Genomic DNA, 115,343 nt, shown 5'->3' on the forward strand with positions numbered 1-115,343 from the left:
AGATAATAGGTAAGTTAATATATCAAATAACAATTATTATTGACTAACGATAAGAGGAAAGGTATACTTAAAATAGTAATAATATTAAAAAAATTTAAAATATTATGAAAATAAGGAGTGGGGAAATAATGAAAAAATTAAATGGAACTAATACCGCAATTAACTTAATGAAATCTTTTGCTGGAGAGTCACAAGCTAGAAATAGATATACTTTCTTTGCAAGTGTTGCAAAAAAAGAAGGATATATTCAAATAGCAAAGATTTTTGAAGAAACAGCAGCACAGGAAAAAGAGCATGGTGAAAGATTCTATAAGTTCTTAAAGGATGATTTTTCAAATGAGACAATTGAAATAACAGCATCATTTCCAGTTGCATTACATACAAGCACTGTAGAAAATTTAAAGTCAGCAGCTGCTGGTGAAAATGAAGAATGGGTGGATCTATATCCAAAGTTTGCAAAGGTTGCTAGAGAAGAAGGGTTCCTAGCTATTGCAGCTGCATTTGAAAATATAGCGACAGTAGAAAAATGGCATGAAGATAGATATTTAAAATTAGCTAAAAATATAGAAACATCAAAAGTCTTTAAAAAAGATGAAGTTAACATGTGGCAATGTCAAAATTGTGGATATATATATGAAGGGGAAGAAGCTCCAACAGTGTGTCCAGCGTGTATTCACCCACAAGGATATTTTAAAATATTTACACAAGATTATTAGAAGTTAACAAAAAAATATATTTAAATTTAGAAGGAGTGATAGATATTAATACTATAAAAGATGTTTATAAAAAAGATAATGCTGCGGACATGGAAGAAATAATACAAAAATATTCTAATACATCTAGTGCAGAATTAGAGTATGCTAAATCATGGACTGGTTTCAAGGATCTAATATTAGTAGATAAAGTTAAAGAATGTAATGATATAATATCATTTTATTTTAAAGATAAAGAAGGGAAAAAATTAATTAAGCATATAGCAGGTCAATATTTGCCTATTAAAATTAAAAGCAATGATGATAAATATAATAATGAAATAAGAACATATACCTTATCAATGAAGCCTAATGAGCATATTTATAGAATAAGTGTGAAAAAAGTAGAGGGTGGATTAATAAGTTCTTATTTACATGATGAGTTAGAGATTGGACATGCTATTGAAGCTATGGTTCCAGCCGGATTATTTACATTAGAAAATAATAAAAAGCCTGTTGTTTTAATTTCAGCAGGAATTGGAATTACGCCTTTGATTTCTATGTTATATGACGCAATTGAAGATAAAAAGAATATAACGTTTATTCAAGCAGTTCAAAATTCGAAAATTCAACCATTTAAGTATGATATTAAGAAGATGGAAGAAATTATAAAATTAAAAAGTTATGTATTTTACAGCAATCCTTTGGAAGTAGATGAAAAAGGAAAAGATTACTATGTTGAAGGTTTCATAGGGAAAGAATGGATAGAAAATAATTTGGATTTAAATAGTGAATTTTATTTCTGTGGACCACCAATATTTATGAAAATATTAAATAAAGCTCTTATAGAATTAGGAGTTAATAGAGAAAATATACATTTCGAATTCTTTGGAGAGCCACAATCTATGGAATAATGAATAAATATATTGGTATAGTTAATAAGTAATATTCAAATAAAGTTTAATATTAAGATGGAAATAGGGTGTGTGAAACACCCTATTTTTTTATTGAGTTTAGACATGATGAAACAAATACAAGTCACCTTATTGTTATTTATTTGACCATGTCTTAATAGAAAAAAGATCATATAAATTATTTAAAAAAAGAGGTTGACTCTATAGTAACAATAGAGTTTATAATAAGAAAAGGATAATAATAAATAAAAAAGGTGGATATATATGATAAAGGAATTTTTTAAATACGCTGTACCATCAGCAATTGCTATGTTCATTTCGTCTTTATATACAGTTATTGATGGAATATTCGTAGGAAAAGGTGTTGGAGATTCGGCATTAGCAGCGGTTAATATAGTATTACCATTTACAGTTTTGCTATTTGGGTTAGCTTCTATGTTTGCAATAGGTGGAGGGGCTTTGGTCTCTAAAAATGTTGGAGCAAATAATACTGAAAAAGCACTAGATGTATTTAGACAAGTATTTAAGTTTCTACTAATAATTAGTATAGGAATAAGTATAATTGGAGTTATATTTACAGAAGAAATAGTAACTTTACTTGGAGCAACAGACAATTTGAAGTCTTTAGGTGTAGAATATTTAAGGTTTTATGCATTGTTTTGTATTCCTAATTTAATAGGGATAGTTCTTAGTAGTTTTGTGAGAAACGATGGTAGACCGAAACTTGCAATGATATCAACAATGGCTGGGGCAATAACTAATATAGTATTAGATTATATATTTATATTTGAACTCGGTTTTGGAATAAAAGGAGCAGCTATAGCTACAGGACTTGGTCAAATAGTTACAGTATGCATATTACTACCTCATTTCTTAAAAGGAAAAGGTATTTTAACTTTTGGACGTGCAAATATTAACAGGGAACTTATTAAGGAGTTTTCACTTATAGGTTTTCCATCATTTTTTGCACAAGCAAGTTATTCAATAATTGTACTATTGCATAATATAGCTTTAGTAAAATTTGTAGGTGAGATAGGACTCTCATCATATAGTATAATAAATTATTTAACTACAAATATATATATGGTTCTTTATGGTATAACATTAGGTGTACAACCTCTTATTAGTTATAACTATGGAAGAAAAAATGGTGAGAAAATGTTAGGGTTCTTCAAGATAACATGTATATCATCAACTGTGATAAGTGGGATTTTTGTTATAGTAAGCTTTGTTTTTGGACCTAAACTTATAGGAATATTTACAATAGATCCAAATATAGCGCAATTATCTTATAATGCTCTTAGAATAGCAAGTTTTAGTTACTTTTTAGTAGGGCTAAACCTAAACACTCTTGTATATTATCAAGCTATAGAAAAACCAATGTATTCAAATATAAGTTGCATACTTAGGTCAGTTATATTTCTTCCAATATGTTTAATTGTATTTGGAAGTATGTTTGGAATAACTGGAATATGGATAAGTGCAACAGTATCTGAAAGTTTAACATTTATAACAGTTAAATTAATTGCAAATATTAAAACTTCTACAGAAGCAGTTTTAAGTGTATAAAATTTAATGAAATAATAGTCCAACCTTATAAAAGGAAAAAAATAGTAGTATAATAAAGCTATGCTTAAAGTAATTTAGGCATAGCTTTTTAAATTTAAATTTAAGAAGGGATATGAAAAATAGGCTAAGGTGAAAAATAACTAGGATATTGACTAGTTATTTATTTTACAATGCCTAAATACAAATGAGGTGTAAAGATGGGAACAAACTTTTCTATTGGGGAAATGTCAAAGTTACATAATATATCAGTTCAAACATTAAGACATTATGACAAAATTGGGCTTTTAAAACCTTCATATATAAATGAAAAAAGCAGATATAGGTATTACTCTGCAAAACATTTTGTAATACTAGATTTAATAAAACAATGTAAGGCTATGGGATTATCACTAGAGGAAATAAAGGGTTTAATAGAAAATTATACTTCTTTTGATTCTATACTTAATATAATAAGTAAGCAAAAAGAAATGATAGATAATAAAATAAAGGAATTAAGCACCGTAAAAAATAATATTAGTTTTCTTGAAGAACGTATAAAAAAATCTTTAGAAGAAGGTATTGATGAGGTGTTTATTAAATATAGTGATGAAAGGAGATTTATTAAATATAATAATACAAAAAGATATACGGAAGAATTTGAAATAAACTTAAGTAAAACATTAGTAGATATGGAGCAAAAGTATAGCAGTTCAAATAAAGAACTTGCATTTGCTATATCATACGAAGATATAAAAAAATATGAAAAATTAATATATAATAATATGCTAATTAGTGTTGGAGAGGGTATTCGAAATTATCATGAGAATTTAATAACATTGCCAAAGGGAGAATATATAACATTGAATTTTGATGATGATTATAAGGATACAAGTAAGTACTATAAAAAAATTATAGAGTATATTGATAAAAATAACATTGAAGTAATTGGAGATTTTTATGAAATATACATAATGACTAGAGTTGGAAATGATGGTAAGGAAAGATCCTTAGGTCAGATACAAATATTAAAAAATATATAGAAACAAATAAAATGTATCGATAGAATATAATAAAAAATAGGCTCTTCTTAATTAGAAGGACCTATTTTTTTTATTAATTAAGTGAATTTTATAAAATAGACATTTATTTTATATTTTAATTAGAAAACTATTTTTTAGACCAAGAACTATCACTACCTGGAGTAGTGGTTGTCCACCAATTAGCTTTATAGATTATACCATTATATTTAAGCAGAATAGGGTGTTCCAGCAATGTAGTCTACACTTCCATCGGTATTTGAAGTTGGAACTATAGACCAAGCTTGGCTAGCTGAAGGTATTTCACCTTTTGTCCACCATTTAGCTTTATATTTAACACCATTATATATTACTGTATCACCGGCGTTATAAATTTTATCTGCATCATAGGTGTCACCTGATGGTACAACTGGTTTTTGTACTGTTACTGTAGCAGTTGCAGTGGTAACAAGACCTTTGCTATCAGTTACTTTATAAGTTAAGGTGTAATTACCTACAACTTGCGTGTTAACAGAACCACTAACAACTATTTTGCTAGTTAAATCACCCTCTTCTGTATCAGTAGCTGTAATACCAGTTAAGGCATTGAAAGAAGTTCCAACATTCACAGTATTATTTTTCACACCATTTAAAACAGGCGCAGTATTAGTAGCTGGTGGAGTTGGATTAGTTGTCCCAAATTGTTTATATACATTATTAAATAAGTATAAACCAGTAATTCCTTGATTTGTATCAAATTTAGCATCTCTGTTTATTGACCAATAAGAAGTCATAGCAACTTTGTTTTTAATTGAAGCATCAACTACAATTTTTGCTAAATCAGGAGTAAAAGTTGGGAATGAACTGCCCTCATAACCAATTGAACAGGTTGTACCTAATTTTGCATATGCATCAGCATCACTTAAAGTTGCACCGGTAAATTTCTTATAGTAATCCTTTAATTGATCTTTAGTTGAAGTCATAGCTCTAACAGATGCTGTACCATAATTTTCGCCTGGTAACAATACACCATCACCATAACACATTGTCATAATATTAACGGCTTTTAAATTAACACCATTAGCTAAATAGGCTTCTAATACGCCTAAACCTTCAGAAGTTAACCCACTTGGTAATACAGGTAATGTTAAAACTACATCTACTTTTGTTGCATCTTGAACTAATTTAATAGCTTTAGCATTTGTAATGTTTGAAGCTTTGTTTTGAGCACCGCCTTCAACATCTAAATCTAATCTAGTTAACCCATATCCATTAACTATATCTGTATAAGTAGCTGCTAGTACATTAACATCAGAAGATGCTTCCCAAAGCGGTGTTCCAGATAATCCTCCAAAAGATATAGTTACATCTCCGCCATTTGATCTAAAGTCTTTTATTGATTGTTTAAGTCCAGCATATTGAGTGTCGTTTGAACCCTCAGTTAATACAGAATAGCCACCCCAGCCCCAATTAACCTTACCGTTTGAAACATTTCCTGTAGCTTGGATAAATCCTAGGTTGAAATATTTTACACCAGTGTCTTGAGATAGTTTTGTTAGGTTTGCAACCCCGTTGTAGTTATAATCTACTTTTGTAATCCACTCTACCATATCAACGTAGGGTGCGTTAACTTGAGTTGGCCAAGTTACTCCATGTCCAACCCCGTAATCGGTAGTTGCAGCTAAAGCTGGTACAGTTGACATGCTATTTACACAGGGTAATAACATAACAGTTGCAAGAGAAGTGGCTAAGATTTTTTTTGTAATACTTTTAATCATGAAAAAACCTCCTTTAATTACTTTTATTCCCATACAACTATATCTTAAACCTTTTTATTGAAAAAAGCATTTGTTTTTTAAATTCTAATTGATAATTTTTACAAAAAAAGATTAAATATACAAGTTAAAATATAATTATTTTATAAAAATAAAAATGTTTATATTGTATTTTAAAATGCAATATGATATTATATTGATAAAATAAAACTTGATAATATATCAAATTAATACTAAAATAGATTAAAACTTAAAAAGTTGATAATATGAAAAGGGGGCAATATTATGAAAAAGAAATTAGTAGCATGTGTAATTGCAGGGGCAATGGCAATTACTACACTTGTGGGATGCGGTAATAAAAGTAATGAGGATATTATTAAAATTGGTGGAATAGGACCACTTACAGGAACAGCTTCAACTTATGGACAATCAGTTAAAGAAGGCGCGGATTTATATGTAGAGGAAATAAATAATGCTGGTGGGGTAAGCGGAAAACAAATAGAACTTATATTTGAAGATGACCAAGCAGAGCCAAATTCAGCAATTCAAGCCTTTAACAAATTAGTAGATAATGATAAGGTAGTGGCAGTTTTAGGACCTGTAACATCAGGAGCAGCAACAGCAGTTGCACCAAATGCAACTGATAAACAAATACCACTTATTACACCAACAGGTACAGAACCAAACATTACGAGAGTTGGTGGAGAATTTGTATTTAGAGGATGCTTCGTAGATTCATTCCAAGGTGAGATTTTAGCTAAATATGCTAAAGAAAACTTAGGAAAGAAAACAGCGGCAGTTTTATATAATTCAGGATCAGATTATTCAAAAGGTATAGCTGAAAGTTTTAAGAAAGATTTTGAAGCAACTGGTGGAAATGTTATTGAATATTTAAGCTATAACGATAAAGAAACAGATTATAATGCTCAATTAACTAAAATAAAATCTTCTAACCCAGATGTATTAGTTCTTCCAGATTATTATAATGTAGTTGGGTTAATTGCTAGCCAAGCTAGAGATAAGGGGATAACATCTCAATTATTAGGTGGCGATGGTTGGGAATCTCAAGAGCTTGCAACTATAGGTAAGGATGCTGTAAAGGGTGCATTATACATTAATCATTATTACGCAGGTGATAAAGAAGAAAATGTTAAGAAATTTGGAGATAGTTATAAAGCAAAATACAAAAAAGATCCAGATGCATTTGCAGCTTTAGCTTACGATACAATGAAAGTTTTATTAAAAGGTATTGAAGATGCAAAAAGTACAGATGGAGTAGCTATTAAAGAGGCTTTAAAGAAAGTTGAAATTAATAGTGTTACAGGAAATATTAAATTTAATGATGAAAGATCAGCGATTAAGACTGCAAGTATAATTAAAGTAGATGGAGATAAAAATCAATTAGTAGATAAAATTAACCCTTAAGGGATTAGCAAATAAATGACTAATTATTTATTTGCTAATCACTAAATTTAACTAAAGGAGGAGAGTATTATGGAATTTTCAGAGCAACTTATAAACGGACTAGCATTAGGGAGTGTATATGCCCTCCTTGCTCTTGGGTATACAATGGTTTATGGAATTATTAAATTAATAAACTTTGCCCATGGAGAAATATATATGATAGGTGCCTTTTCAGGATACTTTGCAGCGAATACATTAGGATTTTCATTAGTGCCTACATTAATAGTTGCAATGTTAATATCAGCAGCGGCAGGGATAATTATTGAAAAAGTAGCTTATAAACCACTTAGAAATTCACCAAGAATAACCCTTTTAATAACAGCAATAGGGGTTTCTCTATTACTACAAAATGGAATGAGGTTAATAGTTGGGGCTAACCCAAAGGCATTTCCAGAGTTAATTAGAAATAAGGTTATATCTTTAGGTGGAGTTGAAATAAACAGTAAAACAATACTACTTCTTGCTGTATCAGCATTTTTAGTATTCCTACTTCAATTTATTGTTTATAAAACTAAAGTTGGAAAAGCAATGAGAGCAGCTTCTTTTGATACAGAAGCATCACAACTTATGGGGATAAATGTTAATAATACTATATCACTTACATTTGCCATAGGATCAGCACTTGCAGGGGTTGCAGGAGTTTTAGTTGCTATTTCATATCCAAGCATAACACCATATATGGGAACAATGCCAGGGCTTAAAGCCTTTGTTGCAGCAGTTCTTGGAGGAATAGGAAGCATACCAGGTGCGCTACTTGGAGGATTCCTTATGGGAATGATAGAAACTTTAACAAAAGCATATATATCAACAAGTTTCTCAGATGCTATAGCTTTTTCAGTGTTAATAATAATATTGTTAATTAAACCTTCGGGGTTACTTGGCAAAAAGACTAATGAGAAGGTGTAGGTGATGAATATGAAATGTATGAGCAAAAAAACATTAGTTAATATAGGACTTATAATTGGAACGTTTTTAATATTATTTATATTAATGACTACTAAAGTAATTAATTCATACTATGGTGGAATTATTATTTTAATTCTTATAAATATAGTTTTAGCAGTATCTCTTAATTTGATAGTTGGATTTACAGGGCAATTATGTTTAGGGCATGCAGGGTTTATGGCTATTGGAGCATATGTTTCAGCGGTTCTTTCAGTAAATATGAAATTGCCATTTTTTCTTTCAATTATAGTTGGAGGAGTTATTGCAGGAATATTTGCAGCTTTAATAGGATATCCAACTTTAAAGCTAAAAGGTGATTATTTTGCAATTACCACTTTAGCTTTTGGAGAAATAATTAGGGTTATAATTATGAATCTTGATTATGTTGGAGGAGCTAGAGGCTTTTCTGGAATTCCAAGAAAAACAAACTTTACTATAGCATTTTTAGCTATGGTTATAGCGATAGTTGTAATTTATAATATTATTCATTCAACTCAAGGAAGATCAATGGTAGCAATAAGAGAAAACGAAATAGCTGCAGAAGCTATGGGTGTAAATGCATTTAAATATAAAATGATGGCATTTATAGTTGCAGCTTTCTTTGCAGGGGCAGCTGGTGGGTTATACTCTCATCATATGGGATTTATACAACCAACATCATTTGATTTTGTTAAGTCAATAGATATTCTAACATTTGTAGTTTTTGGTGGTATGGGTTCGTTATCAGGGTCTGTAATAGCTACTGTTATATTAACATTTTTACCAGAAGGACTTAGAGAATTTAAAGAATTAAGAATGATTATATATCCACTTGCTCTAATTGTTTTAATGATATTTAGACCACAAGGGTTACTTGGAAATAAAGAATTATCACTTAAAGTGTTTGGTAAATTTAGAAAAAGAAAGGAGGGCTAAACTATGTTATCAGTAGAAAATCTTTCTATACAATTCGGAGGGTTAAAGGCTGTATCAGATTTTAATTTAAAGATAGGTTCAAAAGAAATTGTAGGACTTATAGGACCAAATGGGGCAGGAAAAACAACAGTATTTAATATGCTAACTGGAGTATATAATCCAACTGAGGGAAAGATATGTTATCTTGGAGAAGACATTCATGGTTTAAAGCCTTATAATATTACCAAGAAGAAAATAGCTAGAACCTTTCAAAATATAAGGTTATTTTCAACACTATCAGTGATAGATAATGTAAAGATTAGCTTTAACTATATGATAGATTACAATATGTTAGATTCTATTTTTAGAACACCTAGGTTTAGAAAAGAAGAAAAGGAAATAGAAGAGAAAAGCATAGAGCTTTTAAAAATATTTAATTTAGATGATAAAAAAGATGAAATGGCTAAAAATCTTTCTTATGGAGAACAAAGAAGACTTGAAATAGTTAGAGCTTTGGCAACCAATCCATCATTATTACTACTAGATGAACCAGCAGCTGGAATGAATCCAAAGGAAACTCATGAACTTATGAATATGATTGGTTGGATTAAGGAAAAATTTGAAATATCAATACTATTAATAGAACATGATATGAAACTTGTTATGGGTGTTTGTGAAAAAATAGTAGTATTAGACTACGGTAAAAAAATAGCTGAAGGAACACCAGCTGAAATAAAGATAAATACTAGGGTAATTGAAGCTTACCTTGGAGAGGGGGCATAAAATGTTAAAAATAGATGGAATTAATCTATATTATGATGGGATACACGCTTTAAAAGATATATCGCTAGAAGTGAAAAAAGGGGAAATAGTTACTTTAATAGGGTCTAATGGAGCTGGAAAAACTTCAACACTTAGAGCGATTTCAGGTCTTGAAAAGTATAAAAGTGGAAGTATAACTTTTAAAGGTACAGAAATTAATAAAGTGCCTGTTCACAAGGTAGTAGGTCTTGGACTTTCTCATGTGCCAGAAGGAAGAAAAATATTTGGAAACCTAACAGTATTAGAAAACTTAGAACTTGGAGCATATTTAAGGAAAGACAAAAAGGGAATAAAAGAAGATATGGATAACATATTTGAAAAATTCCCAAGACTTAAGGAAAGAATAAAGCAGCAAGCAGGAACATTATCAGGTGGAGAGCAGCAAATGCTAGCAATAGGAAGAGCCTTAATGAATAGACCAGAAATGCTTGTATTAGATGAGCCATCAATGGGTCTTGCTCCAATAATAATAAAAGAAATATTTAATATTATTGTAGAAATAAATAAAGCAGGTACAACTATTCTATTAGTTGAACAAAATGCTAATATGGCATTATCCATAGCAGATAGAGCTTATGTACTTGAAACAGGTAAAATAGTAATTCAAGGAAATGCAAAGGATTTACTATCAGATGATAGCATTAGAAGTGCGTATCTTGGTGAGTAATTACTTGGAATTAGTTAATAAAATATTAAAATATAAACATTTAAATATAAACTTTGATATAATTAATTTATATTAAGGTTTTTATTTTTTGTAGTGGATTAGGCATATGAAAATAAATGAAAAGTTAGTATTTTTATTATTTATTTTACTATGCATTACTAAAATTTAATTGGTGGTGAAAAATTTTATGGAAATAAAAAGTGTGAATTTAGAGTTTAATGAAGAGTTGAAACCATTAGAAAATCCCAAAAACATTATAATACATCATACACATAATCCAGAATTAACATTAGTAACAACACACAAGCTTCATCAAGAAAAATTCAAATGGGCAGGTATAGGTTACAATTATTTAATTGAAAAAGATAGTACAATTTTTGAAGCTAGGGGAATGTATATTGGAGCACATGCTAAAGGTCATAATGCAGTAGCTATTGGAATTGCACTAGTTGGGAATTTTGATGAGTTTTTACCTAGTAGTGAACAGTTAGAATTATTAATAGAACTTTGTACATATTTCATGTTTAAATATGATATAGAACCAAATAAAGTTTTAGGACATCGAGAATTAGAGGGAGTAACTAAGAGCTGTCCTGGGAGTAAATTTAATATGGATGAATTCAGAGAATTATTAAAGGTAAGAATAAGCAATAATAATATTATATAAGGATTCAAATAAACAATATAGAAGTAGCTGTAGGAGAAGCCACTTAATTTATATGTGCTTATTTATAAATTATAGTGTCTTTTTTCTTTATTAATAAAAGTTATTGACAAGATGGTGACATAGATGTAATATAGTTTGCATAGGAACTAAATAGTTCGCATGAGAACTAAGAGAGGAGAGTATTATGCAAAGTGGATTTGAATGTTTTGAAATAGCAATGCTTATTAAAGAGGTATATTCAAGTACAATGAATATAGTTAGTAAAAATTTAAAAGATAGTGGGTTAACTCACCAGCAAATTATGGTTATAAAATTAGTAGCTCATAAAAAAGAAATTACTATTTCACAGTTATGTGAAGAAATGTCCTTGGCCAAGGGTACTGTTTCAGGCATAGTACAAAGATTAGAAGATGCGGATTACGTGAAAAAAGTTAAATCTGAAAATGATAAAAGAAATACTTATGTTGTATTTTCAGAAAAAGGGCTAGAGTTTGCCAAGGAGTTTAGATATAAAATAAATGAAAGTTTTGATGAAGTTTTTAAAAATTTCACAAAAGAAGAAATGGATGAGGCAAAACAAGGCCTTAGAAAATTAAGAGACAAAATAAAGGAGAATGAATAATTATGGATGGAAAATTAATGTTTGCAATTATTACAATTACATTAGCACTTGTATTTTATACAGTAGGTGTATTTGGAGAGAGAAAAGCTAAAAGCTTAAATAAAAGACATGTAATAATATTCTGGCTTGGTTTAGTATTCGATACTACAGGAACAATGACAATGACTAGAATAGCACAAGAAGGAGCAACGTCTATTTCAGCAAATGCTCAAATAATTCATGGTATAACTGGTGTACTCGCAATAGTTTTAATGTTATTCCATGCAGGTTGGGCAACTTGGGTATTATATAAAAATAATGATGTTAAAAAACAAGCATTCCACAAATTAAGTATAGTAGTATGGTGTATTTGGTTAGTACCATATTTAGTAGGTATGGTTATAGGAATGAGCTAATAGGATTATAAAATATAAAATTTTAATAAAAAGGAGATGACTAAAATGAAAAAAAAGAAAAATTCGATTTTGCCACTATTTTTAACTGTTTTTATAGATTTATTAGGACTTGGGATTGTAATTCCTATACTACCAATGGTTCTATTAGATCCTAGCACTGGGATATTACCTATGGATATGAGTTTTTCTACAAGATCTATTATATATGGATTTTTAATTGCAGCTTATCCTATAGCACAATTTTTCTCTGCACCAATACTTGGGGCTTTAGCAGATGAAAAGGGTAGAAAGAAAATACTAACTTTATCATTGATAGGAACTTTAGTTGGATACTTATTATTCGGACTAGGTATTTTACAAAAAAATGTGTATCTTTTATTTTTAGGTAGAATATTAGATGGATTTACTGGTGGAAATATTTCTATTGCTCAATCATCAATAGCTGATATTAGCACAGAAAAAACTAAAGCTAAAAACTTTGGACTTATAGGAATGGCCTTTGGCTTAGGCTTTGTAATTGGACCTTATATGGGTGGAAAGCTATCTGATCCAAGCATTGTTAGCTGGTTTAACTATGATACACCATTTTGGTTTGCAGCAATACTTACTTTCTTAAATATAATATCTGTGATATTTAAATTTAAAGAAACATTAATAACTAGTAGGAAAGCTAATATATCATTTACTATAGGAGCTAAGAATATAAAGAAGGCATTTTCAATACCAAATTTAAAATCAGTATTTTTAACAGTATTCTTCTTAACTATTGGTTTTAATTTCTTCACACAATTCTTCCAAGTATTCTTAATAGGAAAGTTTAGTTTTAATCAATCACAAGTTGGGAATTTATTTGCATATATGGGAATATGGATAGCCTTTGCACAAGGTGGATTCCAAAGACCATTAAGTAAAAAGTATAGACCTAGCCAAATATTAAACTATTCAGCAATACTTTTAGCTATTGTATTACCAATGTTATTGTTACCAACTAAATCTATTTGGATATACGCTATAATACCATTTATAGCAATATTCCAAGGATTAACTCAACCAAATGGAACAGCAATAGTTTCTAATCAAAGTGACGCTAGCACTCAAGGCGAAATTTTAGGTGTAAATCAATCTGTACAATCACTTGCTCAAGCAATACCTCCAATAATAGCTGGCTTCGTTACAAGTATAGATTTAAGATTACCAATAATACTAGGTTCCGTTTCCATTTTAATAGGTTGGTTAATATTTAAAGTTTTATACAAAGAAAAACCACTCCCAACAAATACTGAATCTAATTTAGATTATATAAATGATTAATAATAAAATATATCTCCTCATCAATTTTTATTATTAATTCATATTTATAATATTATAAAAATCAAAATTAAAATCTATGAATTTAGAAGTGTATAAATAAATTCATAGATTTTATTTGTTTAGATATAAAACATAATATCACTTACGTTTGTGTATTTATTTGCTTCCTTAACTAAATCATTTAGAGTTATAGCGTTAAGGGTAGTATAGACTGTATTATCTAGTTTATCCCAAATTAATAAACTCATTGATTTTTCTATATGAATAGAATTTTTTGAAACGGAAGTATCGGTTTTTTCAAATAAGCCTATTTCAATGGCACTTAAGATATCAAATGCAGTTATATTATCTGGAGATTTTGATAACTGATATCCTCCTTGAGAACCTTTTGTAGATGTAACTAGGTTAGCTCTTTTTAAAAGAGAAAAGACTTGTTCTAAATATATCTTAGAGATACCAAGTTTTTCAGCAATACTTATAATTGTGATATACTCATTATTTTCATAACTTGTAGAAAGGCTTATCATAGAGGCTAGCCCATACCTTCCTTTAGATGAAATTTTCATTGTTAATTCCTCCAATACATAGCGGTTAGATATGCTTACATTATACTACTATTAATCTAAAAATGGTAAAAAAAATTATAATTAAAAAAGTATTGATAATTTTAAAAATTCAGAATATAATAATAACATACTAAACATATATGTTTATGAAAAAAGTTTTTTAAATAGGTAATAATATAAAAATAAAACATATACTATACTATGAATACATATAAAACATATATGTATAAAAATAATTAGGGGGCAAATATTATGGAAAAAATTTATAGAAGTTTAACAGATCTTATAGGAAAAACACCATTAGTAGAACTAACAAATTACAGCGAAAAAAACAAATTAAATGCAAGGATAGTTGCAAAACTAGAATATTTTAATCCAGCAGGAAGTGTTAAAGATAGAATTGCAAATTCAATGATTATTGATGCAGAAGAAAAGGGATTATTAAATAAAGATTCTATAATTATTGAACCAACTAGTGGTAATACAGGAATAGGGCTTGCTTTTGTTGGAGTAGCTAAAGGATATAAAGTAATTTTAGTAATGCCTGATACTATGAGTATAGAAAGACGTAGTCTTATAAAGGCATATGGAGCAGAAATTGTGCTTACAGAAGGGGCAAAAGGAATGAAGGGAGCTATGGCAAAGGCAGCAGAACTTGCATCAGAAACACCTAATTCATTTGTTCCAGGACAATTTAATAATTCTGCAAATCCAGATGTTCATAGAAAAACAACAGGACCTGAAATATGGGAGGATACAGATGGAAAGGTTGATATATTTGTAGCTGGGGTTGGTACTGGTGGAACTATAAGTGGAGTTGGAGAATATTTAAAAGCACAAAATCCAAATATTAAGATAGTAGCAGTGGAGCCAAGTGGATCACCGGTTTTATCAGAAGGAAAAGCAGGTCCCCATAAAATCCAAGGAATAGGAGCAGGGTTTATACCAGACACTTTAAATACAAAAATATATGATGAAATTATAAAAATTGAGAATGAAGTTGCATTTGCTACTTCAAGAGAATTATCAAAATCAGAAGGTATACTTGTTGGTATATCATCAGGAGCGGCAGCGGCCGCTGCTATAGAACTAGCTAAACGTCCAGAAAATGAAGGAAAGACTATAGTTGTACTTTTACCTGATAATGGTGAACGTTATTTATCAACACCATTATTTGCAGAATAATAAGGGTGGAATAGCTAATAATAAATTGACTCTGTTTTTTAAAACAGAGTCAATTTATTTATGCAAAAAAATTAATTTCTAGCAAATAAAATATTGATAAGTGAAAGATAAAGTGTTGAACAGATTAATCTAGAGTTTAAGAAATTGGGGAGATGAAAGAAAATAATATTAGAATAGTTTGAAAATATATAACGTTAATTATTTAACGATAATAATTATTAAATTAAACTTGAATTAACGGCAATTAAATCATATAATTCATTATAGTAGAAATTTTATGTGTTGGAAAATTATGCGATTGAAAAGGAGAATAACTTATGAAGACTTTAATAATTAATTGTGGTAGTTCATCTTTAAAATATCAGTTAATTGATATGGCTACAGAAAAATCAATGGTACAGGGATTAGTTGAAAGAATAGGAATTGAAGGATCTATATTAACTCAAAAAATAGAGGATAGAGATAAGTATATAATAAATACACCTATGAAAGATCATAAGGATGCTATAAAATTAGTTTTAGAAGCATTAGTAGATAAAGAAAATGGGATAATTAAATCAATGGATGAAATTGGAGCAGTTGGACATAGAGTTGTTCATGGCGGAGAAAAGTATTCAGAATCAGTGATTATAACAGATGAGGTGATACAATCAATTAAAGACTGTATTATACTTGCACCATTACATAATCCACCAAATATTACAGGAATAGAAGCGTGTCAAGAGTTAATGCCAAATACACCTATGGTAGCTGTATTTGATACTGCATTCCACCAAACTATGCCAAAAGAAGCTTATATTTGTCCGCTACCATATGAATTATATGAGAAATATGGCATTAGAAAATATGGATTCCATGGAACTTCTCATAAATATGTTGCAAATAAAGTTGCTAAAGTTATGGGAAAAAATATTGAGGATTTAAAGATAATAACTTGTCACTTAGGAAATGGATGTTCAATAGCGGCTATTAAAGGTGGTAGATCAATAGATACATCTATGGGATTCACACCTGTTGCTGGTCTTATGATGGGTACAAGATCAGGGAGTATTGATCCATCAGTTATTACTTTCTTAATTGAAGAACATGGATACACTATAGAAGAAGTAGATGATTTATTAAATAAAAAATCAGGAGTACTTGGAATATCAGGAGTTTCTTCAGATTTTAGAGATGTTATAGCTGAAGCAGATAAAGGAAATATTAGAGCACAATTAGCCCTAGATATATTCCATTATAAAGTAAGAGCTCAAATTGCTGCATATGCAGGAATCATGGGTGGAGTAGATACTATAGTATTTACGGCTGGTATCGGAGAAAACTCTTCATTAACTAGAAGAGAAAGTTTAAGAGGTTTAGAATTCTTTGGATTTACTATTAATGAAGAGAAAAATTCTATTAGAGGAAAAATTCAAGAAATTTCTAATGAAGGATCAAAGGTTAAGATATATCAAATACCAACTAACGAAGAATTAATGATTGCAAGAGATACTGCAAAATTAGTAAAATAGCAATAAATAGAAATATAAAATGGAAAATATTACACCCCAGGGGTGTAATATTTTTTTTCTGGTTCTTTTATTACGGTTAATTCTATTATTTCTAAATAAGCATTTCCATTTTCATATTTTATTTTCCCAAGTGCTTTAACCCAGGAACCATTTTTAATATTAGCAGTATTGGTAGTATTAGTACTATTATTTAAGTGGGTTTCTTTACAGAAGAGACTAATAGTGCTTAAATCTTGAAGACAACAACTAATAGTATCTCTTGAAATTAGGAATATATTTTCAGGTAAATGACCATTTCTATCTACATAACCAACTATTGATATTGTTTTATCAATATATTCAGAATCTATATTTAAATCTTCAATTAAATGATATTTATTATTATTATTATCAATAGAAATATAATTTCCAGTATAATTAAATTTAACTTGGTCTTCAGTTAATAATAATGAAGAGCTAATTGCGTAGCTAGAATTTATAGAAATATATGCTACCGCCATAAAAAGAGTAAATATTAAAGGAATAAATTTATTAGACATATCTATTCTAGACGGGAAGGTAAGGATTTTACTAAGCTGAAAAATAGTTAAAATAATAAATATAACAAATGAAAAATAACTATATTTAACCATTCTAGGGTTTACCAAACCATATATAGATCCACTTAAAATAAGATAGCCCCATAAAGATGTAAGCAAAAGTAATAAAATAAACCAAATTAATTCATCTAAATTAAAACGTCTCATAATCTACCCCCTAAAGCCCAAAGAATAATACTAAATAGGAAAATAAGGCTAGAATACTACAAGTTAAGAACATTAAAGAAAATACATATTTTTTTTTAAATGCTCCTAGTAGTAAAATAACGTTTTTCAAATCTAGCATAGGTCCTAGTATTAAAAAAGCAATAACTCCACTATTTCCAAATGAGGATAGAAATCCTTTTGCAACAAAGGCATCAGCTTCTGAACAAAGAGAAAGGAAGAAGGTAAGAAGCATCATAACAATTATCCCCATAGAAGGCATTATATTTTTAAAGTCTATGTTTAAAGAACCCATAGCAACAGATACTATTCCAGCTAAAAAAGCTCCTAAAATAAAATATCTGCTTATGTCCAAAAACTCTTTTGATGTGTGGTCTATTAAGTTTTTTAGGTTAGTAAAAAAGTTAGATTTCATATAAAGATTTTCACAGCCACAATCACAAGAGGATAAATAATCAGTATCATTTTTTATAACTTGAGTTTTCTTAGTTAATATTTCTAATATTAAACCTATAAGTATAGATATAAATAATCCACCAAATGCCCTTAAAAAAACAATGCTTAAATTATTAGAAAAGGCATAGTAGGTAGATAAAAGTACTATTGGATTAATAATCGGTACGGCCAGCATAAAAGTAGTAGCAGTTCCAACAGAAACACCTTTTTTTATTAAACTTCTTCCAATGGGAACAATAGCACACTCACAAAGAGGTAGAAAAAGCCCCATTAAGCTTGCTAATATTATTGATATTATTTTATTTTTAGGTAGAAATTTTTTTATGGTTTCTTCTTTAAGAAATAGTTGTATAATTGCTGAAATAATTGACCCAATTAAAATAAATGGTAGGGATTCAACTATTATACTTAAAAAGGTAGATAACCATGAATTAAATATTTCTGAATTTATAAAACTACTCATACAACATCCCTCTTAAAATATTTTGATAAAAAGTGTAATTTTTTTGATATTAATCCTCTGTTAAATAAATTGCTTTTTAATAAAGCTGTATATAATTCGCAGGAAGAATCAACACAAAGAATAAAAGCTTTTTGGTTTAATGTTTTTAGTTTTTTTAAACTAGGGCCAAGATCTTTATGGGATATAGCTAAGGTGTTAGTTACAGTAATTATATTTGCGCTAGCTATAAAGGGAGTTAAAATACCACCCATATTAAGTAAGTAGGAATCAATGGTTGTGCCATCACATAAAAAATAATTAGCCCCAGAATAAAATTCCTTATTTAAATCTTTTTTATTTAAATTTTCCCTTAGTGATTCTAAAGAAAGTGTGCCGTTAAATTCAATTATTACTCTGGATGGATTAAATTCATAAGTAGTTTCTAAAATAAAGCTTGAAAGTTCACTTAAATCATTATTAAAAGTAATAGTTTTAACCCGAGAGCAGTTATCTATAAATGTAACTCCGGACTCTAATTGAATTACTAAAATTTTATCATTTGGTATTATTGTTAAAGCGATTAGGGAATTAATAAAAGAGGATTTGCCAGCTCCTAAAAATCCAGTAACCACCTCTAAGCGTCTTCTCATCAAAATCTCTAATTAAAAAAACTTTTTAATGCATTTTCTTTTAAATCAGTACCTATAATTATAATTACATCTTCAGGTGAATAATTTAATTTCCGTATGTTAAATTCATTCGGCACAAAATCAAATTGATGTTTATTTCCATCAAGTAAATTTACTATACCTTTAGCTCTTAAAACATTTCCAAAATTAGATGAAGAGGAAAGAAATTCGAATTTTTTTATTAGTTCATCCTTGGAAAATCTATTCTTAACATAAATAGGAATAGATGAAAAAGTATTACTAGTATTTTCTGCAGTAGAATCTTTTAATAAAGTAGCTTTTGATTTAATAGGATTAGTTTTTAAATTGAAAAATGAATTGTTTGGAGTGAAATTTTTTATAACTTCACTACCTTTTAGAGTATCCCAAGGTTTTGTTATTAATAATGCTTTTCTATTAAGCCGCGATATTTTTAGTTTTGCCTCTAATAATTCAGACTCATTAATAAACTGACATCTACTAAATACTATTTTATCCGCAGAAATAACTTGATCCTTATAAAATTTCTTGAAATTATTTAAATAAACATCAATCTTTAAGGGATCTATAACTGTTATAACATTATCAACTTCAGTAATATCAATTAAATCTTTTTCTGAAAATATATTTTTAATATCAGATAATTTAGCAACTCCAGAAGGTTCTATAAGTAACCTAGTTGGCGAATAATCGGAAATGACTTGGAGTAAAGCATCTTTAAAATCTCCAGTAACTTGACAGCAAATACAACCAGAGTTAATTTCACGAACTTCAATATTTGTTTCACGAAGGATACCTCCATCGATGCTAACTTCACCAAATTCATTTTCAATAATAGCTATTTTTTCTGTGTAAACACCTTCTTCAAGTAATTTTTTCATAAGAAGGGTTTTACCAGCCCCTAAAAAGCCTGAAAATATATCAATCTTAACTTTCATAACTAACACTCCTAAAACTATATTATTAATCTACATTAATTGTATGATTAATAATTTGCTGATATTCTTTGGAAAAGTTTAAACATAAAAATCTATTGTAAGAATTAATAATATATTTCAGAGAAATAATAAATTAAAGCAAGATAAGAAATATTTTAATAATAATAATGGGGAATAAGTATGAATAAATTTAAAAGAAATTTAGCTGTTTTTATATGTATGGTTAGGATAAAATTTAGAGCAATGTTGGAACCTTCAAAACGGGTTATAAGGAATGGGAAGTTACATTTCCATTAAGCAAAAGTAGGATTTTTGCTTAATGGGGTTATTATTTTCCATAATTTACTTGGTTAGAAACACAAACTATTGTTTGTTATAGATGTTACGATATGTTAGACTTATCAAGTAAAAAAGTATCAGTAGGTATGTATTTGTTTATGATAAAGTATTTTAAACAAATATAGTATGAGAATATACTATTGATAAAGAAGGAGAAAGCATTTGAAAAATTTATTGCAAAAGAAATTTATAAAAACAATAATATTTTTACTTTCAGTTATCTTAATAACGGGACTAGCCTTATATGGTTATTATGAATATAACCAAAAGGGTATAGGAAACAAAAAGAATGAAGGGATAGCTTTATTTAAAGACGATAATTATGAAAAAGCTACAGAGATATTAAATGATTATTTAACAAATTATCCTGATGATAATGAAGTAAAAGAAATCATAAGTATCATAAAAATTTATAATGATAGTAAGGCTCATTTTGATAAAGGCAACTTTGAATTAGTTATTTCTACACTTGATACAATGCCGGAAAAAGCTAATGATTATCCCATAAAATCAAAAATAGATGAACTTAAAAATAATACAAATAATTCTATTAAAAAGAAAGAAATTGAAGCTGTTTTTGTTGAGCTAAAAGCTTTGATAGATAATGAAGATTACACTGGTGCTAAGGATATAATTACAAAATTAGAAACAATGGAATTAAGTAATGAAAGTGATGTAGAGGAACTAGCTAAAAATAAAAAGCTTGTTGAAGATTATTTCATAGATAAAGATAAGTTAGAAGCAAATAAAGATAAATTAGAAGCAGATAAAGAATTATCTGCGAATAAAGAATCACCAAAACCAACAAATAAACCACAAACAGAAAATAATAGTGAGGCAAAACAACCCTATATAGCCAATACTAGTGCAGCTAAGAACTCTAGTCAGTTACTAACTATAACTAGCACTGGCGGTTCAAGTGGTGAACTTATTATGTGGGAAAAGGATAGCCATGGTGTTTGGTATGAATATGATCGTATGTATGCAAGACTTGGATCAGGTGGAATGAAAGAAGCAAGCGAGGTATATGAAATGGATAAGTGTACTCCTACTGGTGTTTATAGTTTAACTGAAGCATTTGGGGTTGCGGAAAATCCAGGCTCAGGGGTTCGTTATAAACAATTAGATGGTAGTGAATATTGGATAGATGATTCAAATTCACAATATTATAATACCATGGAATTTGGAGAGGCAAATGGTAGGTGGCAATCAGCAGAACATTTAATAGATTATAAAAATGCTTATAAGTATTCATTAGTTATAGATTATAATAGATGGCCTACAATACCTGGGAAAAGTTCAGCAATATTTTTACATGTGGACACAGGAATTCCTACATTGGGATGCGTGGCAGTAGCACAAGATAAAATGGTTAAAATATTAAATTGGATAAATCCTAGTAGTAATCCAAAAATAGTATTAGGATTTGACGATAATTATATTTCTAAATTTTAATTAAATAATATACTGCACTTTCAAAAGAAGTGTAGTTGAGACTTAAACAGTTAAATGATTATTAGATATATAATCATTTAGCTGTTAATTTTTTAATAGACTATTGACAAATTCTTTAGTTGTAACTATAATGATTACAACGGGAACAATTAAGAATGATAATAAGTAGTAGATTTTAGTTGAAATATTTTTAATATAAATGTAACTTTTTTAGTTGCACAAAATAGACAACTATTTTTTTAAAACAGTTGTAACCGTAACAGTTACAGTCAAAAACAAAATAAAAATTGAGAGGATGATTATTTATGAAAATAGCATTAATTGGAGCAAATGGAAATGTGGGAAAAGTTATATTGAAGGAAGCATTATTAAGAGGACATGAAGTTACAGGAATAGTTCGTAATATATCAAAAAATGAAGAAAAACAGGCTAATTTAAACCTTATTGAAGGGGATATATTTGATGAAGAAAATATATCAAAGGCTATTGAAGGAAATGATATAGTTATTAGTGCCTTTGGTCCAAAGCATGGAGAAGAAAAAACTTTAGTAGAGGCTACTAAAAGATTGATAGCTGCAGTAAAGGAAGCTGGTATACCTCGTATTTTATCAATGGGTGGAGCTGGAAGTCTTCTTGTAGAGGGTGATATAAAATTAGTTGAAACAAAGGGCTTTCCTGAATCTTGGAAACCAATTGCATTAGCTCATGGTGAGGCTTTAGATTATTATAAAAAAGATAAAAACATTAATTGGACAAATTTGAGTCCAGCGGCAATACTTGAATCCGGAAAAAGAACTGGAGTTTATAGAATTGGTGAAAATTATTTGATAACAGATGAAAAAGGTGAAAGTCATATTTCATTTGAAGACTTTGCTTTTGCAATGCTAGAGGAAGTTGAAAAACCTAAGTTCTCTGGAAAAAGATTTACAGTAGGATATTAATTTGAATTGGAGGAATAAAATATGAAAACAAAAATATATTATGTTATGGATACTATGTGTGGATGGTGTTATGGGTTTAGCGATGTTATAACTAAAATAGAAGAGAAGTACAAAGATATTTATGACTTTAGCATTTTACCAGGAGGCATGTGGGTAGGGGATAATTCTAAAACTATTGATGTGAGTTTAGGTGATTATATAAAAAGTCATAATATGAAAATAGAACAATTAACTGGTAAAAAATTTGGAGATGGATATAATAAAAATATATTAGCAAATACTAGTATAGTTTTAGACAGTTTTCCAGGCGCAAAAGCATTAGTTTTAATTCAAAGATTAAAAAAAGATGTAAGCTTTAGATTCCTTAAAAAGCTCCAAGAAGCCTTTTTTATAGAAGGAAAGGATACTAATAATTTAGAAACATATATTGAAATAGCTAAAAGCTTTGATATATCTAAAGAGGAATTTGAGAAAGAATTTCTATCAGAAGAATTAACAAAAGAGACTTTAAAATATTTTGATATGGTTGTAGATTTAGGGGCGCTAAGTTTTCCGACAGTTATTTTAGTTAATGGAGATAAAAAACAAATAATCTCACAGGGCTACAGCAAATTTGAAGATATAGATAAAATATTAGCTTCTTCAAATTTTAAAAACTAATAATTTACTTGTGAAAATAAATTAGTGGGATTAAGTATGATAAGCTTATGAAATAGAGCGTTAATAATTAATACAAGAACTTAAGAACTTGAAAAAAAATAATAGATCAAGGTGCGATGTATATTTTGTGCAAAGGCAAGAGATAGTCCATATATATATGGATTGGCTCTATGCAATATAGCTAAAAATAGACGAGCAAATTGGTCTATTATTTTTTAAAAAGTACCTTAAATATAGATCTGTAATAAGGTAAGATAGAAACAGCTTGACTTTTAATAAAAAAATTTATACAATAAATTGAAATCGTTTTCTAAAATGAGAAAATTCGGAGGTGAAAATATGGATAATATGTATGAGAAAGTTTTAGAATCAACAAGATATATAAAAAGTAAAATTGATTTAATGCCTAAGATAGGTGTTGTTTTAGGTTCAGGATTAGGAGATCTAGTGGATTCTATAGAAAATAAAGAATATATTAATTATGAAGATATACCTAATTTCCCAAGATCAACAGTTAAAGGTCATAATGGAAGATTGGTATTTGGGAAAATAAAAGATACATATGTGTTAGCAATGCAAGGAAGATTTCATTATTTTGAAGGATATACAATGAAAGAAGTTGCATATCCAATATATGTTATGAAGCAATTAGGAATTGAAAAAGTTATAATAACTAATGCTTGCGGTGGCATAAATACAAGCTTTAAGCCTGGTACTTTGATGATTATTAATGATTTTATTAATTTAGTTTCAGATAATCCATTAATTGGTATAAATGATGAAAGATTTGGGACAAGGTTTCCTGATATGTCTGAACCTTTCAAGCTTGAATTAATAGACAAAGCAAAGAAAATAGCAGATGAAATAGGTGTTGAATATAAAGAGGGTGTTTATGCAGGGGTTATGGGACCTTATTATGAAACAGCAGCAGAAATAAGATCAATTAGAAATCAAGGGGGAGATGCTGTTGGAATGTCAACAGTTCCTGAAACAATAGCTGCTAATTATTTAGGAATAGATGTACTGGGGATATCTTGTATCACAAATATGGCTACAGGGATACAAAAGCAAAAACATTCACACGAGAATGTAATAGAAATAGCTCAAAAGGCATCAATAGATTTTTTTAGATGGATAGCTAAGGTAATTGAAGCTATGGATGAAATAAAAAGATAGCTTCCTAAGTATTGATTTATTACAAATATGAGATTTTTATTTGTTTAATAGTTTGTGTAAACTATTAAGCAAGTTTGAATCTCTTTTTCTATGGGTTTTTATAAATATTAGTTGGTTGAAAAAAACAAATATTGACATCGAAATACTAGTGTACTATAATAATGGTACACTAGTGATCAAGATGGGAGGTACCGTAGGTGATTAAATTTAATGAAAGTACACCAATTTATATGCAAATGATACAAAAAATTAAAGCTGATATAGTAGCAGGTAAGCTTAAAGGCGGTGAAAAAATGCTTTCTGTAAGGGAGTTTTCTGAAAGCTTTAAGGTTAATCCTAATACAGTGCAGAGGGTTTTTCAGGAATTAGAACGAGAGGGGATAACTTACTCACAAAGAGGCATTGGAACATTTATTGTTGACAGTGATGAGCTTTTGAATCAATTAAAAAATACTCAAGCACAAAAATATGCTAAAAGATTTGTAGATGAAATGACAGAGCTTGGAATGAGCAAAGAAGAAATTTCTAAATATTTAATAAAGGTATTGGGGGAATAAAAAAATGAAAATTCTTGAGGCTAAATTAATTAGCAAAAAATATTTAAAAAAGAAAGCTTTAGATGGAGTAGACTTAACAATTGAAAAAGGCAAAATTATTGGGATATTAGGACCAAATGGAAGTGGTAAAACAACTTTTTTAAAATTAATTGCAGGTTTAATAAGACCTTCTGAAGGTGAAATTAAAATTTGTGATAATGAGATAGGGTATAAAACAAAGGAACTAGTTGCATATTTACCAGATAGTGATTTTTTATATCCATGGATGAAAATTAGTGAAGCAAAAAAAGTTTATTCTACATTTTTTAAGGATTTTAACAGCGATAAATTTAATGAGTTACTAGGTTTTATGAAATTAGAAAGTAATATGTCAGTAAAAGGTCTATCAAAGGGCATGAAGGAAAAGTTAGCACTAGCATTGACATTAGCTAGAGAAGCAAAGCTAATAATTCTTGATGAACCATTAAATGGTGTGGACCCAATAGCTAGGGAACAAATTCTACAGGCTATATTAAAGGGATTTAGTTTTGAAAGTTCTATGATAATAACTAGTCATCTTATTAACGAAGTGGAAAGTCTATTAGATGAAGTTTATTTTTTGAAAGAAGGTAAAATTATGCTTTCTGGAAATGCAGAAGATTTGAGAAGTGAAAAAAATATGACTATTGATGAGATTTATAGGGAGGTTTTTGCATGTTAGCTGATTTATTAAAATATGAACTTACGAAAAAATGGAGAAGTATGAGATATATAGTATTAGCTTATGGACTTATAGAAATTATTTTACTGTGTACTTTGAAAATAGCTTCTTCAAAAAGTGATATGACTCATTTATTTACTGCGAGTGAGAATAAAATGGGGAATTTAGGGTTTATGTTTATTACAGGTATGATTTTTTACTTTATATTTATTTTAATATTGACAATAATGCCTTTTATAGAAGCAATTATAAAATACGAAAAAGACTTAGCTGGAAAACAGTCTCCACTTGAACTTATGATTCCGGCAGAATCTTGGAAGAAAATTCTATCAAAATTAATAACAGCGGTATGTGGAACTATTATTTGCGGAATAATTGCAATTGCATCTGTTATAATATTTTTCCTAGTTATGAGTAATTTTGAGGAAAATATAGTAGATTTAATTCTTCGTGGTTTGAGTACGGGAGTAAATTTCTCAACTGGCATTATTTTTATAATAATTAGTGGTTTCTTTGAGTATATTTCAATATTCACATTATTTTTCTTCTGTATAGCTATTTCAAAATGGATTACGCATAAGAAAAAAACATCAGATATAATAAGTGTTTTTGTGCTTGCAGGAGCTATAGCTGTAATTTATTTTTTACAAATACAGGTAGATAAATTACCTATTGCAACTTTCACTTTATACGGAATAAATACTAATTTAAGTGCAATAATATTAGATATATTAATTTTTATAATATTATTTATAGGTACATCATTTATTATGGAAAGAAAAATTGAAAATTAAATAATTTATAAAATTGAATTGTTATTTTTTCATATAAGTAAAGTTTAACCAAATTTAATTATTTGGCTAAACTTTATTTTTTTAGTTAAAATAATACTATTAAAAACAGAGTTGTTAATAATATAATATAGATATATATTTTGAGAAAGTATTAAAGGATCTTAAAAAAGGAGTGAAATAATATATGTTTGATATAGCTTTACTAGGGACCGGTGGTGGCATGCCAATGCCAAATAGGTATCTTTCTGCATCTTTAATAAATTATAGAGGACGAAAAATACTAATAGATTGTGGCGAAGGAACTCAGGTATCAATGAGAATTTTGGGTTGGGGGTTTAAATCTATTGATATTATATGTATTACTCATGGGCATGGAGATCATATTGTAGGGTTACCAGGATTATTAGCTACAATAGGGAATAGTGGCAGAACAGAACCATTAACAATAGTTGGACCAGAGGGTATAGAAGAAATCGTTAATGGGTTAAGAGTTATTGCTAAGTATCTACCTTATGAAGTCAATATAATAGAAAATCCTAAAAAGGTTAATCTTAAAGTTAATAAGGATAATATGGTTGTTGTAGAGGATAATAATATTTCAGATATTATAATAAACACTATGGAAGTTGATCATTCTGCAAATTGTTTAGCATATAAATTTTCGGTACAAAGGCAAGCAAAATTCAATATAGAAAAAGCAAAAGAAAATAATGTGCCTAAGAATTTATGGAATTTGCTTCAAAAGGGAGAAACCTTAGAAGTAGATGGAAAAGTTTATACAACTAATATGGTTTTAGGTGATAACAGAAAAGGAATTAAACTTAGTTATGTAACAGATACAAGACCAATAGAAGATATAAAGGAATTTATAAAAGATAGTGATTTATTTATTTGTGAAGGAACTTACGGCGATGATGGAGATATAGATAAGGCAATAAAAAATAAACATATGACATTTAGGGAAGCAGCTACATTAGCAAGGGAAGGTAAAGTAAAAGAACTTTTATTAACACATTTTAGCCCAGCAATGATAGAACCAGAAAGCTTTGCAAATAATGCGACGTCAGAATTTAATAATTCTACTATAGGATATGATAGATTAGTTAAAGAATTAAATTTCATAGATGACTAAAAGAAATAATTGTAAATGAGTTTGTTTCGATACCTATGCTACATGTATTGTTTAGTTTTCCTAATTTGGGTATAATAATAACATAAGAGTTTAAGAATCTGAAAAAATAGATTAGCATATATGGAGTGATGAAAATGTTCAAGGAAGAGTATTCATCACAATTTGATAAAGAAGAAGTTCATTGGATAAAGACAGAATTTCCATTCTGGAAAAAGCTTATGACAGCTAATTAGAAGGTCTATGGATTTATCATTTAGAAGTTTATTTAATAGTTTCCAATCATTAGTTGAAGATTATATTTCTATTGTATTAAAAACTGTAAGCGTAGATGTGAGAAAGGTATATTTTAGACAATCCTTAGATATATGCGTAGATAATAATTTTCTATCAAAAGAATTTATAGAAAAATTTAAGCCTTCTATAAAATTGAGAAATGATATTGCACATGGTTATGATATACCAACAACAGATGCTTTAATTGATTTCTATAAGGAAAATAGAGAAGTGTATAATAAGTTTATTATTGATATAAATGAATTTAAAAATAATTTGGATCAACAGGAGTTATTTTAATAAGAATGTAAAATAACTACTCCATATAAAAAATATATATGTCTTAATAAATTTCAAATAAAAAACAAGCATTATAATTATGCCTGTTTTTTTTTATTTGAAATAACTGTAATTTTAGATGCTTATTGCTATTAAAACAGAGCATTTTTAAAAAGAACCAGAAGTCCTCCACCCCCACAGGAACCAGAATCACCGCCAGAGGTAAAACCACCGCTATTCTCAAAAGAATCATCAGTAGTATCATCTATTTTTTCGGCACTACCAGAAGAAGAAAAAATAACCAATGTTTTACAATAGATGAAAACAACTTGACTTTCAATAAGAAAATTTATATAAGGAATCAATAAATAATAAGTAAAGTTGTACATACTAGCCTTAAGGAACACCTAAACAATAATTTCCATATATTATAATAAATAAAATTATTTTATAGTTAGTTCTAAATAAATAACTATAACAAAGTTGATTTTCAAAGAATAATTACGATGTAGTTATTGTTTAAACAATAACTATGGAAGAGTTACTGTTTAAAAACAAACTTATATTTTTCTGAATTTAGTACAAATTATCTTTAAGTGACTATAATATTTCTAAGTTGGAGGAGTTTATGAATTATATAACAATAGTATTTGATATAAAAAAATCTAGAGAATTAGTTAATAGAAATGAAGTTCAAAAAATATTAATACAAACATTAAAAAAATGTAATGAAGATTTTAAAGAAATAATAGAATCGCCTTTTTTAATAATTATTGGAGATGAATGGCAAGGATTGTTGAAAGAAGATAGCGATTATAATAAAATTATAGATTTCTTTAAGGTTTCACTATCTCCTGATGTTGAATTTTATACTGGCGTTGGAATTGGTGATATAACAATACACAATTTTGAGTTAACAGTTAATCAATTAGATGGTCCATCTTTTCATCTTGCTAGGGATGCAATAAATTATGCTAAAGAAAATAACTATTCACTAGTAGTATTATCTAAGGAATACCCAAATAAATAACAAGCCAATATATATGGTACCTTTACTTGTTATTTTTAAAAATGCCTAAATAATTAAAAAAATAAGCTTCTAATAATTATACCCAATAATAGGGCAGGTATAAAACTTAGAAATGTTCCTATTATAAAATACTCTGCAAAGCTATCATTAGATAATTTTTTAAAACGAGCTACTGACTTTATGGTTAATATAAAACCTATCATCATTGGGTAATTTATAACAATACTAACTAAAATAAAAGTTCTCTCTAGCAAACCAATTATGAAACCACCATTTGGGGCTCCCGCATCCTCTTCTAAAGTATCCTTATTAATAACTTTATTATTTTGTGACCAATTTCGTATTTTAAAATCTGTTTTATTATTATTTGAACTTAGATGATGCATTAATATTTTTATAAATATTCCAACTCCCCAAGTAGCAATGGATATATTTATAAATACAATTAAGAGCTTTTCATTTAATGAAAACCCATTTGGATATATTAAAATCTTTTCTCTTAGCATATTAATAAGATTAATATTGTTACAAATTGAAAGAATGAGTAATATAAAAATTAAATGTAATAATTGATCTAGCCAAAATACCCATATGTTTTCAATTAACTTAATGTCTTTTAGATATAATAAAGATTTTAGTTCATCAACTATAAAATGAGATATTGATATTAATAGAACTTGGAATAGGGGAACATACACTGCTTGTCCATTTATTAAGTTTATCATAGCTGAAACTATGTAAATTCCAATTAAATGGATTGTGGAATGTATAACGTTGCCTACTATTGATCTTTTTTTTATACTAAGGCTATATAAACTTTTATATAGCCTTTCTTTTATTCTTAAGGAAGTTTTTTCTTTAAGTTTATTATCTATATATGATTTTGATTTTGGAAACCTCATTTTCAATATGAATTCATTTTGAAAAACAAAGTCGAATAGTATATGACTTAATATAACTATAAAAAATAAACTAATATCCACAATACTCTCCCCCTAGTGTATATGCATATATATCTAGTAACTTTGATATAACTTTTTTATTGTAAATAGTTAAGAAATAATTTGATGCACTTAATTTGTTTGAAATACCAGATTTTGTGTAGTTAGGATATTCTTTTTCGATGTTACTATATGAACCTAATTCTTCATATAAAGAAATTATATCTATTTGTTTATCAGTAAATTTATTTTCTATCATTTCATTATTTTGCATAATATTATTAATAATATCTATAAGTCCTAAAGATATATTATCATCTTCTGTACTGGTAACAGCACATTCAAGAAGGGTATCAGATTCATTAACTAGTAATTGATTATTGTGGTTTCTAGTCATATCAATATGATTTCCTTTTAAAACTAACTTGCAATCCTTTGTATGGATTACTTCGTTATAAAATCTATTGCTTTTTTTAGCTATATTTATTGCTTCTCTAGCATAAATAAAAGCATCTCCATCCATTTCTCTAGTGTCGTTTGATTCATTAGTACTTATAGTTCCAATACCAATTCCACAATAACAATCTAATTTACTTAAATGTAAAAATAATTTAATTTCAGTAAAAATATTATAACTTTCTTTAACATCTCGTATAACAATTTGCCATTCATCACCTAAGATAAATGTGATTGGAGAGACTAAAAGATTATCATATTTATTATTTAATTTTAAGAAATACTCTTTAATCTTACATTGGATTTCTATTCTGTTTTCTATTTTTCTAGATTTTACTAAATCTATATTTATTACGCTATAAATATTCACTGTTTTCCCTCCATGGATATTAGAAATCATTTAAATAGTATTTATTTTTAGATAGATTAAACATTAATTGTTAATTATTTCTTATATTTTAACACAAATATTATATAAATATAAGAAAGAAGATAGGTTTAAAATGGAAATATAATAATAATACCGCCTTTTTAATTATTACCTAAATTAAAAGTGCTATTCAGTATTTGATAAAAAGCATTGAATAATATTTAATACAAATAATTTTATAGTATTTTTTAGGAAATATAACATAAAATTAAATGAAAGCAATATAAAGGGAATTGGAAAATGAGACAAGGTAAAATAATATGCCCTAATTATTTAGATGAAAATTCACCAGACTTTTTAGTAGAGTATAGAGGTCCATTTAAGGAAGAAATAGATAAGGTTGATTATGCTTGTGGAGATATTATAACTGATACCCTTGGAGTGATATCAGTACCTTATGAATATTTAGATATATTAAGGAGAGATGTGCCGTCTATTATATTTATAGAAAGTAGAAGTATGTATGTTCTGCAAGATGTTATTGTAAATTATGTGGATAAAATAAATGAAATTAAACTAAATCCTTATTTAGGGCTTAATGGTAGAGGAGTTCTTGTAGGAATGGTTGATTCGGGAATAGATTATCTGAATAATGAATTTATAAGAGAAGATGGAACATCAAGAATACTTAATATATGGGATCAATCAGCGCCTATAAATTATAGTAATACTAAAGTATACACTGGAGATACTTATGATAATGATAAAATTAATGAAGCTATTAATGCTTCTAAAAGAGGGGAAGATCCTTATGCAATAGTGCCTACAAGAGATGAATTTGATCATGGTACAAGGATGGCAGGGATTATAGGGGGAAGAGGATATACTGAAGGTGTTGGAGGGGTAGCATCTGATTGTGACTTTGTAATTGTTAAATTGGATGAATCACTTAATTATAAGAGACTACTTAGAGAAAATGGAATATTAAATGTACCAGCATATAATAATGTAGAGGTTTTAGCTGGAATTGAGTATTTAAGGCGTTATGCAGAAAACGCTAAGAAACCTATGGTTATATATCTAGGAGTAGGCACCACAAGTGGAAGTCGCTCTGGAGACAATATTATATCTACATATATAAATGTTATTGCAGCAGAGAGAGGGCTTGCAATAGTAGCTGGAGTTGGGAATGAAGGTGCTGCAGAGGGCCATGCATCGGGGACCATTAAGGATGTAGATGATGTGGCATTAATTGAATTATCAATTCCTAGAGTGCTTAAAGAATTATCTTTTGATGTATGGATTAGGAAACCAGATATAATGTCAATTAATATAAGTACTCCTTATGGAGAAATGTCTGGGTTTATCGATGCGAAAATTAAAAGAGTTGGAACTATAAAATTTGTGTTAACAAATAGTTCTGTGAATATTAGTTATAATGTTCCTGAAGAGTACACTGGTGATGAAGTTATTGGATTAACCTTTAAAGATATGAAGCCAGGAATATGGAGGCTAGAGTTGAAAGGTAAATATATAGTAAAGGGAAGATATGACATGTGGCTACCTCCTAAAGCAACATTACCAGAAGGTACAAGGTTTCTTGCTTCAGATCCATTTATAACATTAACAGTACCAAGTACTGCAAAAAAAGTTGTAACTGTAGCCTATTATAACAGTGAAACAGAATCATTAGTAGCATCATCAGGTAAGGGATTTAATTCAAATGGTTTAATTAATCCAGATATAATTACAGCTGGTATTGATGTTTTGACTACATCTAATACAGGAGTTGTTACAAAAACATCTGGAAGTTCGGTTGGAGCAGCTATTGTAGCAGGATGTTGCGCTTTAATACTTCAATGGGGAATAGTTGATAAAAATGATACAACAATATATTCTGCAAAAATAAGGAGCTATCTTGTATATGGTGCAGATAGAACTAGGCCGGATAAGTATCCTAATAGATATTCCGGGTATGGAGCTTTAGACATATTAAAAACATTTAATGTTATGGGTGGTATTTATACACGTTATAGAAGTTCAGAGTTTATTGAGTATTATGTAGGAAATCTATATGTGAAAATTCCAAGTGATGTAGAAGAGAGGTATAGAATAGATGAATAGTGAAAAATATCGTAATACACCAGAATATATTTTTAACAATCCTGAATATAGAGATTATCTTATTAAATATATAGGTAATCCAACAGGTTATTCAAATAGTGTTGCCGGGGTTTTCGTAACTCCCCTAGACAATAACTATGCAATATTATCAATAAGAATTGATTTGCAAAGTGATATATCAGATTACTCAATATTAAGTAATTATAAAAATGAACAAGGGGAAACTTTAGAGTCAAATATTCTATATATTAAATATCCTGAATTTTATAAACTTCAAGAGATTTCACCTATTGATGCAGCAGAGGTTAGAGTTGTACAAACAGATACTCCATTAAATGTAACTGGAAAAAAAGTTGTAGTAGGAATAATTGATACCGGAATAGATTATCTAAGTAATGAATTCATGACTTTAAGTGGTGAAACTCGAATAAATTTCATTTGGGATCAGACTATAGCAAATGAAAATAATTTACCACTAGATGTTCCATATGGTACTGAATATGATAGCAAAAAAATAAATAATGCAATACAGTTATTTAGAGAAGGTAAGGATCCATACACTATTGTTCCAAGTATAGATAAAATAGGTCATGGAACAAATATGGCAGGCATAATTGCTGCAACTGGTGTAAATCCAGAACTTAAAGGGGTAGCACCAGATTGTGAATTGTGTATTATTAAAATTGCAGAATCTATCACCTACGAAAAAAATTTAAATATACAAATACCTATATTTAATATAACTACAATAGTTGCAGCAATTATTAGGTTATATAATTATTCAATTAAATCTTTAAAGCCAATGGTTATATATTTACCTTTAGGCACTAATTCTGGAAATCATAGAGGCAATGGATTAATTAATGAAATTATTCAAAAGGTATCAAATAGTAGGGGGATTATAGTAGTTACAGGTTCGGGTAACGAAGGGGCAGAAGGTGGCCATGCTTCGGGATTTATTCCAGATGTAGGGGGAACAGAGACTATTGATCTTAATGTATCTGATGAACAAAAGTCTTTAATAGTAGAAATATGGTCAGATTTACCTAATATTATGACTTTAAATATTATTTCACCATCAGGTGAGGATACTGGAATAATACCTGTACTAATAAACAGTACAGAAAAGTTTAACTTTATTTTTGAAAAAGTATCTATACAGGTAAGTTATTTAATTCCAGAACAAATAACGGGAGATGAATTAATATTAATATACTTTAGTAATTTGCAACCTGGTTCATGGAAATTAAGGCTAACGGCAAATGCAGTTACAGATGGGGCGTTTAACGCATGGATACCAGTTCAGGGAATATCAGTTGGAGATACTAGATTTATACAAGCAGACCCTTTTGGTACTTTTACCACTCCTGGAGATTCACCAAGTGCAATGACTGTTGCTGCCTATAATCAAAATAACAATAATACAATAAATTATTCGGGAATGGCATTTAAAAATGATTTAAGTGATGCAATATATTTAGCAGCTGGAGGCGTAAATGCAAAAACAGTTGCACCAAGTAATAAAATAGAAATTGTAAATGGAACTAGTGTATCAGCAGCGGTAGCAAGTGGGGTATGCGCTTTAATATTTCAATGGGGAATGACTGATGGAAATTATCCGAATATGTATGCTCAAAGTCTTATTACTTATATGATAAGGGGAACAGTAAAAAGAAGAGGGGATATATATCCAAATTATCAATGGGGGTTTGGAATTTTAAATGCATTTGAAATTTTTCGAAATATGCCTTAGATGAAGATGGTATAAATTAAATATTATAAAAATAAATTGGAGCAATATTAAAGGGAGTAAAATATGGAACAGTATAAAATAGTATGCCCTAATTACTTAGATGAAAATTCACCAGACTTTTTAGTGGAGTATAGAGGTCCATTTAAGGAAGAAATAGATAAGGTTACTTATGCTTGTGGAGATATTATAACTGATACCCTTGGAGTGATATCAGTACCTTATGAATATTTAGATATATTAAGGAAAGATGTGCCGTCTATTGTATTTGTAGAAAATAGAAGTATATATGTTCTGCAAGATGTTATTGTAAATTATGTGGATAATATAAATGAAATTAAACTAAACCCTTATTTAGGTCTTAATGGCAGGGGTGTTCTTGTAGGGATGGTTGATTCGGGAATAGATTATCTGAATAATGAATTTATAAGAGAAGATGGAACATCAAGAATACTTAATATATGGGATCAAACAGCGCCTATAAATTATAGTAATAAGAAAGTATATATTGGTGATACTTATGATAACGATAAAATTAATGAAGCTATTAATGCATCTAAAAGAGGTGAAGATCCTTATGCGATAGTGCCTACAAAAGATGAAATTGATCATGGGACAAAGATGGCTGGAATTATAGGAGGAAGAGGATATAATGAAGATATTAGAGGGGTAGCATCTGATTCTGATTTTGTAATTGTTAAGTTGCTTGAATCACTTAATTATAAGAGGATGCTTAGAGAAAATGGAATATTAAATGTACCAGGATATAATAATGTAGAGGTTTTAGCTGGAATTGAGTATTTAAGGCGTTATGCAGAAAACGCTAAGAAACCTATGGTTGTATATATAGGAGTAGGAACCACCAGTGGAAGTCATTCGGGAAATAATATTATGTCTAGATATATAAATGCTATTGCAGCAGAGCGAGGGCTTGCAATAGTAGCTGGAGTGGGAAATGAAGGTGATTCAGAGGGGCATGCATCGGGGACTATTAAGGCTGTAGATGATGTGGCATTAATTGAATTATCAATTCCTAGAGTGCTTAAAGAATTATCTTTTGAGGTATGGATTAGGAAACCAGATATAATGTCAATTAATATAAGTACGCCTTATGGAGAAATGTCTGGGTTTATTGATGCAAAAATTAAAAGAGTTGGAACTATAAAATTTGTGTTAACAAATAGTTCTGTGAATATTAGGTATAATGTTCCTGAAGAGTACACTGGTGATGAAGTTATTGGATTAACATTTAAAGATATGAAGCCAGGAATATGGAGGCTAGAGTTGAAAGGCGAAGATATAGTAAAGGGTAGATATGATATGTGGCTGCCTCCTAAAGCAACATTACCAGAAGGTACAAGGTTTCTTGCTTCAGATCCATTTATAACATTAACAGTACCAAGTACTGCAAAAAAAGTTATAACTGTAGCCTATTATAATAGTCAAACAAAATCCTTAGTAGCATCATCCGGTAAGGGATTTAATTCAAATGGGTTAATTAATCCAGATATAATGACAGCCGGTATTGATGTTTTGACTACATCTAATGGAGGAGCTGTTACAAAAACATCTGGAAGTTCGGTTGCTACAGCTATTGTAGCGGGATGTTGCTCTTTAATACTTCAATGGGGAATAGTTGATAAAAATGATACAACAATGTATTCTGCAAAAATATTGAGTTATCTTATATATGGTGCGGATAGAACTATGATGGATGAGTATCCAAATAGATATTCAGGATATGGAGTTTTAGATATATTAAAGACATTTAATGTTATGGGTGGTATTTATAGAAGTTATAGAAATTCAGAGTTTATTGAGTATTATGTAGGAAATCTATATGTGAAAATTCCAAGTGATAAAGAAGAGGGGTATAAAATAAATGAATAGTAAAAAATATCGTAGTACTCCAGAATATATATTTAATAATCCTAAATACAGAGATTATCTTATTAAATATATAGGTGATCCAACAGGTTACTCAAATAGTGTTGACGGGGTTTTTGTAACTCCCCTAGACAATAACTATGCAATATTATCAATAAGAATTGATTTGCAAAATGATATATTCGATTATTCAATATTAAGTAAGTATAAAAATGAACAAGGGGAAACTTTGATGTCAAATATTCTATATATTAAATATCCTGAATTTTATAAACTTCAAGATATTTCACCTATTGATGCTGCTGAAGTTAGAGTTGTACAAACAGATACTCCGTTAAATGTAACTGGAAAAAAAGTTGTAGTAGGAATAATTGATACCGGAATAGATTATCTAAGTGATGAATTCATGACTTTAAGTGGTGAAACTCGAATAAATTTCATTTGGGATCAAACTATAGCAAATGAAAATAATTTACCACTGGAGGTTCCATATGGTACTGAATATGATAGCGAAAAAATAAATAATGCAATACAGTTATTTAGAGCAGGTAAGGATCCATACACTATTGTTCCAAGTGTAGATAAAATAGGTCATGGAACAAATATGGCAGGCATAATTGCTGCAACTGGTGTAAATCCAGAACTTAAAGGGGTAGCGCCAGATTGTGAATTGTGTATTATTAAACTTGCAGAAGCTATCACCTACAAAAGCGATTTTAATATAGAAATACCTATATTTAATATAACTACAATAGTTGCAGCAATTATTAGGTTATATAATTATTCAATTAAATCTTTAAAGCCAATGGTTATATATTTACCTTTAGGTACCAATTCGGGGAATCATAGAGGAAATGGATTGATTAATGAAATTATTCAAAAGGTATCAAATAGTATGGGGATTATAGTAGTTACAGGTTCAGGTAACGAAGGGGCAGAAGGTGGCCATGCTTCGGGATTTATTCCAGATGTAGGGGGAACAGAGACTATTGATCTTAATGTATCTAATGAACAAAAGGCTTTAATAGTAGAAATATGGGCAGATTTACCTAATATTATGACTTTAAATATTATTTCACCATCAGGCGAAGACACTGGAATAATACCTGTACTAATAAACAGTACAGAAAAGTTCAGCTTTATTTTTGAAAAGGTATCTATACAGGTAAGTTATTTAATCCCAGAACAAATAACGGGAGATGAATTAATATTAATATATTTTAGTAATTTACAACCTGGTTCATGGAAATTAAGGTTAACGGCAAATGCGGTTACAAATGGGGCATTTAATTCTTGGATACCAGTTAAAGGAATATCGGTTGGAGATACTAAATTTATACAATCAGACCCTTTTGGGACTTTTACAATTCCTGGAGATTCACCAAGTGTAATGACAGCTGCGGGCTATAATCAAAATAATAATAACACAATAAATTATTCGGGAATGGCATTTAAAAATGATTTGAATAATTCAATATATGTAGCAGCAGGGGCAGTAAATGCAAAAACAGTTGGGCCAGGTAATAGAATTGATATTGTAAATGGAACTAGTGTATCAGCAGCAGTAACAGGTGGGGTATGCGCTTTAATATTTCAATGGGGAATGACTGATGGAAATTATCCAAATATGTACTCTCAAAGTCTTATTACTTATGTTATAAGAGGAACAACAAAAAGAAGAGGTGATATATACCCCAATCCTCAATGGGGGTATGGAATTTTAAATGTCTTTGGAATTTTTAAGAATATGCCTTAGAGGAATATGTAGGTAAAAAAATAACAAGTTAGATTCTGATCTATTTTGAACTAGGTTTAATCATCATAATCTTTGTATAGGATCACTATGCAAAGGTTGTGATTATCATCCTATTTAAAAATATCTACAGAATTTTTGACTTGTTATTTTTTGTTACTTAAGAACTATAAAAATTGAAAAATATGTAATGATAGAGTATATTAATATTAGGATAAAATATATAAATAAAGGAGTTTAAAATGAATAATTTAAAAGTAAAATCAAAAATTATGTTTTTCTCAATTACAATGTTATTACTTATTACCATAATTAGTGGTGTAGGATATGCTTATCTTTCAAAGGCAAATAAAGATATAACAATAATGTACAATGAACGACTATTAAGCGTACAATACTTAAATGATAACAGGAACCAATCTAGGGCTATTGAAGCGGATACCTATTACATACTAGTACATTCAGAAAATAAAGATAAACAAAATGAAAAATTCAAAGACATAGAAGTCAGAGAAGAAAAATTCAACACAAACTGGGAAAGTTACAAACAAAGCGATATTGATCAATATGAAAAAGAAAGAATTTCTATTATGGAAAGCAACCTTGAAAATTTGAGAAAATCAAGATCAGTAACTACTAAACTTGCAATGGAGGGAAAGAAACAGGAAGCTTTGAATGAAGAATTAAAATCTGTTGAATATGAAGAAGCATTCCAAACAAGTTTAAAGGAAATAGCAGAACATAACGTGAAATTAGCTAGTGATTTAAATGAACAAAACAATAAAGATTTTAAGGTTTCAATAAATGTACTTGCGTCAATATTTTTATTTGCATTAGGCGTTGGTATAGTATTAACATTTATAATTTCAAAAAGTATTGCAAATCCATTATCTTTAGCTGTAAATCATTTAAAACTTATAGCTACTGGTGATTTTACAAGAGATGTTCCAGAAGAGACTAAGAAAAGAAAAGATGAAATGGGAGATATAGCAAATGCTGTGGACATTATGCAAAGTTCATTAAAACTTTTAATTAGAAATGTAAGTGAAGAAGCTAATATTATTAAAGCTGTAGTACTTAATGTTTCTGGAAATGTAAAAATTTTAAATGAAAATATAGAAGAAGTATCTGCAACTACAGAGGAATTATCGGCAGGAATGGAAGAAACAGCAGCATCTACAGAAGAGATGAATGCAACAGCCGATGAAATAGAAATAGCAGTTCAATCTATAGCAAAAAAAGCACAAGGCGGATCTATACAAGCTCAAGAAATAAATAAAAGAGCAATAGATACTAAAGATAATGTTACAAAATCAAAAGATAGAGCACTTGAAATATTTATAAAAACTAAAGATAAATTAGAGATAGCCATGGAAAATTCTAAAGTAGTGTCACAAATTAATGTATTGTCTGAAGCTATAATGCAAATATCAGCACAAACTAATCTTTTAGCGTTAAATGCAGCTATTGAGGCAGCAAGAGCTGGGGAAGCTGGGCGTGGATTTGCAGTTGTTGCAGATGAAATAAGAAAACTTGCAGAAGATTCAAAGAATACCGTAATTGAAATACAAAATATAACTAAAAAAGTAACTGAATCAGTATCTGATTTATCATTTAGTTCTAATGAATTATTAAATTTTGTGGAAGAAGATGTACAAAATGATTATAATACAATATTAAATGTAGCAGATGAATATAGCAATGATGCAGAGTTTGTAAAAAATCTTGTATTAGATTTTAGCTCAACTTCTAAAGAGCTTTTAGCTTCACTTCAAGATGTGATAAAGATTATAGAACAGGTAGCGCAAGCTTCAACTGAAGGGGCAGAAGGGACAAACAATATTGCAGAAAAGGTATCTGATGTAACTGAAAGATCTAATGGAATTATTGAGGATGTAAAAAAATCTACAGAAAGTGTAGAGAAATTAAATGAAGAAATATCTCAATTTAAGATTTAGGTGTTTAAAAAATAACAAATCACAGTTATAAATAGACAAGCATGTTTAACATGATTGCAGTTATTTCAGTAATAGCCTATAGTTGGGCGTAAAGCATAGCTGACCTAAGACTGAATTTTAGTCTTAGGTCAGCTATAGTTTATATATATTGGTAATGTAAATAATATATTATACTGGTATCCCAAAGACAGTTTGTTTTCCGCTTTCAATTAGATAACGTATATGGCATTCCTCATAAATTTCATTATTAGATTTAAGCCACCAATAATCTTCTAGGCTCATACCTTTATTTGCTTTGCAAATTTCCCAGGCATCATAGAATGGGAGTTCCATAATATTTAATATATGATCAACAGCATCACGATCTGGAGGCATAACTCTATCTTCTATCCACCACAATATATTTTCATTACATGGTTTATAATCTAATGATAGATTAGTATAATCATAAAGTATTGGAGGAAGATACTTTATATTTTTTATTTCTTTATTAAGTTGGAAAGAAAACTTATCTAGTTTATTATTATAGCTAATAATTCCAACTTCAATATCTTTATACATTAGAGTATAATTTTCTAACATAATCTAGCCTCTCTTTCAATAAATTACACATTGCAATATAACGTTCTTTTCCTAAATAACATTCATATTCGTTTATAATATTTATAAACTCTTCATTTGTAGCATATAAGTTTATTTTAGGAAGATTATTTATAAGTTTTATTTGAGAAATATGTTTTTGTGAAAATGGTTTGCTCTTATCGAAACGCTTATTTAAATAAGGTTTTTTATTTATATTCATTAAGTCATCGGATGTTAAGTCAGAATAGAGGCTAAGTCCATTATATTTATTTCAAAGTCTAACCATATTAATAAGTCTTAATTAATATTATAGTATATTTGCTTATACATAGTAAATATATATAGTTGAAGAAATATCTCAGTTTTAAATTTAATATTAAAAATGTTTTTCCCCAAGGGCTTCTATTTCTTTTAGTACAATAGCATATTCTTTTCCTTTTGGAGTTAAAAAATCTTTTAGTACCTTCTAAAAGATGGCAAAGAATAACAGCTTTCCATTTACCTCTAATAATTTCAAAAGCCCAATCTAATTTGCAAACATAGTTTTTTCCATCTCTTTCAATTAATAGGTATCACCTCTAATAATATTAATTTAATACATATATACATTGTAATACAGTTTATTAATAAAGGTAATAGTAATGTTTGTTAACGAAAAAAATATATAGTTAATAAAAAGTTCAATTATTTTAGAAAAATGATTATATAGCTATAGTGTCCCCATAGAACGCCATATAAGAAAGAAGACTAGATATTATAAAAACTTGAAATTTTAGAAAATACAGAGTAAAATTAAGTCGAATAAAGTTATAATAAAACAAATTAAACTGCAAATATTTACAAATAGGTTGGGGATTTATTTATAAATACAAAAAATATAACAAATAAAAACCATGATGAAAGTCTAAATCTCCTTGTGAAGTTACAGCATCGAAGATGATGATTTAAACTTCGATAATTAGTAAATAGGGGGCAATACAGATGAAGGTGCTAATAGTAGAAGATGATAAAACACAAAGGAAAAGTTTAAAGAAGATGCTACAGCAAATAGGTGAAGATATAAATATATATGAAGCTGAAGATAAAGCTGAAGCTTTAGAAATTACAAGTAAGAATAATATAGATATATTTTATATCGATATATATCTGAAAAATTCTTCAGGATTAGATTTTGCAATGGAGCTTAGAAAAATACCTGAATATGAATTTAGTTTTATTATCTTCTTAACAACTCATGTTGAATATATAACTCAAGCATTTAAACAAGTTCATTGTTATGACTATATCATAAAGCCATATGACGCTACTGAGGTAGTAGATATGACAAAACGCTTTATGTTATATGGTAATAACATAAAGGATACTCCAGAAGATAAGAGACATATTGTACTTGAAATTAGTAAAGGTATTAATGTGAAAATATACGTTGATGAAATAATTTTTATAGAAGTGAATCTTCGAAATTGTATGATACATACAATAAATGGTGTTTATAAAGCTAATAGGTTAGCACTGGAGAAGATTCTTAAACTTATAAATTGTAGCAATATAATTCAGTGCCATAAATCATTTGCTACGAATATTAAGCATATAAAAAAAATAGAGAGTGTAGATAGTAAATTAAGTGAAATTTACTTTGAAAATTATGATAAAAATGCTCTTTTAGGTTACAAATTTAAAAATATAATAATGGAACAATTTCAGTAATTATATCAAATTAAATTTGTTATGAAAAGGAGATTATAAAATGTTAGAGATAATACAAAAATTTGTAGTTAATTCTATTGAGTTGACTGTTCTTATGATATTATGGTCAAAGTTTTCTTTAAAATATGAAAATAATTGGTTTAAAAATTTATTTATAATTTTAATAGACTCAAGCATAATTATTGTAACAACTAACACAAATTCATACTTAAATATAATTATTAGCTATTTAAGTGTAATATTTTTAGTTAAATTTATTTATAGGAGATTGTTTATCAGAACCATATTGGAATTTATTGTAGTTTTCTTTATAAATATAGTGTTACAATCAATTATTATGGCTTTTGTAAATTTAATTGGATTTACATATTCCGATAATTTCATATGGAATAGTTCTCTTCTTTTATTTGAATTATCTTTTATTATTGTTATATTAAAATACACTTTTAGTAAAAAAGTAAGGATTCTTTTTGAGTTAGAGTCTAAGATATTATATTATTTTGTAATTAATTTAGGTTTATATATATTGTTTTCAAAGTTTATATGGGAATATAATAAAAACATAATATTGAATAATTTGATAGCATATATTTTAATTATATTAATGCTGTTATCATTAAATATATTTTTATATTATTATATATTTAAAATAAGTGAAGATAAAAAGGTTGCAGAATTGCAAAATAAGTACAATCCTATATTAATTGATATAGTAGAAGAGACAAGACGGAAACAGCATGATTTTAAAAATTATGTAAATACCATAAATGCAATAGTAGAAATAGCAAGTGAAAAAGAACTTAAGCATGAATTAAAGAAGTATATTACATCCTCAAAATATTTAAATAAGAGTATAGAAGACATAATGTATATCGATAATATTGTGATTAAAGCTATAATATACAATAAATTATGTGAAGCTGATAGATTAAATATAAAATTATTAGTTAATGTTAAAAATGATTCGTTAGAAAATAGTTTGAAAGATTATGAAATTTCTGATATACTAAATAATCTTTTGGATAATGCTTTTGAAGCGGTTATAGATAGAACAAATGATAAGGTGGTTATATTAAATATAGGTATAGAAGGACGTAATAATATTATAGAGGTTAAAAATAGTGGAATAACAATAAATTTAGATAATATAAAAACCATATTTGAAAGAGGATTTTCTACTAAAAAAGGGAAAAATAGAGGCTATGGACTTTACAATATAAAAAAAATAGCTGAAAAGAACGGCGGTAATGTTCAGCTATTTTTTGAGGATAATTATACTGTTTTTAAAATGTTATTTAAGTAAACTTTTAGGTGGTGTAGGTTCTCCAAGAAAAGCAAGGCAAGATGAATAACTTATGATTCCAGCAACAGCTATTAAGCTTGTACCTAGTATATTTATTATTGATTTTGATTTAATCTTATTTTTCATAATTAGTCTCCTTTCTAGTTAGTAAGAATTGACTTACCTCTAATATAATTGTTAGAAATCCACAGTTTAAATAAGTTGATGAATCTATATAGAGTAATAGAATACTAAGCCAAAATATAGTTGCGAAGATGGAGATTAATTTCATAATCCATCTTCTTTTTTTATTTTTAATTGGCCTTTTTTTGTTGAAAAATGGTGCATAAATTGCAACTATAAGTATACTCAATGCTGAGATTGTATAATAAAACATAATATTAAATACAGGTAGCATTGGACCTATTAATGACGTTATTAAAAATAGTATTGTTGAATATAACAAACATTTTAGTGTAGTGTTGCAATGATATCCACCAACAAAGGTTCTAAGTGTGAATAAAATAATCATTGAAAATAAAAGATAATTTGTTTTTCCCAGTATTAAAAATAAACTAATTAGAACTGTTGTTTTGAATGTTTCACCTATAACTGCCTGTAATGCATAGTTTATTTTTTCTAAGTCGTCATCGGTTTTAATATTGCTATTTTCTTTTATATATAGTGTCATTTTACTAGATAAGATACATATCATTTTAATCACCTTTGGTAGTAATGGAAAAGTGTGGATTTACGCTTTTGAGTACTACCTCCTTATAAGAATAACATTTATAAAAATAGCATAAAAGATAAAATATGTAAACAAGTATGTCGTGAAAAGCAAAAAAACAGTCATAAACGGAATATTATATCACATATATGATTTAAAGAGATTTTATTAGATGGTAACTGGGTTTTTACACATATCTCGGTGTCCTTGGACTAGTTACTAAAAAGTGCGTACTTGTTCATAAATTTCACTTGTTATATATTATGAGTACAGCAAATAAATAAAAATTTTAAATAGATAAAACTAGAGGAGATGTTCTTGTGAAAACACTTTGGGATAAAACAAATATAGGAAATATGGAATTGAAAAATAGATTTTTTAGAGGAGCTTTGTGGGAAGACTTAGCAGATGAAAAAGGTCATATGACACCAGAATTATCTTATATATATGAAGAATTAGCAAAAGGTGGAGTGGGTACAATAATAACTGGATATTCATTTGTAACTAGAGATGAACAACCAAACCCTGGTATGATGATTCATTTATAGACGAATATAAAGAATTTACAGATAAAATCCATTCACTTGGAGCTAATATAATAATGCAAATAGTTTATGGTGGATTCATGACAACTTTTAATGTAGGGGAAAGAACTATATGGGGACCCTCAACTATGCAAAATGAAGTTACAGGAACATGGGCAAAAGAAATAACTAAAGATGAAATAAAATATTTAGTTAATGCATATGCACAAGCAGCGCTTAGAATTAAGAAATCAGGGTTTAATGGAGTAGAAATACATGGAGGGCATGGATATTTATTAAGCCAATTTTTATCTCCATACTACAATAAAAGACGGGATGAATATGGTGGAAACATAGGAAATCGAGGGAGAATTATATTTGAAATATATGAAGCTATTAGAGAAAAGGTAGGTAAAAGTTTTCCTATACTTATAAAATTAAACTCTGCTGACTATGTAAAAGAAGGTGGGTTAACTCAAGAGGATAGTTTATATGTTGCTAAAAAACTAGCAGATTTAGGTATTAGTGCAATAGAAGTAACAGGTGGAAATGAATCAATAAAAGAAGTTGCAGATAATAACTTAGGTGCAGCAAGAACTAAGGTTGTTATATCAAGAGATAGGGAGTCATATTTTAAAGATTACGCCAGTAAATTATCGAGTATGGTAGATATCCCTATAATATTAATACGTGGAAATAGACATTTAGATGTTATGGAGGATATATTAAAGAACACAAAAATACAATACTTTACTTTATCAAGACCGCTAACTGCAGAACCAGATTTAATTAATAAGTGGTGCAGTGGAGATAGAAAAAAGGTTAAGTGCGTATCATGCAATAAGTGTTATTCTACTCCGGGGAAGAGATGTATATTTAGTTTTTCCTAAAACAACAAAAACCTTATATTTTTTAATATTATATAAAAATGTTGAAAAATGTAGAATATTAATGTAAAATACGAATAAAGATTAAGAAAAACTCGTATAAAGTTGGTGATATGGACCAGAAGTTTCTACCTGCTAACCGTAAATAAGCAGACTACGAGGTATTGCATAATAAGGTAATATTCGTATATTTAAACTTATAGGTATATTTCTATTATTTAAAAGGCAGCACCTCAATATTAAATTTGAGGTGTTTTTTTATGTTTATTATTTAAAATATGGAGGGAAACAATTATGAATACAGAGAAAAAATCAGATGGAATTAAATTAATATATGGAGTTAATGATAATCCATCCTTATCTAAAAAAATATTATTTGGAATCCAACATATATTTGCAGCTTTTGGGGGGATAATTGTTGTACCATTAGTTATTTCAAGTGCTTTGGGATTTGATGCTAAAACAACTACAGCATTAATAAGTGCATCAATTTTAGCAGCAGGTATTGCTACAATAATACAAGCAAAAGGCATTGGGCCTGCAGGTTCAAAAGTAGCTTGTATTATGGGAACGGATTTTACATTTGTATCACCATCTATAGCGGTTGGCTCAGCACTGGGGTTACCTGGGATTATTGGAGCAACAATTCTAGGCGCTATTTTTGAAGTAGTTCTTAGTTATTTTATAAAACCATTAATGAAGTTATTTCCACCAATAGTTACAGGGACAGTTGTATGCTTAATAGGATTAACATTATTGCCAGTATCTATAGATTGGGCTGCAGGTGGAGTTGGATCTGCAGATTATGGTAGTTTAAAGAATATATCAATTGCAATGCTTGTACTTATGGGTACATTATTATTAAATTGTTATGGAAAAGGTATGTTAAGTAGCGCATCTATATTAATAGGAATGGTAGTTGGATACGTAGTTTGTATTCCTTTAGGACTAGTAGATTTTACAGCTATAAAAGAAGCAAACTGGATATCTATTCCTAAAATATTTGAATATGGAGTAACTTTTGATTTAAAAGCACTTATAGCATTTATACCAGCTTATTTTGTTACAGCTATAGAAACAGTAGGATGTTTAAAAGCAGTTGGAGAGGTTTCGGAAGTTGAAATGGATGAGAAACGTATTGGAGCTGGGGTTTTAGCAGATGGTGTTGGAAGTATGATTGGAGGCTTGGTTGGTGCATTCCCAAATACAACATTTAGCCAAAACGTTGGGCTAATTCCTTTAACAAAGATAGCAAGTCGCTACGTGGCAGTAATGGCAGGGATTATATTAATAGCTTTAGGATTTTTACCTAAGCTTGCGGCTTTAGTTAGCAGTATGCCACAGCCAGTACTAGGTGGAGTTGGAATAGTCATGTTTGGGACTGTTGCAGCTGCAGGAATTAAAACATTAAGCAAAGTAACATTAAATGAACGTAATTTATTAATAATAGCTACATCTGTTGGTTTAGGTCTTGGAGTTACATTTAGACCAGAGGTTATTTCACAATTACCAGAAGGATTAAAGATGATTTTTGCATCAGGAATATCAACAGGGACAATTGTAGCATTAATATTAAATTTAGTACTAAAAGAAGATAAAGAAGAAATTATAGAAGAAAGTTGTGAGTCTATATAAACAGAATCAATGGAAAATATAATAAATAGAAAATAGGACAGTAAATATTTTAATAGATGTTTACTGTCCTATATTTTTAAAAAAGTATCTTAATTATATATATTGAAAAGTCTAATAGGGTATATTGAAAATTAGAAGGTGTGTGTTGAAAAATGTAATAGGCTATGTTGAAAATTAAAAGTGTGTATGTTAAAAACGCTAATAGAGTGTGTTGAAAAGTTTAAGGATAATAATACAACTTAATAATATAATTAATAATTTAATATATATAAATATATATAGTCCTGCAGACAGAATAAATCCACTTAAAAAGATAAATTTGTAAAAAAGATAAAATAATTTAAAAATAATTTTCAAAAAGTTAAACTACTGCATATTTTATAGTGAGAGATAAAATAATACATAAAAATAAATTGCAGGAGTGGTTTTAATGAAAAAAGAATTTAAAGGAATATGGATTCCAAGTGAATTATGGTTAAATAAGGATTTAGGTGTTATGGAAAAAATATTTTTAGTTGAAATAACATCACTAGATAGAGAAAAAGGTTGTTATGCAAGTAATGGATATTTTAGTGAGTTCTTTAGTTTAAGCAAAACTAGATGTTCAGCTATAATTAGAACTTTAAGAGATAAGGGGTATATCACCATAAAACTTATGTATGAAGAAGGAAAAAAGTTTGTAAAAAGTAGAATTATAAAGGTTATTAAAAATATAAAGTCAACTAAGGAAGAAGTTATGGGCAGTGAAGATCCAGAGGAAGAAAATATAGAAATTGTAAATCATGAATTAGAAAAAGAAAATCAATATAATAAAGATGATTACTTTGAGGATAACTATGAAAAACTTCAGAAAGTTGAGTTGAGTAAAGGTGATGAAAATTTGCCTAAGGATAGCGTAGAAAAAATAGAATATGATGAAAAGAATGATTATAAAAATCCTATATATAGTGAAGTAATTGAATATTTAAATGATAAATGTGAAAAAAATTATAAATATAATACAGAAACAACTCGAAAGTTAATAAAAGATAGATTAACTGAAGGCTTTTGCATAGAAGATTTTCTTAAGGTAATTAATAAAAAAAATGAAGAATGGTCAAATTCACCTATGGAAAAATATTTAAGACCAGGAACACTGTTTGGAGAAAAATTCGAAAGATACTTAACAGAGGCTGAAATGAATTTAAAACCAAGTTCATTTAATAATAATTTCTATTTAAATGGGGGACAAGCTTATGATAATGGATATAATAACTTTGAAAATAATAGAAGCTATAATAAAAAAACAGACTTTGGAGAAAAAGAAAGAGTAATATGCGGTGACTATACACCTCTTACAGAGGACGAAATAAAATGGGCAGAGGAAAACTTGTTTTAGTAATATAAGCATAGCTAGATTGTGTTTTTTAATATATAACTGAAATGAAAATATTGAGAGTCTCAAATAGCATGAAGAATGACTAAAGCAACTTTGTGATTATTTGAATATACATGTTTTGGATAAAATAACTAAAGGTGGTATAATTAAAAATATAAAGGTGGGATTAAATATATGAAAAGAAGTAAGACTATAATTTTAATAGTTACCATATTGGTCGGAATAATAGCAGGTGTATTTGTATATTACTTAGAAACTAAAGGTTTAGTAACTTTAAAGTTCAGGGGAATAGAGTTTATTGACTGGATCTTCATAATTACCAGTATAGCAATGACAATTATAGGTATAATTGACTATATATTAATTAAGAGATATAAAAATAAATTTGGAAAGTTAAAATACATCCTTATAAGAGAAAATAGAAAAAAAACAAGTTTATGGATTAAGATTTTTAATAGCTATATTTATATTTGAACTTATTATTATACTTTTTTCTGATGAATTTAAATTTATGTATATTGCACTATTATTTGTAATTGGAAGTCAAATAATTATGTTTAGTATTCATAATAATGAAAAGGAAGGAATTAATGAAAATTGCATATATTCTTGGGGCGACGCAATCAAATGGGACAAAGTAAAATCATATAATATTAATGAAAATATATTGTGTTTAGAGCTTGAAAAGAAGATGTTTGGAAAAATTGAAACATATAAAATGCCATTTAAGTTAGATATGGAAAATAAGGATGATATAGTTAAATTGATAGATATGAAGATTAACTAGGAATTGATGAAGACTATATTTAATAAATATAGTGTAAGACAATAAATATATTAATGTATGTTTATTATTTTGGATCAAAAGATAAATGGTTATTAAAAATACCAGATAGAAATAATTTATTATAGTTGTTAAAAAATAGAAAATTAATGGGTGACCCTTATACTTTTTCAAATAAGGCATAATGTAACGGATATAGTATTTCTTAAACTATGAATTATAACAATTACCCAAAATGAAGAAATAAGAAATGGAATGGACACTAAATCTATTACAGAAATATTAGAGGTAAATATTGAGTTAGTAGATGAAGTTATTAATGAATAATATTAATTAAGTTATTTTGGATATGGGTATTTTTGTTGATGAACATAACACATCTCCAGACATAATAGCAGGTGGTGATTTTTGGCTTTATGTGGATTGGTTAAGATTAGGATTCACTTCCGTTATATGTGTTTTATCCGGCATAAGTCTATTTAGTGATAATAAGTAATAGACGAACAACTCACATTGTGTAACAAATATTATCTATATAATAGGAGGTATGTATATTGGAATCAATTAGCTATAGGGAATTAAAAAAATCCGAAATAAGAATAACATTATTTGCGAATTTTAATCGTTATCAAGACGTGAAAAAATGTTGGCGTAATGAAAATGGCGAATGGATATTAAAAGATATTGCTTTTACTGAACAGTGGGGTTCAGATGAATATAAATGCCTGATTAAATGTCTGAAAAACACTATAAAAACAGGTGGCGTAGTAGTTGGTGCGTTTAATAACAATGAACTTGTAGGATTTGCATCTGTCGAAAGTCAGTTTTTTGGTTCGCAAAAGGAATATTTACAACTTTCAAGCATTCATATATCTTATGAAAACCGTAGCAAGGGGATAGGGAAAAAAATATTTTCTCTTGTATGCAAAAAGGCAGAATATATGGGTGCTCAAAGCCTATATATATCTGCTCATTCATCTCAAGAGTCACAGGCTTTTTATAAAGCGATGAACTGTATTGAAGCTGTAGAATATAATACTAAATTAGTTGATGAAGAGCCATGCGACTGTCAGCTGGAGTATAGATTATTAAAAATTATCTAATGAACTTAATTCTTGTTAATGGCGGAATATGAAGTAATGAAAAGTGGAGCATATGAAATATAATGAAAGTAAACCAAGTTTGGCTAGCAGAATGAATTACCTTGTAAGAAGTGGGAAACGCCTATATTAGCAGCTAAGGATAACATATTGCTAAGGATAAGTTATTATCTAAATATGGGAAGATTGAATCTAAAGCAGAAGCTCAAATAGTAATAACAGAAAAAGCTTTAATGATATAGTAAGTGTTCATGGGTAATAGGTAGGGGTTTTTACTATAGTATTTAAATAACAGTTTGTAGAAATCGTGAAATAGATAATAAAATATATTATTGGAGGTACATTTATATGTATGAATAGAAATTTATAAGATTAGAATTAAGGGGATTAATTGAGTCAAAGCCAAAGCAAGACTATCATGCTATAGTGGAAGAACATGCAAAAGAAGGCTGGAGATTGGTACAAGTATTAGCACCACCGACAGGGGCTTACGGTACTGCTACTCATTTTGAATTAATATTTGAGAAACAAATTTAATACAAAATCTTATTATATTATGAATGATTAAAAATAAATAACAGATTGAATATATTGATTGGAGGGATAAACATATGGATATTATTTTTGATTTAGGAAAAGCAAATGATATTGATGAATTAGAACAGTTGTATAACGATTTGAATGACCATTTGGCAAAAGGAGTAAACTATCCTGGATGGATGAAGGATATATATCCTGTTAGGCAAAACGCAATTGATGGAGTTAAACAGGGTAATCTCTATGTATCAAAACATAATGGGAAAATCATTGGTTCTGTTATTTTAAGTCACAAACCTGAACCTGCATATTATAAGGCTAAATGGAAATTTGAATCTGACTATTCAGATGTTTTTGTTGTATATACATTTGTAGTGAATTCCAAATTTTTAAAATGTGGTGTAGGGAAAGCATTAATGGACTTTGCTATTGAACACAGTATTAAGTCACAAGCTAAATCAATTAGGTTGGATGTTTACGAAGGTAATATGCCTGCCATTAGGCTGTATGAAAAATGTGGTTTTAAATATATTGATACAGTTGACTTGGGACTTGGAAACTACGGGTTGAACTGGTTTAGACTATATGAAAAAGTGCTATGAGATAATTACCAATATTATGAATTGTTATAGTGAATAAAGAAAAAGTAAAGATATAATTTAGGGGGATAATTATGATGGAATTACGAAAAATCACAGATGATAATTTGGATGAATGTATTAAATTAGAACCAAAAGAAGAACAAAAAAGTTATGTTGGAAGTAATATATCCAGTCTTGCAGAGGCGTATGTTGCTTTAACGAATAATGAGTGCATTCCTATGCCTTATGCCATTTATGCCAATGATATCATGGTAGGTTTTATAATGTTATCATATAATGAAGCAGAAGAGACTGCTGATGATGAAAATGCTTATTGGGTGTGGAGATTAATGATTGACAAAGGATATCAGGGCAAAGGTTATGGTAAGGAAGCTATGGTAGGGGCACTTAAACTTATTAGGACATTACCGTATGGAAAATCTTCAGTAGTTTTCATTTCTTATGAACCAGAGAATGTGGTAGCAAAGACACTTTACGCATCTTGTGGGTTTGTGGAAACAGGTAAGATTGAAAATGGTGAATTAGTAGCAAAACTGGTTTTGTAGAATCAATAATTATAAATAATAATTCGGAAAGGCGAACGAAAAGTTATTTGAAGTTTTGCGGGAGGTTAAGAATGAAAAGACCTATAGTAAGTGCAGTTGCTTCTGTATCAGGTGGGGAAAAACAACTGTGATAAATGAGTTAAACCAAGTTCAGATTTTATTATAGACGGCAGTTTAAGTATTGATAAAATTACCTCTAAAATTATCGAAAAAATATTAAAAGTTAATTAGGGTTACTAAAGAATCCAATTCTCAAATTTAATATATTAAATAAATACAAAATATAGTTGTTAAGGTGGAGGGTTTATGAAATATATAATGACTGATAATCCCAAAGAGGAATATATTAGCGTAATTCTAAACAATTTGATAAAATATAATCTTGATTATATAGAATTAAGAGAAGTTAAGCCAATCGCTATTTTTGTTAATGATGAAAATGACAATAAAATAGGCGGAATTTCAGCAGAAACTCATGGTAATTGGCTAGAGGTATCATTTTTATGGGTTGATGAGAAATTAAGAGGCCAGAAAATAGGTTCAAAGTTGTTAAAGGATGTTGAAGTAGAAGCTATAAAAAGAGGCTGTAAATACTCATTTCTTGATACTTTTAGTTTTCAGGCCAAGGATTTTTATGTGAAGTTAGGCTACAAAGAAGTTTTTACATTAGAAGACTATCCACTAACTAGTAAACGTCATTATTTTGTAAAACAATTGAAGGAAAATAAGTAAGTCACTAAATGATTAAATTGTTTAGATGTTAAAATAAATTTTTGCCTAAAAGTTATTTGGTCTTTTTGTAGTATTAATGAACACAAATAGATAACAGATTGAAATATCACATTATTTAGAGGTGAATTTGCGGTATTTTTTTGTTGCAATTCAAGGAGAGCATGTAGGAAGTGCGAATTAGATAATTAAATGTGATATTTATAAAATATGTAATAAATAATTTGTAATAGTATACTATAAAATTAAAAAGTAATATAAATGCAAAAAGTTTAGAGCGTGGAAACATTAAATTTGTGAGATAAGGAGAATATAGATGTTAGAAAAAAAGAAGTACGCAAATGGTAAAGACGTTTATACATATGATGAAAATAAACTTACATACTATTATAAGAATGGGAAAATAAAAGCAGAAGGCCCTTTTGAAAACAATCAAATGGAAGGTAAATGGATATTCTATAGGGAATCTGGACAACTATGGCAAATAGGAAATTTTCAAAATAGCAAAAAACACGGTAGATGGATAAGATTTAATAAAGAGAATCAAGAGGAATATAATGAGGAATTCATGGCTGGGAAACTAATTAAAGCAAAATAGTACTCAATGTTTTCAACATCCAGGGGCAATTGCCTGCTTGAGCTTGCAAGGAGGAGAGGGAATTATAGTTGTACTATAATTATAAAGAGTAAATCTTAGGAGCTATAAAAAAATCAAGAATACTGGGCTGTTATTTATTTGGAGATGCTCTAATTAGAAAGTAATCAACAGGCGGATTAGTTTATTTAATTGGGTATATATTAATATTTTTAGGACAAAGTTTCACTGTATCATTACTTGTTGGAGATTATATATCAGTTGCTTTATTATTTATAGGAATACTTTCTAGACCTGTAGCAGCAATAATTATTTTTGAATTCTTATGTGATTCGTTATATAAAATATTAAAAGCAGTTGATAAATATAATGACTATAAAGAAGAATAAGATTAGGATGCTACTAATTAATAAGATTGAGAATATTCATTTTAATGGTATTAAAACCATTAAAATAGATATTCTCTTTTTTATTATTATTCTTAAAAAATATGACAACCTTTTGACAAATACAAGTTGTCAGTGTATAGTTGAAAGAGTAAATCAACCTAGGAATGAATAACAACTTAACACTGAGCCAAGTAATTATAGTTTAAAATATAGTCTTGGTGTATGTTCTAGTAATATTAGTAAGTAGTCAATAGGTATTACAAAATGATTATAGTAATACTTTTATTGAACTAAAGAATCATAAAATATTTTATTTTAGGACTTTAATGAAAAATTGAATTTTTTTGCAAAGTTTAGCACAATATAAGGATGAGATATTTATTTAAGATATAAAATTATAATTAATACGTAGATTAAAGAGGTGGATTAATGTTAAAGATTGAGGTTAAAGGGTTAACAAAAATTTTTGGTAAGAACCCTAAACAAGGTTTGAAGCTTTTACAAGAAGGAAAAACGAAAGAGGAAATTTTAAAAGAGACAGGCATGACTATAGGGGTGAATCAAGCATCCTTTGAAGTACATTCTGGAGAGATTTTTGTAATTATGGGATTGTCAGGAAGTGGAAAGTCCACTCTTGTAAGATTAATAAATCGCCTGATCGAGCCAAATGCAGGTAGTGTATTAGTAGATGGTGACGATTTAGCAAAAATGGATAAAAATAAATTAAGAGAAACTAGAAGAAAAAAAGTAAGCATGGTTTTTCAAGGATTTGGATTGTTTCCTCATAGGACTGTTTGGGAAAATGCAGGATTCGGATTAGAAATACAAGGAATGGATAAAAAAGAAATTAAAGAAAAATCCATTGAATCATTAAAATTGGTAGGGCTTGCAGGATATGAAGAACAATATCCTAGTCAATTATCAGGTGGAATGAAGCAAAGAGTAGGGCTTGCAAGGGCTCTAGCTAATGATCCGGATATTTTATTGATGGATGAAGCGTTTTCAGCACTGGATCCATTAATTCGTAAAGAAATGCAGGATGAGCTTATAGATTTACAATCATCTATGCATAAAACAATTATATTTATTACACATGACTTAGATGAAGCACTTAAAATTGGAGATAGAATTGCAATTATGAAAGATGGATTAATTGTACAGGTTGGAACTCCAGAGGAAATCATGACAAATCCTGCGGATGAATATGTTAGAAAGTTCGTTGAAGATGTAGATAGGTCTAAAGTTTTTTCAGCACAAAATGTTATGAAACGTCCAGAAACCATCGATATAGAAAAGCATGGTCCAAGGGTTGCACTGCAACGTATGAAGCAAGCTGGAATTTCAAGTATTTATGTTATTAATAAAAATAAAGAGTTTTTAGGCGTTGTAACTGCAGATGCAGCGGTAGACGCAATAAAGACTGGAAATAAAAATATTTATGATGCTATGATTACAGATGTTCCCGTGGTTGCTCCAGATTTATCATTAAATGATTTATTTGAGGTAATACATGATTCACCTGTACCAGTAGCTGTTGTTGAAGATAAAATATTAAAAGGAATTGTTGTTAGAGGTGCAGTATTAGCAGCTCTTGCAGGAAATGAGGTGAATGTAGATGTTAGAAATACCAATGATACCAATAGCTAAATGGGCTGATATGATTGTAGAATGGTTAAGAGAGAATGCACAGTGGTTTTTTGAACCAATTAAGAATTTACTTGACGGGATTGTAACTGGGTTAAGTGACGCATTGATATCTATACCTCCAATACTTTTCATTATAATTATCGTACTATTAACTATATTCATAAATAAGAAAAAATTGGGGTTACCCATATTTTCATTAGTAGGACTACTGTTAATAGAAAATCTTGGATATTGGAAAGCGACAATGCTTACTCTTTCATTGATTTTAACAGCTAGTTCAATATCAATTTTAATAGGAGTTCCTCTTGGGATTTGGATGTCAAAAAACAAGACGGTGCAAAGTATAGTAACACCTATATTAGATTTTATGCAGACTATGCCGGCCTTTGTCTATTTGATACCCGCAGTTTCTTTCTTTGGGATAGGAATGGTACCTGGAATTATTGCATCTGTTATATTTGCAATGCCTCCAGTTGTAAGGTTAACTAATCTTGGTATTCGTGGAGTTTCTACAGAACTAATTGAGGCTGCAAATGCCTTTGGATCAACTCCAACTCAAAAACTATTCAAGGTTCAACTTCCACTAGCAAAAAATACAATTATGGCAGGTGTTAACCAAACAATTATGTTATCACTATCTATGGTTGTTATAGCTTCTATGATTGGGGCAGAAGGCTTAGGAGTTGAAGTTTTTAGAGCAGTTACAAGAAATGAAGCCGGACAAGGATTTGCTTCAGGATTGGCTATTGTTATATTAGCTATGATATTAGATCGTATTACTCAATCAATAAATACAAAAAAAGATTTTTAAGATTTTAATAAGGCGATTGAAAAAATAATAGACTAGCAAATTGGTTATTGTTTTTTCAAAGTATCTAAATAAATAGATATATAAGGAGGAATAAATTTATGATTAAAAAAAATTGGAAAATAATCAGTGTAGTAGCAATTAGTATAGTAGCATTAACTTTTGTAGGTTGCAGTAATAGTAAAAGTAGTGAAGAAAAAAAAGGTGCTGATGCAACTTATGGTGAAAAAGTAAAGTATAAAATCACAGGTATAGATGCTGGGGCTGGTGTAGTGCAAGCTGCTGAAAAAGCAGTTAAAGACTATAAGTTAGATTATACTGTACAAACTAGCTCAGGAGGTGCTATGACACAAGCACTTGCAGATGCAATTAAAAATAAGGAACCAATTATAATTACTGGGTGGTCACCTCATTGGATGTTTAGTAAATATGATTTGAAATATTTAGATGACCCTAAGGGATCTTTTGGTGGTAATGAACATATAAATACCATTGCACGTAACGGATTAAAAGAAGATATGCCTAATGCTCATAAAATTTTAGACCAATTTTTATGGACGGCTGATGATATGGAAGCTGTTATGCTTAAAGTTAACGAAGGTGAAAATGTAAAGGAAGTTGCAAGACAATGGATCACTGACAATACAGATAAAGTAAGCAAATGGACAGAAGGCGCAAAAAAAGTAGATGGTGAAGAAATCAAACTTGCGTATGTTGCTTGGGATACAGAAATTGCATCTACTAATATAATTGGATTAGCATTAGAAGATATGGGATATAAGGTTACACTTACACAAGTAGATGCAGGACCTATGTGGGCCGCAGTAGCTAGCGGAGATGTAGATGCTATTGTTGCAGCTTGGCTACCAGGAACTCATGCAAAATATATATCAGACTATGAAGGTAAAGTTGAAGATCTAGGACCAAACCTAGAGGGAGCTAAAATAGGTTTAGTTGTTCCTTCTTATATGGATATTAATTCTATAGAAGATTTAGTTAAATAGATTATTAAGTGAAGGGGCTGTTGCAAAACTAAATAAATTAGTTTTGCAACAGCCCCTTCGTATTAGATTATAAATTCACTTACTATACTGTTTAGTGTTGTAGCTAATTCTGCTTGTGCATCAGCAACTTGAGAAACTTCGTCAGCGCTGATCTTTGTATCATTTACAGTAATCGCAATTTCTGAAGCACCTGATGCTACTTCTTCAACTACGGCTGAAACTGATTCTAGTGATTTTATTAATTGTTCTACAGAACCTGTTACATCTCCAATATTTGTTGAAAAATCATTTATTAATCCTGATACGTTATTTGCATCTTCTAAATAAAGTTCAGATCTCTTTATCATTTGGTCATAATCTAAAGTAACTTTCTTATCGATAAACTCTAATATTCCAGTTGCGTCCTGTGACATATTTCCGAAGGCATTTTTAACTTGTCCAACTATTTTTTGAATATTAGTTACAGTTGCAGTTGATTGAGAAGCTAATTTAGCAACTTCGTCTGCAACAACTGCAAAGCCTCTGCCGTGTTCGCCAGCTCTTGCAGCTTCTATAGCTGCATTTAAGGAAAGCAGATTTGTTTGAGCTGCAATCTGTCCTATAATTTCTGCCATACTATTTATTTCTTCTACTATTTTACCTTCTTCAATAGATTTTAAAATAGCAGTTTCTTTTTCACGATACATATCTAATGCGACTTTCTTTGAATCTTCTGATTCTGATTTCATATTTAATGCTCTACTCTTAATTTCAATAGCAGAATTATTACCATCAGCAGCTTTCAAATTAAGCTTAGTTATAGCACTTGTTATTAAATCACTGAAGGAAGTCATTTCTTGAGCAGAAGCGCTAGTTTCTTCCATAGCGGCTGCTATCTCTTGAGTTCCACCATTAATAGTATTTATTTGTCTATTAATTTCTGATATTACAGCTGCTAGTTCTTCGCCACTTGCACTAACATTTTCACTGTTTAATGAAATTTTTTCAACTATAGTATTTAAATTTAGACTCATATCATTTATTGCTTCAGCAATTTGTCCTATTTCATCCTCAGATTTAACTTCTACTTTAAATGTTAAATCTCCTTGAGCAACCCTTCTAATAGCACCTAATAATTTAGGAATATCTTTTAATATTTTTTTAGTAACAAAATATATCGCTGCAATTAAAAATAACAAACCAATTATATAAGTAGCTGCTAAAATAGTATTAAATTTCACAAGTGGTTTCTCTACTTCTGATTTTAAAATAACTGTACCAACAGACCAATTGTTAGCTTTAATAGGAGCATAGGCTGCATATCTTTCTTCATCATCTAGAATATAAGTACCAACACCATTTTCTCCTTGAACCATTTTTTTACCTACTTCACCTGCATCACCTGCATATTCAGTAAATTTTTCTTTTAAAACTTTATTTTCATCTTTATGATACATAAATGTTCCAGTGGTATCTAAAAGGAATGTATATCCACTTTCTCCAACTTTATATTTATTCATGATCTCAGGTAATTTGTCAATTAAGTAGTCTACACCTACAGCCCCTACAGATTTTCCATCTGTATCTAAAATAGGATATGCCATAGTGATAACCATTTTTTTTGTTAATTCATCTACATAAGGTGGAGAATAATATAACCCGCCAACTTTTAATGTATCTAAGTACCATTGTCTCTTAGTAATATCCCATGTAGCAGGACTATCTTTTCCATCATCTACAAATAGGTAACTTGATTTTTCTAATGCTACATAAACAGCTGAAGCATTTTTATCAGTTGCTTTTATATTTTGCAAGCTTTTAAGAACAGTAGCATAGTTTGGATTTGTTTTGACATCAGCCTTTGACTTAACTTCATTTGCTAGAGTACTAATGGAATCATTAGTAGCCATTTGTGTAACTAATGTTCCGCCTTGTTCAAAGAAACTATTAACATCTTTAGATATAATGGTTGCATTATCAGTTAAAGATGTATTAATATTTTCAATTAAAACATTCTTATTGTAAGAGTTAATTACAATTCCAGTAACGACAAAGACTAATACAGTTACAATAGTAAGAATAGATAATAGCTTTAATGTAATACTTTTATTAATTTTTTTAAACAATTTACAACACCCCTAATCTTTTGTTTTATTTATATTATTATTATCGAGTTTAAAAATAATATATTAACTAGTAAATATTAGAAAATTCTGATTTCATCACATAAAAAATCATATAAGTTAACATTATATCTTCCAGAGTTAGAAAAACTGAATGATAAATTATTACAGGAGTTGTAGTATGTTTGGATTATTAGATATAGATATAAAGAATATATATAAGGCACTCGAAAAGTTTAAAGAAATAGAAAAAGCAATATTAATTATTATTTTAACTTTTCCTTTGCAATTTCTACTTCAAATCCATCTACAAAGTTTTTTACATCCTTTAACTTAGTATCTTCTGGAACAGAATTAGGTATATCTAATTCTTTATATAATTCATTTAATTCAATTTTAGTTCCAATGGATACTTCTTTTATAGTCATATAGCCCTTAATATCGTCAATATTAATTTTAGACTCTGCAGTTATTTTCTCGGGTAAAAATTTAGAAATTCCAGTAATTTTACTTGCAACTATCACTGTGAAAAACAATCCGACTGCAAGTGCAAATATAGTTGCGGTTTTCCATGTAAAATATAGAGTTAAAAGAAGGATAACATATTTCAAATATCTCATAGGCTTGTCTATTTTTTTGGCATAATAAATTTTTTGTTCATAATTTTCTCTGAGGTCCTTATTCTGGTAATTATCAGGGACTTATAAAATATATTTTTTAAAATAGTAGAACAAGCTGGGGAAAATAGAATATAATTATATAGAAATCTCTTTGCGCTGCATATAAATCTACAGTACAAACTGATCAGGCCAAGAATTAATATGGGTTAATAAAATAATGTTATATGTAGGTAAACTATTATTTAGATTATGCTACAAAAGTTATTTTAAATCATTAAGTTAATTCAAGGAGCCGGGCCAATAGGCAACAGGATTATTACAATACCTGTGGGACAGTAAAATGTTCTACGGGTATTTTTTATTTGCCCTAGAACATTAAGTTATCTTAAAAATGCAGAAGAAACTAGATGTTTTTGGGTATATATTGAATATAAACTATATTTGTAACAACTTAAAAAAGTTGTTACAAACTTTTTAATTATTGGGATATTATAGCTACAGGATATTAAAGTTCTTTTGAGCATCTTAAAAAATATAAGAATACCAACTTGTTATTTAGAGGTGACTATTTAAGATAATTAACTGAAACAAAGAAAAAAATGCATTGCCATAGAGCTATCAAAATAATAAATTTTTGCTAAAAGTCAAAAATTAAAATGGAGGTAACTTTTTATGACAGAACAAAAAAAAGTTAATGAATTGAAAGGTCTTACAAATGAAGAGGCAATTAAATTACAAGAAATGTTTGGAAAAAACCAATTAGTTGCTGAGAAAAAGGAATGCTTTTTTCACAAAATCTTAGAGGTATTAGAGGAACCCATGTTTTTACTATTATTAGTAGCAGCAATAATTTACTTTATACTTGGTGAACCTAAAGATGGAGCAATAATGCTAGTATTTGTTATTGGAATAATTAGCATTGATGTTATTCAAGAATGGAAAACTGATAAAACCTTAAAATCTCTGAAAAATCTATCAGCTCCACAGGTTAATGTAATTAGAAATGGAGTAGAGAATATAATTAATAGTGAAGATTTAGTACCTGGTGATTTAATGATAATTAATGAAGGTGTAAAAATTCCAGCTGATGGTACAGTTGTTAAGTTAAATGACCTTTGTGTAGATGAATCTTCTCTTACTGGTGAAGCTTTAGAGGTTTGGAAAGTTTTAGAGGATACACAAGAGGGTGAAAATCAGGATTATTGGAAAAAGAACTATTGCTATGCGGGAACTTTAGTTACTCAAGGTAGCGGAATAATTTTAGTTGATAAAATTGGATCAGAAACTGAATATGGTAAAATAGGTGTAAACATTGTAGGGGCTCCAAATGAGCAAACACCACTTCAAAAGCAAACAGGTAAGCTTGTTAAAATTTGCGCTGGTATTGCAGCAGTACTTTTTGCTTTAGTTAGTGGAATAACTTATTTAAATCTATCTGACCATATTTTTAAAGATAGAATTATAGAAAGTATTCTTTCAGGAATAACACTTGCAATGGCAATGATACCAGAAGAATTTCCTGTTATTTTAACAGTATTTCTTTCAATGGGAGCATGGAGGCTTGCTAAGAAAAAATCACTTGTTCGTAAACTTCCATCTGTTGAAACATTAGGGGCAATATCTGTTCTTTGTGTAGATAAAACAGGAACTATTACAATGAATAAAATGACTGTAACTGAAACTTTAGCATTTGCTAAAAAAGATTTAGAGGAAATAAATAACAAAAATAAATTAGAATATTCCCAGTCTACAAAAACAAATAATGATAGCAAAAATAATATAGATAATAATAATGGCTTACAAATATTAAAGTCTTTGGAAAAATCAAAAGATAATAAAAGACTATTAGAAATTATGGGAATGGCTTGTGAAACTGAGGCTTATGACCCTATGGAAAAAGCTATGGTGAATCATTGCAAAGAAAATAATATTTGCAAAGATCATTTATTTGGTGGAGAACTTATTTCTGAGTATTCTTTTACTAATGAAAGTAAAATGATGGGACATGTTTGGAGAAGAGAAGAGGGTATTGTTATTGCTTCAAAAGGATCTCCAGAGAAAATTTTAGAAATTTCTGATTTAACTAGTGGAGAACGTGAATTTGTAGAAAAAAGCATATATGAAATGTCTTCTAGAGGACTTAGAGTTATTGCAGTTGGAGAAATGAAAGTAGATAATGAAGAAAATGTTCCAAGCACTTTAGAAGAATGTAAACTTCAGTTTCTTGGGTTAATAGGACTTGAAGATCCCGCTCGAGATTCAATTAAGGAAGATATAAAAGCTTGCATAAAAGCTGGTGTAAGAGTAGTTATGATAACTGGGGATAATGGTATAACAGCAAGTGCAATAGCTAAAAAGGTTGGAATACCACATGGTGATCACATTATTACCGGTGATGATTTAAATAAAATGAGTGATGAAGAGCTTAGAGAAAAAGTTAAAGATGTTAGTATTTTCTCAAGAGTTGTACCAGAGCATAAAATGCGTATAGTAAAGGCGTTTAAAGAAAATGGAGAAATTGTTGCAATGACAGGTGATGGGGTAAATGATGCTCCAGCATTAAAATATGCAGATATTGGAATAGCTATGGGGAAAAGAGGTTCAGAAGTTTCAAGAGAAGCTGCTGATTTAATACTTTTAGATGATAATTTTAGTACTATAGTGCATACAGTTGAAGATGGAAGAAGAATTTATGACAATATAAGAAAAGCAGTAGGATATGTATTTGTAATTCATATTCCAATAGCATTTGCCTCATTACTTGCTCCCTTCCTTGGAATAGGGGCATCTTCATTATTACTATTACCAGTACATGTTGTGCTTTTAGAGCTTGTAATAGATCCTACATGTTCAATTATTCTTGAAAGGCAATTAGCTGAAAAAGATATTATGAACAGGAAGCCACGTAATCCAAAAGAAAGTATATTAACAGCTAAAACATTAACAAAAAGCTTAATTCAAGGTTTGGTATTATTTGCAGCATCATTTGGAACTTACTATTTATATCTAAAAAATAATCCAGATAGTGCAAGTGTTGCAAGAACAATGGGACTTGCCATTATTATGATTTCAAATGTTTTACTAGTTCAAGTAAATAGTTCAAATACTGAATATGCATATAAAACTTTCAAAAATATGATAAAAGATAAAGTTATGTGGGCAGCAAATACAGCAACAATAGCAGGTTTACTTGTAATAGTATACACACCACTTTCAAAGTTTTTATACTTATCACCATTAAGTATAAAACAACTATTAACAGTAATAGGAACATCAATAGTTGCTGTTATGTGGTATGAAATTGTAAAACTAGTTAAGAATATACAAACTCAAAAATAAATGTAAGAGTTAAAAACAAGATAATTACAGGGGGAGTATTCTATATAGAGAAATAGAGGTTTAACGATAGCACGAAACGTGCTATCGTTAAAAGTAGTATGAAGGTACATAAGGCATCAGTACACGACCTTCTGAAGCAGTCTTTTTCTCGCGTATAAGTTTAAAAATCTTGGAGGTCCTTATTCTGGAAACTCTATTTTCAGAATTTACTAACTGGATTACTAGCAATAAAATTATTTTTAAGGATGTTTATATATATTTAATATTCGCTTTAATTTATACCTTGATTATGTCATTTACAATGATTGGATTTGGATTGATATTTATAAAAAATCCACCAAAAGAAATAAATTCAACTTTGGGATATAGAACGAAAATGTCATCTAAAAATAAGGATACATGGAGTTTTGCACACAAGTATGCGGGAAAAGTCTGGTTGTTAAGTGGGGGCGTTAATGCAATTTTATTCATTATTGTATTAAATATTTTTAAAGATTCAGGTGTTTTTGAAAGCATTGTAAATACAATTACCTCTATTCAAATTGCTATATTACTATTAGTTATTCCTTTTACGGAAATAGCTTTAAAAAAAACATTTAATAAAGATGGAAAAAGGAAAATTCAAGGTTTTCCAGTAAAGAATTTAATAATGTGATATTTACAAAATATGTTATAATTAATAATAATATTAAATTGAGAGTTAGTTTTTAATATTGCAAAGATATGTGAAGTACCTAGATTAAGAAGGCGGTCGCTAAATAGGGATTTAGCTAGAAGTTTATAAAGAATTATTTGTAAAGATACTTGATAATTAAGCACGGCGAAACACTTGAAAATTTAACATAAGGTTAATGAGGGAGAGAATTATGAGTAATAAGAGTCAATGGAATAAAGACACACCAGAGGAGCTAAGGACTAGAATAATTGTAGGAACAATTATAGGGATAGTTATTGTACTTATGGGGATTGGTTACTACTTTTATGCAATTAACTACACAAGTAGGGGGAGAATTAATGATTTTCTAAATAAAAGAGAGGGGAAAACACTAAATAGTAAATTTAGTGAAAAAATAAAATGCGCAAACCTTTCAACTGATTATACTGTTGAACAAACTTTAAAAGACATTGAGACTTTAGAGTTAAACACAATTAACCTACCAATTGTTATAAACATAGATGATCTAGATTCAAGCAATGTAAGTATTTATGATAATAGTCTTCAAAGAGCAAAATTACTTTTAGATAAAATTAAGGGAAAGAAAATAAATGTTATATTAGAGCCATATCCTTGGATTGCAAATGGGAGTAAGTATGAAACAGAGTTTAATCCTACTAATAAGGAGCAATTTTTTTCTAACTGGGAGAATAAGGTTTTAAAACCTATAATAGATGAAATAGCAATTCCATATAGAGTAGATGCATTGAATATTGCTGCAGGGTTTAATAAATTAGAGAATATGGAAGATGAATTTTGTAATATGATTGACTTTGCAAGACAGTATTACAAGGGATTAGTTACTTATAGGACTAGCTTTTGGACAACTGCTAATTGGAAAGATGAAGTAACTAAAAAACAAGTTGATGAACTTAATAAAAAGTATGAAAACAAGTTAAATAATAAAATATTTTCAAAGGTGGACTTTATATCAATTGCATCATATTTTGAGTTAACTGATAATGATCTAAATACCGTGGAAAACTTAGTTAAGGCTTTAACTTCTTCTCAAAGATATCTTAGGGAGCAAGAAATTAAGCAACAAGTTGAAAACTTCTATGATAAGTGGAACAAGCCAATTTTCTTTGGAGAATTAGGGTTTCCAAGAACAACTAAAGCATCAGTAGAACCATGGAATCCATACCTTTCAAAAGACATAAGTGGGCAAGAACAAGCTAATTGTTTTAAAGCGTATAAGCAAGTGTATGAAGAAGAGCAATGGTTTTTAGGATTTTCATATTTTGCAGTTGGAAACAAGGATGGGGATAAAATGTATTATCCAAGTGAAAAAACTGTAGAAGTTATGAAGAGTTGGTTTGACGCTAATTAGAAGGAGCGTTAGTTGGCTATTTACTTTGGGAATATGGTCATGGAATTATAGAAGAAAAGGTAAGAAAGCAATGAAAAACAACTAAATTATGCTGCTTATCACAAATACCGTATTATTAAGAAGATGATTGGAATTTATTGTTAAAAATGTTTTAGAATATTTATATATACATATCTAGTATATAATTAAAGCATATAATAAAAAATTAATAAGAGGTTATAGTATAAGTAGAGGATTATTAGATACTATTAAGTAAGATGTATGAAGAACAGCTAGGTGAAGGTGAAGATTATTTAAAAATAAAAAGAACTGTATGTATAAATATTTTGAATTTTAAATATCTAAAAACTACAAAATTTCATACAGGATATAGATTGAAAGAAATGGAAACGCATGAAGAGTTAACAGATATTATTGAAATGAATTTTATTGAAGTACCAAAACTTGAAGAAAATAGTGGTGAAAAAGATCTGTTAGTTGCATGGACAGAATTTTTAAAAAATCCTGAAAGTGAAAAAGTTAGACATTTAGAGATGGATATTGAAGAAATAAGAAGTGCAAAAGATGAATTAATAAGAATGAGCAATGATGAAAAAGAAAGAGAAATTTATGAAATGAGGTCAAAAATACTAAAGGACAAAGTAAGTGCTCTTAATAGCGCTGAAAGAACTGGAGAAATGAATAAGTCTAAATTAGGAATAAGAAACATGCTTGCAAAAGGAATGGATACAAAATCTATTACAGAAATATTAGAGATAAGCGTTGAGTTAGTAGAAGAAGTTATTAATGAATAATAATATAAAAAAATTTTCCATATGGGCTTAGAAGTAATTAACTTCTAGGTCTTTTTGAATGAATATTTCCAACGTGACGTGGTGTTTGTCATACCTGAGTTTGCGAAGGTTAAAATTTACAAATCTAAACAATTACGTTTTAAGGGGAGAATGATATGTTAGATTCATTAATTAAGTCGTTGTTTATAGTAGTACCAATGTTATTAAGTATGGAAGTTTCTTATCTAGAAAGTTCTAAAGGTAGATTACATTATTATGGGCAGGGATCCATGCAATAAAATTAGCTAATGAAGAGGAGGTAGAAGCAATTAATAAGGCTAATAATAATATTGTTTAATAAATAGTAATTTGTAAGGAGTGATAAGTGTGATATTAACTATTTAAGATAAATATCAAAAGGAATTAATAGTAAGAGGAATATTATCTAAGCTACCAGATTGGTTTGGATTGACTGAGATTATAGAGGAATATGTTAAATGTAGCAAAGAAATGCCTTTATGGGCTGATATAGAAGATAAACAAGTAAGAGGATTTATTACATTAAAAGAAACAAGCCCATTTACTGTTGAACTTTATGTTATGGGTGTATTGAAGGAGTTTCATAGAAATAAAATAGGTAATGATTTATTTAAAACTTGTTATGAGTATTCTAAAGATCAAGGTTATTTATATATGCAAGTTAAAACAGTGAAGAAGGCTGTTATGAGGAGTATGATAGAACAATTGCCTTCTATAAGAATCTTGGATTTAAAGAACTTGAATGTTTTCCTATACTTTGGGATGAATGGAATCCTTGTCAGATTTACATTATATCTCCTAAATAAATTCTAAAAAGTAAATTAGATTGATAAATACATTTATCACAGAAAAAGATACTATAAAAACTAAAAAATTTATAGTACAAAGTAATATACAGTATAACTATACTATGATTAAAGATTTTAAGACAAGACAAGAGATATATGTATAAGTTTTATTTAATTCACATTTTTACTGGAATTATATTCTATAAATTAGGTATAATATAAACTAATAAGCAATTGTATCAATAAGATAATGAATTTTTTATTGAATTAATATATAAATTTATGGAGGTGAATTATATGGGTGAAAATAAGGATAAAAACAAAAACGACTATTATTTCCCCATTTGTACAGGAGTAGGTCTTACGTTTGGCGTAATATTTGATCAGTTAGCGATAGGATTGTGTTTAGGCGTTGCAATTGGTCTTGCTTTAGATAATAAAAAGAAACAATAAATTAAACTTGTTTCTTAGATTTTATTTTTAATATATTATTAATGGGTAATATTATTTGAAAATTTGATAATGAGGTATAGGTATGATATAAAAATAATAGAAAGAGGTGAACTTGATGAGCAGATTCTACTCCTACTTTTAATATAAAAAATGTAAGGAGAATAGTATGATTAAAAAATTTGATTTAAGTAAATTAGAGGAAGTAATGGGCATCTGGCTTGAGACTAACATAGATGCTCACAATTTTATACCGAAAGAATACTGGACTGAAAATTTTGATATGGTTAAAGAAATATTACCATCAGCTGAGATTTATATATATGAGGAAAGTAACATTATAAAAGGATTTATAGGCGTTGTAGAACAAAATTATATAGCTGGGCTTTTTGTGAAAAAAGAATATCAAAGAGAAGGTATAGGGGAAAAATTGATAAAATATTGTAAATTAGAGTATCCATGCCTTATATTAGATGTCTTTATGAAAAATAAAAAGGCAGTGGATTTTTATCATAAGAATGATTTTATAGTTCAGGAAGAACGTATTCATGATGATACAAAAGAGCTAGAATACACTATGTCTTTTGATAAGAAATAATTTGTTTTCAGAATTTGCTAATAATACCTAAAAGTTTTAATATAATTTTATAAAATATTTAATTCTAGATTAGATTATTTTATAGTTGTCCTAAGTGGGATATAATAATAGATAATTAATAGAATAGATTAATGAAGAGGAGTTATAGAATAGGAGGGATATATTATGTTAATATTCGCTTTAATTTATACGCTTATTATGTCGTTTACAATGATTGGATTTGGACTAATATTTATAAAAAATCCACCAAAAGAAATAAATTCAACTTTTGGATATAGAACAAAAATGTCATCTAAAAATAATGACACATGGAGTTTTGCACACAGGTACGCTGGAAAAGTTTGGTTGTTAAGCGGGGGCGGTAATGCAATTTTATTCATTATTGTATTAAATATTTTTAAAAATTCAAGTGTTTTTGAAAGCATTGTAAATACAATTACCTCTATTCAAATTGGTATATTACTATTAGTTATTCCTTTTACGGAAATAGCTTTAAAAAAAACATTTGATAAAGATGGAAAAAGGAAATTTTAAGATTTTCCAGTAAATAAATCAATTAATAGGGGGGCTTAATATGGATATAATTAAGACCAATAGGTTAGTTTTTAGACAATTTACACAAGCAGATATTGATAATTTATTTCTTCTTTTAAGTGACCCAATTGTAATGAAGTATTGTTCAGGTACTATAAATATGATAGGTACACAAAAATGGTTAGACATAGCTATTGAATCTTATGAAAAATATGGTTATGACTATTGGGCGGTGTATGAAAGGGATACAGATACTTTTTTAGGACAAATAGGGATATTAAATCAAGAAATTGATGGTACCCAGGAAGATTGCTTGGCATTCATGATAGGACAGAAATATTGGAATAAAGGATACGTGACAGAAGGGGCTATTGCTTGTATTAATTATGCTTTTAAATATTTAAAACTTGAAAAATTAATTGCTACAGTTGAGCAAGAAAACTTACAATCAATATGCGTATTGAGGAAAATTGGAATGAAGTATATTCGTGAGGCAAATTATGGGGATGAAAAGGTACACGTTTATTCAATCAACAAAAGCGCGTGTCATGTATAACTAGAATTTGAAAATAATAACTATTTTAAATAAAACAGTAATAGAGGTTATAGAATATGAAAAGTATTAATGTACATTTGAAAATTGCAACGGTATCTTTTCTTGCTATTGTTCTAGCTGGACTTGTATGGCTTGGAATAACATTTGTAAGTAGAAAATTTGGAATTAAATTGTTTGAAAATAATGTAATAAGTACTATGGGCTTAGCGAGTTGCATTTTGGTATGTCAGTATTTTGTTATTAAAAAATATAATAATGGTAGATTTAGCTTTGATTTTATTGGATTAGCATTTAAACAAAATAGTTTTAAATTACTTTTTATAGGTATTGGAGTAGGAACACTAATGTATTTCTCTTGGGCCTTAATTTTGATTGTAATGAAAATTGTAAAATTTAAAGGCATAGGTTCTACCTTTTGCCCTGTATATAATGTTACTATAGGCATTATTAGCGCTTTGGTAATGAGTATTTTTGCTAGTTTTTCTGAAGAAATATTATGTAGAGGGATTATTTTAAATCAGTTAATGCAATTTAAGGGGAAAATCTTTGCTCTTATAATAAGTTCTTTAATATTTACAATGTGTCATACCCAGTATTATCATGATTTTAGTGCTTTATTATCCGTGTTTGCTATGGTAATTCTATTTGGGTATGTCTATGTAATAACGGGATCATTATATCTATCTATAGGGTTACATTTTGCTGTAGATTTCTTTCAATTAATATCAGGTGTTTCTAATAATTTTTTACTGTTTGATATTAAAGTGAGTGACTCGCAATTAAGTATATATTTATCAGATGCACAACTTTTTGTAATATTAATACTCATTTTAGTTTTGGTATTAATGGATATTAAAAAAATAGGTTTCAATAGTAAGATTTAATAAATTATTGAGCGATTATTCATTTAGAGATGACTGGAATATGCGAAGATGATATATAATAATTTATTGCAGCTAGTGTGATGAGCATAAAAACATCACGAGAAAGCACCTAGAATTGATATGCTCCCTTTATAGTAGACAGTTGAAATAATAAAAACTGTTTATATAGAGGGAGCATTTTATTATGGAAAGAAAAACTAAAATATTGTCAGAAATTAAGATAGAGGTTGTTAAAGAGTATTTATCAGGAAAAATAAGTGTACGGCAAATAGCTTATCAACTACAAGTTTCTAGCTTCTCGGTTGAGGAATCGGTATCTGTCAACTCACTTGACAGATACCGGTATTGTTTCTTATATATTAAGTCACCCTAACAATAATCCATTGGTATTCGATACATTGGATAAAGCTATCGCTACGAACCCAACTGCAAAACCTATTTTTCATAGTGATCGTGGTTATCAATATACAAATAGAACGTTCAAAAGTAAATTAGATAAAATAGAAGCAACACAGAGCATGTCTAGAGTTAGCAGCTGCATTGATAATGGACCTATGGAAGGTTTTTGGGGGATACTTAAAGTTGAAATGTATTATCTAAGAAAATTTGATACGTATGAGGAACTTGAACAAGCCATTGACGAATATATAGATTTTTATAACACACAAAGATTACAGAAAAAGTTAAAAAGTATGACTCCAATAGAATATCGAAGTCATACTTTAACAGCGTAATTTTTATTATTTACCCTGTCTACTTGACAGGGGGCAGTTCAAATGAATAGGCTATATATATTGGTAATTTCCACTATTGTATATAATATGCTAAAATAAAGTAAATATTGAAATTATTAAAACAAGGGAATTAGAGATGTAGTAAATTCATTAACAAGCATATTTAAATGAATCAATAGATACTTTAGAAAAATGCAATGCTTGGACTGAATAAGATAATTAAAGATAAATTTAATGTGGTTAAAGAAGAGAAATAGATTGGGGTACAAGCAATTACACTAGATATAGAGAGGAGATAGTTGATGTTTAATATAATGATAGTGGAAGATAATAATCAATTACAAAATGAAATAGCTAATATTTTAGTGCATAATGGATATAGTGTTATAAAGAGTAATAAATTTAATGAAATACCTAAAGTGGTTAAGGATAAAAATCCTGATTTAATATTATTAGATATTAATTTGCCAGAAGTTGATGGGTTTAGTATATGTACTGAAATACGTAGTTTTTCTAAGGTGCCTATTATATTTGTTACAAGTAGAAGTACAAATATTGATGAATTAATGAGTATAACCTTAGGTGGGGATGATTTTATTACTAAACCATATAATACTCAAATTCTTTTGGCAAGAATAAATTCACTTTTGAAAAGAGCATATCCAAATGTAACATCAATGGATGTTATAGAGCATAATGGAATTAGTCTAAATATGTTAACAAGTAAAATAAAATATGAAAATAATGAAATAGAACTTACTAAAAATGAAGCGAAAATACTTAGGTATTTATTGATTAATAAAGGGAAAATAGTTTCACGCGTAGATATTATGGAGTATTTATGGGATAGTTCATTATTTGTAAATGATAATACTTTAACTGTAAATATGACAAGAGTAAAGAATAAGTGTGAAGAAATTGGCGTAAAAGATTTTATAAAAACTAAAAGAGGACAGGGTTATATAGTATGAGGTTAGGTGAATATTTAAAAGGAAAACGTAGTGATATTTTAGTAAATATTATAGGGTTAATTACTTTAATCATATTTCTTTTTAGTGTAGGAAATACATTTGATGCTATAGTAACTGTTTTAATAACTTGGATTACTGTAGTTGTATTATTTTTTATTTATGAATATAGACAGAGGAAATTATATTTCAAGGAGCTTGAAGAAAGTATAGATAAGCTAGATAAGAAATATCTTATTTGTGGAGTTATAGATTATCCGAGGTATATTGATTCAGTTCCATATTATATAATGATGAAAAAAGCTAGTAAATCTATGATAGAAGAAATAACTAGAGTGAAGAATCAACGTAAAGATTATAAAGAATATATTGAGCAGTGGATTCATGAAGTTAAAACTCCAATTGCTGCCATTAAGATAATAGAGGAAAATAATAAATCAGATGTATCAAGAGTAGTATTAGGGGAGCTTGGAAAAATAGATGGTTTTGTTGAACAAACACTATTTTATGCTAGAAGTGAAGAGGTTGAAAAAGACTACTTAATAAAAGAGATTTCTTTGGAGCAATGTGTTAATGAGGTTATTATAAAAAATAAGCAGTTATTTATTTCTAATAATATAAATATAGAGTTATATGAATTAGATAAGAATATTTATTCTGATAGCAAATGGGTAGAGTTTATAGTTAATCAGGTAGTTATTAATTCTATAAAATATAGAATTAAGGATAATCCAGAGGTTAGAATATATACTTTAGATATTAAAAATGGTATTCAACTTATTATTGAGGACAATGGTATAGGAATAGATGATAGTGAGATAAATCGTGTGTTTGAAAAAGGATTTACAGGTAATAATGGTAGGTTAAATCAGAAATCTACAGGAATAGGATTATATCTATGTAAAAAATTATGTGATAAATTAGGGATAGGAATAGCTATAGAATCTCATAAAAACATATATACCAAAGTAATAATCACTTTTCCTAAGGGAAGTTTTTGCAGAGTAGGGGGCTGATAAGGCTCTTTTTTGCTGTAAAGAATATGATTACTATAGTGACAAAGTTGTAACTTAAAAGTAATATTAAATCGAATTAGATAGATAGTTTCGGGTGTAGAATATTATTGAGGTGAGGGAAATGGAAAAAATATTAAGTATAAAGAATATAGAGAAGTATTATGGAAACAAAGGGAATATGGTAAAGGCAATTGATGATATTAGTTTTGATGTTTTTAAAGGTGAGTTTGTAGGGGTAATGGGTCCGTCTGGTTCAGGAAAAACAACATTGTTAAATAATATATCTACAATAGATGAGGTTAGTGCAGGACATATTTATATTAACGAAAAAGACTTAACTGAAATTACTCCAAAAGAAATTGCTAAGTTTAGAAGAGAAAATTTAGGGTTTATATTTCAGGATTTTAATTTGTTAGATACATTAACTATTCATGAAAATATAGCTTTAGCATTGACAATTAATAGAACTAAAAAAAATGAAATAGATAGTAGAGTAGCCGATGTAGCTAGAGAACTTGGTATAGAAGATATACTTTCAAAGTATCCTTATGAAGTTTCAGGAGGGCAAAAGCAAAGATGTGCTTGTGCAAGAGCTTTAATAACAAATCCTAAACTTATTTTAGCAGATGAACCAACAGGAGCTTTAGATTCTAGGTCTGCTCAAATGTTAATAGAAATGATTTCACAATTAAATAAGGAATTAGAAGCAACAATTTTAATGGTAACTCATGATTCATTTACGGCAAGTTATTGTGACAGAATTTTATTTATTAATGATGGTAAGATTTTTACTGAGCTCGTAAAGGGGAAAAATACTCGTAAACAATTCTTCAATCAAATCTTAGATGTAGTTGCACTACTAGGAGGCGATGTTAGAAATGTACGCTAAACTGGCAATTAATAATGCAAAACGTTCAATTAAAGATTATTTAATATATATTGTTACATTAACAATATGCGTAAGTTTATTTTATGGATTTAGTTCATTATCAAGTTCGAATTATACACTTGTAACTGAGGATATGTTTAACTTTGACATTTTAAAAGAAATGCTTAAATACTCAACTTATGGAGTAACGGCATTGCTAGTATTACTTGTTGGATATGTGAATAAATATATGATGAAGAGGCGTCAAAAGGAGTTTGCAACATATATATTACTTGGGACAGAACAAAGAAGTGTAGCATTAATGTTTTTTGTTGAAACTCTAATAATAGGAGTAATTTCAATTGTAGCAGGTATTTTAATTGGAACTTTATTTTCTCAAGTTGTAACAGCTCTAATACTTATGACAGCAGGTCAGGAAATAATATTTTCATTTAAAATATATACAGATACTATATTAATCACTTTTGCATTTTTTATAACTATATTCTGTATAATTGGATTTTTCAATATAGGATATTTAAATAAAATTAAGTTAATTAATATGTTAAATAGTGAAAAGAAAACAGAGTTTCAATTTAAAAGAAGTAAGGTTGTATATATAACAGTATTTTTAATGTCTATAGCTTCTTATAGTACTTGTGGGGTCTACGCATACAAGATTTTATATAGTTCAGGTAAGGATGTTATTTTGGCAGAACAAAAAATGATGTTTGCCCTTATAGCATTAGTAGCTTTTATAGTAGGAACATATGCACTATTTTATTCAGCTTCATATATAGCCATTGTTATTAAAAATAAATGGACAGGTTTTAAGTATGAATACACTAATCTATTTTTAATTGGGGCTATTGTTTCTAAAATAAAAACAGTGCCTATATTAATGGCTACAATTTCATTAACATTATTAGGATCAGCTTTATGCTTCACTATAACTTTACTAATGTCACAATGGAGCTTAGGCTATTTAGAGTATAGAATTCCATTTGATGTAAATATATCAAATCAAAATATAAGTATAACTGATATTAATGATATGCCTAATATTAATTATGATGAAATTGTTGAATATATGGATATTAATAATCATCCTTTAAAAAATTATTGTCAGGTTGAAACTTATTTTATAGAAGAAAAAGATTTTTATATAAAAGATAAAATAAAGATGCCCATACTTGCAATTGGATTAAGTGACTTCAATACTTTGAGAAAAACATTAGGTTATGAGGAAGTTACCTTAAAAGAAAATGAGTTTACAATGCAATGGGATAAAAAGGTAGATGAAAGTGAAATTAAAGAGTATATAAATAATAATTCCATTATTAATGTTAATGGAGAAGAGTTTAAAGTTAGTTCTAATTCACATTATATAGACAGCTTGGGAGAAAATATTTATAATTTTTGGACAGATACATTAATAGTTTTACCAGATGAAGTGTGTGAAGAACTAATGATAGCTAGTACTCAATTTTACGGAAATATTAAAGCAAAAATGAATTATGAAGAAGCATTGAAAATAGAAGAGTTTGCGTCAACTTGGTTTAGGGAAAAGCATATTGATTTGTATAATAAATATGAAGAAAGTGAAGAAGAAAATTATAGTTTTACTGATCCTGCTAAGATTAGAATGAAGGTAGCTGAAACTAGTGTAGTAATAACTATGAGCTTGTTTATGAGGATACTTGGAATATACTTGGGAGCAGTTTTACTAATGATTAGTTTAACAGTTTTAGCACTTCAACAATTATCAGATTCTATTGATCATAAACAAAGGTTTAAAACTCTAAAGAAACTTGGTATAGAGAAAAAAGAAATTAATAAATTAATATTAAAACAAATAGGTTGTTATTTTGTAATACCTATATTTATAGCAATAATTGGGTTATTAATATTCTTATATAATTATTCAGTAATATTTAGGGAGCAAATAAATTTATATATAGGAAATAGCGCATTTATATTGAATATGATTATTGGGATATCACTAATTATAATTATTTATTCATGTTATTTTATGGCTACTTATTATACATTTAAAAGAAATATTGAATAAAATTAGATAGGGATTATTAACGTAAACAAGATGCAGAGCTTGAAAAAAAGTATGAAGAATATAGCAAATTGACAGTTGACTTAAAGAATAAAAAAAATTTGCAGGTTATCTATTGGAATTTATAGTGAATAGAGTATTATATAATTATACTAACTTATATAGTTAAACTAAAGTGATTATGAAGTTGTTACTATTAATGAAAAAGTTTCATATAAGGAGGATTTATAATATGGATATTATAATCGAAACTAAAAATCTTACTAAGAGTTATGGGAATTCAAGGGGGATAATTGATGTCAATTTAACTGTGGAGCAGGGCGAAATATTTGGGTTTATTGGACCTAATGGAGCAGGTAAATCTACCACCATTAGAACACTACTTTCATTAATAAACAAAACAAGTGGTGAAGCTAAAATTTTTGGACTTGACTGTGAAAAAGACAAAGTGCAAATTCTTAAGGAAGTTGGATATTTACCATCAGAAGTATTTTACTATGACAATATGAAAGCTAAGGATTTACTAAATTATTCTGCTAGCTTTTATGGTAAAGATTGCTCTTCAAGAATAGAGGAATTATCAGAAGCTCTTGAGTTAGATTTAAATAAGAAGATTGAAGATATGAGCTTAGGTAATAAGAAGAAAGTAGGAATTGTACAAGGGTTATTACATTCACCTAAATTAATAATACTAGATGAACCTACATCAGGTTTAGATCCTTTAATGCAAAAAAAATTCTTTGAAATTATAAAGAAAGAAAATGAGAGAGGAGCTACAGTGTTATTCTCATCACATATATTAAGTGAAGTTCAAAAGATTTGTGACAGAGTAGCTATTATAAAAGACGGAAGGATTATAAAAACTGAAAAAATAAGTGATTTAAAGCAAAGTGCATATAAAAAAGTAACTTTTAATATAACTGATGAAGCACCTAAGGAGTTAAATATATCTGGATCTAAAAACGTTGAAATTAATGGTCAAAATATTGCATTCCTTTATAAAGGTAATATTAACTCACTATTAGATGAAATAGGAAAATTTCAATTAACAAACATAGATATAACTGAGCCTTCACTAGAGGAAATATTTATGCATTATTATGAAGCATAAGGGGGGACAAGACGTTGAATATATTTAAATTTGAATTAAAGTCAGCCTTGAAAAATTCACTTATCTGGCTAGTAGTTTTGCTCACATTAAATTTAGTATTTATGAAAGCTATGTATCCGCTTTATATTGATGCAGCAAAAGATATAGAGGAAGTAGTAGCTAATTTTCCACCAGAATTTACTGCAGCTTTTGGATTTAATATAAAAGAAATATTTCAATATGGAGGATTTTACTCCTTCTGTTCTAATTATATAGTTTTATGTGGAGCAATAATGGCAGTATATTTAGGTGTATCAACTTTTGCCAGAGAGAAAAAAGTTAAGACTATGGATTTTCTTTTTACAAAACCAATATCTAGAGAAAAAATATTTTCATGTAAATTATTAGCTAATATTTCTATTATTGTAATTACTAATATTGTTTTTATTACCTTAGCTTATTTTATATATGAAAGCAGTGGAGATACTACTACAACAATTGAAAAAACCTTATTAGCTACAAGTGGTTTGTTTTTTACACAATTAGTATTTTTAGCCTTGGGAATTATATTTGCAATATTTGCAAAGAAAGTAAGAAGTATAGCTGGTATAGCGATAGCCTTTGGTTTTGGTGGCTTTATAATATCTGCAGTAGCTAACATTATAGATGAAGAAATATTAAATTATATAGCACCAATGAAATATTTTGCTCCAAATTCTGTTTTTAGTAATGGAGCTTTTGAGATGAAATATGTTATTACAGCAATAGTTATAATAGTTGTTTGTATAGGGACTTCCTTTATTAAATATAAAAACAGTGATATACAAGCTGTCTAGGAGGTGAAGGTAATGAATATATTAAAAAAGGAATTGAAAATAGGATTAAAACCTTTTATATTTTGGTCAATAGGCCTATTTTTTCTAGTATTTGCTGGAGTAGTAAAATTTACTGGGATAAGTGGAGTGGAAGGCGCATCAGTTAAGGAACTATTTGATAAGTTTCCTAAGATAATTCTTGCTCTTTTTGGTATGGCAGGGTTAGATGCTACAGCTATAGATGGTTATTATGGTATTTTAGCATTTTATGCATTGATATGTGGGATGATATATGGTGTATCTCTTGGAACTAACATTATTAATAGAGAAGTAGTTGATAAAACTTTTGAATTTATTTTTACAAAGCCAAGAAAAAGAAGTTATATAGTAAATATGAAGTTTATAAGTGCTACTATATATTTAGCAGCTTTTAGTCTTTTAAATTATATCTTTTCTATAGTGGCTATAAGAACTTTAGATTTAGAAAAAAACATAGATAAGGAGATATTGTTATTTTCTTTAGCTATATTTATCATTAGTATGTTGTATTGTGTTATAGGTATATTTATTGCAACTGTAATTAAAAATTATGAAAAGGGGAACTTATACGGGAACTTATTTTTCTTTGTAACATTCATATTAAGTATAATATATGATGTCGTAGAAAATGGAAGCATAATTAGGATATTTACACCATTTAAATATTTATTGCCTACAGATATTGTTAATGGAAAGTTTGAAATATTACCTCTTATTGCATCTATAGTTATAATTATAGCTTTATATATAGTTTCACTTAAAATTTTTGAAAGAAAAGAATTTAGTAACTAAAGAGTATATAGAAAAATATAAAATGGAGTAGATAAAAATAAGAAGTGAAGATTACTGAATAAATAATCTTCACTTCTTATTTTTTGTTGATTCATCCAAGGAAAGGTTATAGTAATAGTAATTATATAAGATAATTACTATGAAAAGTAATCTAGATATAAATAATTCACAAGCAAGAATATTATTTGTATTAAGCAAATTTAAAGAATTAAATATAAATAAATTAGTACAGGAATTATCATTAAGTAAATCAACTCTTACTAGTATGTTAGATAGATTAGAGAAATTAGGATATCTTAAAAAGAAATCAAATCATTTAGATAAAAGAGAAACCATAATAAATATAACTGAAGATGGAGAGAAAATTGCAGAAACATATAATTCTATTGTAGATGAAATGTCACTAGTGTATATATGCCAAGTATCAGCTCAAACAAAACTTCTATTAGATAAATTATATCCTTTAACTGAAATTAATAAATCAAGTCATAAACCTAGATTTGGCAAGAAAAAATTAATAATGGGATACACACAAGCAGCATCATTTCCCTTTTTATTCAGAAGCTACTTTAAATATACTGCAAAACACTTAAAAGGCATGGGATTAGAGCATTATAAAACGCTTGTTGCTAGAAAAATGTTCAATAGAAATTCTGCTAAAATGGATAAAATATTTTGAAAAAAGCTTATACTATAGGAGTTTCTATATCAAAATAAAGATATAATATTGACATAATCACTACTGACTGATACTAAGCCATGAAGAAATATATGGTTACGAGATTTACTAAGAGACTGAATCCTCTTGGATTTTCGGATGTTGTAGACGGGACAGTTATACCATTTTGGTGCGACTTGAGAAAAATAAATTGGTGGAAATTATGAAAAAGCCATCGGATATGGGACCACCCCGAAAGTTTTTTGCACTTAATGACTCTGGACGTGAAGAGTTAAGGAAGTTCTTGGAGAAATGGGGATTCGTTTTGACGAAAATCAATGCTATAGTCATATATCATATGCAATGCATCAACCATTAAGATTACTGATAAAGGATACATCGCTATTAACAGAAGAGGAAAGTGTATATGCAAAACATCTATGGACACATACGGACTTTATATTATTTAATAAGATAGATAAGAGTCCTATCATAGTAGTAGAAGTTGATAGATATGGTTATCATGAAAATAATGAAAAGCAACTTAGAAGAGATAGATTGAAGGATAGTATTTTAGAAAAGTATAATATACCAATGCTTAGAATAAAAACTACAGGTAGCGATGAATATAACTTGTTAGTTAATAAATTAGAGAAAGTATTAGCGTAAGTTCAATATATGATAGAAGATAGTAATTAAATTTATTTATAAAAAAATGGTCTTGGCAGGTGTTTTATTGCTTGTAGCTGGAAATATTTAAAATCTGAGGGGGTCTTTGCCCAGAATAAGTTTACGAAGGATTGAGGGGCTTGCTTTCGCACAGCCTGCTGGGGGTGTTTTTGAGTTGTCAGCTTGTCTGACGCGAAATTGCTAACCGATCCTTATTCTGGAAATTTTATTTTTAGAATTTGATGTGATTTAAAGAAAAATTTGGTATAATTAACATATTAATTCGTAGAAGGTGAATATATGGGAGATAATGAAGAAATATTACCGAACATAAGTCCAAAAAAAATAGATATAGGAAGTAAAATAGATAATTATAAAGTAATAGTAGATTACTTAACGAAAAGAAAATTTATGGCGAGTGAATTAGGAGGAATAGCAGCAACAAGAGGATTTATATATCAATATAGAGCATTAATACATTACTGTTTAGAATGTGTAGAATCAGGAGAGTTTATTGGTGTAGTAAGTGAATTAGGAGATGATATTACTTTAATTAGTGAAAAAAATATCAAGTTCATACAGGTGAAAAGTGGAAAAGAAGGACCTTATAGCAAAAACTTAACTCCTGGAATTTTATATAAAAGAGAAAAAGGGTTAGATAGTTGGGTTGAAAAATTATTTGAACAATATGATAAGTTCTATAAAAAAACTAATAATGAAGACATTGATGTAGAATTTGTTATTTCATATAATTGTAATCTAGGTGATGATATGCAAAAGATGATAACAGATGAAGGTAAATTAATAAGAGATGAAAATGGAGAGTTAGTAAGTAAGTCAAAAGAATTAAGAGATAAATTAAATACAGTTTATGAAAAGATAATTGATAAAAAAATAGTTAAGATCCATTTTGAAGAAAGCTTTTGTAATAAATTAGACTGGTACATAGAGAGATTTTCAATTGATTGGTTAGGACATACGGATTATTTAGATAGGAATATATATAGTAAAATTGAGAAAATATATAATGTTAAGTCTTTAAATGTAAAAAAAGTATATATTTGACAATCTGTTAATTGAAATGATATTAAAAACGAGTAGTGATAATTTACATGAGATTGAAGATATAAATGAATTTATATTCAATATAGATGATATTGATAGTAGTATTAAAGCATTAATTGAGTTAGGAAAATGTAATGAAATTGAAAGAATTAAATCCAGTAGCTTAAAATCTATGTTTGATGATATATTTAGTAAAATAAGCAATAAGATAATATTAGATAAATATAACAAAAATACAGAGAAGTTATTATTAGATAATTTGAAATGGTTAGTATTAGAAATTGAAAATGCAAGGGTAAATGAGGATCCGTTTATATATCAACGATTCATAAATAGAATATTTGATTTAAACAATTCAAGTATTATATTTACTGAAAATAATGAAATGAAAAGTAATATATTAAATACAATAGCAAATATAATATATACATTATCAATATATACAGATAATGTATTAGATTTAAAAAAAAATATAAATCTATTTATTAATTCTTGTTTAAAGGGTGATGAAAAAATTTATATGATGTTCTATAATGGAAAGAATCAAAAGCAAGTATCTCAAGCTAAACAAGATGTTATATTTTCACTAGAAGTAAATGAATATTTTTCAAAAACAAGAAATTATGTACAGTGCATTTTAATAGACGTAGATGAGGTAGACTTCTTTGAAGAATTTGAATCGATAACAATAATACCTAAAAATAAAGAGAGAATTAATTCTAAAATGAAAAAAATAAACTTTATTAAATCGGATGAGATAATAAAAATATTTAACGGTATAAAATATAAAGAAATTAACATAGTAGATAATAAAAATAAAGTAATGACTTTGTGGGAAGCTAAAATGGAGGTTTAATATGAATAGAAGATTAGTGCTTAAGGCTTTGATAGAAAAAGGATTTAATTTATCAAATGATAGATTTTATACAGAAAAATATTTTGAAATTAATGAACAAGATAATATTAATAAATTAAAAGAAGTGAATGATAGTTACGGGTTCAATATATTTACTAACAAGGGTCGCGTTCTAATCGTGAAAACTTATGTTGTTTTGAAAGAAGCATATTTACAATATAAAGAAGATCAAAAGGTTATATACAGTATGCTACATAATATAAAGAATAAGTATAAGAAAAATATATATTTAATTATTAATATAGATGATAAATATAAGAATACAGAATGTATTCTTAGATCGCTAATTGAAAAAGATGAATTAGTTTGCAAAAAATATGTAGTTTATGATGAAAATGATTTTAATAAAATATCTTTTTTATCAGAAGAGTTAGATTGCATAGGAGTAGGTATAGAACAAAATAAAGATATTGAAAGTGAATTTTTAAACTTGGTGAATAAACACTGTAAAAAAGATGTAACAAAGAAAATCATTGAGAAATATTTAATAGAGTTAAGTACTGAACAGGAGGGGGAATAGTTTGAAAATAAAGTACCTGGAACTTGAGAATTTTAGAATATATAAAGGGTCTGTAAAGTTTGATTTTAATAATAAAAAATTAATTATACTTTGTGGACCAAATGGCAATGGTAAGAGTACTATATATGATTCTATAGAGTGGTGCTTAACTGGGAAAATTGAAAGATACACATCTTCAAAGGAGAAGAATTTCAATTATATAGTTAATAATGATTTATATGAAGATAAAAACTATTGTACAAGCGTAAAAATAGTTTTTGATGATAATCAATTCATAAATAGATATGAAACAGATAGCCCTAAACTTCATAAAAAAAAATATGATAAAGGTGTTGTAATTAACAACAAAGAAAGTCGTATAACAGTAGGCAATGAGGAGATATACGCTATATTATCAGGTGATAAGGAGATGCTAGGATTTTCAAAGTATTTGAGAACATTAAAAAAAACTATTATATTATCTCAAGATGAAATATCAAAGTTTGTGTTATCTGATAATCCAGAGAAAAGAATGACTGTATTTCAAGATATAATGGGATTAGATACATATGGAGAGAAGTTAAAAAAATATCTTGAGAAGTATAAAAAAGAAATTTCTCCATTATTGAAAAATTCTGAAAAATCATTAGATACATTAAAAAATTCTTTAAATCAGTCACTAAACAATCAAGAAAAAAACTTATTGATATTAGAAAATAAAAATCAAATTATAAAAAACAACTGTGAGATAAGTGAAGAAAATTTAATAAATGAATATAATACTTTTTTTAATAATAATGAAGAATTTTCTGGTAAAACTTCAAGTATTGATAATATTCAAAAAGAAATATTATCAGTGGAGGTAGATAAGTTAAAAAAAGAAAATGAAAAGGTAAAGTTGGATTATGAAAATGTACATTTGTTTATAATCGAAAATATACATGAAAATATAAAAGAATTAATTGATATGGAAAATAGGGTTATTAGAAAAAAAATTTTTGAGAGTAATATTATTAATGATGCAAATAATAAAATAATTAATATAAATAAAAGTATAAAAAGTAATAGTTGTAATTTAATAAAATATAATGAAATTATTAAACTGAAAAAAAATATAGAATACCTTGAAAAGGAAATCGATAAGGATTTAAATAGTATTATTAAAATTGATAAACTAGCTTATGATAATATCGGAATAAAACTGATAAAATTCAATCAAGAATTACAATTTGCAAAGGATAAAAAAAATGAACTTGAAGAAAAAAATAAATACATTAAAAATGAAAAAGAAATAGAAATATACAAAATGAGATGGGAGCAATTAATTAAAAAACTTAAAGCAGAAGAAGCTTTGCAAAATCATTTTGTGGAAATATTAAAAAATTCAAATAATAAATTATCTAAAACAAATGTTAGTATAAATGATATAAATGAGAAATTTATAGAAAAAATATTTGAGTTACAGAATTATTTGATTGAAGAAAAAAAGAGCAAATGTGTTATTTGTGGTACCGAGTATAATGAATCAATTAAATTTAAAAATAAAATAATAGAATCACAAAATAAATTTAAAGAAAATTTTAGTAAAGAAGAAAATTTTAGAATAAATTTAGTGAATGAAATTAAAAAAATTGAAAAAGAAGAAATAGACTCACAAAATATTATTAAATCAATAAATGGAGAATTATTAAACCAAAAGGAAAATATCAATAGGTTAAATAATCAAAATACTTTAATATTAGCAAAATTAAATGAAAAAAGTTTTGATAAAGATTTAGAAAAAATTGAGTATGATATTGAGGCTATAAATAATAAAATTAATGAAATATTAAAATATGCTTTGACAAAAACTAATTTTGATATTTTACAAGAAAGAATTTTAAAAAATAAAAATGAAATAGAAGATAAAAAGCTGAGTATCAAGCTAACATATGAATCAATTGGATATAAAGATAATATAGTTGAACCTGTTAAAAAATTAGAAAATGAAAATAATAAATATTTAAATGAAGTAAATGAATGTAATAGAGTGATAACACAAAGTTTAGAGGGATTAGGCAAATTAAACGAAGAAAAAGCAAACATAGAATTAAAGTTAAATGAATTAAAAAATAGAGCAGAAAATATAGAAATAATAAATGAAAATAAAATAGATTTGCATAGTTTACTATTAGCATTAAAAGAAAAAAATAATAATAATAAAGATAAGATTAAATTTATGAACACATTAATGGTTAATATTGATGTATATTTATCAAATAAAATAATAAAAGAAATAAAAGAACAGATTCAAGTAACATATGAAAAAATTAATTTGTATAGAAGTGAAATTGAAGAAGTAGAAAAAGAATGTTTATATTATAAATTACAATATAGTGGTATAAATGAATTGAATGAAAAATTACCTAGTATTCTAAATGATTTAATGCTGATAAATTTAAAAAAATATAATGAGTTAATAAACAAATTCTTTTTTCAAATTTCTCCTTTTATGGGATCTAGTTATATAAATATAATTCCTAAAGATAAAAACTTATACTTAATATTATCAGAAAATAATAATTATGACGAATTAATAGGAACAAGCGAAAATGAATTAATAGAGCATGCAAATGCTAGCTTAAATTTAAGTTCTGCTCAAGTTAATGTTCTTGCTTTAAGTATATTTTTGTCATTAAATAGAACGGGAAATTTGAAAAAATTAAATATTGTTGCAATTGATGATCCAATTCAAAATATGGATGACATGAATATATATTCATTTATAGATATTTTAACAACGATGTCTAATGAAAATCAAATGATAATTAGTACACATAATAATGAATTTGCAGAATTACTTTTATATAAGAGCCAATTAGAAGACAGTGAAATAGAGTTTATTAAATATATTGGATATGATAAAAATAAAGTTTATATAGAAGGAGATAATGAGATAGATAAGTTGTTATAAAGTAAATAAATTTTAATAGACAGTTAAATAAAGAATGAGTGTAAGCGGTAAATAACTAATCACATTGATAGTTATTTACCGCTTTTTCAATCTTTTTTATTTAAAGACCTAACTGTGTGTTTTCTAAAAATTTTCACCAACCAGCTATCTTGGTGTCCCCCATAATATTACTATAATTATACATTTAAACTATTTACATTATTATGTATTTGTAGTATAATTTATTAACCGTTATGAATTGACGCTGTTAGGGTCGGCGTGTGGAAAGGGTATGCTACTCCTAAAAGTAATTAGTGCACTTATGGTGCTTTTGTTGGTAAAATTCTTAGTATTAAAAATTCAAACGGGGGTGTTTAATATAAATAAAACAAATATAAAAATTGTGTTGTTTGCTTGTGTTTCTGAAACTTTTTATGCTATTGGTTGTAGTGGAGTAGCAAATACCCTACCAGCGTGAGTTCATAACTTATCAACAAGGAAGATTATCACCCCTTCACCTCACAAATTCAAGGCTGCTTAAACCAGCCTTTTTTTATTTGGATTACGAAGTGAATTACTTTTAAATAATGGCATTAAATATAACTAATATATGGTTAGGAAGTAAATGATAAATATAATTATTAGAAAAAAAGAATTTAAAAAGTGTGTAATTATGAAGAATAAAGATTGTTTAATAGATGAAGTGAAATATGAAAAGAAGAATAATATAGAAAAATCGCTTCGAATGATAATAAAAGAAAATATCAGGAAAGATACAAGCTTAATTTCACTTGATAAAATTATAGATATTAAACTTAATTCTGATTATAAATTAGTAAATAAAAATAGGGATATAGTAATTGATGTTTTAAGTGAAAAAGGAATAGAATATATAAATTATAATGGTGAATTTCTTATAAATATGTATAAGAATAAATCAATGGACGAGGCTTTAATAATCCTTGAAAAGAAAAATATTAAAAAACTAAAAATGAAAATTTCCATAATAATAATAGCAATGTTAATAACGTTATTTATGATGGTAACATCACATGGTATTAGATCTCAAGGTTGGGTTATAATACTGATAATTGAAGGGCTATTTTTAAGTTTTGATTTATTGGAATATTATAGAATAAATGTTTCTTAATATGTATAATGAAAGATGAATGAATCATTTAAAATACCTAAGGAAGCTGTCCAATTAATAGAGTGTTAATTAATGGTAATATATCACAATGTGAAATACTTTTATTAGAGGTGATGTTATGGTTTATAAGGATGAAATTATTAAAATTATATCAAAGTATGAATTGTCCTCTAGACAGAGGACAATTAGAAGTAAAAGATTTCTTAACAATTCATTTCGAGAGTTACATTGAGGATATTAAGTTAGCATTAAATTCTAATGATGATAAAAAATTTGAAGGAGTTTACTTAAGCTTAGAAAAAGAATTATCGGTAATTAAAGATTTATGCAATGATATTATTGGGATTTTTGAGTCATATGATTCAGCAAAAATGTTAGATGTCTATACAAAATTTGAGAGTATGATGAATAAAATAGAAAAATATCTAAACATAAAAAGCTTAAGTAAAGCACAAGAAAATACCATAAGATATAATCTTTATAGAATTAGACTAGGTAGCGAAAAATATGATAAGAAAGGATTATTTCATATACCAATGGATAAGCGATATTTAATGAAATCCTATAGATATAGTATACCAGGCTATCCATGTTTATATATTTCATCACAGAAAGAACTATGTTGGTTTGAATGTGGTATGCCAAAAGAATTTAGTTGGAGTGAATTTAGTACTAAAAAAACCACAGAAACTGAAGCTGTTAACGATGTGAAAATAATATGTTTCTCTGATAGACAGTGGGATTTTGCGAGTCGGATGCAGATTCACTATAGTAATTATCAAGGAAATCAAGAGGTTATAAGTAGGTTAGATGAGGAAATTATAAAATATTTAGTTGTATATCCGTTAAGGGCTGCATGTTCTATAAAAGTTTTAAATAGGGATGCTCAGTATATAGAGGAGTATTTTTTACCACAGCAGTTAATGCTTTGGTTGAGAAATAGTAATGGGTATAGTGGCTTTATGTACACATCATCTTCATCTAATGATAATGCACAGGGATGGCAGGGGCATAATTTTGTTTTTCCGGCAAAAGAAATAAAAGAAAAATACTGCGAAAGGCTAATGGGGTTATTTGATCAAACAGAACCAGTTTTGGTCGATAAAAAAAGTAAAATAGATGATGATATTAAAATACTTGAAGAATTTATAGAAAATATTAGTATTCAGAAAGCTATATATACCATAACGCCCATTAATAAGATAATATCTATTTGCGAAAAATTTTAAATAATACTAATGGAACTGAAATCATCTGATAGGGTCATATTTATTTATGAGATGTTTAAGGAATTACATAAGCATGCAACGGATTTTATTAATAACTATAAATTTGAATCAATGTGTAAGGATAAATTTGAAATAGATCAGTATATACAGTTTTATAATGTTAGTTTAGATGAATTGAAAGATCAAGTTGATCGTATAATAAATCAATTTGAGAATGATGTTGTGTATAAAAAATTAAGTGCGTATAGTTCTCTTGAACATTTATATTATAGGAACTAGTTTAAACTAGAAATAGATTAATACCGTATTATTCAAATGAATATACGATTTTTAGTGGACAAAAGCATCAAGGGTAAGGTTCGTTAATTTTAAAATAATATTATTATTCATAGATTAGAATATACAACTTATAATAGCTATTTTACTCGCAAGAGGTTTCTAATTGAGTATAATATACACATTTTGTCCATAATTATAGAAAAGTCTATATTTATGGAGGAATTAAAATGGATACATTCGGTGAAAGATTTAAAAGCATACGTTTATCTAAAGACCTAACTCAAGAGCAATTAATAAATGAGTTTAACGCCAAATATGGTTATGCATTCACAAAAGGAACTATTAGCCAATATGAAAATAATAGAAGAACACCTGGAATGATTGTAATTAAGCAATTTGTTGATTATTTTAATGTTTCTATAGATTATTTATTGGCAAATGATCTACATGTTATAAAGGATATTGGGCAAAAGTATCCTTTGTATAATGATGATAAATCTATAGATATTAAAGAAATATTTAACTTAATAAAAAGTTTATCAGAAGAAGGAACTATTGATCTTGAAGAGAAGGTTATAAATGAAGAGCAAAGAAAAATTCTACTGAATGGACTTGATGTTATTCTTGGATTAATTGAGAAAGAAATAAATTAGGGAAAAGTTAATAATTTAATTGTAGTTAGTAATTGTTAAATTATTATATTAAGCCTTAAAGTAAATATAATTGTTGAAGAGGTTATATATTTCAGATAACCTCTTATTTGCATATTAAGAATTATTAATTTAGAAGTTGTTTTCTAAATGTTTTATTAAATTAGGAAGATTTCCAAAATGGTCATATACCCAATGTGGACTAGGTAAGTTGTTTTTATTTGAGAGTTCTTTATTATTAGGCCAACGATTATGTAAGTTTTCAAATTCTAAAATTGAGTTAAGTCTAAGGTTTATTCCGTTGTTTTTAGCATATGTTTTGAGTGCTAAAAAATTAATTCCAAGAGCATTAAGACAGCCTTCGATACCGCCCCAATATTTATAATAAACTTTTTCAGTATAAGTAGTGTTAGGTGGAACAAGCTCTTTAGTTGAAGGTAATCGTCCTAATTTATAAATGAAAGTCAAAAGGTCAGTAATTGCAATATCTTCATTAAACTTCATATTTGATTCTGTATTTATTGGTAATTTAGCTTTTCTTAGAGCATTATTAAATGTTCCAAATAAAGTTGTTACAGTTGTAGAAGAAGGATAAGCTGGGTTTCCTAAAAAATCTCTTGTATAGGGGCTACGTCCATTAATTTTATGAAACTCTTGAAGCTTTTGTATTACATAATCTTGCCTATGTTTTTTATAGGTATCATCAAAATCTTTATAAATTGAATATAGATTTTTTATTTGATTACATAATTCTTTATTACCTAAAACAGAAAGTCGTTCAATTATTTCATCTGCAAAAACATATTTTAGGTTTGGTAAATATAAACCAGTTTTATTATTTTTCTTTAAGCACCAATATTCCACAGAGGCACCTTGGTTTACTGATTTATAATATTGTTTCACCTTATGTTTATGACAGTAATTAGAAGTAGCTGCATCTATTACTTTATGTTTACTTGGTACATAAATATCGGGTTTAAAATCTAAACCAAAGCCACAATATTGAAATAAGCATTCACCTTCTAAAATAGAAGCAGATTTTTCAACTAGATATTGCCATGCAGACCAAAGGTCTTTTGAATCTAAAGGGGTAACTCCTGCAAGAAGCAAGATATCATTCCAAGATGATAGTTTATTTTCTTTTTTATAATATTTAAAATGCCTATAGTAGGTTTTAGTATGAGGGTATCTACTATTACAATTTTCGAAATCGGCAGTAGTTGGAGGTCGTTTAAATTCATTACTAAAATCTCTAATATGTTGTAATAACTCTTCATCGGTAATTGTTGAAAATTCCTTAGTTGTATAAGGCATCATTACTCGACCTTCGGCAGTAGCTTTACGTTCTTTATATTGTCTGTTAAGAACTTTGTTACATTCCTTACAATATTTTTGATGACCATCTTTAGAAGATATATTTTTGTTAAACATAATCATTTCTTTAGTATCTTTACAATATTTACATTGCTTATAATCCATAGTAAAATCAATCCTTTGTTATTAATACTTCAAGTTTAGTATTAGTAAAATTGTAATTTAATATGCAAATAGATTAACTTATAAACAAAAGTTTGTTAATTTGTATATATAATAAGAGGAAAAACACAATATTAATAATAAATTAGTATAACTTTAATATTGTGATGATTTACATTATAATTAATATACAGAAAATAATTACCATAAGTTTTTAAAATAATGATAAAATAAAGTTATTAAATAAAAAAAGATATTTTAATATACAAAAGGGTGTAAGGGAGTAAACATGAGTAGTGAAATAACGAAAGTAGATTTATTAGATTTTGAAGAAACATTCATAGGTGAAGAGCAACTAGAACATAAGGGAATAGAACAGAAGAAGATAGAAGATAAGGAATATCTTATAAAGAATAGGTTTATTACTAATTCTGAAAATAGTAACCTACTAGATGAAATTAAGATATGTTTGAGGGAATGTAAGAAATTTTATTTTAGTGTAGCATTTGTTAATTTTAGCGGATTACAACTTTTGCTTGATACTTTTAAGGAACTTGAAGACACCAGGGTTAAAGGTAATATATTAACTTCAACATATCTTAATTTCACTGAACCAAAGGCATTAGATAGAATTAGAAAATTTGAAAACATTGATTTAAAGGTTTTTGTTGCAACTAAGGAACTTGGATTCCATTCTAAAGCTTACATATTTGAAAATAAAGATAATTATAAGATTATTATTGGATCATCTAACATAACTCAAAGGGCTCTAAAGAGTAATATTGAGTGGAACATTATGGTTATAGCTAAAGATGAAAATAAATTTGTTAAAGATGTACTTAAAGAATATTTAAATCTATGGGAGTCTACAGATATTATAGATGATGAATTTTTAGCAAAATACGAGGAACTTATTAAGGCTGCTAAATCACATGAAAAGCAAAAGGCTATTCAGTTTATGGATTATGAAAAAATTAGGCCGAATTCTATGCAAAAGAGGGCTATTCAAAACTTAAAAAGACTCAGAGAAGCAGGGGAAGAGAAGGCTTTAGTAATAGCATCAACAGGAACTGGAAAAACATATATGTCAGCATTTGATGTTGCAGAATGTATGCCTGATAGAATGTTATTTCTAGTTCACCGTGAAGAAATATTAAGAAGTGCAGAAGCTACATTTAAAAAACTAGTTAAAAATAAGAATAAATCAACAGGTCTTTTAACTGGAACATCAAAGGATATAAATGTAGATTATTTATTTTCAACAGTACAATCAATGAATAATAATATTGAAAGATTTAAAAAAGAGGAATTTGATTATATTATTGTAGATGAGGCACATCACTCAAGTAGTCCAACTTATAAAAGGGTTATGGAATATTTTAAACCTAAGTTTTTACTAGGTATGACAGCTACACCAGAAAGATGTGATGGCGAAAATATATTTGATTTATTTGATAATAATGTAGTACTAGAAGTTAGACTTCATGAGGCTTTAAAAGAAGAATTAGTTATACCATTCCATTACTTTGGAATAACAGATATAGAAGGAATCGATTTAAGTGATGTAAAGATAGATGATTTATCAGAAATAGCTAAACGGTTAAAGGTAAATGAAAGAGTAGATTTTGTAATAGAAAAAATGAACTTTTATGGATTCGATGGTGATAAAAGAAGATGTATTGGATTCTGCATAAACATAGAACATGCAGAGTTTATGAGTGAACAGTTTAATGCGAGAGGCATAAATAGTATATGTTTAACTGGTAATGATTCAGTAAAAGAAAGAGTGAAATATATAAAGAAACTTGAATGTGATGAGGATGAGTTAGAAGTTATATTTACTGTGGATATATTTAATGAAGGAGTGGATATACCTTCAGTAAATACAGTTTTAATGTTAAGACCAACTAATTCTCCAATAGTATTTATACAACAGTTAGGTAGAGGGCTTAGAAAACATGAAAGCAAAGAATTTTTAACGGTTCTTGATTTTATAGGTAATCATAATAAAGCCTTTTTAATTGCAATAGCATTAAATGGAGCAAGATATTATGATAAGGATTCACTAAAAGTTGCAGTTTCAAAGCAATTTGGAAATGTACCAGGTTGTACAAATATTCAAATGGATAGAATAGCTCAAGAAAGAATATTAGAACAGTTAAATAATGAGAATTTTAATACTATGGCATACTTAAAAGAAGAATATAATGAATTTAAAATATTAAATAGTGGAAGAATTCCATATAGGTTAATGGATTATATAAGGTTTGATGGTTCTCCAGATCCAATTAAATTTATAGATAAGGAAAAGACATATCTAGCATTTGTAGCAAAGCTTGAAAAAGATGATAGACTTAAGAAATTACTTGAGAATAAAGATTTTGAAAAAATACTTAAAGAGTTATCAAGTAAGTTACCTATAAAAAGGATATATGAGTATTGTATAATAAAATATTTAATTTCACATGAATCAATAAATTTAGAACAGGCTAAAAATGAAATTCATAAGTATATGGAAAGTGTTAATGAAGAAAGTATTGAGCATAGTTTTAGATATCTAAATCAAAATTATTATGATGTAGGACAAACGGAACGAACAGTAAAATGTGTTGAACTTAAAGAAAATATGTTATATAGAACTAATGAATTCACTCAAATTATATTTAATAAGGACTATAGAACATATATTGAAGATGTTTTAAATTATGGTATTGTTAGATATGAAAAAGAATTTAATAATGAAAACTACGGAGTTCCATTCTTTAAACTATATGAGCAATATCAAATGATTGATACAGCTTTGTTATCAAATTATGAAAAAATACACAGCTCATTTAGAGGAAGTGGATTATTAACAAAGGATAAGGAATTCTTTCTATTTATAGACCTTCATAAAGGTGAAGATGTTAAAGAAAGTGTAAATTATAAAGATGAGTTGATATCAAGTGAATATTTTCAATGGCAGACTCCAAATTCAACATCACCTGATTCAGAGAGAGGTAAAAATATTATATTTAATAAAGATAGAGATATTAATCTTCATTTATTTATAAGAAAATACAAAGAAATAGATAATAAAACTCAACCTTATATATATATTGGGAAAGGTGATGTTATTAGTTATGAAGGTGAAAAACCAATAACAGTTAAAATGAAGTTGGAACACGAGGTTCCATCAAGTTTATATACCGAGTTCACAGAAAAAGTATAAATTATAATAAAAGACTAAGGAGAAAAATATGATAAAAGTTGTAGCAGGGATTTTACAAAAAGATGATAAAATATTAATTGCCAGGAAAGCACCAGGAAAATCTTTAGAAGGATATTTTGAATTTCCAGGTGGAAAAATTGAAGCAGGTGAAACACCAGAGGAAAGTTTAGTTCGTGAATTAATGGAAGAGATGAGCATTAAGGTGAAAGTTAATAAATATGTTGGTGAAAGTATTTATGATTATGGAAATATAATTATTTCACTTAAAGGTTACACAGCGGAAATTTTAGAAGGTGAAATAACTTTAACAGATCATGATATGTATAAGTGGGTTACTTTATCTGAAATTAATGATTATAAGCTTGCACCTGCTGATATTCCATTAGTTGAAGAATTAGTTAAGTTGCAGAGCAAAGGATAAGGAATTGTTTTTTGTTAGTAGAATTTAAAAGAGTATTTAAATTTAAGGATATATTGTATTTTAATATTAAAATACATAGATTGGTAGTGCTATTAATAGTACTGCCAATTTGATTATAATCCTAATATTTTATGGTTTTTTAGATCTTCTAAGTTGAGCTCTTCTATTATGTGAACTAGCACTTGGAGATACAATAGTATCTAAACTTAGCAATGGTAGCTATCGGATAAGAGTATAGAAGTAGTTAATAGTATAAGAATAAATAAAAAGAGCTAATTAAAGAATATAGTATAGAGGAAATAAGTATAAATATAATAACGGTGCTATAATAAATGTAGGAGATGAAAAGGTTTTCTTGGATAAGCTAGAACAGCAACTAGAAAATTTGTTGAAAATCAATAATTATATAGGAGGCTAAATTTAATGTGGGTTAGAGTGCAAAATAAAGAGATTTTAATAGATGCAAAATTTATTTTTATAAACAGAGGTATAACTAAGAAATCAAAGGGTATTATTAGAGCGTCTGCTATAAATTCAGTAGAGGAAACTATTATAGGTCAGTATGAGAGTATGGAAGAAGCCAAAATAGTATTTGAAGATATACAAAGTAATATAGCTGACGGTAAGAGGTTATATATAATGCCATAAAAAACTAAGGAGAAACATATGATAGAAGTTGTAGCTGGAATAGATAATATTTATTCCAGCTATTTTTATCTTTATATTTAATATAGGATTATGATAACAGACATATAGAAAATTATGTTAAAATATAGAGAGTGATTTAAAAGGTATGGGGGAAGATTTATGCATGAATTTGAGTTTATTAAAAATAAGACTATAGGTATAGTATATGATATTACAATTGGATTTTTATCTGTTGTTGCAGTGTTTGTTGTTATATTGCAGTTTAATGGTAATTTAAATGATTATCAAATGAAAATTTTAAGTTATTTCGATAATACAGTGTATATAATGTTTTTATTGGATGGTATGGCTAAATGTTTTTTAGCTAATGATTTTGAGAAATTTATTATGAGTAATAAAATAGATTATTTAGCACTAATTCCATTTCAATTTCTAGTAGCTGGAAATTTGGGAAGTATATTTAAGCTTTTAAGAGTAGTAACATATTTTCTAAGAATAATCGATAATATGAAGGTCTTTCTATTTACAACTGGTTTTTTTCAAATTATTATTGGAACTGGAGTAATAACATTTTTTGGCTCTTTAGCATTATATTTTTTTGAAAAGAGTGGAGAAACGATATCTACATATGGCGATGCTCTGTGGCTTAGTTTGGTAACGTTAACTACAGTTGGTTACGGGGATATTAGTCCTAAAACAACAGCCGGAAGAGTAGTTGCAATTATATTAATGTTAACGGGTATAGGATTTTTATCAATGCTTACATCAACTATTTCTTCTTATTTAATTTCAATGAGGGATAATAGACAATCTATATATATAAAAGAAGAAGATAAGGTGTTTATTGAAATTACAGATTTATCAGAAGATAAAAAGGACAAACTAATGAGTTATTATAAATTTCTAAAAGAAAATTAATCATACATGGGATGCTAAGTGATGAAAAAGCAATAATAATTATAATGAACGTGCTTTTTAGCCACTTTTACTTAAGACATTGTAAAAATCAAAGATACCAGTCTATTATTTATTTTATGATGCCTAAATAAAACAATAAAGGAAGTACTTTTGTACTTCCTTTATTTATATAAAAAATAAGTTCCATAATTAATCTTGACGAATTAAATATTCATTACCATCTTGGTCATTAAATTTAAACATACTTCCATAAGGCATTTTCATTAGTTCCCCTACTTCAACATTATTTTCTTTTAATTCATCATAGGTTTTATCAATGTCATTTGTACTAAGTATTATAGATGGATGACCTAAATTTATTTTTGGATTTTGAGCTGCCATCATATTTTTGTCATACAAAACAAATGTAGTAAATTCATTTTCACTAGGAGCTACTTCTAACCATTTCATAGCTGGCCCCATTTGTTGTTCAAACTTAACTACAAAGTTTAATTTTTCAACCCAAAACTTTTTAGCTTCATCTTGGTTATTAACATATAAAGTTATTTTACCTATATTGTTTATCAATTTAATCACTCCTTTTTTAAAATGTATATTTATTATGTATATATTATTCTGGATTTGTCAATACGTTGAGTAGGTTATGTTTAAAATACAAATGTAAAAATAACACATAGGGTTGTAAAGATTGAAGGAGCAAATGATATTTCATATGTAACTAAGGGCGATAATAACTCTGTAGAAGATCCATATAAAGTTAGTGACTCTTTTTTTTATTTAGTGTAACAAGAATAATATGTATAAAGTATATTGTTATATATCAATATAATTGGAGTTAATATGAAATCTGTAGTAAGAAAATTAAAAAAGAGAATGCGTAGACAATCACCACCGCCAATGCCTAAAATTGTTGAAGTAGATTATAAATGGGCAAGCCCACTAAGTTATACGCTGAAACCTACTATGATAGTATACCATCATACAGCAGAGGATAATCTGACGCCTCAAAGGATAGATGAACTTCATAAGGCAAGAGGATGGTCAGGTATAGGGTATCATTTCTACATTAGAAAAGATGGCACAATTTATAGAGGAAGACCAGAAAATGCAATAGGAGCTCATGCACCTAGCGTTAATTCTAAAGCATTAGGTATTGCTTTAGAAGGGAACTTCAATGAGGAATTTGTCACTAAAGAGCAAGAAGATAGCCTAATTGCATTATCTAAATATTTAGTAAATAAATATAATATAAAGGATATAAAACGACATAAGGATGTAACTAACACCGAGTGTCCTGGAAAAAACTTTCCTTTTAAAGAAATCAAAGCTGAATTAAAACTATAAACTTGTACAAGAGAGGTCAATCCATTACAAAAGAAGGTTGTCTAGTAAATTAGACAACCTTCTTTTGTTTTCCACAATAATAAATTCTAAATGAAAGTTATTATTATTATATATTATAGTAAAGTAGGTTTGTTAGATTCTAATTTATCAAGTTTTTTGTTATTCAGATACATATAAAATGATGCACCAAAAATTATAATATAACCAATAAAACTTAAATAATCAGGCAAAACCCCAAATAGTATAACACTGATTATTGCAGAGAAAATTATATTTGAATAGTCAAATATAGATATTTCTTTTGCAGCTGCATACTTATATGCAATAGTTATACCAAATTGACCTACACTTGCAAATACACCTGCTAGAACTAGATATAATAATTGGACTTTCGTCATAGCTGTGTATGAGGCTAACATGAATGGAAAGATTACAATAGTAGAAAATAGTGAAAAATAAAATACTATTGTATAATGCTTTTCTTTCCCCCCTAAACTTCTAAGGCAAGTGTAAGCAGCTGCTGCAGAAATAGCACCTATAACACCGGCTAAAGATGGCATAATTTCTAAGTTAAAGGATGGTTTTATTATAAATAATGTTCCTAAAAAAGCTATTATTATTGCTATAATTTGTTTGAAGTTTATCTTTTCACTTAAAAACAAGGCAGAAAATATTATTACAAAAAATGGACTTAATTTATTTAACATATTTGCATCTGATAAGACTAGCCTATCTATTGAATAAAAGTTCAAAACAATACCTATTGTGCCAAAGGTTGATCTTAATATTAACAACTTTTGATTTTCTTTTTTTCCAAAGAAGCTTTCTTTATGTTTTATTATAAAAATCAATGCAACTAGGCAAGAAACTAAATTTCTAAAGAATGTCTTTTGGAAGGTTGGTAAATCCCCAGAAAGCTTAATAAAAGCGGACATCATTGCAAAACCAAAGGCTGAAATTATAATGAAATATATTCCTTTATTTCTATTACTTAAATTATTAAATTTATTATTACTCATTCTACACCACCTTATAACTATATATACATATTGAATTAATTATAGCATAATCAACTTTATTATTCTCTATTCTTATTTTATCATTATATACGGTAATAATCCGTTGATGTTTGTAAACCACTGAAAATAAAGGGTTGATAAATTTATGTTAAATATTTGAAATTTATATTAGTATTCTATATAATTCAATAAGGACATACCTGTAGAATATGATTAAATATTAAGTGTAAAATTTGAAGGAGTGATAGGGGATGGATAGGCATTTTACAGTTTCCATATTTATAGTATATAAAGATAAAGTATTATTACATTTGCATAAAAAGGCTAAAAAAATACTTCCTTTAGGTGGGCATATCGAATTGAATGAATTGCCAGAAGAGGCATGTATTCGTGAAGCACAAGAAGAATCAGGATTAAAAATAAATCTATATAATCCAATAAATAACCAACTTAAGAATTCATGCGAATTGGTAGGAGAAAAATTGTTAATAAATCCTATGTACACAATTTTCGGTGAAATAAATCCAGAACATTATCATATAGACTTTGTTTATTATGCAACTGCAAAATCTTTTGATACAATACCAGGAGATGGGGAATCTAATTTGCTCAAATGGTATAATAAAGAAGATTTGAAAAACGCATATGACGTTCAGCATAACATTTTGACAATGGCTAATGAATCGTTAGAATTATTAGCAGAAAGATAGATTTGTTCGTAAATTATTACATGATTTTCGTATATAGAGAATGAATTAATAAAAATAAGTAGCAGAAGTTATTATATTATAACTCCTGCTATTTTATTTGCTATTATATTAAGTTTTTAGCCTATAAGTAATATCTATTTAGTGATTTTTTTAGTATTAAAATAGAATGCGGATATACGGACTACTATTGCAATAATTATACTAATAGCTAAGAATAAGTAACCAATGGGTACTAAAAAAAATGGTTCTACAAGAGTGCCGTCTGCAGCTACCTCAGATCCTATAATTGAAAATGTTATAAAACAACCCACGCCTATAATAAATGGTATTAATGCTAAAATATATTTTTTCATGTTAACCTCCTTAAAAATGTGTTCTATAGTAGTTAAGTGATCGCTTAGTTAACTACTAAATATATGATAACATATATTTTATTGTTTATCAATAAAATATTTATATAAAATAATAACAATATGCCTTAATTCAATATTATAAAAATATGGAAATTATGTCTGCGTTCTTAATTTTGATATTGGCTGCTATTTATAAATTTTTGGGAATATATTTTTGAATGCTGAAAAATTAGTAGAATTAACAGGGATGTTGATGGAATAATTCGCTATATAACATTTAGTGGGTAAAAAGTCAATATTATTATCGTAAAAGGTGCATTTTTAGGCATAAAAAGAATATTGAAGGAAAAATGAAAATTATTTCCGTTTAATGCATGATTTTGTATGTTTAGAGGAAAAGCTATTTCTTTAATTTGACTATTATGAGAATATGTAATTGTAAGTAGCTGAATAATTAGGTTAAATGTGTAATGAATGGGAAGGAGAAAAAATAATATGATGACATTAGAATTAGATTCAAAAGAGGTTGATTTAGAACAAAAGGATTCTTTGAAAAAATATTTTGGACATGGTATATACCTTTATATCGATGGTAAAAGATATATAGATTGTGCATCAGGTACTTTTAATTTAGCACTTGGCTATTCTGCTGAAGAAGTTATTGAAGCTGTAGATAAGCAATTACATAGATGTGCACATCTTTCATCTGCTTTTACTCAAGAAAAATCAAAAGAAATTTTTGAATTATTAAGGGAGTTTCTACCAGAGCAAATTAATGACTTTTGGTTTAGAGATATAATTGGTTCTACAGCAAATGAATGTGCCATTAGAATTGCACAAAAAGCAACCGGGAAATCAGATATTATGTCTTTATTTCTTTCACATCATGGACAAAGCGCTTTAACTACAGAAATATCTGGAAATGCTTTCCGTAGAAAAAGCTTTTCATTCGCTCAAGTGAATAGTATAAAGATACCTGCTCCTGATTGTTTTAATTGTTTTTATTCACAATCAAAAGAAGACTGTGATTTTTTATGTGCAAGTAGAATGGAAGAATTTATTGATTGTGCATCAAGTGGTCAGGTAGCTGCATTTATTATAGAACCAATACTAGGGAATGGAGGTAACATAGTTCCAGATCCTAGATATTTTAAGAAAATAAGAGAAATCTGTGATAAGCATGGTATTTTGATTATTGCAGATGAAGTTCAAACTTGTTTTGGAAGAACTGGATCTTTTTTTGCTACTAATGGTTTTGCAAAAGACCTAAGACCAGATATTATAACCTTTGCAAAAGGAGCAGGTGGAATTGGTATTCCTGTTGCTGGTGTGTTAATGAGAAAAGAACTTAATATTTTAGAATCATGGGAACATTCAACAACATCAGGAGCAAATCCATTAGCACTTGCTGCAATTGAGGCAACAATTAAGTATATAAAAAAATATAATATTTTAGACAATGTTAATAAACAATCACAATTATTAGAAGATGGTTTAAAAAATCTTGCAAAAAAATATCCCTTTATCTTTAATGTTAAAGGAATGGGATTAATGTTTGCATTTGATTTTGCAAATAGAAAAAATGTAGATTTATTTATGGAGGTTGCAAAGGAACAAGGCTTGATTCTTAGAGCCAGCCGTTATAGCTTTGGCCTTTCAATAAAGGTTAGACCACCATTAATAGTAACTGAAAATGAAATATATAAAATTTTGGAAAAACTTGAATCGTCATTGATTCAATTTTGTGAGGAGAAAGAAAAATGCGAGCTTTAAAATATAATGGTACATGGGATGTTTCACTTGAACAAGTAGAGGATCTTCATGTTATTAATCCAAATGATGTCGTAATTGATATTAAATATTGTGGAATATGTGGTACTGATGTAGGTATAATTTCAGGGGCTTATCCTGTAGCAGTAAAAGGTGTTACTCTTGGACATGAAGCAGCTGGTATTATAGCTGAAATTGGAAAAGATGTAACAAACGTAAAAGTAGGTGACAGAGTAGCAATAAATCCAACTTATTACTGTGGTAAATGTCGTATGTGTGAAACTTTGAGAATAAATCATTGTGAGAATAAGATTGGTACAGAAAGTGGTGTAAGTTATGATGGTACTTATGCAGATCATTATCGTACTACATCAGATTTCGTATATAAAATTCCAGATAATGTGTCTATGAAAGCTATAACTTTAACAGAACCATTAAGTTGTGTAATTACAGGAGTACGTAAAATCCAACCTTCATCAATGAGTTTATATACCTTTGTTTTTGGTGCTGGAACAATGGGAATTCTTTATACATGGGCTTTATCTTTAAAAGGTCTTGTTCCAGTAGTTATTGAAACATCAAAAGCACGACTTGAATATGCAAAAAATTGTCTTCCAGAAGGAGTAAAGATATATAGTTCACTTGAAGAAGCAAGAATAAATTATTTTAAGGATGAAAAAGCTCCATTAGATATTGTAGTAGATACTACATCTGGATTATTAGAAACACTATATCCTCAAATGTCTTGTGATGGAATCTATATGAGCATTGGTTTAAAAGATAAATATACTAAGATAAATGTTAGAGAATTAGCAGATAAAAGTTTGTCAATAATTGGATCAATAGATTCTTTACATGGTTCATTTTTAGAAGCATTCCATCTTATTACAAAGAATGTCATTCCTGCTGAAAAGTTAGTAAGTCATGTAATTCCACTAGAAAATTATAAAGAAGCATTTTCAATTTTAGGTTGTGATATTGATTCAAAATCTATGGCTGAACCTAAAGAAAAAAATGCAAAAATTATAATAGAGTGTTAATAGAGAGGAGTAATTATGATAAAGGGAATAATATTTGACATAGATGGGATAATTATTGACAGTGAACCCTTGCATATGAAAGCTTTAAATGAATCAATAAAAAGACAATTAACTAACTGTATAGATGTTGAAGAAGATAAGTTAATAGGACTAACTCTTGATGAAACTATTGGAAAATTTGGTATATCAGATAATAAACATGAAGAAATAAAAGATTCTACTATAAGGTATTATATAGAGAATTTGAGTACAGAGTTAATTAGACAAGATATGAAAAATTTATGGATGGCATTAATTAAAAAAGATATCAAATTTGGTTGTGTATCTACGGCTGAGATGAAGATTTGTGAGGCAAATATTAACCTTCTAGGATTAAATGATAAAATAAAGGTACCTATTGTTGCTTTAGAAAGTGTAGAAAAATCTAAACCTCATCCATTACCATATCTGACAATGCTAGATATGCTTAATTTAAATGCAGATGAAGTTATAGTTTTAGAAGATTCTGATATAGGCATAAGTGCTGCTGTATCAGCGGGAATTAGTAACGTTTATGCGTGGCCTCATAAGTTATCGTCTTCTCAAAAATATAATCAAGCTAAAAAGGTTATTGCTAATTTACATGATGTAGAATTTTTTGAAAATATAATGGACTGAAAATTTGTGTATGTGTAATTTTTTATAAAATTCGGCGTGTTTCAAATTGACCTTACACTTTTTTGAACCTCTATTAGGATTGTATTAATGTTATAATTAAGAAGAGATGTATTATTATAGAGGAGTGAGGTATGGTTTATGGAAAGTTTATATTCTTTAATAAATGATAAAATAAAAGAAAATAATAAGGTGCTAATTGGTATTAGTGGTATTAGTCTAAGTGGTAAAACTACTTTTGCTAATAAGCTAAAGGGATTATATCAATCTAATTATAGTGTTTATGTAATTTCTTTAGATGAAAATCAAGATGTATTAAATGAGTCTGTTGATAATATTAATCCATCTAAGTATTATTATGAAAATGCCTACGATTTTGGCACAATAAAAAATGAAATTGAAGAAGCTTTTAAAAATAACGATGTAGTTATAGTCGAGGGATTATTAATATTTAAGAACACTGTAAATATTAATTTTGACGTAAAAGTATGGTTGGATTGTACTTTTACATCATCAATAGAAAGAAGTAGTGAAGATAAAAAAGAACTATATGAAGACTATTTCATGTGGCTTCAAAGACAACATTTTTCCATAGATAATCCAAAGGGTAAGGCAGATATAATAATAAAAAATGATAAAGTATTAGAAAATGAAGCAGAAGTTTTAGTTGATTTCATAAATAACCCTTCATCAGTAAATAAGATGAAATGGTTATATGAACCAACAACATGGGAAGTAAGAAAAAATGGGATTTATGTAGAATCTGATAAAATAACTGATTTTTGGCAAAGAACTCATTATGGTTTCAGAAATGATAATGCTCACATGTTGTATATGGAAACTGAAAAGGACTTTACTATGACAACAAAGATTAAGTTTAATCCAGTTAATCAATTTGACCAATGTGGATTAGTAGTAAGAATAGATGAGGATAATTGGTTAAAAACTTCTATAGAATATGAACGAGGTAATCCACCAAAGTTAGGCGCCGTTGTAACTAATTTAGGATATTCAGATTGGTCTACTGAAGAATTAGATAAACAAGTAGATGAAGCTGAATTTAGAATTAGTCGAGAGGGAAAAGATTATAAAATAGAGGTTAATGTTCTAAATAGAGGATGGAAACAACTAAGAATTTGCCATCTTCATAGCTCGAAAAAAATCGTTAAGTGTGGAATATACTGTTGTAGTCCTATTGATAATGGCTATAAAGTGTTGTTTACAGATATAAAGGTAAAAGAGGAGTATTTCTAAATACAGTTTAATTTTCAGTAAGGGAGGGATTTAACTGTTGCAATAAATCTACAATACTTATAGATTTTTATAGTTTATTGGCAATGGTGAAACAATATGAAGTTTACTTATAAGCATACATTATACGCAAGTTATTTAGGTTATATTACGCAAGCAATTATAAATAATTTAGCACCTTTGCTTTTTTTAACTTTTCAAAAAGAATTTAATATTTCATTAGAAAGCATTGGTATATTAATAGCTCTTAATTTTGGTATTCAAATTATAACAGATATATTGGCTGCAAAATTTATTGATAAAATTGGTTATAGGATATCCATAGTGGGAGCACATATTCTATGCCTGATAGGTTTGGTGTCAATGGGGATTTTACCATATTTATTTACAAATGCATATGTAGGACTAGTTATTGCAATTAGCATTAATGCAGTTGGAGGTGGACTTATAGAAGTATTAATAAGTCCAATTGTACAAGCACTTCCAGGTGATGAGAAGGAGTCTGCTATGAATATGCTCCACTCTTTTTATTGTTGGGGACACGTTATAGTTGTTTTACTAACAACTATTTATTTTAATGTGGCCGGAACTGAAAACTGGATATATTTACCTATGATATGGGGTATTGTACCATTGTTTAATATGGTTCTATTTTTAAAGGTACCCCTTCGGATCCTGGTAGAGGAGGAGGTAAGAATTCCATTCAAAAAATTATTTGCAGCTCAAATTTTTTGGATGTTTATAATTCTTATGATATGCGCAGGAGCATCTGAACAAGCTATGGCTCAATGGGCATCTTTGTTTGCTGAGTCGGGTCTTGGAGTATCTAAATCAATGGGGAATTTGTTAGGAACTTGTGCATTTGCAATTCTAATGGGGACGGCAAGAGTTTTCTATGGAATAAAGGGTTCAAAAATTAATATGAAAAAGGCATTAGTATTTAGTAGTATACTGTGTGTTCTAAGTTATCTATTAGCAGTGTTTTCAACAATTCCACTGGTATCACTTATTGGGTGTGCATTGTGTGGATTATCAGTAGGCATCATGTGGCCAGGAGTATTTAGTTTAAGTGCAAAGTACTATCCCAAAGGAGGGACAGTAATGTTTGCAGTTTTAGCTTTGGCTGGCGATGTTGGGTGCTCAGCTGGACCAGGTCTTGTTGGATTTGTATCCAATAGTGTTGAAAAAGGTAAGATGATATTTTCTAACTCTTGGTTTTACAGTACAAACATTACAGAAATAGGTTTAAAAACAGGATTACTGTTTGTTATTATATTTCCTGTAATTATGTTATTTAGCATTATATCGCTAAATAAAAAAAATGTGCAAATTAGTGATAGTATACCCGATATTGAAAAGAATTTATCTAATTAATAACTTGCTAGAATGAAGAGAAATCTATTAATTTAGGTTTCTCTTTTTTATTTATTCTCTTAAATAATTTGATTTTTGCACGAATCCCTGACTTACTCCTTGTTAACATAATTGTAAAAAATTACACCCCAGGGGTGATAAATGTTGGAAGGAATATAGCTGAGGAATCTGTTATAAAATCACCGATTCTAGTAAATATTCCTGCTGGATTATCGCCTGTTATATATATACCCATAACAGGGAATTGCATAACTGTTTTTGAGCCAAGGGTTGAGTGCCTTTCAATTTGAAGTGGTGCAATGTTAACTCTTTCTTGGAAAATAACATCACTTATATCTTCTGGCATATTTTCGTAGCTCATAGTTATTCCACCACCTTCTCTTGATAAATAGGGTTTCACTAAAAAGTCTGTTGATATATTATTATTTGGAACTAAACAGGTGTAGGGAATATATTTTTTAATAAAATCTTCTTCTTTATCGCTATAGAAGCCTTTCCCGATAAGTTCATAAATAACAGCTAAGTATGCTTTAGATTGTATTATTAATGTAGAGGTTGGATTTATAACAGAAGTACCTTTATTTAATATAGGAATAATGTTACATAAATCATCATCATAAGCAATCCAATCTAAGGGGAAATATCTATACATAGCATCAATAGGCATATTATAAAGATATAATTTATCATCTCTAATTTCTAAATCGTAGATGTTTCCAATAATTAAATTATATTTTCCTTCTTCTTTTAAAATATCATGTAAAACAGAAGTGTTAAACAAATCCTCATAGAAGTTAGTAGATACAAAGGCTATATTCTTAATTTTATTAGTTTTAATTTTAGTGTTTTCGGTACTAATGCTTTCGGTAGCTATGTTTTCAACAGTATTACTATCAAAGTTTATATTAATCATGGTTTTATTATTCTCAATATCTTTAAGTATTTTCTTAAATACATTTTTAACATTATCTTTTAGCTTATCATTAGGGTTAGTATAATTAAGATTCAGCTCTTCTTTAATAATATTTGTAATTCCAATACTTTCTACAATTCCAGCTGGAGTTTCTGAATTAAATTCTAATATTTTTAAATCTCCATTATTATCTAAAACAAAATCTATTCGACCTAATGCACATAAGGAATCTGTATCAGAACTTAGAATAACTTCTTTTAAATTTTCTGGTAAAGATAATAAATCAGAAAACATAGGGAAGTTGCATTTTATAAGTTCATTAGTTTTCTTTAAGATATTACAAAATTTAATACTAGCAGAATTCATTTCATCATAAAGCTTTTCGGTAATTAAAAATCTATCAGTTGATAAAAATTCATCTACATTAGTGTAAGGTCCAGTAAAGTTATATTCAAATAAAGATCTCTCAACAATTTTATCCCATGTCTCTTTTCTTGGTTTAAAATAGGTGGAATCTATTGATATAGGAAGATCTTTAACTCCTAAAGGACACATCCAAGAGCTGCTATCATCTGTAAGAAAATTCTCGCTCCATCTTATACAAATACCTATAAGTTTTTCTTTTGTAATATAAGTACCAAAATTTCCATAAGACAGCACTGGTAAGTTCATATTATGATTTCCAGGACGATAGGTATATTCTTGTTTTATATCTATTACATCTTGAATAATATGAATTTTATCAGAATTTAAAACTAATTGAACTTGAGCGTCCCAGTTAGCGTCTGTATAAAGTTTTCCTATATAAACTTCGCCACTATATCGGCCAAGAGAAGATTTAATAACATATTTATCTTTATTTTTTATAACTTCAGAAATTTTATCTTTATTAAATATAGTTGTGTAGGGAATACAAGCTTTTATATCTTTCTTTTCAGAACTAGAAAGTAGGGGAGAGTTAGATAGTGTTAACTCCCAAAGGTAAGCGAAGAAAGTTTTAGCTTGAATAGCAACAACTCTAGGATCGTTAAGTATTGTTACGTTACCTTTATTAAAAGCTTCTAATATATCAGCAAAATTATCAATTTCATAAAGATATTCAGCAGGGAATAGTTTTAAAATCACATTAATTTTAATTTCTTCAAAAGCATAAACATTATCATTTTTAACAGATAAATTTTTAGGCCCAACTTGATGAATAGTAATATTAGTATCCTTTAAAATATCTTTTATATATGTAGCTAAATGAAATTCATCATAGTGACAGGGATCTATAAGTATTCCAACACTAATATTTGATTGATCATATAAATCATTACATATGGACACAAGAGAAGTAATAAAATTTTCTTTGAAATCACTATTTATATTTTTTTCAAAGTCAAAGGACCCAGCTAGTGATATTTCTTTTTGTGCACAGGGTTTATCGTAATTAAATTCAGCAAAATAAACTTCTCCTTTTGTAGTTCTAAAGGTATCAAACCTTGTCCAAAGCATTGGAGCTACAGGGCAAGTTAAGTTAAAAATATCCTCTTTAAATGGGAAATCATCTATATAGGAAAGGAGCTTTTTATGATTTGTATTTAATTCATTTAATACTCGAATAGATATTTTATTAATTGATTCTGAGTAGTAAACCATTTTTTCATAGCAGTTTGTATCTATGAAAAATGGTATTTGACTATGGATATAATTTTCATAGGGACTACTAATCATATAATTATTAAATAAAACATCTTCAGTAAATAGTTTTTGATTTTTCATATTTAAATCCTTTCTATAATAAGTTTAGATATATTTAAAGCATCATAAAATAAGTAACAAGACAAATACTATTAAAAATTTTTATATTTAGCTAGAAGAACTTCCACCTTTAGAACTAGAGTAACCTGATTTGCCTTTAGATGGAGTTGATGAACCTTTGTTAGTTGAATCACCACTTTTTATAGATGAATCGCTATTAGATTTATTACTATCATTTGTAACTCCACTTTTTCCACCATAATTACGACCACCAAAGAAAAAGAAACCGCCTCCACGGTGATTGTTATTATTATTATTATTATTGTTGTTATTATTGTTGGTTTCCTCTTCTTCTTCAGGAGAAAGAGGCTGAGTAGGAGCTTTTTTACTACAACCGCTTAGAGCTGAAGTAGCCATTGCTGTTGCGACAGCAAGAGATAATGCCTTCTTTTTATTAATGTTAAGTAGTTTTTTAAAATTATTCATAGTTACCCCCAATTTATTATTTCAACAGTTAAGTCCTTATTTAATGTATCAATATAAGCTCTTATATCTTCTTTAAGAGTATATTTTGTGTAAATAGTTAAATTGTTATACCCAAGTTCTTTTAAAGTCTTAGCATAAGGTAAGTCTTCAGCCGAAAATTCATATTGATTATTAAGTTTCTTTTTATATAAATCTTCTGGGAAATCCATATAACGTTCATAATCTAAAAGTAATACATAACCAGGAGGTTTAATATTATGTAGATTTTCACCAAATAATATTAATCTTTCAATAGAATCTGTATTTCCTATTAAACCATAAGGGTGAAAAAGGAAATTGAAATTAATTATAGGTTTTATATTAAATTTATTATTAAGTAAATAAGCAATTTCAAGAGATTCACTCATATTAGTATCTATAATAATAAATGTCTTTTTAAAATCATTTTTAGTTATTTGGGCTAATTTCTCTTTATATAAATTATAAAGAGTAGGTTCGTCTAATAAGTAGTTAAGCTTAAAATCAGAATATGTTTGAAGTGATACAAAAGGTCCACTTCGCATAAAGGGTTCAAAGGGGCCAAGGCCTGCTTTCCAAGCTCTATATATTTCTTTAAAGTTCTTTTCTCTTAAATTCATTTTTACACCTAGCTTTCATAAGTAACAGCAAAAATTTTGGATAATGAAATAATTTGCTTAAAACCATCGGTGGTATTAAAAGTAATATGTGCATCACTACATTCATCTTCTTGAAGTTCACCAGTAAAGGTTGCTTCAGGTGTTGAGATTGACCAGGATTGCATATTTTCAAAAATATTTATTTCTCTTGGATAGGTTATGTATCCATAAGGTAGTTTGTATACAATAGCAAATAGTTTATCAAATGAAAGTATTTGCTTATAAGTTTTATAATTCTCTGAAGTTTCAATTGTAATAAGTCCATGGCTATTTACATTAAGTATTCCATCCATAGATTCAAAAGGTTCATCTTTTTGCCATTCTAAATAATCTTTATAAAGATATATATTCAAGTTATAATCCTCCATTTTAAAAAAAAATTTAGGCATCTTAAAAAACAACTAGTAAGTATGCTAATATAGTTCGCACCATAACTGTTGTTTTTTTAGATGCCTTAGGTAGTATTATATTAAAAAAACTTATTCAGTAGTAAGTTGTTATTTAAATTAATAGAGTTATCTAACAACTTGAGAAACTATAATTGCTAGGCCAATAAGTATACCTGCTGAAAATATGGCTACAGCTATATTTCCTTTTTCTAATTCTTTATTAAAATCTGCAGGTATTAATGCATCAAATATTTTATATCCTAATACTAAAATTAAAATTCCAACTAATCCAAATGCAAAGCTAAGTCCTAAATTCATTAATATATCCATGTAAATTCACCTCCTCAATATATTTACTTAGGGGTCATAAAAGAAATAAATAGTTATTTCTTTTATGATCCCTTACTAGACATTTCTAAATAAAAGACTGTTTAATAGTATAGTCTAATTTTTATAATCATTGTAATATGTCTTATAATTATTTTACTACAAATTTAACACTTTTGGGAAAAATATATTAAACAAAAAAATATTTTAATAATATGGAAGAAATGTTTAGTGAAATTTGTGAAAAAATAATTTGTATACAATCGTAATATAGTTAAAATAAGAAAAAAATGTTATAATTTATAATGAAAAGTTATGAATTAAAAAATTGAAACAATGCAACTATATAGAAAGTCTTTGATTAAGGGAGATTGATAATCTTTGATAGGTAGTATTTTAAAAAACATAGGGCAATTTGTTTTAGGAATTTTATTATTATCATTAATAGTCTTTTATATCTCTAGATTAGCGCCAGGAGATCCATTAGTATCTTACTATGGTAATGCTGTAGAGAAAATGAGCGTAGAAGAAAGAGATAATGCAATTGAAAGGTTAGGCCTTGATGAACCTATTTATATTCAATATAAAAAATGGTTAAGAGCTACATGCAAAGGTGAATTTGGAATTTCATTTAAGTATAAGCAAGAGGTAAAGGTAGTTATAGGAGAAGTATATATAAATACAATAATTTTAGGTGGACTAGCTTATTTTATAACATTTACAGGAGCTTTGTTTTTAGGAATATTTTGTGCTCTTAATGAGGATAAATTAGTTGATAAAATAATATGTGGGTTAGGAAACATATCAAGCTGCATTCCAGCATTTTGGGCATCCTTAATATTTATATTAATTTTTAGTGTTAATTTGAGAATATTACCAACTAGTGGTGCTTATTCTGTAGGGCAAGAAGATAACTTAATTAATAGAGCTTGCCATTTAATATTACCTTTAGTAGTTCTTGTGTTAAGCCACTTGTGGTATTACACATATATGATAAGAAATAAATTATTAGAAGAAATAAGGGAAGATTATGTTTTGCTAGCAAAAGTAAAGGGTTTAAGTAATAGAAAAATTGTTTATAAGCATTGTTTAAGAAATATAATGCCAGCATTTATAAGTATTATGGCGATTTCAATTCCTCATATATTAGCTGAAACTTATGTGGTTGAAAAGGTTTTTTCATATCCAGGACTTGGAACGCTTTCTTTTGAAAGTGCAAAATATCATGATTACAATATGTTGTTAGTACTTTGTTTGCTAACAGGAACAATAGTATTATTTACTAATATGATTGCAGAATTAATAAGTACAAGCATAGATCCAAGAATGAAATATGAGAGGTGGGAAGACCTTGAATCGTAAGATAAGTGATTTTGAGATAGTTACAGATAAAGAAATGTTCAAAGAAGAAAATACAAAAAAAAAGAAAAAATATTTTTCCTGGGAAATTAAAAAGACTCCATATATTTCTCTAGGTTTATTAATTCTAATAATAGGAGGATGTATTCTTTCGCCTCTAATAATGACCCATAATCCAAGGTATATGGATTTAACAAATTCTAATATTCCTCCAAACAGTTTTTTTTATTTTGGAACTGATTCAATGGGAAGAGATATATTTTCAATGATATGGGATGGTGGGAAAATATCATTATTCATAGGAGTATTTGCAACTATAATTTCTACATTTATTGGAGTAGTTTATGGAAGCATAAGTGGAACTGCATCACAGTTTATAGATAGTTTAATGATGAGAGCTACTGAAATAATTATTAGTATTCCATCAATTTTAATAATTATATTTATCCAAGCAATTTTAGGAAATGCTAGTCCAGTTTCTATTGCTATAGTTATTGGAATAACTAGTTGGATGAACATAGCAAAAATAGTTAGAAGTGAAGTTCGGCAAATACGAAATAGTGAATATATATTAGCAGCAAAATTAATGGGTGGTAAGTTTTTTTATATATTAAAAAATCATTTGCTCCCTAATTTTATATCATCAATAATGTTTATGGTTGTTTGTAATATTGGATCATCAATTATAAAAGAATCAACTTTAAGCTTTTTAGGAATAGGACTTCCAATAGAAGTTATATCCTGGGGAAGTATGCTTTCTTTATCTGAAGGTGCCTTACTTTCAAACTCATGGTGGGTAATTTTAATTCCAGGAATATTCTTAGTTATAACATTAGTTTCTATAACTAATATAGGAAATTATATAAGAAAAAAAATAAATAAAAAATCTAGTAATCTCTAAAAATAGATAGTGAAAAATTCTTAAGGGTTTTGGTTCAATAGAAAAAAGGATAAGAATATTAACTAGTTATTTATTTGGAGATAAATTATAAGGAGGATAATATGAAATTAAAAAAACTAAAAGCTGTAGCATTACTATTAGGTGTAAGCTTAATTGTAGGATGTGGCACAAAAGAAAAGTCAAAAGAAAATTTGGGGCAAGATGAAAAAATACTTGTTTATGGGAGTAATGATTATACAAGTATAAACCCCGCTATATATGAGCATGGGGAAATAAATTCTCTTATATTCACAGGGTTAACTGCACATGATAAGGAAAATAAAATAGTTCCGGCACTGGCAGAAAGTTGGGACTTTGATAAAGAGACTAATATTTATACATTTAACTTAAGAGATGATGTTAAATGGCATGATAGTGAAAAATTTAAAGCTGAAGATGTTAAATTCACCCTTGAAACAATAATGAATCCAGATAATGCTTCTGAAATAGCTTCAAATTATGAGGATATTACATCTATTGAAGTTGTTGATGACACAACTATAAAAATAGCTTTAAAAGCTCCGAATGTAGCTATGTTAGATTATTTAACAGTAGGTATTTTGCCAAAACATTTATTAGAGAATAAAGATATAATAACTGATGAATTTAATAAAAAACCAATAGGTACTGGACCATTTAAGTTAGAAAAATGGGACACTGGGCAAAGTATAACATTAGTTAAGAACCCAGATTATTTTAAAAAAGATCCATCTATTGATAAGGTTATTTTCAAAATAGTTAATGATTCAAAGGCTAAAGTAATACAGTTAAAATCAGGAGAATTAGATTTAGCTCAAGTTACTCCAAAGGATATTGCTACATTTGAAAAAGATAATGATTTTAATGTAAATATAATGAATACAGCAGATTATAGAGGGATAATGTATAACTTTAATGCTCCACTTTTTAAAGAAAATAGGGAACTTTCAAATGCTTTAAGTTATGCAATAGATAGGCAAGCTATTGTTGATAGTGTTTTATTAGGTCATGGGAAAGTTGCATATTCTCCACTTCAAATGGGAGCCTATAATAATTCGGATATAGAAAAGTTTGATTATAATAAAGAAAAAGCCAAGTCAGAGTTAGAAAAATCTGGTTGGAAAATTGGTGCTGATGGCATATATGAGAAAAATAAAACAAAATTAAGTTTTGAAATTACTTGTAGTGAAGGTGACCAAGTAAGAGTTGATATGGCAAGTGTTGCAGCTCAACAATTAAAAGAAATAGGTGTCGATGCTAAAGTTGTTGTTAAGGCTAAAATAGATTGGGAAAATCAAGATAGTAACTTAATTGGATGGGGAAGTCCATTTGATCCAGATGATCATACTTATAAAGTATTTGGTAGCATGCAAGGTTCAAATTTTAACGCTTATTCAAATAGTAATGTAGATGAATTGCTTAAAGGCGCTAGAGAAACTGATGTAGATGAAGATAGGGTTAAGTATTATAAAAAGTTCCAAGAAGAAATGGTTAAGGACATGCCATACACATTCTTTGCTTATATAGATGCTATTTATGTAGGAAAATCTACAGTGAAAGGAATAACTCCTGAAACAGTTTTGGGACATCATGGAGTAGGAATATTCTGGAATGTAGAAGATTGGGAAATTGAATAGGATGTGATTAATATAAATAGTTTGCTTGAAATTAAGGATTTAGTTGTGAATTTTAAAACAGAAGATGGAGAAATACAATCAGTAAGAAAAGTTTCTTTAGATTTGAAAAAAGGAGAAACGTTGGCAATAGTTGGAGAATCGGGATGCGGCAAAACCGTTCTTTGCAGAAGTATAATGAGGATATTACCAAGTAGTGCTTATATAAAAAGTGGTGAAATATTATTAGATAATGATGATATAAGTAAATGCTCTCAAAAGAAGATGGAAAAGATAAGAGGTCATTATATATCTATGATATTTCAAAACCCAATGACAGCCTTGAACCCTACTATTTCTGTAGGCAAGCAAATTGTAGAAGCAATTAGAACACATGAGAAAATTAGTAAAGCAGATAAAAAGAAAAAGGCTATAGAGTTTATGGAACTTGTGGGAATAGAAGATGCAGAGATTAGATTTAAGCAATATCCACATCAATTTTCAGGGGGAATGAGACAACGTATTGTAATTGCTATTGCCTTAGCTTGTAAACCTAAAATATTAATCGCAGATGAACCAACCACTGCCTTAGATGTTACTGTTCAATCGCAAATATTAGATTTATTAAAAGATATTCAAAAGAAAACCGGAGTATCTATTATATTTATAACTCATGATTTAGGGGTAGTTGCTAAAATTGCAGATAGAATTGCTATTATGTATGCTGGAAAAATAGTGGAGATAGGGAGATCGGAAGAAATATTTTTCAATGGAAAAAATCCTTATACAAAAGCACTTATAGCATCACTTCCTTCTTTAGATAAAGAAAAGGAGTTTTTATATAGCATTCCAGGTATGCCACCAAATCTTTTAAATCCTCCAAAGGGAGATGCTTTTGCAATTAGAAATGAAAGTCCTTTGAAAATAGATTTTAAAGAGGAGCCACCCATGTTTAAAATAAGTGAAACTCATAGCGCTGCAACCTGGCTCTTGCATCCTAAAGCATTGGAATTAAGAATTAAGTAAGGTCTAAATAATAGAAAAGTAAGTAATTTGTGAATAAATAAGAGCTGATGAAGTGAAGTTAGTTAGTGGCGAGATATTGGATATACCTTAGAAGAAGGAGAAATTATTGATAATGGATAAAGAGAAAATATTAGAGGTTAAAAACTTGAAACAGTATTTCCATTTAGATAAAAATCACATAATAAAGGCTGTTGATGATATTTCTTTTGAAATATATAAGGGAGAAATATTTGGG

General features: G+C 28.1%; 120 protein-coding genes, 2 pseudogenes and 2 riboswitches (1 of these 124 only partly in view). Of the genes and pseudogenes, 96 read left to right on the forward strand and 26 right to left on the reverse strand.

The genetic code is table 11. The features are described from left to right. Positions 1-128: 128 nt before the first annotated feature. From rbr to BLS77_RS00545, 4 genes are all read left to right on the forward strand, one after another. Positions 129-716, forward strand: a complete 588-nt coding sequence (gene rbr / locus BLS77_RS00530; RefSeq protein ID WP_089964804.1) for a rubrerythrin — start codon at positions 129-131, stop codon at positions 714-716. Between the two features lie 35 nt (positions 717-751). Next, positions 752-1,606, forward strand: a complete 855-nt coding sequence (locus tag BLS77_RS00535; RefSeq protein ID WP_242873893.1) for an FAD-binding oxidoreductase — start codon at positions 752-754, stop codon at positions 1,604-1,606. 264 nt (positions 1,607-1,870) lie between these two features. Then, a complete protein-coding gene (locus BLS77_RS00540) occupies positions 1,871-3,175 on the forward strand; it encodes an MATE family efflux transporter (protein ID WP_089964807.1) in 1,305 nt (434 codons plus the stop codon). Positions 3,176-3,372: 197 nt separating this feature from the next. Continuing rightward, positions 3,373-4,194: a MerR family transcriptional regulator gene (locus BLS77_RS00545; protein WP_089964809.1), complete on the forward strand. Its 822-nt coding sequence runs from the start codon at positions 3,373-3,375 to the stop codon at positions 4,192-4,194. A 127-nt stretch (positions 4,195-4,321) separates the two neighbouring features. On the opposite strand, the gene BLS77_RS20175 is transcribed toward BLS77_RS00545, so the two are convergent. Continuing rightward, on the reverse strand, positions 4,322-4,426 hold the full coding sequence (locus BLS77_RS20175; RefSeq protein ID WP_242873894.1) for a cellulose-binding domain-containing protein: 105 nt from the start codon (positions 4,424-4,426) through the stop codon (positions 4,322-4,324). After that, entirely contained in the window at positions 4,401-5,948 is a 1,548-nt protein-coding gene (locus BLS77_RS00550; protein WP_242873895.1) for an immunoglobulin-like domain-containing protein, read from the reverse strand. The genes BLS77_RS20175 and BLS77_RS00550 overlap by 26 nt, the downstream gene beginning before the upstream one ends. 282 nt (positions 5,949-6,230) lie before the next feature. Here BLS77_RS00550 and BLS77_RS00555 point away from each other — a divergent pair, with 282 nt between their 5' ends. From BLS77_RS00555 to BLS77_RS00595, 9 genes are all read left to right on the forward strand, one after another. Then, positions 6,231-7,370 carry an ABC transporter substrate-binding protein gene (locus BLS77_RS00555; protein ID WP_089964811.1) on the forward strand — a complete coding sequence of 380 codons (1,140 nt, stop codon included), beginning with the start codon at positions 6,231-6,233 and terminating at the stop codon, positions 7,368-7,370. Positions 7,371-7,439: 69 nt separating this feature from the next. Continuing rightward, on the forward strand, positions 7,440-8,315 hold the full coding sequence (locus BLS77_RS00560) for a branched-chain amino acid ABC transporter permease (protein WP_089964813.1): 876 nt from the start codon (positions 7,440-7,442) through the stop codon (positions 8,313-8,315). A gap of 3 nt (positions 8,316-8,318) precedes the next feature. Beyond that, entirely contained in the window at positions 8,319-9,269 is a 951-nt protein-coding gene (locus BLS77_RS00565) for a branched-chain amino acid ABC transporter permease (protein WP_242873896.1), read from the forward strand. A 3-nt stretch (positions 9,270-9,272) separates the two neighbouring features. Beyond that, positions 9,273-10,031 carry an ABC transporter ATP-binding protein gene (locus BLS77_RS00570; RefSeq protein WP_089964817.1) on the forward strand — a complete coding sequence of 253 codons (759 nt, stop codon included), beginning with the start codon at positions 9,273-9,275 and terminating at the stop codon, positions 10,029-10,031. A 1-nt stretch (position 10,032) separates the two neighbouring features. Then, positions 10,033-10,737 carry an ABC transporter ATP-binding protein gene (locus BLS77_RS00575; protein WP_089964819.1) on the forward strand — a complete coding sequence of 235 codons (705 nt, stop codon included), beginning with the start codon at positions 10,033-10,035 and terminating at the stop codon, positions 10,735-10,737. Between the two features lie 187 nt (positions 10,738-10,924). After that, positions 10,925-11,404: a peptidoglycan recognition protein family protein gene (locus BLS77_RS00580; protein ID WP_089964821.1), complete on the forward strand. Its 480-nt coding sequence runs from the start codon at positions 10,925-10,927 to the stop codon at positions 11,402-11,404. 184 nt (positions 11,405-11,588) lie between these two features. Further along, positions 11,589-12,026, forward strand: a complete 438-nt coding sequence (locus BLS77_RS00585; protein ID WP_089964823.1) for a MarR family winged helix-turn-helix transcriptional regulator — start codon at positions 11,589-11,591, stop codon at positions 12,024-12,026. 2 nt (positions 12,027-12,028) lie between these two features. Next, positions 12,029-12,421, forward strand: a complete 393-nt coding sequence (locus tag BLS77_RS00590) for an HsmA family protein (protein WP_089964825.1) — start codon at positions 12,029-12,031, stop codon at positions 12,419-12,421. 45 nt (positions 12,422-12,466) lie between these two features. After that, the gene (locus BLS77_RS00595; protein WP_207648669.1) at positions 12,467-13,732 is read left to right on the forward strand and encodes an MFS transporter; all 1,266 of its coding nucleotides are present in this window, start codon (positions 12,467-12,469) and stop codon (positions 13,730-13,732) included. Between the two features lie 119 nt (positions 13,733-13,851). Here BLS77_RS00595 and BLS77_RS00600 read toward each other — a convergent pair whose 3' ends face one another. Continuing rightward, on the reverse strand, positions 13,852-14,298 hold the full coding sequence (locus BLS77_RS00600) for an RrF2 family transcriptional regulator (protein ID WP_089964830.1): 447 nt from the start codon (positions 14,296-14,298) through the stop codon (positions 13,852-13,854). 252 nt (positions 14,299-14,550) lie between these two features. On the opposite strand from BLS77_RS00600, the gene cysK reads away from it, so the two are divergent. After that, positions 14,551-15,483 (forward strand): cysteine synthase A, encoded by a 933-nt coding sequence (gene cysK / locus BLS77_RS00605; RefSeq protein WP_089964832.1) that lies wholly within the window; start codon positions 14,551-14,553, stop codon positions 15,481-15,483. 317 nt (positions 15,484-15,800) lie between these two features. Further along, positions 15,801-16,994, forward strand: coding sequence for an acetate kinase (locus BLS77_RS00610; RefSeq protein ID WP_089964833.1), 1,194 nt, complete (start codon positions 15,801-15,803; stop codon positions 16,992-16,994). A 29-nt stretch (positions 16,995-17,023) separates the two neighbouring features. On the opposite strand, the gene BLS77_RS00615 is transcribed toward BLS77_RS00610, so the two are convergent. The 4 genes from BLS77_RS00615 to BLS77_RS00630 are packed head-to-tail and all read right to left on the reverse strand — an operon-like array spanning position 17,024 to position 20,262. Continuing rightward, a complete protein-coding gene (locus BLS77_RS00615; RefSeq protein WP_089964835.1) occupies positions 17,024-17,740 on the reverse strand; it encodes a TIGR03943 family putative permease subunit in 717 nt (238 codons plus the stop codon). A 10-nt stretch (positions 17,741-17,750) separates the two neighbouring features. Further along, positions 17,751-18,677, reverse strand: coding sequence for a permease (locus BLS77_RS00620; RefSeq protein ID WP_089964837.1), 927 nt, complete (start codon positions 18,675-18,677; stop codon positions 17,751-17,753). Beyond that, complete coding sequence (locus tag BLS77_RS00625; protein ID WP_089964839.1) at positions 18,674-19,306, reverse strand: GTP-binding protein; 633 nt, start codon at positions 19,304-19,306, stop codon at positions 18,674-18,676. Before BLS77_RS00625 ends, BLS77_RS00620 begins: the two co-directional genes overlap by 4 nt. 8 nt (positions 19,307-19,314) lie before the next feature. After that, complete coding sequence (locus BLS77_RS00630; RefSeq protein ID WP_089964841.1) at positions 19,315-20,262, reverse strand: CobW family GTP-binding protein; 948 nt, start codon at positions 20,260-20,262, stop codon at positions 19,315-19,317. Positions 20,263-20,763: 501 nt separating this feature from the next. On the opposite strand from BLS77_RS00630, the gene BLS77_RS00635 reads away from it, so the two are divergent. The 9 genes from BLS77_RS00635 to BLS77_RS00675 all read left to right on the forward strand — a co-directional run bounded on the left by BLS77_RS00635 (position 20,764) and on the right by BLS77_RS00675 (position 28,589). After that, positions 20,764-22,056, forward strand: a complete 1,293-nt coding sequence (locus BLS77_RS00635; protein ID WP_089964843.1) for a L,D-transpeptidase family protein — start codon at positions 20,764-20,766, stop codon at positions 22,054-22,056. A gap of 305 nt (positions 22,057-22,361) precedes the next feature. Further along, the gene (locus BLS77_RS00640) at positions 22,362-22,997 is read left to right on the forward strand and encodes an NAD(P)-dependent oxidoreductase (RefSeq protein WP_089964845.1); all 636 of its coding nucleotides are present in this window, start codon (positions 22,362-22,364) and stop codon (positions 22,995-22,997) included. 21 nt (positions 22,998-23,018) lie between these two features. Continuing rightward, entirely contained in the window at positions 23,019-23,657 is a 639-nt protein-coding gene (locus BLS77_RS00645) for a DsbA family protein (RefSeq protein ID WP_089964847.1), read from the forward strand. A gap of 348 nt (positions 23,658-24,005) precedes the next feature. Continuing rightward, complete coding sequence (locus BLS77_RS00650) at positions 24,006-24,833, forward strand: purine-nucleoside phosphorylase (protein ID WP_089966461.1); 828 nt, start codon at positions 24,006-24,008, stop codon at positions 24,831-24,833. 197 nt (positions 24,834-25,030) lie between these two features. Further along, a complete protein-coding gene (locus tag BLS77_RS00655) occupies positions 25,031-25,390 on the forward strand; it encodes a GntR family transcriptional regulator (RefSeq protein ID WP_089964849.1) in 360 nt (119 codons plus the stop codon). 4 nt (positions 25,391-25,394) lie between these two features. Further along, positions 25,395-26,090 (forward strand): ABC transporter ATP-binding protein, encoded by a 696-nt coding sequence (locus BLS77_RS00660; RefSeq protein ID WP_089964851.1) that lies wholly within the window; start codon positions 25,395-25,397, stop codon positions 26,088-26,090. Next, positions 26,084-26,884, forward strand: coding sequence for a hypothetical protein (locus BLS77_RS00665; protein ID WP_089964853.1), 801 nt, complete (start codon positions 26,084-26,086; stop codon positions 26,882-26,884). The genes BLS77_RS00660 and BLS77_RS00665 overlap by 7 nt, the downstream gene beginning before the upstream one ends. Positions 26,885-27,068: 184 nt before the next feature. Continuing rightward, the gene (locus BLS77_RS00670; RefSeq protein ID WP_089964857.1) at positions 27,069-28,016 is read left to right on the forward strand and encodes a ribonuclease Z; all 948 of its coding nucleotides are present in this window, start codon (positions 27,069-27,071) and stop codon (positions 28,014-28,016) included. Positions 28,017-28,256: 240 nt separating this feature from the next. Beyond that, the gene (locus tag BLS77_RS00675; protein ID WP_089964858.1) at positions 28,257-28,589 is read left to right on the forward strand and encodes a hypothetical protein; all 333 of its coding nucleotides are present in this window, start codon (positions 28,257-28,259) and stop codon (positions 28,587-28,589) included. Between the two features lie 131 nt (positions 28,590-28,720). Here BLS77_RS00675 and BLS77_RS00680 read toward each other — a convergent pair whose 3' ends face one another. Next, entirely contained in the window at positions 28,721-28,957 is a 237-nt protein-coding gene (locus BLS77_RS00680) for a hypothetical protein (RefSeq protein ID WP_089964859.1), read from the reverse strand. A 239-nt stretch (positions 28,958-29,196) separates the two neighbouring features. Here BLS77_RS00680 and BLS77_RS00685 point away from each other — a divergent pair, with 239 nt between their 5' ends. Further along, positions 29,197-29,598, forward strand: coding sequence for a SatD family protein (locus BLS77_RS00685; protein ID WP_089964860.1), 402 nt, complete (start codon positions 29,197-29,199; stop codon positions 29,596-29,598). A 53-nt stretch (positions 29,599-29,651) separates the two neighbouring features. Here the strand turns inward: BLS77_RS00685 and BLS77_RS00690 are convergent, their stop codons facing one another. Together BLS77_RS00690 and BLS77_RS00695 are read right to left on the reverse strand one after the other, a co-directional pair. Beyond that, entirely contained in the window at positions 29,652-30,581 is a 930-nt protein-coding gene (locus tag BLS77_RS00690; RefSeq protein WP_089964862.1) for a DUF3307 domain-containing protein, read from the reverse strand. Beyond that, the gene (locus tag BLS77_RS00695; protein WP_167866480.1) at positions 30,571-31,365 is read right to left on the reverse strand and encodes a SatD family protein; all 795 of its coding nucleotides are present in this window, start codon (positions 31,363-31,365) and stop codon (positions 30,571-30,573) included. Before BLS77_RS00695 ends, BLS77_RS00690 begins: the two co-directional genes overlap by 11 nt. 300 nt (positions 31,366-31,665) lie before the next feature. On the opposite strand from BLS77_RS00695, the gene BLS77_RS00700 reads away from it, so the two are divergent. The 5 genes from BLS77_RS00700 to BLS77_RS00720 all read left to right on the forward strand — a co-directional run bounded on the left by BLS77_RS00700 (position 31,666) and on the right by BLS77_RS00720 (position 40,837). Next, entirely contained in the window at positions 31,666-33,489 is a 1,824-nt protein-coding gene (locus BLS77_RS00700; RefSeq protein ID WP_089964866.1) for a S8 family peptidase, read from the forward strand. After that, on the forward strand, positions 33,482-35,242 hold the full coding sequence (locus BLS77_RS00705) for a S8 family peptidase (protein WP_089964868.1): 1,761 nt from the start codon (positions 33,482-33,484) through the stop codon (positions 35,240-35,242). Before BLS77_RS00700 ends, BLS77_RS00705 begins: the two co-directional genes overlap by 8 nt. A gap of 63 nt (positions 35,243-35,305) precedes the next feature. Further along, a complete protein-coding gene (locus tag BLS77_RS00710) occupies positions 35,306-37,129 on the forward strand; it encodes a S8 family peptidase (RefSeq protein ID WP_089964870.1) in 1,824 nt (607 codons plus the stop codon). After that, positions 37,122-38,882, forward strand: coding sequence for a S8 family peptidase (locus tag BLS77_RS00715; protein WP_089964872.1), 1,761 nt, complete (start codon positions 37,122-37,124; stop codon positions 38,880-38,882). Before BLS77_RS00710 ends, BLS77_RS00715 begins: the two co-directional genes overlap by 8 nt. A gap of 239 nt (positions 38,883-39,121) precedes the next feature. After that, positions 39,122-40,837, forward strand: a complete 1,716-nt coding sequence (locus tag BLS77_RS00720) for a methyl-accepting chemotaxis protein (protein ID WP_089964878.1) — start codon at positions 39,122-39,124, stop codon at positions 40,835-40,837. Positions 40,838-41,005: 168 nt separating this feature from the next. Here the strand turns inward: BLS77_RS00720 and BLS77_RS00725 are convergent, their stop codons facing one another. The 3 genes from BLS77_RS00725 to BLS77_RS20465 all read right to left on the reverse strand — a co-directional run bounded on the left by BLS77_RS00725 (position 41,006) and on the right by BLS77_RS20465 (position 41,982). Further along, entirely contained in the window at positions 41,006-41,419 is a 414-nt protein-coding gene (locus BLS77_RS00725; RefSeq protein ID WP_089964881.1) for a hypothetical protein, read from the reverse strand. Beyond that, positions 41,391-41,639 carry a hypothetical protein gene (locus BLS77_RS19615; protein ID WP_089964882.1) on the reverse strand — a complete coding sequence of 83 codons (249 nt, stop codon included), beginning with the start codon at positions 41,637-41,639 and terminating at the stop codon, positions 41,391-41,393. Before BLS77_RS19615 ends, BLS77_RS00725 begins: the two co-directional genes overlap by 29 nt. Before the next feature lie 67 nt (positions 41,640-41,706). After that, complete coding sequence (locus BLS77_RS20465) at positions 41,707-41,982, reverse strand: winged helix-turn-helix transcriptional regulator (protein WP_139164817.1); 276 nt, start codon at positions 41,980-41,982, stop codon at positions 41,707-41,709. A gap of 418 nt (positions 41,983-42,400) precedes the next feature. On the opposite strand from BLS77_RS20465, the gene BLS77_RS00740 reads away from it, so the two are divergent. Together BLS77_RS00740 and BLS77_RS00745 are read left to right on the forward strand one after the other, a co-directional pair. Then, positions 42,401-43,126 (forward strand): LytR/AlgR family response regulator transcription factor, encoded by a 726-nt coding sequence (locus BLS77_RS00740; protein WP_089964883.1) that lies wholly within the window; start codon positions 42,401-42,403, stop codon positions 43,124-43,126. Positions 43,127-43,166: 40 nt separating this feature from the next. Continuing rightward, positions 43,167-44,429, forward strand: a complete 1,263-nt coding sequence (locus BLS77_RS00745) for a sensor histidine kinase (protein ID WP_089964884.1) — start codon at positions 43,167-43,169, stop codon at positions 44,427-44,429. On the opposite strand, the gene BLS77_RS00750 is transcribed toward BLS77_RS00745, so the two are convergent. Beyond that, positions 44,418-44,555 (reverse strand): AgrD family cyclic lactone autoinducer peptide, encoded by a 138-nt coding sequence (locus BLS77_RS00750; protein WP_089964885.1) that lies wholly within the window; start codon positions 44,553-44,555, stop codon positions 44,418-44,420. The two genes, BLS77_RS00745 and BLS77_RS00750, sit on opposite strands and share 12 nt — an antisense overlap. Further along, positions 44,545-45,099: an accessory gene regulator ArgB-like protein gene (locus tag BLS77_RS00755; RefSeq protein ID WP_242873897.1), complete on the reverse strand. Its 555-nt coding sequence runs from the start codon at positions 45,097-45,099 to the stop codon at positions 44,545-44,547. Before BLS77_RS00755 ends, BLS77_RS00750 begins: the two co-directional genes overlap by 11 nt. A gap of 359 nt (positions 45,100-45,458) precedes the next feature. Between BLS77_RS00755 and BLS77_RS20690 the strand changes: the two genes are divergently transcribed. The 16 genes from BLS77_RS20690 to BLS77_RS00825 all read left to right on the forward strand — a co-directional run bounded on the left by BLS77_RS20690 (position 45,459) and on the right by BLS77_RS00825 (position 58,302). Next, positions 45,459-45,686 (forward strand): beta/alpha barrel domain-containing protein, encoded by a 228-nt coding sequence (locus BLS77_RS20690; protein ID WP_278336630.1) that lies wholly within the window; start codon positions 45,459-45,461, stop codon positions 45,684-45,686. A gap of 26 nt (positions 45,687-45,712) precedes the next feature. Next, complete coding sequence (locus tag BLS77_RS00760; protein WP_278336637.1) at positions 45,713-46,552, forward strand: NADH:flavin oxidoreductase; 840 nt, start codon at positions 45,713-45,715, stop codon at positions 46,550-46,552. A 72-nt stretch (positions 46,553-46,624) separates the two neighbouring features. Then, positions 46,625-46,726: riboswitch (purine riboswitch) on the forward strand. A 117-nt stretch (positions 46,727-46,843) separates the two neighbouring features. Beyond that, a complete protein-coding gene (locus tag BLS77_RS00765) occupies positions 46,844-48,184 on the forward strand; it encodes a nucleobase:cation symporter-2 family protein (RefSeq protein WP_089964889.1) in 1,341 nt (446 codons plus the stop codon). A 430-nt stretch (positions 48,185-48,614) separates the two neighbouring features. Next, a complete protein-coding gene (locus tag BLS77_RS00770; RefSeq protein WP_089964891.1) occupies positions 48,615-49,562 on the forward strand; it encodes a conserved phage C-terminal domain-containing protein in 948 nt (315 codons plus the stop codon). Positions 49,563-49,736: 174 nt separating this feature from the next. After that, positions 49,737-50,036 (forward strand): hypothetical protein, encoded by a 300-nt coding sequence (locus BLS77_RS00775; RefSeq protein ID WP_089964893.1) that lies wholly within the window; start codon positions 49,737-49,739, stop codon positions 50,034-50,036. Positions 50,037-50,073: 37 nt separating this feature from the next. Continuing rightward, positions 50,074-50,349, forward strand: coding sequence for a hypothetical protein (locus BLS77_RS00780; protein ID WP_175490721.1), 276 nt, complete (start codon positions 50,074-50,076; stop codon positions 50,347-50,349). A 340-nt stretch (positions 50,350-50,689) separates the two neighbouring features. Continuing rightward, a complete protein-coding gene (locus tag BLS77_RS19620; RefSeq protein ID WP_175490715.1) occupies positions 50,690-50,842 on the forward strand; it encodes a hypothetical protein in 153 nt (50 codons plus the stop codon). A 139-nt stretch (positions 50,843-50,981) separates the two neighbouring features. After that, entirely contained in the window at positions 50,982-51,449 is a 468-nt protein-coding gene (locus BLS77_RS00785) for a GNAT family N-acetyltransferase (RefSeq protein WP_341423378.1), read from the forward strand. 363 nt (positions 51,450-51,812) lie between these two features. Then, positions 51,813-51,983, forward strand: coding sequence for a DUF4177 domain-containing protein (locus BLS77_RS20185; protein WP_278336638.1), 171 nt, complete (start codon positions 51,813-51,815; stop codon positions 51,981-51,983). A gap of 74 nt (positions 51,984-52,057) precedes the next feature. Continuing rightward, the gene (locus BLS77_RS00795; protein ID WP_089964898.1) at positions 52,058-52,585 is read left to right on the forward strand and encodes a GNAT family N-acetyltransferase; all 528 of its coding nucleotides are present in this window, start codon (positions 52,058-52,060) and stop codon (positions 52,583-52,585) included. Between the two features lie 71 nt (positions 52,586-52,656). Then, positions 52,657-53,130, forward strand: coding sequence for a GNAT family N-acetyltransferase (locus BLS77_RS00800; protein WP_089964899.1), 474 nt, complete (start codon positions 52,657-52,659; stop codon positions 53,128-53,130). Between the two features lie 306 nt (positions 53,131-53,436). Further along, positions 53,437-53,862, forward strand: a complete 426-nt coding sequence (locus BLS77_RS00805; protein WP_089964900.1) for a GNAT family N-acetyltransferase — start codon at positions 53,437-53,439, stop codon at positions 53,860-53,862. 313 nt (positions 53,863-54,175) lie between these two features. Further along, positions 54,176-54,457, forward strand: coding sequence for a toxin-antitoxin system YwqK family antitoxin (locus BLS77_RS00810; RefSeq protein ID WP_089964901.1), 282 nt, complete (start codon positions 54,176-54,178; stop codon positions 54,455-54,457). Positions 54,458-55,272: 815 nt separating this feature from the next. Then, positions 55,273-56,490 (forward strand): quaternary amine ABC transporter ATP-binding protein, encoded by a 1,218-nt coding sequence (locus tag BLS77_RS00815; protein WP_089964902.1) that lies wholly within the window; start codon positions 55,273-55,275, stop codon positions 56,488-56,490. Beyond that, entirely contained in the window at positions 56,459-57,301 is an 843-nt protein-coding gene (locus BLS77_RS00820) for an ABC transporter permease (RefSeq protein ID WP_089964903.1), read from the forward strand. The genes BLS77_RS00815 and BLS77_RS00820 overlap by 32 nt, the downstream gene beginning before the upstream one ends. Positions 57,302-57,399: 98 nt before the next feature. Further along, positions 57,400-58,302, forward strand: a complete 903-nt coding sequence (locus BLS77_RS00825) for a glycine betaine ABC transporter substrate-binding protein (protein WP_089964905.1) — start codon at positions 57,400-57,402, stop codon at positions 58,300-58,302. A 62-nt stretch (positions 58,303-58,364) separates the two neighbouring features. Here the strand turns inward: BLS77_RS00825 and BLS77_RS00830 are convergent, their stop codons facing one another. After that, positions 58,365-60,407: a methyl-accepting chemotaxis protein gene (locus BLS77_RS00830; protein WP_089964907.1), complete on the reverse strand. Its 2,043-nt coding sequence runs from the start codon at positions 60,405-60,407 to the stop codon at positions 58,365-58,367. Between the two features lie 263 nt (positions 60,408-60,670). Next, on the reverse strand, positions 60,671-61,024 hold the full coding sequence (locus BLS77_RS00835) for a hypothetical protein (protein ID WP_139164798.1): 354 nt from the start codon (positions 61,022-61,024) through the stop codon (positions 60,671-60,673). Between the two features lie 170 nt (positions 61,025-61,194). Beyond that, positions 61,195-61,362, forward strand: a riboswitch (NiCo riboswitch). 334 nt (positions 61,363-61,696) lie between these two features. Between BLS77_RS00835 and BLS77_RS00840 the strand changes: the two genes are divergently transcribed. The 32 genes and pseudogenes from BLS77_RS00840 to BLS77_RS00985 all read left to right on the forward strand — a co-directional run bounded on the left by BLS77_RS00840 (position 61,697) and on the right by BLS77_RS00985 (position 89,470). Continuing rightward, a complete protein-coding gene (locus BLS77_RS00840) occupies positions 61,697-64,363 on the forward strand; it encodes a cation-translocating P-type ATPase (RefSeq protein ID WP_089964909.1) in 2,667 nt (888 codons plus the stop codon). Positions 64,364-64,652: 289 nt separating this feature from the next. After that, a complete protein-coding gene (locus BLS77_RS00845; protein ID WP_089966463.1) occupies positions 64,653-65,018 on the forward strand; it encodes an SdpI family protein in 366 nt (121 codons plus the stop codon). Positions 65,019-65,229: 211 nt separating this feature from the next. Further along, positions 65,230-66,408 (forward strand): glycoside hydrolase family 113, encoded by a 1,179-nt coding sequence (locus BLS77_RS00850; RefSeq protein ID WP_242873898.1) that lies wholly within the window; start codon positions 65,230-65,232, stop codon positions 66,406-66,408. 257 nt (positions 66,409-66,665) lie between these two features. Beyond that, positions 66,666-67,202 (forward strand): Rpn family recombination-promoting nuclease/putative transposase, encoded by a 537-nt coding sequence (locus BLS77_RS00855; protein ID WP_185169356.1) that lies wholly within the window; start codon positions 66,666-66,668, stop codon positions 67,200-67,202. A gap of 155 nt (positions 67,203-67,357) precedes the next feature. Further along, on the forward strand, positions 67,358-67,480 hold the full coding sequence (locus BLS77_RS20475; RefSeq protein WP_278336631.1) for a hypothetical protein: 123 nt from the start codon (positions 67,358-67,360) through the stop codon (positions 67,478-67,480). 169 nt (positions 67,481-67,649) lie between these two features. Then, a complete protein-coding gene (locus BLS77_RS00860; protein WP_242873899.1) occupies positions 67,650-68,033 on the forward strand; it encodes a GNAT family N-acetyltransferase in 384 nt (127 codons plus the stop codon). Between the two features lie 16 nt (positions 68,034-68,049). Next, positions 68,050-68,172, forward strand: a pseudogene (locus BLS77_RS20695) (IS1595 family transposase); the annotation flags it as partial. Between the two features lie 133 nt (positions 68,173-68,305). Next, complete coding sequence (locus tag BLS77_RS19625; RefSeq protein WP_167866517.1) at positions 68,306-68,461, forward strand: glycine zipper domain-containing protein; 156 nt, start codon at positions 68,306-68,308, stop codon at positions 68,459-68,461. Between the two features lie 166 nt (positions 68,462-68,627). After that, positions 68,628-69,056 (forward strand): N-acetyltransferase, encoded by a 429-nt coding sequence (locus BLS77_RS00865; RefSeq protein ID WP_089964910.1) that lies wholly within the window; start codon positions 68,628-68,630, stop codon positions 69,054-69,056. Between the two features lie 165 nt (positions 69,057-69,221). Beyond that, positions 69,222-69,590 carry an SdpI family protein gene (locus BLS77_RS00870; protein ID WP_089964911.1) on the forward strand — a complete coding sequence of 123 codons (369 nt, stop codon included), beginning with the start codon at positions 69,222-69,224 and terminating at the stop codon, positions 69,588-69,590. Between the two features lie 40 nt (positions 69,591-69,630). After that, positions 69,631-70,146 carry a GNAT family N-acetyltransferase gene (locus tag BLS77_RS00875; protein WP_089964913.1) on the forward strand — a complete coding sequence of 172 codons (516 nt, stop codon included), beginning with the start codon at positions 69,631-69,633 and terminating at the stop codon, positions 70,144-70,146. A gap of 56 nt (positions 70,147-70,202) precedes the next feature. Continuing rightward, the gene (locus BLS77_RS00880) at positions 70,203-71,030 is read left to right on the forward strand and encodes a CPBP family intramembrane glutamic endopeptidase (RefSeq protein WP_089964915.1); all 828 of its coding nucleotides are present in this window, start codon (positions 70,203-70,205) and stop codon (positions 71,028-71,030) included. A 184-nt stretch (positions 71,031-71,214) separates the two neighbouring features. Next, positions 71,215-71,403 (forward strand): hypothetical protein, encoded by a 189-nt coding sequence (locus BLS77_RS19630; protein ID WP_175490722.1) that lies wholly within the window; start codon positions 71,215-71,217, stop codon positions 71,401-71,403. A 25-nt stretch (positions 71,404-71,428) separates the two neighbouring features. After that, complete coding sequence (locus BLS77_RS00885; protein WP_242873900.1) at positions 71,429-71,764, forward strand: IS3 family transposase; 336 nt, start codon at positions 71,429-71,431, stop codon at positions 71,762-71,764. 302 nt (positions 71,765-72,066) lie between these two features. Next, the gene (locus BLS77_RS00890; protein WP_089964917.1) at positions 72,067-72,735 is read left to right on the forward strand and encodes a response regulator transcription factor; all 669 of its coding nucleotides are present in this window, start codon (positions 72,067-72,069) and stop codon (positions 72,733-72,735) included. Beyond that, positions 72,732-73,748, forward strand: a complete 1,017-nt coding sequence (locus tag BLS77_RS00895; RefSeq protein WP_089964918.1) for a sensor histidine kinase — start codon at positions 72,732-72,734, stop codon at positions 73,746-73,748. The genes BLS77_RS00890 and BLS77_RS00895 overlap by 4 nt, the downstream gene beginning before the upstream one ends. A 121-nt stretch (positions 73,749-73,869) precedes the next feature. Continuing rightward, positions 73,870-74,637 (forward strand): ABC transporter ATP-binding protein, encoded by a 768-nt coding sequence (locus BLS77_RS00900; RefSeq protein ID WP_089964920.1) that lies wholly within the window; start codon positions 73,870-73,872, stop codon positions 74,635-74,637. Continuing rightward, positions 74,627-76,687, forward strand: a complete 2,061-nt coding sequence (locus tag BLS77_RS00905; protein ID WP_089966467.1) for an FtsX-like permease family protein — start codon at positions 74,627-74,629, stop codon at positions 76,685-76,687. The genes BLS77_RS00900 and BLS77_RS00905 overlap by 11 nt, the downstream gene beginning before the upstream one ends. A gap of 229 nt (positions 76,688-76,916) precedes the next feature. Further along, on the forward strand, positions 76,917-77,795 hold the full coding sequence (locus BLS77_RS00910; protein ID WP_089964921.1) for an ABC transporter ATP-binding protein: 879 nt from the start codon (positions 76,917-76,919) through the stop codon (positions 77,793-77,795). 14 nt (positions 77,796-77,809) lie between these two features. Then, positions 77,810-78,610 (forward strand): ABC transporter permease, encoded by an 801-nt coding sequence (locus tag BLS77_RS00915; RefSeq protein ID WP_175490724.1) that lies wholly within the window; start codon positions 77,810-77,812, stop codon positions 78,608-78,610. A 12-nt stretch (positions 78,611-78,622) separates the two neighbouring features. Continuing rightward, positions 78,623-79,420 (forward strand): ABC transporter permease subunit, encoded by a 798-nt coding sequence (locus BLS77_RS00920; protein ID WP_089964923.1) that lies wholly within the window; start codon positions 78,623-78,625, stop codon positions 79,418-79,420. 139 nt (positions 79,421-79,559) lie between these two features. Continuing rightward, a complete protein-coding gene (locus BLS77_RS20190) occupies positions 79,560-80,099 on the forward strand; it encodes a MarR family winged helix-turn-helix transcriptional regulator (protein WP_242873901.1) in 540 nt (179 codons plus the stop codon). 67 nt (positions 80,100-80,166) lie between these two features. Next, positions 80,167-80,457: pseudogene (locus BLS77_RS00935) on the forward strand (PadR family transcriptional regulator). Then, the gene (locus tag BLS77_RS00940) at positions 80,391-80,747 is read left to right on the forward strand and encodes a DUF2726 domain-containing protein (RefSeq protein ID WP_089964924.1); all 357 of its coding nucleotides are present in this window, start codon (positions 80,391-80,393) and stop codon (positions 80,745-80,747) included. The pseudogene BLS77_RS00935 and the gene BLS77_RS00940 overlap by 67 nt, the downstream one beginning before the upstream one ends. Positions 80,748-81,047: 300 nt before the next feature. Then, complete coding sequence (locus BLS77_RS00945; RefSeq protein ID WP_089964925.1) at positions 81,048-81,812, forward strand: dsDNA nuclease domain-containing protein; 765 nt, start codon at positions 81,048-81,050, stop codon at positions 81,810-81,812. A 16-nt stretch (positions 81,813-81,828) separates the two neighbouring features. Continuing rightward, positions 81,829-82,668 carry a hypothetical protein gene (locus BLS77_RS00950; RefSeq protein ID WP_089964927.1) on the forward strand — a complete coding sequence of 280 codons (840 nt, stop codon included), beginning with the start codon at positions 81,829-81,831 and terminating at the stop codon, positions 82,666-82,668. A 1-nt stretch (position 82,669) separates the two neighbouring features. Then, the gene (locus BLS77_RS00955; protein ID WP_089964928.1) at positions 82,670-83,248 is read left to right on the forward strand and encodes an ABC-three component system middle component 1; all 579 of its coding nucleotides are present in this window, start codon (positions 82,670-82,672) and stop codon (positions 83,246-83,248) included. Position 83,249: 1 nt separating this feature from the next. Next, a complete protein-coding gene (locus BLS77_RS00960) occupies positions 83,250-86,180 on the forward strand; it encodes an AAA family ATPase (protein WP_139164799.1) in 2,931 nt (976 codons plus the stop codon). A 604-nt stretch (positions 86,181-86,784) separates the two neighbouring features. Beyond that, positions 86,785-87,309 (forward strand): hypothetical protein, encoded by a 525-nt coding sequence (locus BLS77_RS00970; RefSeq protein WP_089964932.1) that lies wholly within the window; start codon positions 86,785-86,787, stop codon positions 87,307-87,309. A gap of 131 nt (positions 87,310-87,440) precedes the next feature. Further along, positions 87,441-88,538, forward strand: coding sequence for a hypothetical protein (locus BLS77_RS00975; RefSeq protein WP_139164800.1), 1,098 nt, complete (start codon positions 87,441-87,443; stop codon positions 88,536-88,538). Positions 88,539-88,547: 9 nt separating this feature from the next. Next, the gene (locus tag BLS77_RS19635) at positions 88,548-88,817 is read left to right on the forward strand and encodes a hypothetical protein (RefSeq protein ID WP_175490725.1); all 270 of its coding nucleotides are present in this window, start codon (positions 88,548-88,550) and stop codon (positions 88,815-88,817) included. Between the two features lie 227 nt (positions 88,818-89,044). After that, on the forward strand, positions 89,045-89,470 hold the full coding sequence (locus tag BLS77_RS00985) for a helix-turn-helix domain-containing protein (RefSeq protein ID WP_089964936.1): 426 nt from the start codon (positions 89,045-89,047) through the stop codon (positions 89,468-89,470). A 129-nt stretch (positions 89,471-89,599) separates the two neighbouring features. Here BLS77_RS00985 and BLS77_RS00990 read toward each other — a convergent pair whose 3' ends face one another. After that, positions 89,600-90,946, reverse strand: a complete 1,347-nt coding sequence (locus tag BLS77_RS00990; protein ID WP_089964937.1) for a homing endonuclease associated repeat-containing protein — start codon at positions 90,944-90,946, stop codon at positions 89,600-89,602. A gap of 286 nt (positions 90,947-91,232) precedes the next feature. Here BLS77_RS00990 and BLS77_RS00995 point away from each other — a divergent pair, with 286 nt between their 5' ends. The 4 genes from BLS77_RS00995 (at position 91,233) to BLS77_RS01010 (ending at position 96,141) form a co-directional block, all read left to right on the forward strand. After that, on the forward strand, positions 91,233-94,154 hold the full coding sequence (locus BLS77_RS00995) for a DEAD/DEAH box helicase (RefSeq protein WP_089964938.1): 2,922 nt from the start codon (positions 91,233-91,235) through the stop codon (positions 94,152-94,154). A gap of 28 nt (positions 94,155-94,182) precedes the next feature. Beyond that, positions 94,183-94,575, forward strand: coding sequence for a (deoxy)nucleoside triphosphate pyrophosphohydrolase (locus tag BLS77_RS01000; RefSeq protein ID WP_089964939.1), 393 nt, complete (start codon positions 94,183-94,185; stop codon positions 94,573-94,575). A gap of 423 nt (positions 94,576-94,998) precedes the next feature. Beyond that, positions 94,999-95,223 carry a hypothetical protein gene (locus BLS77_RS01005; RefSeq protein WP_089964940.1) on the forward strand — a complete coding sequence of 75 codons (225 nt, stop codon included), beginning with the start codon at positions 94,999-95,001 and terminating at the stop codon, positions 95,221-95,223. 159 nt (positions 95,224-95,382) lie between these two features. Next, positions 95,383-96,141 carry a potassium channel family protein gene (locus BLS77_RS01010; protein WP_089964942.1) on the forward strand — a complete coding sequence of 253 codons (759 nt, stop codon included), beginning with the start codon at positions 95,383-95,385 and terminating at the stop codon, positions 96,139-96,141. A 189-nt stretch (positions 96,142-96,330) separates the two neighbouring features. Here BLS77_RS01010 and BLS77_RS01015 read toward each other — a convergent pair whose 3' ends face one another. After that, positions 96,331-96,717 (reverse strand): VOC family protein, encoded by a 387-nt coding sequence (locus BLS77_RS01015; RefSeq protein WP_341423386.1) that lies wholly within the window; start codon positions 96,715-96,717, stop codon positions 96,331-96,333. 264 nt (positions 96,718-96,981) lie between these two features. Between BLS77_RS01015 and BLS77_RS01020 the strand changes: the two genes are divergently transcribed. Continuing rightward, positions 96,982-97,485 carry a peptidoglycan recognition protein family protein gene (locus BLS77_RS01020; protein ID WP_089964948.1) on the forward strand — a complete coding sequence of 168 codons (504 nt, stop codon included), beginning with the start codon at positions 96,982-96,984 and terminating at the stop codon, positions 97,483-97,485. 113 nt (positions 97,486-97,598) lie between these two features. On the opposite strand, the gene BLS77_RS01025 is transcribed toward BLS77_RS01020, so the two are convergent. Beyond that, positions 97,599-98,504, reverse strand: coding sequence for a DMT family transporter (locus BLS77_RS01025; protein WP_089964950.1), 906 nt, complete (start codon positions 98,502-98,504; stop codon positions 97,599-97,601). A 251-nt stretch (positions 98,505-98,755) separates the two neighbouring features. On the opposite strand from BLS77_RS01025, the gene BLS77_RS01030 reads away from it, so the two are divergent. Continuing rightward, complete coding sequence (locus BLS77_RS01030; RefSeq protein WP_089964952.1) at positions 98,756-99,214, forward strand: NUDIX hydrolase; 459 nt, start codon at positions 98,756-98,758, stop codon at positions 99,212-99,214. Positions 99,215-99,348: 134 nt separating this feature from the next. On the opposite strand, the gene BLS77_RS01035 is transcribed toward BLS77_RS01030, so the two are convergent. Then, entirely contained in the window at positions 99,349-99,567 is a 219-nt protein-coding gene (locus tag BLS77_RS01035; RefSeq protein WP_089964953.1) for a DUF3955 domain-containing protein, read from the reverse strand. 495 nt (positions 99,568-100,062) lie between these two features. Here BLS77_RS01035 and BLS77_RS01040 point away from each other — a divergent pair, with 495 nt between their 5' ends. From BLS77_RS01040 to BLS77_RS01060, 5 genes are all read left to right on the forward strand, one after another. Continuing rightward, positions 100,063-101,340, forward strand: coding sequence for an aspartate aminotransferase family protein (locus tag BLS77_RS01040; RefSeq protein WP_089964954.1), 1,278 nt, complete (start codon positions 100,063-100,065; stop codon positions 101,338-101,340). Beyond that, a complete protein-coding gene (locus BLS77_RS01045; RefSeq protein WP_089964955.1) occupies positions 101,328-102,377 on the forward strand; it encodes a zinc-dependent alcohol dehydrogenase in 1,050 nt (349 codons plus the stop codon). The genes BLS77_RS01040 and BLS77_RS01045 overlap by 13 nt, the downstream gene beginning before the upstream one ends. Positions 102,378-102,392: 15 nt before the next feature. Beyond that, positions 102,393-103,034, forward strand: a complete 642-nt coding sequence (locus BLS77_RS01050; RefSeq protein ID WP_089964956.1) for an HAD family hydrolase — start codon at positions 102,393-102,395, stop codon at positions 103,032-103,034. Between the two features lie 138 nt (positions 103,035-103,172). Then, positions 103,173-104,285 (forward strand): DUF1349 domain-containing protein, encoded by a 1,113-nt coding sequence (locus tag BLS77_RS01055; RefSeq protein ID WP_089964957.1) that lies wholly within the window; start codon positions 103,173-103,175, stop codon positions 104,283-104,285. Positions 104,286-104,381: 96 nt separating this feature from the next. Next, positions 104,382-105,656, forward strand: coding sequence for an MFS transporter (locus tag BLS77_RS01060; protein WP_089964959.1), 1,275 nt, complete (start codon positions 104,382-104,384; stop codon positions 105,654-105,656). A 121-nt stretch (positions 105,657-105,777) separates the two neighbouring features. On the opposite strand, the gene BLS77_RS01065 is transcribed toward BLS77_RS01060, so the two are convergent. From BLS77_RS01065 to BLS77_RS01085, 5 genes are all read right to left on the reverse strand, one after another. Then, the gene (locus BLS77_RS01065) at positions 105,778-108,333 is read right to left on the reverse strand and encodes a glutathionylspermidine synthase family protein (RefSeq protein WP_089964960.1); all 2,556 of its coding nucleotides are present in this window, start codon (positions 108,331-108,333) and stop codon (positions 105,778-105,780) included. An 87-nt stretch (positions 108,334-108,420) separates the two neighbouring features. Next, positions 108,421-108,810 (reverse strand): hypothetical protein, encoded by a 390-nt coding sequence (locus tag BLS77_RS19640; RefSeq protein ID WP_242873902.1) that lies wholly within the window; start codon positions 108,808-108,810, stop codon positions 108,421-108,423. Continuing rightward, a complete protein-coding gene (locus BLS77_RS01075; RefSeq protein WP_089964963.1) occupies positions 108,801-109,436 on the reverse strand; it encodes a hypothetical protein in 636 nt (211 codons plus the stop codon). The genes BLS77_RS19640 and BLS77_RS01075 overlap by 10 nt, the downstream gene beginning before the upstream one ends. Positions 109,437-109,444: 8 nt before the next feature. Continuing rightward, positions 109,445-109,828, reverse strand: coding sequence for a hypothetical protein (locus tag BLS77_RS01080; RefSeq protein ID WP_089964964.1), 384 nt, complete (start codon positions 109,826-109,828; stop codon positions 109,445-109,447). 162 nt (positions 109,829-109,990) lie between these two features. Next, positions 109,991-110,194, reverse strand: a complete 204-nt coding sequence (locus tag BLS77_RS01085; RefSeq protein ID WP_089964966.1) for a DUF350 domain-containing protein — start codon at positions 110,192-110,194, stop codon at positions 109,991-109,993. A gap of 378 nt (positions 110,195-110,572) precedes the next feature. Between BLS77_RS01085 and BLS77_RS01090 the strand changes: the two genes are divergently transcribed. The 5 genes from BLS77_RS01090 to BLS77_RS01110 all read left to right on the forward strand — a co-directional run. Continuing rightward, positions 110,573-111,553: an ABC transporter permease gene (locus BLS77_RS01090; protein WP_089964967.1), complete on the forward strand. Its 981-nt coding sequence runs from the start codon at positions 110,573-110,575 to the stop codon at positions 111,551-111,553. Further along, positions 111,543-112,451: an ABC transporter permease gene (locus BLS77_RS01095; RefSeq protein ID WP_242873903.1), complete on the forward strand. Its 909-nt coding sequence runs from the start codon at positions 111,543-111,545 to the stop codon at positions 112,449-112,451. The genes BLS77_RS01090 and BLS77_RS01095 overlap by 11 nt, the downstream gene beginning before the upstream one ends. 101 nt (positions 112,452-112,552) lie before the next feature. Next, entirely contained in the window at positions 112,553-114,106 is a 1,554-nt protein-coding gene (locus BLS77_RS01100; RefSeq protein ID WP_089964972.1) for an ABC transporter substrate-binding protein, read from the forward strand. Positions 114,107-114,109: 3 nt separating this feature from the next. Next, positions 114,110-115,108, forward strand: coding sequence for an ABC transporter ATP-binding protein (locus BLS77_RS01105; protein WP_175490726.1), 999 nt, complete (start codon positions 114,110-114,112; stop codon positions 115,106-115,108). A gap of 112 nt (positions 115,109-115,220) precedes the next feature. Continuing rightward, positions 115,221-115,343 carry the 5' portion of an ATP-binding cassette domain-containing protein gene (locus BLS77_RS01110; protein ID WP_089964973.1) on the forward strand. Its footprint extends 822 nt past the window's final position, so 123 of the gene's 945 nt are visible here — the first part of the coding sequence; it begins with the start codon at positions 115,221-115,223; the stop codon falls past the right edge of the window.

This window comes from Clostridium gasigenes (assembly GCF_900104115.1).
Lineage (GTDB): Bacteria > Bacillota > Clostridia > Clostridiales > Clostridiaceae > Clostridium > Clostridium gasigenes.

What these genes read in the sequence shown, in the direction of transcription:
- rbr (WP_089964804.1), top strand. Translation starts at nt 129, where the DNA reads ATGAAAAAATTAAATGGAACTAATACCGCAATTAACTTAATGAAATCT.
- BLS77_RS00540 (WP_089964807.1), top strand. Translation starts at nt 1,871, where the DNA reads ATGATAAAGGAATTTTTTAAATACGCTGTACCATCAGCAATTGCTATG.
- BLS77_RS00545 (WP_089964809.1), top strand. Translation starts at nt 3,373, where the DNA reads ATGGGAACAAACTTTTCTATTGGGGAAATGTCAAAGTTACATAATATA.
- BLS77_RS00550 (WP_242873895.1), bottom strand. Translation starts at nt 5,948, where the DNA reads ATGATTAAAAGTATTACAAAAAAAATCTTAGCCACTTCTCTTGCAACT.
- BLS77_RS00555 (WP_089964811.1), top strand. Translation starts at nt 6,231, where the DNA reads ATGAAAAAGAAATTAGTAGCATGTGTAATTGCAGGGGCAATGGCAATT.
- BLS77_RS00560 (WP_089964813.1), top strand. Translation starts at nt 7,440, where the DNA reads ATGGAATTTTCAGAGCAACTTATAAACGGACTAGCATTAGGGAGTGTA.
- BLS77_RS00565 (WP_242873896.1), top strand. Translation starts at nt 8,319, where the DNA reads ATGAATATGAAATGTATGAGCAAAAAAACATTAGTTAATATAGGACTT.
- BLS77_RS00570 (WP_089964817.1), top strand. Translation starts at nt 9,273, where the DNA reads ATGTTATCAGTAGAAAATCTTTCTATACAATTCGGAGGGTTAAAGGCT.
- BLS77_RS00575 (WP_089964819.1), top strand. Translation starts at nt 10,033, where the DNA reads ATGTTAAAAATAGATGGAATTAATCTATATTATGATGGGATACACGCT.
- BLS77_RS00580 (WP_089964821.1), top strand. Translation starts at nt 10,925, where the DNA reads ATGGAAATAAAAAGTGTGAATTTAGAGTTTAATGAAGAGTTGAAACCA.
- BLS77_RS00585 (WP_089964823.1), top strand. Translation starts at nt 11,589, where the DNA reads ATGCAAAGTGGATTTGAATGTTTTGAAATAGCAATGCTTATTAAAGAG.
- BLS77_RS00590 (WP_089964825.1), top strand. Translation starts at nt 12,029, where the DNA reads ATGGATGGAAAATTAATGTTTGCAATTATTACAATTACATTAGCACTT.
- BLS77_RS00595 (WP_207648669.1), top strand. Translation starts at nt 12,467, where the DNA reads ATGAAAAAAAAGAAAAATTCGATTTTGCCACTATTTTTAACTGTTTTT.
- BLS77_RS00600 (WP_089964830.1), bottom strand. Translation starts at nt 14,298, where the DNA reads ATGAAAATTTCATCTAAAGGAAGGTATGGGCTAGCCTCTATGATAAGC.
- cysK (WP_089964832.1), top strand. Translation starts at nt 14,551, where the DNA reads ATGGAAAAAATTTATAGAAGTTTAACAGATCTTATAGGAAAAACACCA.
- BLS77_RS00610 (WP_089964833.1), top strand. Translation starts at nt 15,801, where the DNA reads ATGAAGACTTTAATAATTAATTGTGGTAGTTCATCTTTAAAATATCAG.
- BLS77_RS00615 (WP_089964835.1), bottom strand. Translation starts at nt 17,740, where the DNA reads ATGAGACGTTTTAATTTAGATGAATTAATTTGGTTTATTTTATTACTT.
- BLS77_RS00620 (WP_089964837.1), bottom strand. Translation starts at nt 18,677, where the DNA reads ATGAGTAGTTTTATAAATTCAGAAATATTTAATTCATGGTTATCTACC.
- BLS77_RS00625 (WP_089964839.1), bottom strand. Translation starts at nt 19,306, where the DNA reads ATGAGAAGACGCTTAGAGGTGGTTACTGGATTTTTAGGAGCTGGCAAA.
- BLS77_RS00630 (WP_089964841.1), bottom strand. Translation starts at nt 20,262, where the DNA reads ATGAAAGTTAAGATTGATATATTTTCAGGCTTTTTAGGGGCTGGTAAA.
- BLS77_RS00640 (WP_089964845.1), top strand. Translation starts at nt 22,362, where the DNA reads ATGAAAATAGCATTAATTGGAGCAAATGGAAATGTGGGAAAAGTTATA.
- BLS77_RS00645 (WP_089964847.1), top strand. Translation starts at nt 23,019, where the DNA reads ATGAAAACAAAAATATATTATGTTATGGATACTATGTGTGGATGGTGT.
- BLS77_RS00650 (WP_089966461.1), top strand. Translation starts at nt 24,006, where the DNA reads ATGTATGAGAAAGTTTTAGAATCAACAAGATATATAAAAAGTAAAATT.
- BLS77_RS00660 (WP_089964851.1), top strand. Translation starts at nt 25,395, where the DNA reads ATGAAAATTCTTGAGGCTAAATTAATTAGCAAAAAATATTTAAAAAAG.
- BLS77_RS00665 (WP_089964853.1), top strand. Translation starts at nt 26,084, where the DNA reads ATGTTAGCTGATTTATTAAAATATGAACTTACGAAAAAATGGAGAAGT.
- BLS77_RS00670 (WP_089964857.1), top strand. Translation starts at nt 27,069, where the DNA reads ATGTTTGATATAGCTTTACTAGGGACCGGTGGTGGCATGCCAATGCCA.
- BLS77_RS00675 (WP_089964858.1), top strand. Translation starts at nt 28,257, where the DNA reads ATGGATTTATCATTTAGAAGTTTATTTAATAGTTTCCAATCATTAGTT.
- BLS77_RS00680 (WP_089964859.1), bottom strand. Translation starts at nt 28,957, where the DNA reads ATGTACAACTTTACTTATTATTTATTGATTCCTTATATAAATTTTCTT.
- BLS77_RS00685 (WP_089964860.1), top strand. Translation starts at nt 29,197, where the DNA reads ATGAATTATATAACAATAGTATTTGATATAAAAAAATCTAGAGAATTA.
- BLS77_RS00700 (WP_089964866.1), top strand. Translation starts at nt 31,666, where the DNA reads ATGAGACAAGGTAAAATAATATGCCCTAATTATTTAGATGAAAATTCA.
- BLS77_RS00705 (WP_089964868.1), top strand. Translation starts at nt 33,482, where the DNA reads ATGAATAGTGAAAAATATCGTAATACACCAGAATATATTTTTAACAAT.
- BLS77_RS00710 (WP_089964870.1), top strand. Translation starts at nt 35,306, where the DNA reads ATGGAACAGTATAAAATAGTATGCCCTAATTACTTAGATGAAAATTCA.
- BLS77_RS00715 (WP_089964872.1), top strand. Translation starts at nt 37,122, where the DNA reads ATGAATAGTAAAAAATATCGTAGTACTCCAGAATATATATTTAATAAT.
- BLS77_RS00720 (WP_089964878.1), top strand. Translation starts at nt 39,122, where the DNA reads ATGAATAATTTAAAAGTAAAATCAAAAATTATGTTTTTCTCAATTACA.
- BLS77_RS00725 (WP_089964881.1), bottom strand. Translation starts at nt 41,419, where the DNA reads ATGTTAGAAAATTATACTCTAATGTATAAAGATATTGAAGTTGGAATT.
- BLS77_RS19615 (WP_089964882.1), bottom strand. Translation starts at nt 41,639, where the DNA reads ATGAATATAAATAAAAAACCTTATTTAAATAAGCGTTTCGATAAGAGC.
- BLS77_RS00740 (WP_089964883.1), top strand. Translation starts at nt 42,401, where the DNA reads ATGAAGGTGCTAATAGTAGAAGATGATAAAACACAAAGGAAAAGTTTA.
- BLS77_RS00745 (WP_089964884.1), top strand. Translation starts at nt 43,167, where the DNA reads ATGTTAGAGATAATACAAAAATTTGTAGTTAATTCTATTGAGTTGACT.
- BLS77_RS00750 (WP_089964885.1), bottom strand. Translation starts at nt 44,555, where the DNA reads ATGAAAAATAAGATTAAATCAAAATCAATAATAAATATACTAGGTACA.
- BLS77_RS00755 (WP_242873897.1), bottom strand. Translation starts at nt 45,099, where the DNA reads ATGACACTATATATAAAAGAAAATAGCAATATTAAAACCGATGACGAC.
- BLS77_RS00765 (WP_089964889.1), top strand. Translation starts at nt 46,844, where the DNA reads ATGAATACAGAGAAAAAATCAGATGGAATTAAATTAATATATGGAGTT.
- BLS77_RS00770 (WP_089964891.1), top strand. Translation starts at nt 48,615, where the DNA reads ATGAAAAAAGAATTTAAAGGAATATGGATTCCAAGTGAATTATGGTTA.
- BLS77_RS00775 (WP_089964893.1), top strand. Translation starts at nt 49,737, where the DNA reads ATGAAAAGAAGTAAGACTATAATTTTAATAGTTACCATATTGGTCGGA.
- BLS77_RS00780 (WP_175490721.1), top strand. Translation starts at nt 50,074, where the DNA reads ATGTATATTGCACTATTATTTGTAATTGGAAGTCAAATAATTATGTTT.
- BLS77_RS00795 (WP_089964898.1), top strand. Translation starts at nt 52,058, where the DNA reads ATGGATATTATTTTTGATTTAGGAAAAGCAAATGATATTGATGAATTA.
- BLS77_RS00800 (WP_089964899.1), top strand. Translation starts at nt 52,657, where the DNA reads ATGATGGAATTACGAAAAATCACAGATGATAATTTGGATGAATGTATT.
- BLS77_RS00805 (WP_089964900.1), top strand. Translation starts at nt 53,437, where the DNA reads ATGAAATATATAATGACTGATAATCCCAAAGAGGAATATATTAGCGTA.
- BLS77_RS00810 (WP_089964901.1), top strand. Translation starts at nt 54,176, where the DNA reads ATGTTAGAAAAAAAGAAGTACGCAAATGGTAAAGACGTTTATACATAT.
- BLS77_RS00815 (WP_089964902.1), top strand. Translation starts at nt 55,273, where the DNA reads ATGTTAAAGATTGAGGTTAAAGGGTTAACAAAAATTTTTGGTAAGAAC.
- BLS77_RS00820 (WP_089964903.1), top strand. Translation starts at nt 56,459, where the DNA reads ATGTTAGAAATACCAATGATACCAATAGCTAAATGGGCTGATATGATT.
- BLS77_RS00825 (WP_089964905.1), top strand. Translation starts at nt 57,400, where the DNA reads ATGATTAAAAAAAATTGGAAAATAATCAGTGTAGTAGCAATTAGTATA.
- BLS77_RS00835 (WP_139164798.1), bottom strand. Translation starts at nt 61,024, where the DNA reads ATGAGATATTTGAAATATGTTATCCTTCTTTTAACTCTATATTTTACA.
- BLS77_RS00840 (WP_089964909.1), top strand. Translation starts at nt 61,697, where the DNA reads ATGACAGAACAAAAAAAAGTTAATGAATTGAAAGGTCTTACAAATGAA.
- BLS77_RS00845 (WP_089966463.1), top strand. Translation starts at nt 64,653, where the DNA reads ATGTCATTTACAATGATTGGATTTGGATTGATATTTATAAAAAATCCA.
- BLS77_RS00850 (WP_242873898.1), top strand. Translation starts at nt 65,230, where the DNA reads ATGAGTAATAAGAGTCAATGGAATAAAGACACACCAGAGGAGCTAAGG.
- BLS77_RS00855 (WP_185169356.1), top strand. Translation starts at nt 66,666, where the DNA reads ATGTATGAAGAACAGCTAGGTGAAGGTGAAGATTATTTAAAAATAAAA.
- BLS77_RS20475 (WP_278336631.1), top strand. Translation starts at nt 67,358, where the DNA reads ATGTTAGATTCATTAATTAAGTCGTTGTTTATAGTAGTACCAATGTTA.
- BLS77_RS19625 (WP_167866517.1), top strand. Translation starts at nt 68,306, where the DNA reads ATGGGTGAAAATAAGGATAAAAACAAAAACGACTATTATTTCCCCATT.
- BLS77_RS00865 (WP_089964910.1), top strand. Translation starts at nt 68,628, where the DNA reads ATGATTAAAAAATTTGATTTAAGTAAATTAGAGGAAGTAATGGGCATC.
- BLS77_RS00870 (WP_089964911.1), top strand. Translation starts at nt 69,222, where the DNA reads ATGTTAATATTCGCTTTAATTTATACGCTTATTATGTCGTTTACAATG.
- BLS77_RS00875 (WP_089964913.1), top strand. Translation starts at nt 69,631, where the DNA reads ATGGATATAATTAAGACCAATAGGTTAGTTTTTAGACAATTTACACAA.
- BLS77_RS00880 (WP_089964915.1), top strand. Translation starts at nt 70,203, where the DNA reads ATGAAAAGTATTAATGTACATTTGAAAATTGCAACGGTATCTTTTCTT.
- BLS77_RS19630 (WP_175490722.1), top strand. Translation starts at nt 71,215, where the DNA reads ATGGAAAGAAAAACTAAAATATTGTCAGAAATTAAGATAGAGGTTGTT.
- BLS77_RS00890 (WP_089964917.1), top strand. Translation starts at nt 72,067, where the DNA reads ATGTTTAATATAATGATAGTGGAAGATAATAATCAATTACAAAATGAA.
- BLS77_RS00895 (WP_089964918.1), top strand. Translation starts at nt 72,732, where the DNA reads ATGAGGTTAGGTGAATATTTAAAAGGAAAACGTAGTGATATTTTAGTA.
- BLS77_RS00900 (WP_089964920.1), top strand. Translation starts at nt 73,870, where the DNA reads ATGGAAAAAATATTAAGTATAAAGAATATAGAGAAGTATTATGGAAAC.
- BLS77_RS00905 (WP_089966467.1), top strand. Translation starts at nt 74,627, where the DNA reads ATGTACGCTAAACTGGCAATTAATAATGCAAAACGTTCAATTAAAGAT.
- BLS77_RS00910 (WP_089964921.1), top strand. Translation starts at nt 76,917, where the DNA reads ATGGATATTATAATCGAAACTAAAAATCTTACTAAGAGTTATGGGAAT.
- BLS77_RS00920 (WP_089964923.1), top strand. Translation starts at nt 78,623, where the DNA reads ATGAATATATTAAAAAAGGAATTGAAAATAGGATTAAAACCTTTTATA.
- BLS77_RS20190 (WP_242873901.1), top strand. Translation starts at nt 79,560, where the DNA reads ATGAAAAGTAATCTAGATATAAATAATTCACAAGCAAGAATATTATTT.
- BLS77_RS00940 (WP_089964924.1), top strand. Translation starts at nt 80,391, where the DNA reads ATGGGGATTCGTTTTGACGAAAATCAATGCTATAGTCATATATCATAT.
- BLS77_RS00945 (WP_089964925.1), top strand. Translation starts at nt 81,048, where the DNA reads ATGGGAGATAATGAAGAAATATTACCGAACATAAGTCCAAAAAAAATA.
- BLS77_RS00950 (WP_089964927.1), top strand. Translation starts at nt 81,829, where the DNA reads ATGATATTAAAAACGAGTAGTGATAATTTACATGAGATTGAAGATATA.
- BLS77_RS00955 (WP_089964928.1), top strand. Translation starts at nt 82,670, where the DNA reads ATGAATAGAAGATTAGTGCTTAAGGCTTTGATAGAAAAAGGATTTAAT.
- BLS77_RS00970 (WP_089964932.1), top strand. Translation starts at nt 86,785, where the DNA reads ATGATAAATATAATTATTAGAAAAAAAGAATTTAAAAAGTGTGTAATT.
- BLS77_RS00975 (WP_139164800.1), top strand. Translation starts at nt 87,441, where the DNA reads ATGAAATTATTAAAATTATATCAAAGTATGAATTGTCCTCTAGACAGA.
- BLS77_RS19635 (WP_175490725.1), top strand. Translation starts at nt 88,548, where the DNA reads ATGGAACTGAAATCATCTGATAGGGTCATATTTATTTATGAGATGTTT.
- BLS77_RS00985 (WP_089964936.1), top strand. Translation starts at nt 89,045, where the DNA reads ATGGATACATTCGGTGAAAGATTTAAAAGCATACGTTTATCTAAAGAC.
- BLS77_RS00990 (WP_089964937.1), bottom strand. Translation starts at nt 90,946, where the DNA reads ATGGATTATAAGCAATGTAAATATTGTAAAGATACTAAAGAAATGATT.
- BLS77_RS00995 (WP_089964938.1), top strand. Translation starts at nt 91,233, where the DNA reads ATGAGTAGTGAAATAACGAAAGTAGATTTATTAGATTTTGAAGAAACA.
- BLS77_RS01000 (WP_089964939.1), top strand. Translation starts at nt 94,183, where the DNA reads ATGATAAAAGTTGTAGCAGGGATTTTACAAAAAGATGATAAAATATTA.
- BLS77_RS01005 (WP_089964940.1), top strand. Translation starts at nt 94,999, where the DNA reads ATGTGGGTTAGAGTGCAAAATAAAGAGATTTTAATAGATGCAAAATTT.
- BLS77_RS01010 (WP_089964942.1), top strand. Translation starts at nt 95,383, where the DNA reads ATGCATGAATTTGAGTTTATTAAAAATAAGACTATAGGTATAGTATAT.
- BLS77_RS01020 (WP_089964948.1), top strand. Translation starts at nt 96,982, where the DNA reads ATGAAATCTGTAGTAAGAAAATTAAAAAAGAGAATGCGTAGACAATCA.
- BLS77_RS01025 (WP_089964950.1), bottom strand. Translation starts at nt 98,504, where the DNA reads ATGAGTAATAATAAATTTAATAATTTAAGTAATAGAAATAAAGGAATA.
- BLS77_RS01030 (WP_089964952.1), top strand. Translation starts at nt 98,756, where the DNA reads ATGGATAGGCATTTTACAGTTTCCATATTTATAGTATATAAAGATAAA.
- BLS77_RS01035 (WP_089964953.1), bottom strand. Translation starts at nt 99,567, where the DNA reads ATGAAAAAATATATTTTAGCATTAATACCATTTATTATAGGCGTGGGT.
- BLS77_RS01040 (WP_089964954.1), top strand. Translation starts at nt 100,063, where the DNA reads ATGATGACATTAGAATTAGATTCAAAAGAGGTTGATTTAGAACAAAAG.
- BLS77_RS01045 (WP_089964955.1), top strand. Translation starts at nt 101,328, where the DNA reads ATGCGAGCTTTAAAATATAATGGTACATGGGATGTTTCACTTGAACAA.
- BLS77_RS01050 (WP_089964956.1), top strand. Translation starts at nt 102,393, where the DNA reads ATGATAAAGGGAATAATATTTGACATAGATGGGATAATTATTGACAGT.
- BLS77_RS01055 (WP_089964957.1), top strand. Translation starts at nt 103,173, where the DNA reads ATGGAAAGTTTATATTCTTTAATAAATGATAAAATAAAAGAAAATAAT.
- BLS77_RS01060 (WP_089964959.1), top strand. Translation starts at nt 104,382, where the DNA reads ATGAAGTTTACTTATAAGCATACATTATACGCAAGTTATTTAGGTTAT.
- BLS77_RS01065 (WP_089964960.1), bottom strand. Translation starts at nt 108,333, where the DNA reads ATGAAAAATCAAAAACTATTTACTGAAGATGTTTTATTTAATAATTAT.
- BLS77_RS01075 (WP_089964963.1), bottom strand. Translation starts at nt 109,436, where the DNA reads ATGAATTTAAGAGAAAAGAACTTTAAAGAAATATATAGAGCTTGGAAA.
- BLS77_RS01085 (WP_089964966.1), bottom strand. Translation starts at nt 110,194, where the DNA reads ATGGATATATTAATGAATTTAGGACTTAGCTTTGCATTTGGATTAGTT.
- BLS77_RS01100 (WP_089964972.1), top strand. Translation starts at nt 112,553, where the DNA reads ATGAAATTAAAAAAACTAAAAGCTGTAGCATTACTATTAGGTGTAAGC.